The organism is Vibrio sp. 811, assembly GCF_033339195.1.
This window is the reverse complement of sequence record NZ_JAWOUB010000010.1, coordinates 1-115,343: the sequence shown is the minus strand read 5'-3', so window position 1 is coordinate 115,343 and position 115,343 is coordinate 1. Positions and strand designations below refer to the sequence as shown.

General features: G+C 45.8%; 99 protein-coding genes, 5 tRNA genes and 1 rRNA gene (1 of these 105 running past the window's edge). 39 read left to right on the top strand and 66 right to left on the bottom strand.

What is annotated here, in order from left to right; translation table 11 throughout:
* The 10 genes in view from gspL to gspC are tightly spaced (at most 59 nt apart) and all read right to left on the bottom strand, a layout consistent with a single transcriptional unit that may run on beyond the window.
* On the bottom strand, positions 1-1,034 hold the 5' portion of the coding sequence (gspL, locus tag R7Q46_RS15830) for a type II secretion system protein GspL (RefSeq protein ID WP_165401605.1). It extends 169 nt beyond the left edge of the window; only the first 1,034 of its 1,203 coding nucleotides appear in the window; its start codon is at positions 1,032-1,034; its stop codon lies beyond the left edge, outside the window.
* Entirely contained in the window at positions 1,003-2,013 is a 1,011-nt protein-coding gene (gene gspK, locus R7Q46_RS15825; RefSeq protein ID WP_005382999.1) for a type II secretion system minor pseudopilin GspK, read from the bottom strand. Before gspK ends, gspL begins: the two co-directional genes overlap by 32 nt.
* The gene (gspJ, locus tag R7Q46_RS15820; protein WP_047103742.1) at positions 2,006-2,683 is read right to left on the bottom strand and encodes a type II secretion system minor pseudopilin GspJ; all 678 of its coding nucleotides are present in this window, start codon (positions 2,681-2,683) and stop codon (positions 2,006-2,008) included. Before gspJ ends, gspK begins: the two co-directional genes overlap by 8 nt.
* On the bottom strand, positions 2,670-3,059 hold the full coding sequence (gene gspI, locus R7Q46_RS15815) for a type II secretion system minor pseudopilin GspI (RefSeq protein WP_170960382.1): 390 nt from the start codon (positions 3,057-3,059) through the stop codon (positions 2,670-2,672). Before gspI ends, gspJ begins: the two co-directional genes overlap by 14 nt.
* Positions 3,046-3,645, bottom strand: coding sequence for a prepilin-type N-terminal cleavage/methylation domain-containing protein (locus R7Q46_RS15810; RefSeq protein WP_017635010.1), 600 nt, complete (start codon positions 3,643-3,645; stop codon positions 3,046-3,048). The genes gspI and R7Q46_RS15810 overlap by 14 nt, the downstream gene beginning before the upstream one ends.
* A 29-nt stretch (positions 3,646-3,674) precedes the next feature.
* Positions 3,675-4,118 (bottom strand): type II secretion system major pseudopilin GspG, encoded by a 444-nt coding sequence (gspG, locus tag R7Q46_RS15805; protein WP_005379298.1) that lies wholly within the window; start codon positions 4,116-4,118, stop codon positions 3,675-3,677.
* Positions 4,119-4,177: 59 nt separating this feature from the next.
* On the bottom strand, positions 4,178-5,395 hold the full coding sequence (gene gspF, locus R7Q46_RS15800; RefSeq protein ID WP_033905910.1) for a type II secretion system inner membrane protein GspF: 1,218 nt from the start codon (positions 5,393-5,395) through the stop codon (positions 4,178-4,180).
* On the bottom strand, positions 5,395-6,897 hold the full coding sequence (gene gspE / locus R7Q46_RS15795) for a type II secretion system ATPase GspE (RefSeq protein WP_005379296.1): 1,503 nt from the start codon (positions 6,895-6,897) through the stop codon (positions 5,395-5,397). Before gspE ends, gspF begins: the two co-directional genes overlap by 1 nt.
* Positions 6,897-8,915 carry a type II secretion system secretin GspD gene (gene gspD, locus R7Q46_RS15790; RefSeq protein ID WP_005379295.1) on the bottom strand — a complete coding sequence of 673 codons (2,019 nt, stop codon included), beginning with the start codon at positions 8,913-8,915 and terminating at the stop codon, positions 6,897-6,899. The genes gspE and gspD overlap by 1 nt, the downstream gene beginning before the upstream one ends.
* A 36-nt stretch (positions 8,916-8,951) precedes the next feature.
* Positions 8,952-9,878: a type II secretion system protein GspC gene (gspC, locus tag R7Q46_RS15785; protein ID WP_005379294.1), complete on the bottom strand. Its 927-nt coding sequence runs from the start codon at positions 9,876-9,878 to the stop codon at positions 8,952-8,954.
* A gap of 253 nt (positions 9,879-10,131) precedes the next feature.
* On the opposite strand from gspC, the gene hslR reads away from it, so the two are divergent.
* From hslR to R7Q46_RS15765, 4 genes are all read left to right on the top strand, one after another.
* Positions 10,132-10,518, top strand: a complete 387-nt coding sequence (gene hslR / locus R7Q46_RS15780; protein ID WP_005379292.1) for a ribosome-associated heat shock protein Hsp15 — start codon at positions 10,132-10,134, stop codon at positions 10,516-10,518.
* Between the two features lie 31 nt (positions 10,519-10,549).
* Positions 10,550-11,425: an Hsp33 family molecular chaperone HslO gene (gene hslO / locus R7Q46_RS15775; RefSeq protein ID WP_005379290.1), complete on the top strand. Its 876-nt coding sequence runs from the start codon at positions 10,550-10,552 to the stop codon at positions 11,423-11,425.
* Positions 11,426-11,761: 336 nt separating this feature from the next.
* Positions 11,762-13,390: a phosphoenolpyruvate carboxykinase (ATP) gene (gene pckA, locus R7Q46_RS15770; RefSeq protein ID WP_005379288.1), complete on the top strand. Its 1,629-nt coding sequence runs from the start codon at positions 11,762-11,764 to the stop codon at positions 13,388-13,390.
* A 190-nt stretch (positions 13,391-13,580) separates the two neighbouring features.
* Positions 13,581-15,698 (top strand): AsmA family protein, encoded by a 2,118-nt coding sequence (locus R7Q46_RS15765; RefSeq protein ID WP_318077604.1) that lies wholly within the window; start codon positions 13,581-13,583, stop codon positions 15,696-15,698.
* Here the strand turns inward: R7Q46_RS15765 and R7Q46_RS15760 are convergent.
* The 3 genes from R7Q46_RS15760 to R7Q46_RS15750 form a co-directional block, all read right to left on the bottom strand.
* Positions 15,684-16,601: a bifunctional GNAT family N-acetyltransferase/hotdog fold thioesterase gene (locus R7Q46_RS15760; RefSeq protein ID WP_005379283.1), complete on the bottom strand. Its 918-nt coding sequence runs from the start codon at positions 16,599-16,601 to the stop codon at positions 15,684-15,686. The two genes, R7Q46_RS15765 and R7Q46_RS15760, sit on opposite strands and share 15 nt — an antisense overlap.
* Positions 16,602-16,707: 106 nt before the next feature.
* Positions 16,708-17,142: a D-aminoacyl-tRNA deacylase gene (gene dtd / locus R7Q46_RS15755; protein WP_005379282.1), complete on the bottom strand. Its 435-nt coding sequence runs from the start codon at positions 17,140-17,142 to the stop codon at positions 16,708-16,710.
* Positions 17,114-18,058, bottom strand: a complete 945-nt coding sequence (locus R7Q46_RS15750) for a virulence factor BrkB family protein (RefSeq protein WP_318077603.1) — start codon at positions 18,056-18,058, stop codon at positions 17,114-17,116. Before R7Q46_RS15750 ends, dtd begins: the two co-directional genes overlap by 29 nt.
* A 34-nt stretch (positions 18,059-18,092) precedes the next feature.
* Here R7Q46_RS15750 and R7Q46_RS15745 point away from each other — a divergent pair, with 34 nt between their 5' ends.
* Positions 18,093-18,734, top strand: coding sequence for a DUF2959 domain-containing protein (locus tag R7Q46_RS15745; protein WP_005382972.1), 642 nt, complete (start codon positions 18,093-18,095; stop codon positions 18,732-18,734).
* Between the two features lie 31 nt (positions 18,735-18,765).
* On the opposite strand, the gene R7Q46_RS15740 is transcribed toward R7Q46_RS15745, so the two are convergent.
* On the bottom strand, positions 18,766-19,308 hold the full coding sequence (locus R7Q46_RS15740; RefSeq protein WP_053349756.1) for an AAA family ATPase: 543 nt from the start codon (positions 19,306-19,308) through the stop codon (positions 18,766-18,768).
* A gap of 72 nt (positions 19,309-19,380) precedes the next feature.
* The gene (gene typA / locus R7Q46_RS15735; RefSeq protein ID WP_005379276.1) at positions 19,381-21,210 is read right to left on the bottom strand and encodes a translational GTPase TypA; all 1,830 of its coding nucleotides are present in this window, start codon (positions 21,208-21,210) and stop codon (positions 19,381-19,383) included.
* A 530-nt stretch (positions 21,211-21,740) separates the two neighbouring features.
* On the opposite strand from typA, the gene glnA reads away from it, so the two are divergent.
* From glnA to add, 6 genes are all read left to right on the top strand, one after another.
* The gene (glnA, locus tag R7Q46_RS15730; RefSeq protein WP_005379275.1) at positions 21,741-23,150 is read left to right on the top strand and encodes a glutamate--ammonia ligase; all 1,410 of its coding nucleotides are present in this window, start codon (positions 21,741-21,743) and stop codon (positions 23,148-23,150) included.
* A 195-nt stretch (positions 23,151-23,345) separates the two neighbouring features.
* Positions 23,346-23,927 carry a DUF4124 domain-containing protein gene (locus R7Q46_RS15725; RefSeq protein WP_053307274.1) on the top strand — a complete coding sequence of 194 codons (582 nt, stop codon included), beginning with the start codon at positions 23,346-23,348 and terminating at the stop codon, positions 23,925-23,927.
* Positions 23,928-24,059: 132 nt separating this feature from the next.
* On the top strand, positions 24,060-25,106 hold the full coding sequence (gene glnL, locus R7Q46_RS15720) for a nitrogen regulation protein NR(II) (protein WP_017821940.1): 1,047 nt from the start codon (positions 24,060-24,062) through the stop codon (positions 25,104-25,106).
* 57 nt (positions 25,107-25,163) lie between these two features.
* Positions 25,164-26,567, top strand: coding sequence for a nitrogen regulation protein NR(I) (gene glnG / locus R7Q46_RS15715; RefSeq protein WP_104979921.1), 1,404 nt, complete (start codon positions 25,164-25,166; stop codon positions 26,565-26,567).
* 102 nt (positions 26,568-26,669) lie between these two features.
* A complete protein-coding gene (locus R7Q46_RS15710) occupies positions 26,670-29,216 on the top strand; it encodes an EAL domain-containing protein (protein WP_213871815.1) in 2,547 nt (848 codons plus the stop codon).
* Between the two features lie 147 nt (positions 29,217-29,363).
* A complete protein-coding gene (gene add / locus R7Q46_RS15705; RefSeq protein WP_213871814.1) occupies positions 29,364-30,368 on the top strand; it encodes an adenosine deaminase in 1,005 nt (334 codons plus the stop codon).
* Positions 30,369-30,437: 69 nt separating this feature from the next.
* Here the strand turns inward: add and hemN are convergent, their stop codons facing one another.
* The 5 genes from hemN to R7Q46_RS15680 form a co-directional block, all read right to left on the bottom strand.
* A complete protein-coding gene (hemN, locus tag R7Q46_RS15700) occupies positions 30,438-31,829 on the bottom strand; it encodes an oxygen-independent coproporphyrinogen III oxidase (RefSeq protein WP_017635016.1) in 1,392 nt (463 codons plus the stop codon).
* 184 nt (positions 31,830-32,013) lie between these two features.
* Positions 32,014-32,502, bottom strand: coding sequence for a DUF2489 domain-containing protein (locus tag R7Q46_RS15695; protein ID WP_005379254.1), 489 nt, complete (start codon positions 32,500-32,502; stop codon positions 32,014-32,016).
* A gap of 7 nt (positions 32,503-32,509) precedes the next feature.
* On the bottom strand, positions 32,510-33,052 hold the full coding sequence (yihI, locus tag R7Q46_RS15690; RefSeq protein WP_005379252.1) for a Der GTPase-activating protein YihI: 543 nt from the start codon (positions 33,050-33,052) through the stop codon (positions 32,510-32,512).
* Positions 33,052-33,690 (bottom strand): class I SAM-dependent methyltransferase, encoded by a 639-nt coding sequence (locus tag R7Q46_RS15685; RefSeq protein ID WP_005379250.1) that lies wholly within the window; start codon positions 33,688-33,690, stop codon positions 33,052-33,054. The genes yihI and R7Q46_RS15685 overlap by 1 nt, the downstream gene beginning before the upstream one ends.
* Positions 33,691-34,528: 838 nt before the next feature.
* Positions 34,529-35,146 carry a c-type cytochrome gene (locus R7Q46_RS15680; protein WP_005379248.1) on the bottom strand — a complete coding sequence of 206 codons (618 nt, stop codon included), beginning with the start codon at positions 35,144-35,146 and terminating at the stop codon, positions 34,529-34,531.
* Between the two features lie 159 nt (positions 35,147-35,305).
* On the opposite strand from R7Q46_RS15680, the gene yihA reads away from it, so the two are divergent.
* Entirely contained in the window at positions 35,306-35,965 is a 660-nt protein-coding gene (yihA, locus tag R7Q46_RS15675; protein WP_017635019.1) for a ribosome biogenesis GTP-binding protein YihA/YsxC, read from the top strand.
* Positions 35,966-36,712: 747 nt separating this feature from the next.
* On the opposite strand, the gene polA is transcribed toward yihA, so the two are convergent.
* The 3 genes from polA to hemB form a co-directional block, all read right to left on the bottom strand.
* The gene (polA, locus tag R7Q46_RS15670; protein ID WP_213871813.1) at positions 36,713-39,499 is read right to left on the bottom strand and encodes a DNA polymerase I; all 2,787 of its coding nucleotides are present in this window, start codon (positions 39,497-39,499) and stop codon (positions 36,713-36,715) included.
* Positions 39,500-40,118: 619 nt separating this feature from the next.
* Positions 40,119-40,553, bottom strand: coding sequence for a GNAT family N-acetyltransferase (locus tag R7Q46_RS15665; protein WP_005379245.1), 435 nt, complete (start codon positions 40,551-40,553; stop codon positions 40,119-40,121).
* 127 nt (positions 40,554-40,680) lie between these two features.
* Positions 40,681-41,742 carry a porphobilinogen synthase gene (gene hemB / locus R7Q46_RS15660; protein ID WP_031777176.1) on the bottom strand — a complete coding sequence of 354 codons (1,062 nt, stop codon included), beginning with the start codon at positions 41,740-41,742 and terminating at the stop codon, positions 40,681-40,683.
* Positions 41,743-41,926: 184 nt separating this feature from the next.
* On the opposite strand from hemB, the gene R7Q46_RS15655 reads away from it, so the two are divergent.
* Positions 41,927-42,688 (top strand): TatD family hydrolase, encoded by a 762-nt coding sequence (locus R7Q46_RS15655; RefSeq protein ID WP_017821949.1) that lies wholly within the window; start codon positions 41,927-41,929, stop codon positions 42,686-42,688.
* A 459-nt stretch (positions 42,689-43,147) separates the two neighbouring features.
* Here R7Q46_RS15655 and tatC read toward each other — a convergent pair whose 3' ends face one another.
* The 7 genes from tatC to rmuC form a co-directional block, all read right to left on the bottom strand.
* Entirely contained in the window at positions 43,148-43,900 is a 753-nt protein-coding gene (gene tatC / locus R7Q46_RS15650; RefSeq protein WP_005379234.1) for a twin-arginine translocase subunit TatC, read from the bottom strand.
* Between the two features lie 68 nt (positions 43,901-43,968).
* Entirely contained in the window at positions 43,969-44,367 is a 399-nt protein-coding gene (tatB, locus tag R7Q46_RS15645) for a Sec-independent protein translocase protein TatB (protein ID WP_005382959.1), read from the bottom strand.
* Between the two features lie 3 nt (positions 44,368-44,370).
* Positions 44,371-44,616 (bottom strand): Sec-independent protein translocase subunit TatA, encoded by a 246-nt coding sequence (gene tatA / locus R7Q46_RS15640; RefSeq protein ID WP_005382958.1) that lies wholly within the window; start codon positions 44,614-44,616, stop codon positions 44,371-44,373.
* A 53-nt stretch (positions 44,617-44,669) separates the two neighbouring features.
* Complete coding sequence (gene ubiB / locus R7Q46_RS15635) at positions 44,670-46,304, bottom strand: ubiquinone biosynthesis regulatory protein kinase UbiB (protein ID WP_005379226.1); 1,635 nt, start codon at positions 46,302-46,304, stop codon at positions 44,670-44,672.
* Positions 46,301-46,936, bottom strand: coding sequence for an SCP2 domain-containing protein (locus R7Q46_RS15630; protein ID WP_005379213.1), 636 nt, complete (start codon positions 46,934-46,936; stop codon positions 46,301-46,303). Before R7Q46_RS15630 ends, ubiB begins: the two co-directional genes overlap by 4 nt.
* 11 nt (positions 46,937-46,947) lie before the next feature.
* Complete coding sequence (gene ubiE / locus R7Q46_RS15625) at positions 46,948-47,727, bottom strand: bifunctional demethylmenaquinone methyltransferase/2-methoxy-6-polyprenyl-1,4-benzoquinol methylase UbiE (protein WP_017635022.1); 780 nt, start codon at positions 47,725-47,727, stop codon at positions 46,948-46,950.
* Positions 47,728-47,804: 77 nt separating this feature from the next.
* Entirely contained in the window at positions 47,805-49,337 is a 1,533-nt protein-coding gene (gene rmuC, locus R7Q46_RS15620) for a DNA recombination protein RmuC (protein ID WP_213871811.1), read from the bottom strand.
* 168 nt (positions 49,338-49,505) lie between these two features.
* On the opposite strand from rmuC, the gene R7Q46_RS15615 reads away from it, so the two are divergent.
* Positions 49,506-50,411, top strand: a complete 906-nt coding sequence (locus R7Q46_RS15615) for a DMT family transporter (RefSeq protein WP_005379208.1) — start codon at positions 49,506-49,508, stop codon at positions 50,409-50,411.
* A gap of 194 nt (positions 50,412-50,605) precedes the next feature.
* Positions 50,606-53,053 (top strand): EAL domain-containing protein, encoded by a 2,448-nt coding sequence (locus tag R7Q46_RS15610; protein WP_318077602.1) that lies wholly within the window; start codon positions 50,606-50,608, stop codon positions 53,051-53,053.
* 18 nt (positions 53,054-53,071) lie between these two features.
* Here the strand turns inward: R7Q46_RS15610 and R7Q46_RS15605 are convergent, their stop codons facing one another.
* Genes R7Q46_RS15605 through R7Q46_RS15590 form a run of 4 tightly spaced genes read right to left on the bottom strand, consistent with a single transcriptional unit; the run spans position 53,072 to position 55,312 of the window.
* Positions 53,072-54,142 (bottom strand): AI-2E family transporter, encoded by a 1,071-nt coding sequence (locus R7Q46_RS15605; RefSeq protein ID WP_318077601.1) that lies wholly within the window; start codon positions 54,140-54,142, stop codon positions 53,072-53,074.
* Positions 54,143-54,186: 44 nt separating this feature from the next.
* Positions 54,187-54,513, bottom strand: a complete 327-nt coding sequence (locus R7Q46_RS15600) for a hypothetical protein (protein WP_086046426.1) — start codon at positions 54,511-54,513, stop codon at positions 54,187-54,189.
* A complete protein-coding gene (locus R7Q46_RS15595; RefSeq protein ID WP_033905884.1) occupies positions 54,503-55,015 on the bottom strand; it encodes a hypothetical protein in 513 nt (170 codons plus the stop codon). The genes R7Q46_RS15600 and R7Q46_RS15595 overlap by 11 nt, the downstream gene beginning before the upstream one ends.
* Positions 55,016-55,063: 48 nt before the next feature.
* Positions 55,064-55,312 carry a hypothetical protein gene (locus tag R7Q46_RS15590; protein ID WP_005379196.1) on the bottom strand — a complete coding sequence of 83 codons (249 nt, stop codon included), beginning with the start codon at positions 55,310-55,312 and terminating at the stop codon, positions 55,064-55,066.
* Positions 55,313-55,673: 361 nt separating this feature from the next.
* Here R7Q46_RS15590 and R7Q46_RS15585 point away from each other — a divergent pair, with 361 nt between their 5' ends.
* Complete coding sequence (locus R7Q46_RS15585) at positions 55,674-56,111, top strand: DUF2383 domain-containing protein (RefSeq protein ID WP_005379194.1); 438 nt, start codon at positions 55,674-55,676, stop codon at positions 56,109-56,111.
* A 148-nt stretch (positions 56,112-56,259) separates the two neighbouring features.
* The gene (locus R7Q46_RS15580; protein ID WP_005379193.1) at positions 56,260-56,658 is read left to right on the top strand and encodes a hypothetical protein; all 399 of its coding nucleotides are present in this window, start codon (positions 56,260-56,262) and stop codon (positions 56,656-56,658) included.
* Between the two features lie 202 nt (positions 56,659-56,860).
* Here R7Q46_RS15580 and R7Q46_RS15575 read toward each other — a convergent pair whose 3' ends face one another.
* The 5 genes from R7Q46_RS15575 to R7Q46_RS15555 all read right to left on the bottom strand — a co-directional run bounded on the left by R7Q46_RS15575 (position 56,861) and on the right by R7Q46_RS15555 (position 60,185).
* Positions 56,861-58,525, bottom strand: a complete 1,665-nt coding sequence (locus R7Q46_RS15575) for a diacylglycerol kinase family protein (RefSeq protein ID WP_062730778.1) — start codon at positions 58,523-58,525, stop codon at positions 56,861-56,863.
* Positions 58,526-58,669: 144 nt separating this feature from the next.
* A complete protein-coding gene (locus R7Q46_RS15570; protein WP_005379185.1) occupies positions 58,670-59,101 on the bottom strand; it encodes a hemerythrin domain-containing protein in 432 nt (143 codons plus the stop codon).
* A gap of 104 nt (positions 59,102-59,205) precedes the next feature.
* Complete coding sequence (locus R7Q46_RS15565) at positions 59,206-59,403, bottom strand: hypothetical protein (RefSeq protein WP_005394413.1); 198 nt, start codon at positions 59,401-59,403, stop codon at positions 59,206-59,208.
* Positions 59,404-59,411: 8 nt separating this feature from the next.
* A complete protein-coding gene (locus tag R7Q46_RS15560; RefSeq protein ID WP_258461190.1) occupies positions 59,412-59,588 on the bottom strand; it encodes a DUF1328 domain-containing protein in 177 nt (58 codons plus the stop codon).
* A gap of 45 nt (positions 59,589-59,633) precedes the next feature.
* Complete coding sequence (locus R7Q46_RS15555; RefSeq protein ID WP_005379174.1) at positions 59,634-60,185, bottom strand: BON domain-containing protein; 552 nt, start codon at positions 60,183-60,185, stop codon at positions 59,634-59,636.
* Positions 60,186-60,621: 436 nt separating this feature from the next.
* Here R7Q46_RS15555 and R7Q46_RS15550 point away from each other — a divergent pair, with 436 nt between their 5' ends.
* Positions 60,622-61,965: a sigma-54 interaction domain-containing protein gene (locus R7Q46_RS15550; protein WP_005382945.1), complete on the top strand. Its 1,344-nt coding sequence runs from the start codon at positions 60,622-60,624 to the stop codon at positions 61,963-61,965.
* A 93-nt stretch (positions 61,966-62,058) separates the two neighbouring features.
* Here R7Q46_RS15550 and R7Q46_RS15545 read toward each other — a convergent pair whose 3' ends face one another.
* From R7Q46_RS15545 to ftnA, 3 genes are all read right to left on the bottom strand, one after another.
* Entirely contained in the window at positions 62,059-63,252 is a 1,194-nt protein-coding gene (locus tag R7Q46_RS15545) for an NAD(P)/FAD-dependent oxidoreductase (RefSeq protein ID WP_005382944.1), read from the bottom strand.
* 180 nt (positions 63,253-63,432) lie between these two features.
* A complete protein-coding gene (uspB, locus tag R7Q46_RS15540; protein ID WP_005379169.1) occupies positions 63,433-63,756 on the bottom strand; it encodes a universal stress protein UspB in 324 nt (107 codons plus the stop codon).
* 91 nt (positions 63,757-63,847) lie between these two features.
* Positions 63,848-64,375 carry a non-heme ferritin gene (gene ftnA, locus R7Q46_RS15535; RefSeq protein ID WP_005379167.1) on the bottom strand — a complete coding sequence of 176 codons (528 nt, stop codon included), beginning with the start codon at positions 64,373-64,375 and terminating at the stop codon, positions 63,848-63,850.
* A gap of 282 nt (positions 64,376-64,657) precedes the next feature.
* On the opposite strand from ftnA, the gene uspA reads away from it, so the two are divergent.
* Complete coding sequence (gene uspA / locus R7Q46_RS15530) at positions 64,658-65,083, top strand: universal stress protein UspA (RefSeq protein ID WP_005379165.1); 426 nt, start codon at positions 64,658-64,660, stop codon at positions 65,081-65,083.
* 64 nt (positions 65,084-65,147) lie between these two features.
* Entirely contained in the window at positions 65,148-66,026 is an 879-nt protein-coding gene (locus tag R7Q46_RS15525) for a carboxylate/amino acid/amine transporter (RefSeq protein WP_238855441.1), read from the top strand.
* A 69-nt stretch (positions 66,027-66,095) separates the two neighbouring features.
* Here the strand turns inward: R7Q46_RS15525 and R7Q46_RS15520 are convergent, their stop codons facing one another.
* The 3 genes from R7Q46_RS15520 to R7Q46_RS15510 all read right to left on the bottom strand — a co-directional run bounded on the left by R7Q46_RS15520 (position 66,096) and on the right by R7Q46_RS15510 (position 70,849).
* Positions 66,096-66,668 (bottom strand): hypothetical protein, encoded by a 573-nt coding sequence (locus R7Q46_RS15520; RefSeq protein WP_017821113.1) that lies wholly within the window; start codon positions 66,666-66,668, stop codon positions 66,096-66,098.
* Between the two features lie 186 nt (positions 66,669-66,854).
* Complete coding sequence (locus R7Q46_RS15515) at positions 66,855-67,634, bottom strand: class I SAM-dependent methyltransferase (protein ID WP_005379162.1); 780 nt, start codon at positions 67,632-67,634, stop codon at positions 66,855-66,857.
* Between the two features lie 89 nt (positions 67,635-67,723).
* Complete coding sequence (locus R7Q46_RS15510; protein WP_053349766.1) at positions 67,724-70,849, bottom strand: EAL domain-containing protein; 3,126 nt, start codon at positions 70,847-70,849, stop codon at positions 67,724-67,726.
* A gap of 113 nt (positions 70,850-70,962) precedes the next feature.
* On the opposite strand from R7Q46_RS15510, the gene asnC reads away from it, so the two are divergent.
* Entirely contained in the window at positions 70,963-71,427 is a 465-nt protein-coding gene (asnC, locus tag R7Q46_RS15505; protein ID WP_005389595.1) for a transcriptional regulator AsnC, read from the top strand.
* A gap of 66 nt (positions 71,428-71,493) precedes the next feature.
* Here the strand turns inward: asnC and prlC are convergent, their stop codons facing one another.
* Positions 71,494-73,536, bottom strand: a complete 2,043-nt coding sequence (gene prlC, locus R7Q46_RS15500) for an oligopeptidase A (protein ID WP_238974891.1) — start codon at positions 73,534-73,536, stop codon at positions 71,494-71,496.
* A gap of 424 nt (positions 73,537-73,960) precedes the next feature.
* Between prlC and R7Q46_RS15495 the strand changes: the two genes are divergently transcribed.
* Together R7Q46_RS15495 and gorA are read left to right on the top strand one after the other, a co-directional pair.
* Positions 73,961-74,800, top strand: coding sequence for a 23S rRNA (adenine(2030)-N(6))-methyltransferase RlmJ (locus R7Q46_RS15495; protein ID WP_005379158.1), 840 nt, complete (start codon positions 73,961-73,963; stop codon positions 74,798-74,800).
* 259 nt (positions 74,801-75,059) lie between these two features.
* Entirely contained in the window at positions 75,060-76,415 is a 1,356-nt protein-coding gene (gene gorA, locus R7Q46_RS15490) for a glutathione-disulfide reductase (RefSeq protein ID WP_005379157.1), read from the top strand.
* Positions 76,416-76,496: 81 nt separating this feature from the next.
* Here the strand turns inward: gorA and R7Q46_RS15485 are convergent, their stop codons facing one another.
* Positions 76,497-77,402 (bottom strand): LysR family transcriptional regulator, encoded by a 906-nt coding sequence (locus tag R7Q46_RS15485; RefSeq protein ID WP_182039706.1) that lies wholly within the window; start codon positions 77,400-77,402, stop codon positions 76,497-76,499.
* A 121-nt stretch (positions 77,403-77,523) separates the two neighbouring features.
* Between R7Q46_RS15485 and xapA the strand changes: the two genes are divergently transcribed.
* Positions 77,524-78,348 (top strand): xanthosine phosphorylase, encoded by an 825-nt coding sequence (gene xapA, locus R7Q46_RS15480; protein ID WP_005379149.1) that lies wholly within the window; start codon positions 77,524-77,526, stop codon positions 78,346-78,348.
* 105 nt (positions 78,349-78,453) lie between these two features.
* Here the strand turns inward: xapA and R7Q46_RS15475 are convergent, their stop codons facing one another.
* Both R7Q46_RS15475 and R7Q46_RS15470 read right to left on the bottom strand, forming a co-directional pair.
* Positions 78,454-79,065, bottom strand: a complete 612-nt coding sequence (locus R7Q46_RS15475; protein ID WP_318077600.1) for a bifunctional 4-hydroxy-2-oxoglutarate aldolase/2-dehydro-3-deoxy-phosphogluconate aldolase — start codon at positions 79,063-79,065, stop codon at positions 78,454-78,456.
* Positions 79,066-79,074: 9 nt separating this feature from the next.
* Positions 79,075-80,451 (bottom strand): GntP family permease, encoded by a 1,377-nt coding sequence (locus R7Q46_RS15470; protein WP_170890705.1) that lies wholly within the window; start codon positions 80,449-80,451, stop codon positions 79,075-79,077.
* Between the two features lie 153 nt (positions 80,452-80,604).
* Between R7Q46_RS15470 and R7Q46_RS15465 the strand changes: the two genes are divergently transcribed.
* The gene (locus tag R7Q46_RS15465) at positions 80,605-81,129 is read left to right on the top strand and encodes a gluconokinase (protein ID WP_047103696.1); all 525 of its coding nucleotides are present in this window, start codon (positions 80,605-80,607) and stop codon (positions 81,127-81,129) included.
* Positions 81,129-82,925, top strand: a complete 1,797-nt coding sequence (gene edd, locus R7Q46_RS15460) for a phosphogluconate dehydratase (RefSeq protein ID WP_318077599.1) — start codon at positions 81,129-81,131, stop codon at positions 82,923-82,925. Before R7Q46_RS15465 ends, edd begins: the two co-directional genes overlap by 1 nt.
* A 1,249-nt stretch (positions 82,926-84,174) precedes the next feature.
* Here the strand turns inward: edd and R7Q46_RS15455 are convergent.
* The 4 genes from R7Q46_RS15455 to R7Q46_RS15440 form a co-directional block, all read right to left on the bottom strand.
* Positions 84,175-84,504, bottom strand: a complete 330-nt coding sequence (locus R7Q46_RS15455) for an SMR family transporter (RefSeq protein WP_005478614.1) — start codon at positions 84,502-84,504, stop codon at positions 84,175-84,177.
* Entirely contained in the window at positions 84,501-84,905 is a 405-nt protein-coding gene (locus R7Q46_RS15450) for an SMR family transporter (protein ID WP_005379135.1), read from the bottom strand. The genes R7Q46_RS15455 and R7Q46_RS15450 overlap by 4 nt, the downstream gene beginning before the upstream one ends.
* Before the next feature lie 269 nt (positions 84,906-85,174).
* The gene (locus R7Q46_RS15445) at positions 85,175-86,110 is read right to left on the bottom strand and encodes a LysR family transcriptional regulator (RefSeq protein WP_005379132.1); all 936 of its coding nucleotides are present in this window, start codon (positions 86,108-86,110) and stop codon (positions 85,175-85,177) included.
* Between the two features lie 55 nt (positions 86,111-86,165).
* The gene (locus R7Q46_RS15440; protein WP_017636149.1) at positions 86,166-87,173 is read right to left on the bottom strand and encodes a substrate-binding domain-containing protein; all 1,008 of its coding nucleotides are present in this window, start codon (positions 87,171-87,173) and stop codon (positions 86,166-86,168) included.
* Positions 87,174-87,392: 219 nt separating this feature from the next.
* Here R7Q46_RS15440 and R7Q46_RS15435 point away from each other — a divergent pair, with 219 nt between their 5' ends.
* The 6 genes from R7Q46_RS15435 to R7Q46_RS15410 all read left to right on the top strand — a co-directional run bounded on the left by R7Q46_RS15435 (position 87,393) and on the right by R7Q46_RS15410 (position 95,085).
* Positions 87,393-88,745, top strand: a complete 1,353-nt coding sequence (locus R7Q46_RS15435) for a serine/threonine-protein kinase (RefSeq protein ID WP_169628352.1) — start codon at positions 87,393-87,395, stop codon at positions 88,743-88,745.
* A 13-nt stretch (positions 88,746-88,758) separates the two neighbouring features.
* Positions 88,759-90,231, top strand: a complete 1,473-nt coding sequence (locus R7Q46_RS15430) for a chromosome partitioning protein ParA (protein ID WP_169628353.1) — start codon at positions 88,759-88,761, stop codon at positions 90,229-90,231.
* A gap of 2 nt (positions 90,232-90,233) precedes the next feature.
* The gene (locus tag R7Q46_RS15425; protein WP_005379118.1) at positions 90,234-90,806 is read left to right on the top strand and encodes a sigma-70 family RNA polymerase sigma factor; all 573 of its coding nucleotides are present in this window, start codon (positions 90,234-90,236) and stop codon (positions 90,804-90,806) included.
* Between the two features lie 2 nt (positions 90,807-90,808).
* Positions 90,809-92,368 carry a hypothetical protein gene (locus tag R7Q46_RS15420; protein ID WP_318077598.1) on the top strand — a complete coding sequence of 520 codons (1,560 nt, stop codon included), beginning with the start codon at positions 90,809-90,811 and terminating at the stop codon, positions 92,366-92,368.
* 262 nt (positions 92,369-92,630) lie between these two features.
* On the top strand, positions 92,631-94,952 hold the full coding sequence (locus R7Q46_RS15415) for an acid phosphatase (protein ID WP_318077597.1): 2,322 nt from the start codon (positions 92,631-92,633) through the stop codon (positions 94,950-94,952).
* Positions 94,942-95,085: a hypothetical protein gene (locus tag R7Q46_RS15410; RefSeq protein ID WP_012841245.1), complete on the top strand. Its 144-nt coding sequence runs from the start codon at positions 94,942-94,944 to the stop codon at positions 95,083-95,085. The genes R7Q46_RS15415 and R7Q46_RS15410 overlap by 11 nt, the downstream gene beginning before the upstream one ends.
* Before the next feature lie 75 nt (positions 95,086-95,160).
* Here the strand turns inward: R7Q46_RS15410 and R7Q46_RS15405 are convergent, their stop codons facing one another.
* The 5 genes from R7Q46_RS15405 to R7Q46_RS15385 form a co-directional block, all read right to left on the bottom strand.
* On the bottom strand, positions 95,161-96,180 hold the full coding sequence (locus R7Q46_RS15405) for an SPOR domain-containing protein (RefSeq protein ID WP_213908236.1): 1,020 nt from the start codon (positions 96,178-96,180) through the stop codon (positions 95,161-95,163).
* Positions 96,181-96,337: 157 nt separating this feature from the next.
* Positions 96,338-97,288 carry an ABC transporter permease gene (locus R7Q46_RS15400; RefSeq protein ID WP_171343022.1) on the bottom strand — a complete coding sequence of 317 codons (951 nt, stop codon included), beginning with the start codon at positions 97,286-97,288 and terminating at the stop codon, positions 96,338-96,340.
* Positions 97,289-97,290: 2 nt separating this feature from the next.
* Positions 97,291-98,268, bottom strand: coding sequence for an ABC transporter permease (locus tag R7Q46_RS15395; protein WP_005379110.1), 978 nt, complete (start codon positions 98,266-98,268; stop codon positions 97,291-97,293).
* A gap of 147 nt (positions 98,269-98,415) precedes the next feature.
* A complete protein-coding gene (locus R7Q46_RS15390) occupies positions 98,416-99,969 on the bottom strand; it encodes an ABC transporter substrate-binding protein (protein ID WP_005379109.1) in 1,554 nt (517 codons plus the stop codon).
* A gap of 92 nt (positions 99,970-100,061) precedes the next feature.
* A complete protein-coding gene (locus tag R7Q46_RS15385) occupies positions 100,062-101,777 on the bottom strand; it encodes a dipeptide ABC transporter ATP-binding protein (RefSeq protein ID WP_005379108.1) in 1,716 nt (571 codons plus the stop codon).
* A gap of 661 nt (positions 101,778-102,438) precedes the next feature.
* Between R7Q46_RS15385 and R7Q46_RS15380 the strand changes: the two genes are divergently transcribed.
* Positions 102,439-103,164: an HAD family hydrolase gene (locus R7Q46_RS15380; RefSeq protein WP_005379107.1), complete on the top strand. Its 726-nt coding sequence runs from the start codon at positions 102,439-102,441 to the stop codon at positions 103,162-103,164.
* Positions 103,165-103,502: 338 nt separating this feature from the next.
* Here the strand turns inward: R7Q46_RS15380 and R7Q46_RS15375 are convergent.
* The 5 genes from R7Q46_RS15375 to R7Q46_RS15355 form a co-directional block, all read right to left on the bottom strand.
* Positions 103,503-103,579: transfer RNA gene (locus R7Q46_RS15375), tRNA-Pro, on the bottom strand.
* 64 nt (positions 103,580-103,643) lie between these two features.
* Positions 103,644-103,719: transfer RNA gene (locus tag R7Q46_RS15370), tRNA-His, on the bottom strand.
* Positions 103,720-103,767: 48 nt separating this feature from the next.
* Positions 103,768-103,844 (bottom strand) — tRNA-Pro (locus R7Q46_RS15365).
* 69 nt (positions 103,845-103,913) lie between these two features.
* A tRNA-His gene (locus tag R7Q46_RS15360) sits at positions 103,914-103,989 on the bottom strand.
* Between the two features lie 33 nt (positions 103,990-104,022).
* Positions 104,023-104,099: transfer RNA gene (locus tag R7Q46_RS15355), tRNA-Arg, on the bottom strand.
* A 335-nt stretch (positions 104,100-104,434) separates the two neighbouring features.
* Here R7Q46_RS15355 and R7Q46_RS15350 point away from each other — a divergent pair.
* Complete coding sequence (locus R7Q46_RS15350; RefSeq protein WP_005384252.1) at positions 104,435-104,848, top strand: c-type cytochrome; 414 nt, start codon at positions 104,435-104,437, stop codon at positions 104,846-104,848.
* Between the two features lie 73 nt (positions 104,849-104,921).
* On the opposite strand, the gene rep is transcribed toward R7Q46_RS15350, so the two are convergent.
* Positions 104,922-106,937 (bottom strand): DNA helicase Rep, encoded by a 2,016-nt coding sequence (rep, locus tag R7Q46_RS15345; RefSeq protein ID WP_213871789.1) that lies wholly within the window; start codon positions 106,935-106,937, stop codon positions 104,922-104,924.
* Between the two features lie 170 nt (positions 106,938-107,107).
* Between rep and R7Q46_RS15340 the strand changes: the two genes are divergently transcribed.
* The 4 genes from R7Q46_RS15340 (at position 107,108) to ubiK (ending at position 112,329) form a co-directional block, all read left to right on the top strand.
* Positions 107,108-107,689, top strand: coding sequence for a TetR/AcrR family transcriptional regulator (locus tag R7Q46_RS15340; RefSeq protein ID WP_005384254.1), 582 nt, complete (start codon positions 107,108-107,110; stop codon positions 107,687-107,689).
* 18 nt (positions 107,690-107,707) lie between these two features.
* Positions 107,708-108,811, top strand: a complete 1,104-nt coding sequence (locus tag R7Q46_RS15335) for an efflux RND transporter periplasmic adaptor subunit (RefSeq protein ID WP_318077596.1) — start codon at positions 107,708-107,710, stop codon at positions 108,809-108,811.
* A 12-nt stretch (positions 108,812-108,823) separates the two neighbouring features.
* Positions 108,824-111,946, top strand: a complete 3,123-nt coding sequence (gene vmeD, locus R7Q46_RS15330; RefSeq protein WP_033907400.1) for a multidrug efflux RND transporter permease subunit VmeD — start codon at positions 108,824-108,826, stop codon at positions 111,944-111,946.
* Between the two features lie 131 nt (positions 111,947-112,077).
* A complete protein-coding gene (gene ubiK / locus R7Q46_RS15325; protein ID WP_005379099.1) occupies positions 112,078-112,329 on the top strand; it encodes a ubiquinone biosynthesis accessory factor UbiK in 252 nt (83 codons plus the stop codon).
* Between the two features lie 278 nt (positions 112,330-112,607).
* Here the strand turns inward: ubiK and ilvC are convergent, their stop codons facing one another.
* Positions 112,608-114,092, bottom strand: coding sequence for a ketol-acid reductoisomerase (gene ilvC, locus R7Q46_RS15320; protein WP_005379098.1), 1,485 nt, complete (start codon positions 114,090-114,092; stop codon positions 112,608-112,610).
* A gap of 143 nt (positions 114,093-114,235) precedes the next feature.
* Between ilvC and ilvY the strand changes: the two genes are divergently transcribed.
* Positions 114,236-115,126, top strand: a complete 891-nt coding sequence (gene ilvY, locus R7Q46_RS15315) for an HTH-type transcriptional activator IlvY (RefSeq protein WP_318077595.1) — start codon at positions 114,236-114,238, stop codon at positions 115,124-115,126.
* A 91-nt stretch (positions 115,127-115,217) separates the two neighbouring features.
* Here the strand turns inward: ilvY and rrf are convergent.
* Positions 115,218-115,334 (bottom strand): 5S ribosomal RNA (gene rrf / locus R7Q46_RS15310).
* Between the last annotated feature and the right edge of the window lie 9 nt (positions 115,335-115,343).

The following is a 115,343-nucleotide window of genomic DNA, read 5'->3' as shown; positions in this document are numbered from 1 at the left end:
AAGCTAGTGATCTCCAAGTCGCTGACCTGACCAAGCGTCGCGGGTAATGCCGCCAACCATGACAACATTGCCTGCTGACCACTTCCACCAGATAAGCGGCGCTCTTCATCATCCATTTGTCGTTTGAGGTAACTAACGGTAGGAATGCGTCGTTTATTTGGGAACACCTGGCGGAAAATACGCTCACTCTCCTCACGATACGCTTGAGCTTGTGCTTCGTACTTGTGGACCACGAGCAACTGCTGCGCAACCATGACGACGATAAGCACCCCCGCAGCAATGGTGGCTTTTTGCCAGAGCTTCCAGTATTTACCCCAAGAAGATTTCGGCTTGAAGATCCCAGTCAGCAAATTGACTTTGCTTTCTGTCACCCCCTTCGCCAGTAAAGCCATCGTCATTTCTTCTGGTTGCGGATCCCATATTTCAGGTAACGCAGATTCCGGGACCGAGCTAAAGCAATCGAGCTTCCAACCTTCATGATTTTGTAGATAAGAAGAGAGGTAAAGGTCTAACCAAGAAGCGTCGACAACCGCGCCCTCTGTCGCAGAGTGACGAATTAGCCATTGCTCGCCAATCATTGCAGCACTGCTGTGATCTCCACGAACCGGTAACGCAAGCACATCGGGTAAAATGCGTTTAATGGCGATACCTTGGCTTGAGAAACGTTGCAGTACAGTCTGAATCCAAGCACGTTCAACTGCGCAAATCTGCGCTTTATCCGCTTGTTTACCCAACACGCTAAAGTGCAGGCCATCAACGTCCTGAGCAACTTCGTCTTCCACTAAGTACGGTAACATAGCCTCGAATTGGCGTGTTGCACCAGGTGGTATATCCACTTGCGTCAGGACTACATCATTACTCGCCAACAGCGCCACAACTTGGCGCTGACCAGCATATGAGACCAATTCATCTAAGTGTTCCCACCCGGCGATTTCACCGCTAGCAATCACTTCCTGTTGATCTGTCGACCACACCACCCAAGGAATGGTACTTTGTTGTTCGCTACTCAGCCGAACGGTCAGAAACTCGCTCACTGATCCCTCCAAAACGACGGCGAACTACGGTCACCGTTTCTCTATTTGTACTTTGCAAAAGGCTTCGGATACGTACACGTGATTCATCCACCAACACTTGTGCATCCAATTCAAAAAAGGCGCTATCCACACCCAAATAGCCTTTGGCGTTTTTCTTTACATCTTCACTTAAGCCAGCCATTTCTGACTCTGCTAAAAATTCATCAATGCTATCCCACCCATCAAATGGGCGTTTTTCAATTAGCTGAATCGCATCACTACTGCTTAAGTTTGGTGAGAACATTGCCACCAAAATCGGAGTTTGCTCAACATCAATCGTATTCACGTTTAAACGCCAGTCATCACTTGGTAATGCACAGACCAGCGGCTCCAATTTTTGGAAAATTTCACCACTCACCTGATAGACAGCACGTAACTCGGAAGCATCTGCCATCCAACCATTTGATGCTAAATAGGAAGGCTTCATCGCTTCATATGTGCTGTCTTCAACCCCAGTAGTCGAACGGACAGAGTCGTCAGCATCAATGTATTCCCAAGTAGAGTCTGCAATGATTTCTGCTTGATATGGCTCGACATCCAACTCTTCTAATAGGCGCTGCAATACATTCACTAAATATGGTCTTGTAATTTGCTGACCCGTTGGTTGCACACGACTCAATACATTTAGATTAAAGCACGCTTGCTTGTCTCTAATTCGTCCCGCCGCTTGACCATAATCTAACGGATAGACTTGCTCTTTTATCGCCCACGGTTGACTCATATTAATCGTGTCGGTGTCTTTATAACTTTGCTCGATACCCACTTTTGCTAGCGCCTCGACGCCAAGGCTGTACCAATACGCTTGCTGGTAATTGATTTGATTAGCGCCTCGCTGAAACTGCAAGAACAAACGTTCCGACATACTGGCAGCAACCGTCGCCATAATCGCCAGCAACATCAACACTATAATCAAAGCAACACCGCGTTGACGGTTAACCATTATTGCTGTCTCCTGAACTTTCCTCTTTCTGACTCAATGTGCCATCAGGAGTGAGATAAGTGCGGGCAATTTCTCCATAGTCTTTGAGAGTGAGAACAACAGAAACCGCTTTCGGCAGCGCTTTTTCTTCAGCCCACTCTTTTTTCCATTGCTTACCATCATAGAAACGCATATCAAATGACTCGACCTGCGTTAGCAATGGAGTAACAGTACCTTGTTGCCCAACCGGCGTATCAGGATAGCGCCACCATACTCGCTGCAGTGTTTCTTCTTTTAAGCGATAGCCAACCTTGGTTACTTCTCCACGAGGGAACTGCTGCTGAGGGTTGTGCCAACCTAAACGGGCAAACATCAGTCCTTTGGTATCGGAGTCCAACAGGTAATCGGACCAAAAAATTAGCCGGCTAGCAGGCTCTTCACCATTAGTACGTGTTTGACGCATCGCCATTTGACGAAAATCGTTATCCATCATCACCATGGCACGCTGAATTTCGTTTAAGCGTTGGGTTCGTTCTTGTGATAGCGCATTGCTACGCTGTACTTGCGATACCACTTGGTACGCAGCGACACTTAAACTGGCAAAGATGGCAATCGATACCAACACTTCAATAAGTGTAAAACCTTTTACCCTTTGGCGCGTATTTGCGCGGGGATTATTATTGCGCCACATAGCTTCGTACCGTTACTATAGGGCTCGCGCTTTTCTCTACCGAGACGCTTACATCAAATGCTTTCAGCAATGGCTGCGTCGTGGCGACTGGCGTGACTTTCCAGAACCAAGTGCGTCCTGCCAGCTCTTCTGTGCCGTTTTTCGCTTTGAGTTCTCCGGTATTCAACATCACATTTGCCATCTGATTATCCACAACCATGGCTGCAAACATTTTTTCTTCTAAATAACTGATTGTATTAATATGCTGGCTCACGGAGCGAATGACACTGATGGCAGCGGTGGCGAAAATTGCCAGTGCGACCAATACTTCCAGTAAGGTCATGCCTCTCGTCCGGCGATGACTCAAATTTAGGCGAGCTTGCTTAAAATTGCGCATTCTCATCCTCTTTCACTTCTTCGCCCGGGGCTAATAACAAAATTTGTCCACTTTCTTTGCCAATGACTCGCCAACCGTCATTAAAGGCATCACCATTTTGCGGAAAAAAAGACAGGGTAAATGGCGTGACTTCGGCGCTGGAAAAGATAAACACTTGCGGTGGCTCAATTTTCTTTTCGTCCTCTTCTTCTGCGAACATGTCTTCATCAAAAAGAGAACCTGGTTTGAATAAGCGCTCATCATTATCCCAAGCACCACCGCCGAGTTCGAGTTGTAGCGTAATATCTTCTTCTAGCTTGGTTTTGCTCGGAATCTGCTTTAATTTCAGAGGCTGCCAACCTTCTGAGGTTAAACTCAGTAGAGCGTAGGTCGATTTGGCATCATCCACTCGAACGCCAAAATCTTTACCGCTCAGCACCGCTTCTTCATTGAGCAGCTGTAAACGCTGAAAAAAGCTTTGAGCATACTGTTTGGAAAGATCTTTTTGGCTAGTCGGTAACGTCGAGATCACGGCCACAGCCGTAAGAGATAGCAAAACCAGCACCAATAGAATTTCTATCAATGTAAAACCGTTATGTTTTCGCATTTGTTTCATTAGTGCTGGCTTAGGCTCAATTATTGGAAATCTTGCATGTTCCAGTTGCCAATATCTGCAGCTGGACCTTCTCCACCCTCTTGGCCATCTGCGCCTAGAGTGAAGATATCGATTGTACCGTTATCACCTGGGCTTAAGTATTGGTACTGGTTGCCCCAAGGGTCATTAGGAAGACGTTTGATGTAACCACCATCACGGTAGTTGCGTGGCTCTGGGTTAGATGGCTTACTAACCAATGCTTCTAGACCTTGGTCCGTTGTTGGGTAAACGCTGTTATCCAACTTGTACATATCTAAGGCATTTTCCAACGCGACAATGTCCGTAATCGCTTTTTGTTGGTCAGCCTTCTCTTTGTTACCCAATAGGTTTGGAACAACAAAACTTGCCAAAATACCTAGGATAACCACAACAACCATCACTTCTAAAAGTGTAAAACCCTGTTGTTTACTACGCTTAAACTTCATTTTTTTCTCCGAAAGTTAGATTAAAGCCATGCCGTTAGTAGACACGTCTTAATTCGAAATTATCCGCTCATCAAGTTATTCATTTCTAACATTGGCATCAAGGTCGCCATCACAATGAACAACACTAATCCAGCCATTAATGCAATCAGCGCAGGAGTAAACACACCCAGAGCAATATTGACTGTTGATTCAAAGTTTTGATCTTGGTTATCGGCTGCCCGCGTCAACATGCTCTCTAATTCACCACTTTGCTCACCACTGGCGATCATGTGTAGCATCATTGGTGGAAACAAGCGGGTTTGGTCCAACGCCTTACGCAGACTAGCGCCCTCTCGAACGTTATCCGCTGCAAGCAACACTTGCTGCTTCACATAACGGTTAGACATAACATCTACCGCAACGCGCATACCCTCTAGAATTGGAATCGCACTGGAAGTACAGATCGAAAGCGTTCGTGCGAATCGTGCGGTATTCAAACCTCGAGAGATCTTACCTATTAGCGGTAAGCTCAAGATTTTTCTGTCCCAAGCTAAGCGAAAGTCTGGCTTTTGCAACGCCAGTTTGAGGCCATAGAAAAGCACCACCAGCACAACGAAAATAATCAGCCCCCAATCTTGCACAAACTCACTGGCTGCCAGTAAAAATTGCGTCGATTGAGGTAACTCTTGGCCCATCTGAATGATGGGTTCAATGATTTTAGGAACCACTGTCGCCAATAAGAACGAAACGATGACAACCGCGAATACCACCAAAACTACAGGATAAATCATGGCTTGAAGCAATTTAGATCGCATCTTTTGGCGGTTTTCGACATAGTCTGCCAAACGCTCTAATACGGTATCGAGGTGACCTGATTTTTCACCCGCCGCAACCATGGAGCGGTACAGTTCATCAAACACGTGTGGGTAATCGGCAAAACTGTCGGCAAGCGGATAACCCTCTGTTACTTTCGAGCGAACCGCAGCCAACATAGAACGAATCCTCGGCTTTTCAGCCTGCTCAGAGACCGCACGCAAACACTCTTCCAAAGGCATTCCTGATTGGACTAGCGTAGACAATTGCCGTGTGATGAGTGCCAGCTCAGATGTTGAGATACCGCGCTTAAAGCTGACTGAACCTGAAGACTTAGCCGATTTAGCTTTCGTCTCGACCACTTCAATCGGGATCATCCCTTGCTCTTTGAGTCGCTGGCGCACTTGTCGGGCGTTGTCCCCTTCTATCGTGCCTTTTTTATGCTTGCCTTTTGCATCTAGCGCTTTGTACTCAAATGCCGCCATTAGGTTTCCTTCGTCACTCGCATCACTTCTTCAAGTGACGTAATACCACGACGTACTTTGCTTAAACCATCACTGCGAATACTTGGCGTATGGGCGCGAACGGCTCTCTCAATTTCTTGTTCACCAGACTCTCGATGAATCAACTCTTGCACTTGCTCATCAACCATAATGAGCTCGTGGATACCTGTTCGACCTCGGTAGCCTTTTTGGTTGCACGCTTCACAGCCTTTTGCTCGGTGCAGTTCTAACGGTTCATGCGCTTCCATACCAAACAGTTTTTTCTGTTCCGCATCGGCTTCATACGGCTCTTTACAGCTTGGACAAAGCGTTCGAACTAAGCGCTGCGCTAGCACCCCTAATAACGAAGAAGAAATAAGGAATGGCTCAATACCCATATCACGTAGACGCGTAATCGCACCCACTGCGGTGTTGGTGTGGAGAGTAGACATTACCAAGTGACCCGTTAAGGACGCTTGCACTGCAATTTGTGCGGTTTCTAAGTCACGGATCTCACCGACCATCACCACATCCGGGTCCTGACGCAGAATGGCACGCAAGCCGCGCGCAAACGTCATGTCGACCTTTGGGTTCACCTGAGTTTGACCGATGCCATCAATATCAAATTCGATCGGGTCTTCAACCGTTAGAATGTTGCGTTCGTTGCTATTGATCTCTTGCAAGCCAGCGTACAAGGTGGTGGATTTACCAGAACCTGTCGGGCCCGTCACCAAGATGATACCGTGAGGGCGGCCAATCAAGTGACGGAAGTTGTCATGCACTGAAGGTGTCATGCCCAAACTATGTAAATCAAGACGAGTCGCGTTTTTATCCAACAAACGCATTACCACGCGCTCACCATGTGAGGACGGCATCGTAGATACACGCACGTCCACCGCACGACCACCGATACGCAACGAAATACGGCCATCTTGAGGCACACGCTTTTCTGCGATATCTAGTTTAGCCATAACCTTCACACGAGAAACTAGCAAAGGCGCTAGCTTACGGCTTGGAGTCAGGACTTCACGCAATACGCCATCGACACGGAAACGAATCGAAAGGGTTTTCTCGAACGTCTCAATATGAATATCCGACGCACCTTCTTTGATCGCTTCGCCCAACATGGCGTTGATCAATTTGATGATTGGCGCATCGTCTTCCGATTCTAATAAGTCTTCATCATGCGGCAGTTCTTCAGCCAAAGAGAAGAAATCATCGCTATCAGCACCAATATCTTCCATCAACTGACGCGCTTCAGACGAGTCGCGTTGATATGCTTCGGTCAGCTTTTTATCAAAGGCTTCTTTATCGATAGGTTGCGGTACGAAGCTTTTCTTTAATACACGACGGACTTCAACCAGAGCCGCAGGGTTAAGCGGCTCGACATAGTAAAGAATAGGTGGACGCTCAGGATGCTCTGTCTCCAGCACCAGTTTAAAGCGGTTGGCAAAACTGAATGGCAGACGACGCATACTTGGCGCTGTGTCTAACATATCAACCATTAGTTGTTTTCCATTTGATCAATAAACGCTTGAATCTCTGTTGGGTGCTGACGCTCCTGGCCAAAGGCTGGCATAACCGGGATCTTCTCGTCTGCCATCAACTTCAACCCTTGATCCGCTTTATAAAGCTGTTCTGCGCGAATAAAGTTGTATTTACGCTGCGTAATACCGTCAGCCGTCACACCATCGCGAATAATCGTCGGCTTGATGAACACCATCAAGTTACGTTTTTCTGTTTGCGTGCTAGTTGACTTGAACAGGTGACCCAGTACCGGAATGTCACCCAATAGCGGCACTTTAGACTCACTTTCAAGTGCGCGTTCATCGACCAAGCCACCAAGAACCAACATCTGACCATCTTGGATCATGACAGAGGTGTTTAACTGTCGTTTAGCAAAGCGAACGTCAACCGCACCGTTCGCGCCTAATACGTTGGAAACTTCTTGTTCAATGTTTAACTGTACAGAGTCACCTTCGTTAATTTGTGGCACTACTTTGAGTTTGATACCGACTTCTTTACGGTCAACCGTTTGGAATGGGTTGTCGTTGTTTGAGCCAGCCGTAGAGCCCGTAATAACCGGAACCTCTTCACCCACAATAAATGATGCTTCGCCATTATCCATTACGGTAATACTCGGAGAAGATAGAATGTTTGAGTTGGAGTCAGAAGCAACAGCACTAATTAGCGCTGTCCAGTCACCCATGACAATACTCATTGCCGCACCATTTACTCCGCTAAGTGCTGACGCTAGCGTAGAGTAGTCACCTGATTCAGTAACATCATATGGCGTTCGTTCGCCATTAGAGTTGGTATAGTATTCAGTTCGGGTTTGATCTTTTGCTTCTTCTAGACCAACCATCACCTGACCAATCGGGGCTCCTGAGTTACCGTACTGAATTACAGCACCCGTTTCTAACGAACCCCACTGAACACCTAGGTTAATACCATCACCTTCAGACATTTCGACAATTAACGCTTCAATAAGAACCTGAGCACGACGAATATCGAGTTGAGAAATGACGTCTTGTAATGCCATCATAATATCTGGCGGCGCTGTTAAAACTAACGAGTTAGTTGCAGCGTGAGCAGCAATGACGACCTCACCACGCGATGCACCTGATGTTTTCTGACCGGCTTGCTTTTCAGCTTGCAGGTTATCGGAAACACCTTTCAATACATCCACCAAGTCTTCAGCTTTCGCATTTTTCAGGTACACAACTCGGTTGTTACCTTTTGTCGCCATTTCAACATCAAGTTGACGAATCAAACGTTTCAAGCGGGCTCTTACTTTTGGATCACCAGAAATTAAAATCGCGTTAGTACGTTCATCGGCCACAATTTTAGGTTCAAGGAACTCTGGCGTGCTTTTCTGATTCGCACTTTTATTCAGTGCTTCGACAATGCGTACCATTTCAGCAGCAGATGCATTACGCAGCTCCACCAATTCAATTTCTTTATCACCGGCTTGGTCAACACGCTTGATGATCTCTGCTAAGCGATTCACTACTGCCGCACGACCAGTAATCAAGATAATATTCGCTGGATCATAATGAACCACGTTACCGGCACCGGCATTATCAATCAGTTGACGAAGTAGAGGAGACAACTCTCGAACCGACACATTACGCACCGCGACAACTCGAGTGATAACACTATCGCCTTGCGCGCTGCCATCACCTAACACAGGGATTGCTGAGGTTTTTGAGTCTTTTGCTTTGATAACCTTAAGTACCCCATTGTCCATCTCTACGACTGCGTAACCGTATACTTCAAGGACATTAAGGAAAAAGCTGTAATATTGCTCTTCGTTAAGTACGTCATAGCTGCGGACATCGATCTTACCGCGTACTGAAGGATCAACAATGATGGTCTTTTCGAGGTTACGACCCACTATGTTGATGAATTCTTGAATATCAGTGCCTTTAAAGCTCGCACTAAATTCGTTTGCCATTGCACCTGGTACGCAGAGTAAACTTCCTGCTAGTAGCCAAGCACTTTTGCTGAACCAATGTTTCACGTATGTCTCCCTGAACTTACGCCGGTTGCCTAAGTCTTACAATTGGATATAGATATCGTACTGTTGGCCGTCTCGCTCAACAGTTAAATTTAATTCTTGCGGATCGCTCATCACTTGCATCAGTTGTACTGAAGAAGACGGATCACTTAAATCGATCCCGTTCAGTTGAACCGCAATATCACCAGGTTGTAGCCCTACATCATTAAATAATGCGGCATCACGACCAGGTGATACTCGATAACCAACAATGTCTCCGTCTTTTTTGACGGGTGAAATGGTGATGTATTTAAAAACGCTTTGTGGATCTTTCGCAATTTCTTCGCGGATTTGCTCTAATTTCTCTCCAACGTCAGACGTCGCTGCTTCTGCTCGCTGAGCTTGCGCCCTAGCTACCTGCGGCGATTCAGATAGCTTCTTATATTCTATACCTTCCATCATTAAGGTCTCGTCTCGACCTTGGTTATCAATGATGACGCGATCCACCAATACCGCTTTTAGTGTCGCACGTGTCCCTTCGATTTCTTCACCCAAACCGTACGTAGCTTGCTTACCTCGGTTAGCAATAACAGCAAGGCTGGTGTTGGCATCACTGCTGGCAACCGCACCGACCAGCGTAAGGTTAAGGCGCGTCTTAGGGGCGTCTTTAACAATAGGCTGTTCTACAACCGCCGCTTTTTGCTCAGTGTATTTACCGAATAGGTTGGCATTCTGAAGGGCATTAAAATCTATCGCGTCGCCTTTATTGCTCGCAGCAACGCTACTCGCCGATGGACGCCATTGCGGCACTTCCGACGATTGAGGTATGGCTAACCACACAATTTTGCCAAGTATCCATCCGGTTATCGCAATAAACAGACAGGTAAGCAACAAGCTAAGTTTGGCTTGAATGGTATAATGATTGGACTTGATCTGAGCCAGTAGCGGTCTGCTTGATAATCCTGCACTTAGCTCTAAACGTTTCACTGAATGGATTCCTTTATTCTAACGTCCGTCATTTAAGCTATAACGATAGCTATCGACTTTAAATTGCTAAATTTGCAATAAAATTATTACTCAACAAAGAGCAGTGAACTATATCACAAGTTGTCTTTCATACCTTTTTCTTATGCAGTTTTTGCCAACTCCCTTGAAAAAAATACGCCTTGACTCCATCTGTAGGTGAATAATCCATCACTCATTGCCGTATTCGGGCAGTGATTAGATAGCGTAGTGTTCTATGAGTTCCCTAAATGAAGCCGTTAGGCTAGATAAATGGCTATGGGCCGCAAGATTTTACAAAACCCGCTCCATCGCGCGTAACATGGTCGATGGCGGTAAAGTCCACTATAATGGCCAACGAAGCAAGCCGAGTAAAATCGTTGAAGTGGGCGCTGAAGTCAGACTTCGTCAAGGCAACGAAGAAAAAATCGTGATCATCGAACAAATCTCAGATCAACGCCGAGGCGCTCCCATCGCACAAACCTTATATCGCGAAACCAATGAGAGTATCGCGAAACGTGAGGAACACGCGACTCAACGTAAGCTTAATGCCCACAACCCAAGTCCGGAACGCCGCCCAGATAAAAAGCAGCGCCGAGACATCATTAAGTTCAAACACCAATAAAAGCCGGAATTACCAACGAGGAAAGCACTCCATGGCAAATAATGTTTTAAACCGCTACCTATTCGAAGATCTTTCAGTACGTGGCGAGTTGGTACAATTAGATGAAGCGTACCAACGTGTTATCTCCAGCAAGGAATATCCGGCAGCAATAGAGAAACTGCTGGGTGAGCTACTCGTTTCAACTACTCTTTTAACTGCCACTCTTAAGTTCGAAGGTTCGATCACCATCCAGCTACAAGGCGACGGTCCTGTGTCTCTTGCCGTTATCAACGGTGACCATAACCAACGTGTTCGTGGCGTAGCTCGCTGGGAAGGCGATGTTGCCGATGACGCAAATATTCACGATCTAATGGGTAAGGGCTACCTTGTGATCACCATCGAACCGAAAAACGGCGAGCGTTACCAAGGCGTCGTTGGACTAGAAGGTGACACTTTAGCAGAAGTGCTAGAAGGCTACTTTGCAAACTCAGAGCAGTTAAAAACGCGCCTATGGATCCGCACTGGTGAGCATGAAGGCAAAGCACACGCAGCAGGTATGTTGATTCAAGTGATCCCTGACGGCACTGGCTCTCCAGATGATTTCGAACATCTAGAGCAGCTCACTGACACAGTAAAAGATGAAGAATTGTTTGGTTTAGAAGCGAACGAGTTATTGTATCGACTATATAACCAAGACAAAGTACGTCTGTACGAGCCGCAACCTGTCGAGTTCCATTGTGGCTGTTCTCGTGAGCGTAGCGGTGCAGCAATCATCACCGTTGAGAAAGCTGAAATTTATGACATTTTGGCAGAAGTTGGATCAGTTTCTTTACATTGTGATTACTGTGGCACAACTTATACGTTCGACGAATCTGAAGTCACTGAACTGTATGCACAAGCTTCTACAGACAAGAAAACCCTGCATTAATTTACATAGCTTATCAAGCACGTAATTTACCCTACAAAAGGCCAGCTTAATGCTGGCCTTTTTGTGATCAACCCCTCGTAATAACTAGCCTCAAGCGTAATAAAACAACTGCTTAATTTTAAACAATTAATAATAATTTTGCCCTAGCGCAAAGGATTGCGTGCACGATAGACTATTCCCACCAATATGTGACGGGTTACCTAAAACCTTATTGAAATCATGGGTAAATTTTGAGCTATCTCCCTGTTTTCTCCCCGCCCCGTTGCTAGCATGGTGAGCAGATTAAAATTAAAACATTCTTACAAAATCCCTACAAAATCCTTATAAGGAGCACCTATGACCGTTATGGAACATACTAAGGCTGCAACACTTGATCTAACCAAGCACGGACTGCATAACGTAAAAGAGGTTATTCGCAACCCAAGCTACGAAATGTTGTTTGAGGAAGAAACGCGTGAAGACCTAACCGGTTATGAGCGCGGCGTGGTTACTGAACTAGGTGCGGTTGCCGTTGACACTGGCATCTTTACTGGTCGCTCACCAAAAGATAAATACATCGTCAAAGACGCTACGACAGAAGAACATATGTGGTGGACGTCTGATCAAGTGAAAAATGATAACAAGCCAATCACTCCTGAAGTGTGGGACGAGCTAAAAGAACTGGTCACAAACCAGCTTTCTAACAAACGCTTGTTTGTTGTTGACGGTTACTGTGGTGCAAACCCAGATACACGTTTGAGCATTCGTGTTATCACAGAAGTCGCATGGCAAGCGCACTTCGTTAAAAACATGTTTATTCGCCCGACGGAAGAAGAGTTAGCGACATTTGAACCAGACTTCGTAGTAATGAATGGCGCAAAATGCACTAATCCAAAATGGGAAGAGCAAGGCCTGAACTCAGAAAACTTCACCGTATTTAACCTAACTGAGCGCATGCAACTTATCGGTGGTACTTGGTACGGTGGTGAAATGAAGAAAGGTATGTTCGCGATGATGAACTACTTCCTTCCACTAAAAGACATCGCATCAATGCACTGTAGCGCTAACATGGGCAAAGATGGCGATGTAGCGGTATTCTTCGGTCTATCTGGTACGGGTAAAACGACCCTGTCGACTGATCCTAAACGTGCGCTAATTGGTGATGATGAGCACGGCTGGGATGATGACGGTGTCTTCAACTTCGAAGGTGGTTGTTACGCAAAAACCATCAAACTTTCGAAAGAAGCGGAGCCGGACATCTACAATGCAATTCGTCGTGATGCACTGCTAGAAAACGTAACAGTACGTGGCGATGGCTCTATCGACTTTGATGATGGTTCGAAAACAGAAAACACACGTGTTTCTTACCCTATCTACCATATCGATAATATCGTTAAGCCAGTATCAAAAGGCGGTCACGCGAATAAAGTGATCTTCCTATCAGCCGATGCATTTGGCGTACTGCCTCCAGTATCTAAATTGACACCTGAGCAAACTAAGTACCACTTCCTGTCTGGCTTTACCGCCAAACTAGCGGGAACAGAGCGCGGTATTACTGAGCCAACACCAACTTTCTCTGCTTGTTTCGGCGCGGCGTTCCTAACGCTCCACCCAACAAAATACGCGGAAGTACTGGTAAAACGCATGGAAGCAGCGGGCGCTGAGGCTTACCTAGTGAATACTGGTTGGAACGGCACTGGCAAACGTATCTCTATTCAAGATACACGCGGAATTATTGATGCCATTCTTGATGGTTCGATTGAAGAAGCACCAACTAAGCACATTCCAATCTTCAACCTTGAAGTACCAACGTCACTACCAGGTGTGGATCCTAGCATTCTAGACCCTCGCGACACGTACGTTGACCCACTTCAGTGGGAAAGCAAAGCGAAAGATTTAGCAGCGCGCTTTATCAATAACTTTGATAAGTACACAGACAACGCTGAAGGTAAATCTCTGGTTGCGGCTGGTCCTCAGATTGATTAAATCGAGTAACAGCGACGTCGCGTAAACGCAGTGAAAAGTTGGCATTAACTTATCACCTTTACGTAGGCCAAGTTACAAAAATTGCTTCAAGCCCCTCTTTTGAGGGGCTTTTTATTGAATACCACAGAATATTGATACAAGCTAAAGCCTATCTAGTTTTATTTCATAACACACGTAGGTTCTAGCAAAGATGAAAACAGCGCGTCGAGTTCTACTTCTGTTACTGGTTATCTTAGTTGCCATTCCAGCCGCTACGATTGCGCTGCTAACAACATCTTACGCGGACGCAACCTGGCGCTTGCTGTCAAACACCTTTTCTCTTCCCTTCCGGGCCGAAAGCGTGCGTTATGGCTTTCCCTATCACCTAACTTTACAACGCGTGAACACCAGCGGAGACGATGCGTCTTACATCGAGCAAGTCGATTTATGGATGAATCCCGATGTTTATCGCGATGGTAAATGGATCGTTGATAGTTTATTGATTGATGGTATGAGCTTGCAGTATGGCGCACCAAAGCTCCCACCTTTAGATAACGTTTTATTCCATCAAATCGCGCTCAAAAATATTGATTACGCCGACGAGCAGTTCTCTGCCAATGGCATTGACCTTCAAATTCAATCACCACAATGGAATGGTCAATTAATACCATATGGCGAAGTTCAACTTGCAGCTGACCAACTCTATTGGAATGGCGAAGCCTTTAATCAAGTCTTAGTCGATATAGACTACAAACCGCAAGACAGTACGCTTTATGGCACCTCTTTTAACTGGCGTAACAGTCAAATATCTGGGCAAGGGGAGCAGTATCCTCAAGGCTGGTCTTTAGTAAATGTGACCATCAACAAGCTGAAACTGAGTAATACGCAGCGCCAGTCACTGCTTGCAAAACCTTGGCACGATCTACCATTTAACATTAATCATATTAATAGCTTAGATTTGCTTAACGCCGATATTGAATGGGGCGACTGGCACTGGCAGAACTTGGATCTTTCTGTGGAAAACGCCACACTGCCACTGTCTCTCTGGAAGACAAAAGCTCAAGTGTCATTGCAGGCGGATAGCGTTCGATTCCAGCAGCAAACCGCAATAGAGCCACGTTTGAGTGCCGCTATCGAGCCAGGAGTAATCCAGCTCAACGAGCTCAGTTTAGATTGGCAGCAAGGTCGAGTGCAAGTTTCTGGATTGTTCACGCCAACACAATGGAAGCTCAAAGAAGCCTCTATTCAAGGCCTCAAGTGGGCAACACAGCCAGAAGACAACCTAAATTGGTGGCACGCCGCCACCAGCGAGTTAGAGCATGTTGCAATCGAACGACTCGACATTGAGCGCAGCCAAATTATCCAGCTATCTCACGAACCTTATTGGCAACTTTCCGGTTTAAATATCGAAGGGCAACAGCTTGATATTAAACAGTCGGCTCAACGTTGGGGCCTTTGGCAAGGCGAATTGGAAGTCAGCGTTGTCAACGCCAGCTATGACCAAATACTCACGTCTCACGCAGCACTTGCCATGCAAAGCAAAGATGGCTTTTGGCAATTGACTCGCCTTTTTGCGCCACTCGAGCAAGGCTACGTAGAAGGCATCGGACAAATAGATTTGAGTACCCCGAGCCAACCTTGGGCGCTCAACGTCAATGCTGATGGTATTCCCTTATCGCTCTTCCACGATTATTTTTTACCCGACACACTGGCTATTGATGGTTTTTCCGATCTTAGCCTCGATCTACAAGGGTTATCAGGTAATCGCAACATGCTGGCCTACAGCTTATCGGGTGAAGTGGAAGCCAATCTCCGAGATACCCGCTTGAATTCCCAAGCGGATCATTCGCTCAAAGCCATTACCTTAAGTCCACTGCGTTTAAGCGCGCAACGAGGGGAAGTTGCCATAAAGCCGGTCACAATTTCAGGAAAAGCCATAAGTGGTAAGGTTTGGGGAACATTTGATATGGCCAACAACCCGCTAAGTGGCATTACTTATCAATTGGAAGAGTCGTGCGGAAACATTGAAGGCGATCTACTAAGTGGTGAAACCCACCGTAATGAGTGCGTGAACGCATCAAAACTGGCCGAGCCTACTGATATTGAGACTCCACAGAAAAATGAACCTTCCATCGAGCAGCCAATCGTAATTGATAACATCAATTTGGAGACTCAAGAGGAAGAGCTTTACGAAGAAGTTATCGAAGAAGATGAAGTACCCGACACGAATTCCGCAGCAGAACAAACCCTCTTACCGACAGAGCAAGAAGGTGAAACAGATAAGCGCCCAGCAGATCAGTCGGCGCTTACCCCATCAGCAACTGAGTAACTGCGAGTAGTTCGGTATCAGCATATAGGTACCGACAAAATCAACAGCTGGCGTGTCACCACTATAAATCACTACGTGAATAACGATGCGTGCTTTGCGTCCCGACTCCAATCGGTCTAGGTCACCACTGATCCCATCCAACGAAGTACTCGCCACGGGGTTTTGTTCGACTGGTTGACGATAGCGAATAGAGCTGTCGGCCAACACAATATCACCGTGCAACCCACGCTCTTTAAGCAGCAGCCACGTCATCCCCCACCCTGTCAGGGTTGCTAAGGTAAAAGCTGACCCGGCGAACATGGTGTTATGCGGATTAAGGTTAGGATTAAGCTGCGCACAGCATTCAAACTGGTAACCCGTGTACTGGTTAATTTTGATCCCCATTTTGTCGCTAATTGGGATTTGTTGCTCCCAGCGCTGTTGAAGCTCAGTACACCATTCAGGGCGACGTAACACATTGGCCATCGGATCCAGTTGCTTCACCATTTGCTGATGGCGCACAGGGCCACGCTCATCGGTCAGCTCACCTCGACGCTCAAAGCCATTTTTTTCATAAAAGGCGATGGCATCTTCACGGGCATTACACACCAAGCGTTTCGCTCCTTCTTGGCGTGCTAACGACTCTAGTGCAACCAAAACCAGCGAACCCATCCCTTTGCTACGGCGATTATTTTTAACCGCCATATAGCGGATCTGGCCATCATTGTCCGGCGTAATGTATAAACGGCCAATCGCCATAGGACGACCTCGACCATCAACAATCATGCGGTGATGACTCATTTCGTCGTATTCATCGCGCTCTGAGCCGATCGGCATACGCCATGGCTCACGAAGCAGTTGCCAGCGAAACTGATAATACTTGTTTATCTGATTATCGGTTTTGGGAGTAATGAGTTTGAACATATCAATCCTTTGAAAGCACAACACTAATCAGTGTCGGAAAAATTACTCCAAGCCAATTCCATGAGCTTGGAGTTAAAGCTTAGACTATGGCGCCTGTGTTACCAGATTAGACCTGCAACCAAAACGTCACAGGACCGTCATTCACCAAGGACACTTTCATATCGGCAGCGAAGCGGCCACGCTGTGTGGGTAAGACTTCTTCACACAAGTCAGAAAAGTAATCATACAAGCGCTCTGCATCAACAGGATGCGCACCGCGAGAAAAGCCAGCTCGCGTGCCTTTTTTTGTATCCGCAGGCAGCGTAAATTGAGAAACCACCAGCACTTTACCTTCCACCTGTTTAACGTTCAGGTTCATCTTGCCTTCGTCATCTTCGAACACACGGTAGGTTGTAACACGCTCCATTAAACGCTTTGCTTTAGCTTCATCGTCGTCCTTCTCTACGCCCAATAAGACCAGCAGACCACGATCAATTTCTCCTACGACTTCACCATCCACGCGGACGGCTGCTTCACTGACTCGTTGAATTAGCGCTATCACTACTCTCGCTTCCTTCATCTGTTAACTGAGATTCAGCGGTCGAGTGTATCATGTCTAAATCTTCACTCCAGTGCTCTCGCTCACCAAGCGCAGCCGTAACTTCCGCCCCCAATAACACGATCATCCAGCATAAATACACCCAAACAAATAAGATAGGAATCGCCGCTAACGCGCCGTAGATGAGCTGATAAGACGGAAACTGAGTGATGTAAAGCGCAAAGCCTTTTTTACTCAACTCGAACAGTATCGCGGCGACTGCTGCCCCCATGGCACCATGAGCGAGGTGTACTTTTTTATTCGGCACTAGAATATACAAGCCAAGAAAAGCAAAAAAGGACAGCAACAACGGTAGCCAACGCAGAAATAAATTAAACGCACCAGATAATGTCTCGTTCTCTAAAATTTGCAGCGAAGTCACGTACGACGTCGCCGCAATACTCGCACCGACCATGATCGGCCCTAACGTGAGTACCATCCAATACATAGAGAATGAAAAGACTAAACGGCGCTTGTCTTTAACTCGCCAAATGTAGTTTAAGTTCTTATCAATGTTGGAAATCAGCATGACCGCTGCGATGAATAAAAACCCACCGCCAACCGCGCTCATTTTGCCCGTATTCGCCACAAATTCCTGTAATGCCGTATGTACAGCATCTCCAGAAGCTGGCACAAAATTCTCAATAATGTAGCCTTGCAGCACCTCACCAACGTTCGCAAAAACGGGAAATTTCGACAATATTGATAACAATACCGTCAGCATTGGCACGATGGATAACAAGGTAATGTAGGCAAGATAGCCCGCGTTCACATTCACACGGTCATGCGTTAATCGCTTAAGAAGATACTTAAAAAACGCGACGCAACTTGGCAGTAGATTGATTAATCTCGCCTTGTAACTCTCTGATAACTGGTTCATAGTTCATCCCATAATTAGCGCCGAGGACATAAGAATGCCTTATTTATTAGCAATTGTACTATCAATTTTCACTTTAACAGGGTGTCAATCTGCTTATTACTCAGCAATGGAGCAGGTTGGGTATCATAAACGAGATATTATGGTCGACCGCGTCGAAGATGCCAAAGAATCTCAACAAGATGCACAAGAAGAATTCACCAGTGCACTTGAAGCCTTGTCTGCGATCACCAACTTTGATGGTGGTGAGCTAGAAAATGTCTACAACAACATCAATGACAAATACGAAGATAGCGAAAAAGCGGCTCAAGACGTACGTGACCGTATTGCTGCGATTGAAGACGTATCCGGCGCACTGTTTGATGAGTGGCAAGATGAGCTAGAGCTGTACTCGAGTGCGAAACTGCGTCGTTCAAGCGAGCAAAAACTACGTGAAACCAAAGCCTCGTACAAAACCATGCTTAGCGCTATGAAGCGTGCAGAGAAAAAGATGACACCGGTACTGGATACGCTACGTGACAACACGTTGTACTTAAAACACAACCTTAACGCCAGTGCGATTGGTTCTTTGCAAGGTGAGTTCTCTAGCTTAGAGAAAGACATTCAGTTTGCGATCAAACAAATGAACGAAGCGATTGCAGAGTCCGATAAATTCCTACAAAAGCTCAATCAAAAGTAAATGATTTAGACCTCCTCCTAGTGAGGAGGTTTTAGTCGGCGACCTCACCGAGTAAACCGATGACTCTTCGAACAAAGCCTACCCTCTCTGGTACAGTTCCCCATGGCACTTCTACCACTTCATAACCCAACTCAGTATAGACACTCACTAACGACTGATGAATCTCCAATGCTTCTTCAAAGCTGTGCGGACGCACTTCATCTTGTACGTAAATGGATGCTTCAGGTCGACAAGTAAACACCTGACTATGGTACCCAGCGCTTTCGGTTAAGAAAGCTTGGTCAACCTTACAGCCGCCCACTTGTAGGTATGCAATGATGTCGGGGATGGCGCGATCAACAAACGCAACATCATGACAACGCGCATCACTCTTTTGTTTGTCCATCAACCCAAGGCATAACTTGGCAAACTCAGGTAAATTCGTCCACGGCAAAACACCATTTTCTAACTGGCTTTGCTGCTCAATCAAGTCGCGAGAACCTTCAGGAAACGTGGCGTAACCACACGCGTCTAGCGCATTCAGCAGTGTTGTTTTTCCCGCACCTGGCCCACCGGTGATAATAATCGGGTTCATATTCAACTCCAGAAAACAAAAAGCCCCGAGCATAACTCGAGGCTTCTTCTTAATTGAATCGCTTAACGAAAATTATTTCGCGCCACGAGAAGCACGCTTACGGTCGCTTTCCGTTAGGAACTTCTTACGGATACGGATGCTTTCAGGCGTTACTTCTACTAGCTCGTCGTCATCGATGAATTCTAGTGCTTGCTCAAGAGTCATCTTGATAGGCGGAGTAAGAACCTGTGCGTCATCGGTACCAGATGCACGAACGTTGGTTAGCTGCTTACCTTTCAGTGCGTTTACCGTTAGGTCGTTGTCACGGCTGTGAATACCGATAACCATACCTTCGTAAACTTCAACACCGTGACCGATAAATAGACGACCACGCTCTTGAAGGTTGAACAGTGCGTTAGTTAGCGCTTTACCCATCGCGTTCGCGATTAGTACACCGTTTACACGTTGACCGATGTTACCGCCTTTGTGAGGGCCGTAGTGATCAAACGTATGGTAAAGAAGACCTGAACCTGAAGTCAGTGTCATGAATTCCGTTTGGAAACCGATCAGACCACGTGATGGCATAACGAAGTCCATACGCACACGACCTTTACCGTCTGGAGACATGTCTTTCAGCTCACCTTTACGTAGGCCGATGTTCTCCATGATGCCGCCTTGGTGCTCTTCCATTACGTCGATCGTTACAGTCTCGAACGGTTCCATCAACTGACCATCTTCTTCTTTGATGATTACTTCTGGACGAGATACTGCTAGCTCAAAGCCTTCACGACGCATGTTTTCGATCAGGATAGAAAGGTGAAGTTCACCACGACCTGATACGCGGAATTTATCTGGATCGTCTGTTTGCTCAACGCGTAGCGCAACGTTGTGTACCAATTCCTTCTCAAGACGCTCAAGGATGTTACGTGACGTTACGAACTTACCTTCTTTACCCGCGAATGGAGACGTGTTTACTTGGAACGTCATTGTTACTGTTGGTTCATCAACAGACAATGGTGGTAATGCTTCTACTGCGTTTTGTGCACAGATAGTGTCAGAAATTTTCAGCTCGCCAAGACCAGTGATTGCGATGATATCACCCGCGTTAGCTTGTTCCACTTCGTGACGCTCTAGGCCAAGGTAGCCCATTACTGTACCCACTTTACCGTTGCGAGTTTTACCGTCAGCACCAATAATGGTTACCTGCTGGTTTGGTTTAACGCTACCACGAGTTACGCGAGCCACGCCGATAACACCAACGTAAGAGCTGTAGTCTAGCTGAGAAACTTGCATCTGTAGTGGACCATCAAGGTCAACATTTGGCGCGTCAACAACATCAACGATAGTTTGGAATAGTGGTTCCATGTTCTCGCCAGTTTCGCCTTCTTCTAGAGAAGCCCAGCCGTTAAGTGCTGATGCGTAAACTACTTTAAAGTCTAGCTGGTCATCAGTTGCACCTAGGTTGTCGAACAGGTCGAACACTTGGTCCATAACCCAATCAGGACGTGCACCAGGGCGGTCAATCTTGTTGATTACAACGATTGGTTTTAGACCGTGAGCAAACGCTTTTTGTGTTACGAAACGCGTTTGAGGCATTGGACCATCGACTGCGTCAACGATAAGTAGTACAGAGTCTACCATCGACATGATACGCTCAACTTCACCACCGAAGTCCGCGTGTCCCGGAGTATCTACGATGTTGATACGGTAATCGTTCCAGTCGATTGCTGTGTTTTTAGCAAGAATGGTAATACCGCGCTCTTTCTCGATGTCGTTCGAGTCCATGACTCGCTCTTCAGCTTCACCGCGAGACTCTAGCGTGCCTGATTGTTGTAGCAGCTTGTCAACCAACGTGGTTTTACCGTGGTCAACGTGCGCGATGATCGCGATATTTCTTAATTTATCAATCTGTGGAGTAGCCATGGATATTGATTCACTTAGATAGATGAAATGCCCCCACGCTGAGAACGGGTGCTCTCTGGCGACATTTGCTGATTAAAAAAACGGCCATAATGTACCAGATTTTAGCAAAAAGCCTAGAAATATGTGATCTACTCCCGAGCATTTCTGCAATTTTTACGCTTAATGCCCATTTTCTTCCTCAGAACGAATTGATTAAACGCAACTTTATTCTAATCGATGCATAATTCAAATTGACTCTTGCTCAAAAACTGGGCTGAATACGCAATGTACCTGTCACATTATGGTGCAACAATGATTTTTGGCACCATAATGGTGCAAGCAAAGATCATTTTGGTGCAAGCAAGTGCACCAAACTAGCATTCAAAAACACAATTGCTTGAAATTAATGGAATATTTTTTTTGGCACGGTTTTGGCTTTAGTTAAAACAGCATCGATTAATGAAAAGTCAAATTGATTAATCAATGCCAGGTTTCATGAATAATTCATAAATCGAGCTTTTACCGCTTATTAACACTGGAGGTTATCCAAGATGTCAGTAGAAAACGTTCTATCGCTGATCCAAGAAAACGAAGTTAAGTTTGTTGACCTACGCTTCACTGATACAAAAGGTAAAGAGCAGCACATTTCGATCCCTGCTCACCAAATCGACGCAGACTTCTTCGAAGAAGGTAAAATGTTCGATGGTTCATCAGTTGCTGGCTGGAAAGGTATCAACGAATCAGACATGGTAATGATGCCTGACGCATCTTCTGCTGTGCTTGACCCATTCACGGAAGACGCAACACTAAATATCCGTTGTGACATCTTAGAGCCTGCAACAATGCAAGGCTATGACCGTGACCCACGCTCTATCGCAAAACGCGCTGAAGACTTCATGCGTTCTACAGGTGTTGCAGATACTGTACTTATCGGTCCTGAGCCAGAATTCTTCCTATTTGATGACGTGAAGTTCTCGACGGACATGTCAGGCTCTTTCTTCAAGATCGACGACGTAGAAGCGGCATGGAACACAGGTTCTGACTACGAAGAAGGTAACAAAGGTCACCGTCCAGGCGTTAAAGGTGGTTACTTCCCAGTAGCTCCAGTAGATTCATCTCAAGACATCCGTTCTGCTATGTGTCTAGTAATGGAAGAAATGGGTCTTGTTGTTGAAGCGCACCACCACGAAGTGGCAACGGCGGGTCAAAACGAAATCGCAACTCGTTTCAACACGCTAACAACCAAAGCTGACGAAATCCAAATCTACAAGTACGTTGTACACAACGTTGCTCACGCGTTTGGTAAAACAGCGACGTTTATGCCTAAACCACTTGTTGGCGACAACGGCAGCGGTATGCACGTTCACCAGTCTCTAGCAAAAGATGGCGTAAACCTATTTGCTGGTGACAAGTACGGCGGTCTATCTGAAATGGCGCTTTACTACATTGGTGGTATCATCAAACACGCTCGTGCAATCAACGCATTCGCTAACCCATCAACAAACTCGTACAAACGTCTTGTACCAGGCTTCGAAGCACCAGTAATGCTAGCTTACTCAGCGCGTAACCGCTCTGCTTCAATCCGTATCCCAGTGGTACCAAGCCCGAAAGCACGTCGTATCGAAGTTCGTTTCGGTGACCCAGCGGCGAACCCATACCTATGTTTCGCAGCAATGCTTATGGCTGGTCTTGACGGTATCAAGAATAAGATCCACCCAGGCGAAGCGATGGATAAAGACCTTTACGATCTTCCAGCTGAAGAAGCAGCAGAAATCCCAACTGTTGCATACTCACTAAAAGACGCGCTAGCAGAGCTAGATGCTGATCGGGAGTTCTTAACAGCGGGCGGCGTATTCTCTGACGACTTCATCGATTCATACATCGACCTTAAGTCTCAGGACGTAGAGCGTGTGAACATGACAACTCACCCTGTTGAGTTCGAACTTTACTACTCTGTGTAAGGTCGACACTGTGTAAAATGTAAACACAGCAATAAAATATTAGGCTCGCCTCGCAGGCGGGCCTTTTTTGTATTCGCCACTCAAGCTTCGACGTTTAACATGAGGGGATAATAAAAATACGCTTAGAATTTTTCCTTACAGGTCAAAGAGCTAAGCCATTGAAACGTGAAATCATCGAACAAGAGAAGGTGAGCAATGAAAGTTCAGCTTATTCCATCACTGTGTGCACTCAGCGGATTGTTAATCGCCTCTATCGCCTTCGCGCAGGTCGCGTATACGTGGGTAGATGAAAATGGCGTGGTTCACTTTAGTGATACGCCAAACAAAGGAGCAAAAGCGATCGCACTGCCAAACCTTGAAGCCAGCGCACCAGCTCCTGAGGTAGAAAGTACTGAATCGCTCGCACCTCAGACTACGCCATCTACTGCATCACAAAACAAGCCAGAGAAAACAACCGAGAAGCCTCTTCCATTACAACTCTCGATGCTGACTCCCAAGCACAACGAGACCATCCGCAGCAATCGAGGCATCATCAATATTCAATTAGAAACCAATCGCAAGCTTGGTATAGGTGAGCAATTGCAATTGTTACTCGATGGAAAACCTTATGGTGCACCACAAAGCCATATAGTGTGGCAGTTAAACAATATTGACCGAGGCACTCACACACTTGCTGTGCACGCGAAAAGAAGCGGCAAGCTTATTGCATCTACTAGCCCTATAACGGTGCATTTACATAGAGCAAGTGTTAAGCCGACCGTAAAAGGGGCAAAATAGAATATCTGGTGAAAAAAATCACATCACAGCGGTGCTTTTCACTTTTTCTTCTAAGATTTATTCGCCATACTTAACGTTCAATTGCACCATTATTGTGCATCGCACAATCTTAAAGCAAAACAAGGACGTAATGTGGATACCAGTCTTCCTAGTGCCATTCTCAACAATATGGTGACAGCAACGCTGATTCTTGATGATGGATTGGCCATCCGTTATGCCAATCCGGCTGCCGAGTTGCTATTTTCTCAAAGCGCCAAACGAATTATTGAACAATCACTTTCTCAATTGATTCAGCATGCGTCGCTGGATCTCGCGCTGCTCACTCAACCGTTGCAAAGTGGCCAAAGCATCACCGACAGTGACGTCACTTTCGTTGTTGATGGCCGCCCTTTAATGCTAGAGGTGACGGTTAGCCCTATCACTTGGCAAAAGCAGTTGATGCTTCTGGTCGAGATGCGCAAAATTGATCAGCAGCGCCGACTCTCTCAAGAACTGAACCAACACGCCCAACAACAAGCGGCGAAGCTGTTAGTCCGAGGGCTTGCACATGAGATCAAAAATCCGCTTGGCGGCTTACGCGGTGCGGCGCAATTGTTAGAAAAAATGCTGCCAGAGCCCTCTCTCACCGAATATACACACATCATCATTGAGCAAGCAGACCGTTTAAGGGCGCTCGTGGATCGATTACTAGGACCGCAGAAGCCAGGTAAGAAGACACAAGAGAATCTGCACCAAATTCTTGAAAAGGTTCGCCAACTGGTTGAATTAGAGTCACAACGCTCAATCATCATTGAACGAGATTATGACCCAAGCTTGCCAGAGATTTTGATGGATACAGACCAAATCGAACAGGCAATGCTTAATATCGTCAGCAACGCCGCACAAATTCTTAGCCATCAAGAACACGGGAAAATAACCATTCGCACCAGAACGGTGCATCAAGCCAATATTCACGGCAAACGCTGTAAACTCGCTGCTCGTGTCGAAATCACAGACAACGGCCCAGGTATTCCACCGGAACTACAAGACACGCTGTTCTATCCCATGGTCAGTGGCCGCGAGGGAGGAACAGGATTAGGGCTATCTATTTCGCAAAATTTGATCGACCAGCACAATGGAAAAATAGACGTAGAAAGCTGGCCTGGTCACACAACATTTACTATTTATCTGCCGATCTGATTGCGCTAATGGACTTCAAGTCGCGTCAGTTTTTCGGTTTGCTGCAAGGATTACTACATGAGTAAAGGATATGTTTGGGTCGTTGATGACGACAGTTCAATTCGCTGGGTAATGGAGAAAACGCTCTCCTCTGCCAACATCAAATGTGAAACCTATGCCGATGGAGAAAGCGTGTTAATGGCGCTCGAACGCGAAGTGCCGGATGTTCTAGTATCAGACATTCGCATGCCAGGTATTGATGGGTTGGAGCTACTAAAACAAGTACAGCGCGATTACCCAGACCTTCCCGTGATTATCATGACCGCACACTCAGATTTAGATGCGGCAGTGAATGCGTACCAAAAAGGTGCTTTTGAATATTTACCAAAACCTTTTGATATTGATGAAACCTTAACTCTGGTTGAGCGAGCCATTGCACACAGCCACGAAAACAAACGCGAGCAGCTCTCTCCAGAAGACATTCCAGCAGAAACGCCTGAAATTATCGGTGAAGCACCAGCGATGCAAGAGGTGTTTCGCGCCATTGGTCGTCTTTCTCGCTCCTCTATTTCAGTCTTGATTAACGGTGAATCGGGCACGGGTAAAGAACTCGTTGCTCATGCACTGCACCGTCACAGTCCACGTGCTAACAAACCTTTCATTGCGCTCAATATGGCGGCGATTCCCAAAGACTTGATTGAATCAGAACTATTTGGCCACGAAAAAGGCGCGTTTACGGGGGCAAACAATGTTCGTCAAGGACGATTCGAACAAGCCAATGGCGGCACTCTATTTTTAGACGAAATCGGCGACATGCCATTGGACATTCAAACTCGTTTACTACGCGTTCTAGCTGACGGGCAGTTTTATCGAGTGGGCGGTCACTCTCCGATCAGTGTCGATGTACGAATTGTCGCGGCAACACACCAGAACTTAGAAAAGCTGGTGCACGAAGGTGACTTCCGTGAGGACCTCTTTCATCGCTTAAACGTGATTCGCGTGCAGATCCCGGCACTGCGTGAGCGTAAGCAAGACATTGAAAAGCTTACACAGCATTTTCTTATCCGTGCGGCTGATGAGCTTGGTGTGGAAACAAAAACTCTCCACCCGTCGACCGTGGAGATTCTTAACCGCCTTGATTGGCCTGGCAACGTTCGTCAATTAGAGAATATTTGCCGTTGGTTAACCGTTATGGCCAGTGGTAGCGAAGTGTTACCAAATGACTTGCCAAGCGAACTACTCGAAGAGAAAAAATCCATTTCAGACTCTTCACATGGTAGTTGGCAAGAACAATTGGCGGATTGGGCACGGCATTCACTCGCAGCAGGAGATAAAGAACTACTTTCTTACGCTTTACCAGAATTTGAACGCATTTTATTAGAAGCAGCCTTAGAGCACACTAAAGGTCATAAGCAAGATGCCGCTAAAGTATTAGGCTGGGGGCGAAATACACTCACCAGAAAATTAAAAGAATTGTACTGACAATCACTTACGTGGTGCGTTAACAACGAGCGTCGTTTGTCACTCGATATTAATAAAAACATCAGTACAATTGTGGCGCACCACCATCTATGTGATTAGGCGATGTCTACTGCTACGACTCAAATTACACTGCGTACTGCTGTTCTGATTCCATTTGTCATGATCTTCTTACTGGCGATCGGTGTCATTGTCTACGTCCAAAAACAAAGTTACGAAGAAGTGGTCACGGATATCAGTGACAAGCAACTTTCCGTGTTAACCGAAAGTGTCCACGACCACCTCAATAGCTATCTACGTAAGCCTTTTACTGCGGTTATGGCTCTCGCGCACAACGTCAGCTATCACAATCTTTATCGCCCTCACGATACCTCAGACATTCAAAACTACCTGCTAAGTGCATTCAAAAATCTTTACCAATCGATACCGCAGTTGGATGTAATCGCATTTGGTTCAGAAAACGGCGACTTTGCAGGCTTTCGCCGCGAACTTTCCGACGATTACACCTTAATGGTGCAAGATCGCTACACCGATGGTGATCTGGTTATTTATGGAACCAACCATGTGAGTAACAACATTCGAACGGTTATCTCCCAATACGATCCTCGCACTCGCCCATGGTATAAGCCCGTTGCAGAGAGCCAAAACGCCACTTGGTCTGAAATTTATACCAATGCTGATGAACGCCAGGATATTACGCTATCAGCCATGACGCCGGTGTACAAACACGACCAATTTGCTGGTGTTTTGGTGACAGACATTCGTATCAATACATTCAACGAATTCCTGCGCGAGTTAAAATACAACACTAAAGCGTCGGTCTACATCATGGACCCAGATCATCGTTTAATCGCTCACTCAGGCCCGGGAAGCGTCATCTCATGGGGCACAAAATTTTCGGATAAAGGGCAGCGTTTGCTTGCCGCTGAAAACGCAGACCCGATCATCAAAATCAGTGCGAGCCGCGTCCGGTCTTTCGATCTCAACAACACCAAGCAACCTTATACTTTTTCATTTGAACATGATGGCCAACGTATTTTCAGTCGGCTAACCCCGTATCGAGACCAAGACGGCTTAACATGGTTTATCGGCACCTCCATTTCGGAGTCTGAGCTTCTCGGCCTGTTACCGAAAAGCCAGCAAGAGAGTTGGCTCGTTGGCATTATTGTAAGCCTATTTGGGATCGCCATCAGTTGGATCATTTTCAACCGAGTTACCAGACCAATTAACGCGACGGCCGCCGCCGCTCAGCACCTGGCAAATGGGGATTGGGATAGCGGCATGCCAAAGCCTGGTTATGTGTATGAGACAACCGTACTGGTTCATGCTTTTAATGAAATGGCGAACAATCTAAGAGCTTCATTCAAAGCATTGCGTGAACAGTTAGTTTATGACTCTCTAACACGCTTATATAGCCGTCAGGGTTTGGTCGAAATCTGTGAAAATCAGTCTCATCTTTGTCACGGCAGTTTATTTTTACTTGGTATCAACAAATTTAGAGATATCAACGATAGTGTGGGTCATCACAACGGCGACCAGTTGTTGGTCAGCATCGCTGAAAGGCTAAAACAGCAGTTTCGTGACAACGCATTATTGGCTCGGATTGGTGGTGATGAGTTCGCGGTGTTTCTCTCAAAGGTCGACACTGAAACCAAAATTAAACAAACCGAGCGTCGATTACAGCAACTCTTTTCCACCCCATTTATGGTGGAAGGCGAGAATGTAGTGATGAAGATTTCACTTGGTATTGTACAAACCCAGCCAAACGAAACCATGCCTTTATGGTTACGCAACGCCAGCATCGCATTAAGTTACGCTAAACAAGACTCACTGACTGGTGTTTGTCACTACAGCCCAGAACTAGCGAGCGCTTCAAAGTTTCGTACGCAAATGCTGACCAAGATCCAAACTGGCATTGAAAACCGAGAGTTTATTCCTCATTACCAACCGATTGTGGATCTCGTCAGTGGCACAGTGTGTGGCGCCGAAGCACTTGCGCGCTGGCATAGCGACTCAGGTATGGTGTCACCATTAGATTTTATCCCAATCGCGGAAGAAAGCGGCATGATCAAAGCCATCGGCCAACAGATTCTGTTACAAGCTTGTCGCGACACTTACCAAGCGATCGAAAGCAAACAGTGGCCGTCGGACTTCCAACTGCATGTGAATATCTCCGTTAATCAACTATCCTGCCCAAGTTTTGTTGATACGGTGACAAGCGTATTGGATATCACGAAATTACCAGCAAGTAACCTCACACTAGAGATCACAGAATCACGTATCATTGATAGCGCACCGACCACACTAGAAAATATGACTAAACTGCGTGAAATGGGTATTGGTATCGCGATAGATGACTTTGGCACCGGCTACTCATCACTGGGTTACCTCCACTCTCTGCCGTTTACCTGCTTGAAGATTGATCGCACCTTCATCAATCAACTCACACAAGAAAACTTAAACAGTTCAGTCGTCGCTGCCGTCATCAATATCACAGCAGGTCTCAAAACTAATGTCGTCGCGGAAGGTGTCGAGGATAGCAATCAAGCACAATTACTGCGCTCTTTAGGCTGTAATCAGGTGCAAGGCTTCTACTACAGCCGCCCTATGCCACTAGAAGAATGGCCAACACATTTGGTGAACATGAAGTAGAAAAGAGCGAGAATCGTTGATTTCCTAGTCATCCTCTACTGACAATCTACCCAACTGTTATTTATACTTAACTGCAAATCTTACCCATGTATTGTCACAGATGATGTTTGGGCCCTGTTCCAGTTCATAACTATCCGGATCGACAAAATGATAACGAAGAACCTTCCTCTTACTGATTTGCACCGTCACCTCGACGGTAACATTCGTACTAAAACGATTCTTGAGCTAGGCCAAAAGTTTGGCATTGCCCTACCAGCGTACGATATTGAGTCTCTCACTCCTCACGTTCAAATTGTCGAAGCGGAACCCTCTCTTGTTGCTTTCCTTTCTAAGCTCGACTGGGGTGTTGCTGTACTGGGCGATCTAGATGCGTGTCGTCGTGTCGCGTACGAAAACGTAGAAGACGCGCTAAACGCACAAATCGATTACGCTGAGCTGCGTTTCTCTCCTTACTACATGGCGATGAAACACAAGCTACCAGTAGCGGGGGTTGTTGAAGCCGTCGTGGACGGTGTGCAAGCAGGTATGCGCGATTTTGGCGTGAAAGCCAACCTGATCGGTATCATGAGTCGCACATTTGGCACTGACGCATGTCAACAAGAACTGGACGGCATTCTGAGCCAGAAAGATCACATCGTTGCCGTCGACCTTGCGGGTGACGAGCTAGGCCAACCGGGTGATCGCTTTGTGTCTCACTTCAAGCAAGTACGCGATGCTGGCCTTGGGGTAACGGTCCATGCTGGTGAAGCAGCAGGTGCAGAGAGCATGTGGCAAGCAATCAATGAGCTGGGCGCAACTCGTATCGGTCACGGCGTAAAAGCGATTCACGATCCAAAACTGATGGATTACCTAGCAGAAAACCGCATTGGTATTGAATCTTGCCTGACGTCAAACTACCAAACAAGTACGGTAGAAACGCTAGAAAACCACCCTCTCAAGCAGTTCCTAGAGCATGGCGTTCTTGCGTGTCTTAACACTGACGATCCAGCGGTTGAAGGTATCGAACTGCCATACGAATACGAAGTAGCGGCACCAGCCGCTGGTATGAGCCAAGACCAGATTCGCCAAGCGCAAATCAATGGCCTTGAGATTGCGTTCCTTTCAGAAGCAGAAAAAGCGGAACTGAAAGAAAAAGTAAAAGATCGCACTTAAATCCAGCGAAAACATAAAAAAATGCCAGCATCTGCTGGCATTTTTTATATCTTGAATCTGTATCTCGGATTAAATAACACGAGAGAATTGTTGCTGACGCGCCTTCGCTCGCAGGTACTTATCGAAGCTCATACAAATATTACGGATCAGCAAACGACCTCGCAGCGTCACACGAATTTCATTGTCATCCACTTCCACCAGCTCATCGTTGATGAAGGTCTGAAGTAGCTGTAAGTCTTCTTTAAAGTACTGATCAAACTTTACTTTAAACTCAGACTCAATGGCTTTCTTGTCTAACTTGAAGTTACAAATCAGCTGCTTAATCACTTCACGACGGAGCAAATCATCAGAGTCCAGCGAGACCCCTTTCCATAGAGCGTGACGAAGTTCGTTGACTTGAGCGTAGTATTTCTTGAGCTCTTTCTGGTTTTGCGCGTACGCATCGCCGATCATCGAGATTGCAGAAACACCAAAGCCAACCAAGTCACATTCACCTTGTGTGGTGTAGCCTTGGAAATTGCGATGCAAAATACCTTCGCGCTGGGCAACAGCAAGTTCATCGTCCGGCAAAGCAAAGTGGTCCATACCGATAAATTGGTAGCCAGCACCAGTCAGTGTCGCGATGGTGTCTTGCAGAATCGCCATCTTCTCCTCTGCTTTTGGCAGATCTTCGTCTTTAATCTTACGCTGCGCTGCAAATAGCTGTGGCATGTGCGCGTAGTTAAACACGGATAGACGGCCCGGCTGCATCTCTAGCACTTGTTCTAGAGTCTTGGCAAAAGATTCTTTGGTCTGCTTCGGTAAACCGTAAATTAAATCTAGGTTCGTCGAACGGAAACCCAACTCTTTTGCGCGCGCAACCATCGCAACGATGAACTCTTCATCTTGCTCACGATTCACCAGCTTTTGCACTTCTTTGTTGAAGTCCTGCACACCGATGCTCAAGCGATTGAAGCCTTCACTACGCAGATGATCCAGCATGGTCAGCTCGATTTCACGCGGGTCAACCTCGATACTGATTTCAGCATCGCTACTAAAAGTAAACTCTTGGCGTAGCAGGCTCATTACACGCGTGATTTGCTTTTCAGAGAGAAACGTCGGTGTACCACCACCAAAATGCAATTGCGTCACGGTGCGACCAACAAGTAATGCAGCACGTTGACGAATTTCGTGTTCAAGCACGTCGAGGTATTCATCCGCTTTGTGCGAATGGCGTGTAATGACTTTATTACATCCACAGTAGTAACAAAGCTTGTGACAGAACGGAATGTGTACGTACAGCGATAATGGGCGTTCTGGGTATTGAGTGCATGCCATATCATAATCAGAAATGGTGAACGCTTCATGAAACTCCAGCGCCGTTGGGTACGACGTATAACGAGGCCCGGAATAGTTGTACTTATCCAATACCGCTTGATCCCAGACGATTTGCTGTTTCGATTCAGTGTGTTGATTCGACATGGTGGTACTTTCCGTTAAATGCTAGGGCAACGAAAGCCGTCACCCGATATTCAGAGCCGCTATTTTGCCATACGACGATGACAAGCGTGGCAACGCCGACTGGCTTTTTAAGTATAAAACTAAAGAAGTGCTAGCGTGATCACGATACCCCCATTAGCCATAAGGAGACTATTGGGGGTCGCGCTTAAATCATCTGAATATTGATTTGATTATTCAGTGGCTGGACGTTTTTCTGCAACACTTTGAGCTCCTCAATAATCGCATCAGTGAGGCGGCTTTCCGCTTTATGACGCGTCAAGTTCTGTTGCATACGCTCTTTCTTGGCAAGTTGTTGGCGTTCTTCGCCACGCGCCATATCTTTCACTATGTGGTAAAGCTCAGAAATCGCAGGGTACGTTTTATCGAAATCAACGCGGTCTTCACCTTGTACATAATCCATGATGTTATACACACGGATACTGATTTCAGATAAATCGCACTGCCCTTGAATGCCCGCCTGACACAAGGTATGCACATTCTCAAAAATGTTGGCGTTACGTTTGTCTATCGCCAATTTTTGATGCTTCAGCTGCAATTCCTTTTGCTTTTTCAATTGAAGCAGAAGGTAACCTGCATAAGAAGCGAGTGCGATGATAATCACAACACCAGCAATAGCTAATAAGGTTACATTCATAGCTTAATTATCCTTTATAGTCGTCGAAATTAATGTCGTCGAAATCTGCCAGCAAGTCATCATCGTTGCGCGTGCTTTTCTCAGCAGGTGCAGTGAAGTCTTCCTCTTCTTCAGGTTCCAACAAACCTAGTTGGTCCATTAGCTTCTCAATGCGATCGAGTTTCTCATCGACGAATTTCTGTAGACCTGTGCCCAGGTTTTCACCCGCTTCAATACGGTCTAGCAACACGTTCAATTGCGCGTCATTTTCTAGCATCTCTAGTTCTTGCTCTGCCGACAAACGACGCTCTTGCTTCGTCATTTTCTTCGCAGGTTCAACAATCAGAGGTATTTTCTTTTTGCTGCCTAAGCGCGGGTCGCGATTTTGTGCAGCAGCTTGCTTTTTCTGCTCGTTAACTTCTGAGTTACGGTTACCCGTTTTCAGACCCTTACGCTTTTTAGCACGCTTGCGTAAGCGGCCTTCCACATCAGATTCTGTACGGTTACGAGTTACAACAAACTCAGGTGCACCAGCGGCACCCGGTTTTCTAGATTTTTTACTACGGCTCATTACTGGGGTTTCCTCAGTAAAATTACATCATTACCAATAAATTCGAGTTCGAGCTTATCCCGCTCTGCTAGGAACTGGAACGTGTCACGACTAAAGAACACTACGTGAGTGAGATCGTTCTTATAATGCCATGATTTGAAAGCCTCCACGTCGATGACCATTTTCGTCATCAGGCCTATCCAGCCCCCTGGCTTAACTAAATTCAACCATTGCTTCCACACCAAATCTGGGTGGTAGAGGTGCTCTATCACCTCTGTTGCTGTCATGAAGTCGTACGTTTTTTCTAAAACCGACGTATCAGGGTGGTAGTAGAGATCGTACAACGCCATGTTGTGCCCCGCCTCTTCCAGCATCAAGGAGAGCGTTGGGCCAGGACCACAACCAAAGTCGATACCGTTCGATTGTGGTGAAATTCGCTCTGTGATCGGGTCAGCAATACGCGACAAAAAGCGTCGGTAACCCAAATCATCGGGGTTGTTCTCATGCAAATCATAGTGAGCTTTTTCGCTTTCCGCATCCAAACGTTGGTCTGGATTTACGAATACCAAGCTGCACTGCTCACATTGAAGATATTCACGACGCTTATCTTCAAAATAATGGTGAGTGCGCTGATTTTGGCATAAAGGACAGGTATGCATGCTGACTTCCTCAAACAGGGATGCGAAACATACCAGAAAGTGAACTCGGATTGGAGTGTTGTTGAGTATTTTTTCAGCAATTTTTGTTAAAAAACTTTGTTTACAACCTATAAAGCTAAATAAGTGCAGTAATCTCAATTCAAGTTACGACTGAGCAAGTCAACGGATATAAAAAAAGCGACAGTCAGACTGTCGCTTTCTAAGTGCCATCAATTGGCGAAACTGTGTTGCACACATTTGGTGCACCAATGATCCCTTTGTTTTTAGAGCTTTCCCTGCCAAAAAGAGTTGTTTTTCATCTTCCTGATGAGTTTTGGCTATCCGTTTACTTCCTGTCTACTGAGCAACTTCCTGTGCCTGATCCGTTTCACTGTCTTAACCGTCAGACGAGATGACCATCCTTATCTGATAGGCTCCCTACCTATCTAAATCCCTTTCTAAATCACCAAGCATCCGAGCTACATCCTTGGAGACCTAAACCGTGGTCTTAAATCCTTACATTCACTCCCTGTGAACGACTTCTACTTTACGCCATCCCGTTATGCTCACAAGTAATGGGTTGAAAAAATAATCCGCCTATTTTTCTAAAAAATCAAAATTATCATTTAATCAAAAACTTAAAAACACGAACAAGAAAAAGCCAACATCAAGTATGGCAAATGTCTCACAAACTGCCGAGCCAACTATCGCTTTCGTATCCAAACTCGACTGTGATATCTGTCACGAACAAAAATGCCCTAGTGGATTCACTAGGGCATTTTTGTACAAGTTGCTCGAACGATGTAGGGACATCTACCCAACCAGCTCAAGATGCAGGTTCTTGAGCGATTTAGGTATATTAGTGCAGACCGCCAACGTATTTAGACAGCACTTCGATATCTTCGTCTGTCATTTTCTTCGCGATGTCGCGCATCATGGCATTCATATCATTACCACGGTCGCCATCACGGAATTTTTCTAGCTGAGCTTTGATGTAGTCAGCATGCTGACCAGAAATTTTCGGGAAACCTGAAAGCTCAGTACCATTGCCACGAGGACCATGACATGCAATACATGCGGTTAGGCCACGCTCGGCATCACCAGCGGTATAAAGCGTTTTGCCTTTTGCTACTACATCTTCAGGTGTTGAGTTTTCTGAAACTGGTAGCGAAGCGTAGTAAGCAGATAGGTCTGCGATATCTTCATCGCTCAGTGGCATTGCCATACCACTCATTACAGGATCGTAACGACCTTGTTTACCACCACTTGTCATGCCTAGCTTAAGTTCTTTTAACTGCTTCTCAAGATACTTAGCGTGTTGGCCTGCGAGTTTCGGGTACGTTGTTATTGCACTGTTGCCATCTGCTCCGTGACAGGCGACACAGGTTTGTGATTTTGCTTTACCAGCCTCAATATTACCTTGGGCCCATACTGAGCAACTGGCTAAAAGACTCAAAATTAGCGCTAATTTCTTCATGACATTCCATTATAATTATCAAGCTTCCAGTACCACGGAATGTGAACATACCGCGTACACTCATGGTACAATAGGCGACCTTATGCCGAGCACGGTTATTTTACACATTTTCACAAAAAAGTAATCAATCGACTACACAAAGTCGAGATGGAGTTAACAGTGAGCGTAAAAATTCATTACCAAAATACGCATTTCATCACCAGCGCACCCGATATTCGTCACCTGCCGGAAGACGAAGGTGTCGAAATTGCGTTTGCAGGACGCTCAAACGCTGGTAAATCGAGTGCACTTAACCGTCTAACTAATCAAAAAAGCTTAGCCAAGACATCAAAGACACCTGGTCGTACGCAATTAATCAACCTTTTCAAAGTAGAAGAAGGTTGTCACATTGTCGATCTACCTGGATACGGTTTTGCTCAAGTACCGGTAGAAATGAAAAACAAATGGCAGAAATCTTTGGGTGAATACCTACAGAAACGCGAGTGCCTAAAAGGCTTAGTGGTTCTAATGGACATTCGTCATCCAATGAAAGATCTCGACCAACAAATGATTTTCTGGGCCATCGATAGCCACATTCCTGTGCAGGTTTTGCTAACCAAAGCAGATAAACTAAAAAGTGGTGCACGCAAACAAACTCTACTGAAAGTTCGTAAGCAAGTAGAAACTTTCGGTGGTGACGTTTCTGTTGATGTGTTCTCCTCACTTAAAGGATTAGGTGTCGATCAGCTACGTGCAAAACTGGATACCTGGTTTGCACCAGCACTAGCACACCTGATAGAAGAAGACGAACAAGAGATACCAGCGAGCGATGAAGAATAATTAACAATATTTGTTAAATTTCTTCGACACGGCCCTGCCATTTGGTGGGGCTTTTGTTTATCTGAACTAAATAACAGGCAATAAAAATCCCCGCCTTCCTGGCAGGGATAACGGGAGAGAAAAATTGGTAATTATTGTTATGTGACGAAGCATTGCTGAACTGAGATTCGATTTCAATAGGTTAAAAAGCGCTCTTGTTTCCTGTGTATCACCAAACATTCACTCCAAAAACACCCAATAGCGTTACAATTCAGACAGTTAAGCCAAGCAAATCTTCAAAAAGATGTAACTTAGTTTCTTTCAAGAAAAAATAATAGTGTGACTGGCGTAAATTTACAGGATGAATAACGCAATAAATTTGAAGGAAAAATCGAGATTTTGCAGTAACTTAGAAAGGTCAAAAAAGAAGGTTTTTGAAGGCTAACTTTAAGCTGCTGATCCAAAAGAATAATTTTCTTTCGTCCAATAAAAAACGCCCCAGTCAAAAACTGACTGGGGCGGCTGAATCAGCCTAATCCAATAACGTGAAACAAAAGGTCTGAAAGATAGAACATCTTACCTCTGTACCCTACGAGTATTAATGTACAACAATTGGTCAGAATTGCAAAGAATTTTTGTAGTTTTTTTTCATGAAACTTTTATTAAGCAACATCAAAGTTAACTTTGCGCTAGCTTTTTTAATCTCAAAAAAAAGCCAGCGTTTGTGCGCTGGCTCATAATTAATTGGTTATTTTGGTCTAAAAGTGACTAATGAGCTTGATCCCAGTTATCACCGTGACCTGCTTCTGCAACCAACGGTACTTTTAGCTCTGCTGCAGATTCCATCAATTTCTGTACTTTACTTTCAATTTCGGACAATGATGACTCTTCAACTTCAAAGACCAATTCATCGTGTACTTGCATTAATAACTTCACACGACCATTGCCTTCTTCCTGAATCCACTGATCAACCAACAGCATCGCTTTCTTAATGATGTCCGCAGCCGTACCTTGCATTGGTGCGTTGATTGCCGCACGTTCAGCAGCTTTACGACGCATCCCGTTGCGTGATTTGATTTCTGGTAAATGCAAACGTCGACCAAAAATAGTTTCAACATACCCTTTATCTGCTGCCGTGCTGCGTGTGTCTTCCATGTACTGCATCACGCCTGGGTAACGTTCAAAGTATGTATCCATATACGCTTGAGCCTCACCACGAGGAATGCCTAATTGCTTCGCCAAACCAAACGCACTCATGCCGTAAATAAGACCGAAATTAACCGCTTTCGCACGACGACGTTGCTCACTTGAAACGTCTTCAATAGAAACACCCATGATTTCTGCTGCGGTTGCCGCGTGGATATCTTTGCCATCGCGGAATGCATCCAATAACGCTTGGTCACCAGAAAGGTGCGCCATGATGCGAAGTTCGATTTGCGAGTAGTCGACCGCTAAGATTTTATGCCCTGATGGCGCGACAAACGCTTGACGAATACGACGGCCAGCTTCGTTACGAATTGGAATGTTCTGTAAGTTCGGATCAGTAGAAGATAGACGACCCGTTGCAGTCACTGCTTGGTGGTAAGAAGTATGCACACGTCCCGTCGATGGGTTGATCATCTTCGGCAGTTTGTCGGTGTAAGTTGATTTTAGCTTCGCCAAACCACGGTATTCCAAAATCAGTTTTGGTAGCGGGTAGTCTAGCGCGAGTTCTTGCAGAACTTCTTCATTCGTCGATGGTGTGCCTGATGGCGTTTTCTTCACAACCGGTAAACCCATTTTTTCAAATAGGATGGCTTGTAATTGCTTTGGCGAGTTCATATTAAACTCTTGCTCAGCAATTTCGTACGCTTTCTTTTCAAGCTCATCAAGGCGAGCGGTAATCTCGACCGACTGCGCACTCAGCTTCATTTCATCAATAAAGACCCCAGTGCGTTCAATGCGCGAAAGAACTGGCACCAACGGCATTTCAATCTCTTCGTAAACTGTCTTCAGGCTTTCATCCTGCTCGATATTAGTAAACAAGCGATTGTGCAGACGAAGGGTCACATCCGCATCTTCTGCCGCGTATGGCGATGCTTGTTCCAGTTCGATTTGGTTAAACGTAAGCTGATTTTTGCCTTTACCTGCAATTTGCTCAAAAGAAATGCAGCTGTGCTGTAGGAAGCGAAGCGCCAAGCTGTCCATATCGTGTTTACCGCCGACACTGTTGTAGATATACGATTCCAACATCGTGTCGTGCTTGATACCTTTTAGCTCAATGTCGTAACGAGCGAGTACAGACGCATCATACTTTAAGTTTTGACCGACTTTTGCTTTCGCTGCATCTTCAAGAATTGGCTTCAGCTGTTCTAGTACCCAATCACGATCAAGCTGTTCAGGCGCATCTAAATAGTCATGTGCAACTGGCACATAAGCCGCAATACCTTCATCGACAGCGAATGACAAACCAACTAGATTCGCTAGCATGTAATCTAGGTTATCGGTCTCCGTATCAAATGCAAACAGCTCAGCCGTTTGAAGTTTATCTAGCCAAGCATTGAAGGTTTCTTTATCCAGAATTGTTTCATATTGGCTGCGATCGATTGTTACCGCAGAAGTTTCCATCTCGGCTTGAGAAGAAGAAGCTTGTGAAGATCCTGCAAGCTCTACAGCCTCCACAGATCCAGAACCGCCTTCAAGTAGTTCATTCAACCAAGATTTAAACGTCAGTTGGCCATACAGCTTCACTAATTCGTCTTTATTTGGTTCCGCTTTCAGCAATGATTCTGGCGTTTCCTCAAGCTCAACATCCAATTTGATGGTCGCGAGCTCATACGAAAGCATGGCATTTTCTTTGTTGTCGATGAGCTTTTTCGCCATGGTTTTAGAACCACGGAAACCAAGCCCTGCAATATCATCGAGGTTTTCATACAACTTCGTCAGACCACCAATACCTTGCAGTAGTGCGGTCGCGGTTTTATCACCGACACCCGGTACACCAGGAATGTTATCTACTTTATCGCCCATCAGTGCTAAGTAGTCGATGATCAACTCAGGTGGAATGCCAAACTTTTCAACCACACCTTCACGATCCATTACGACGTTCGTCATGGTGTTGATCAAGGTAATGTTATCATCCACTAGCTGCGCCATGTCTTTATCACCAGTACTGATCAATACAGGCATGCCCTTTTGTGATGCTTGGTATGCTAACGTACCGATGACGTCATCCGCCTCGACGCCAGGAACACAGATCAGCGGCAAACCCATTGCACGAATAACATTGTGTAATGGTTCAATTTGACAACGCAGGTCATCCGGCATTGGCGGACGATTCGCTTTGTATTCTGCATACATATCATCACGAAAGGTTTTTCCCTTTGCATCGAAAACCACCGCGATGCGCTCAGACGCAAACTGACGCATCATGCTGCGTAACATGTTCACGACGCCGTAAACGGCATTAGTTGGAATTTCACCATTGCTCATGGTGCCCGGGTAGGCGTGAAAAGCGCGATATAGGTAAGAAGAGCCGTCGATAAGGATCAACGGATTTTCAGGAATACTTGCCATAATTGTCTGTATCCAATTCAGTACTTGAGAGATCTGCCTAGGATGCCATGACTGCTGATCCGAATCTATCTTGTTCGCTCGATCTAGGTCGCGTAAATTTTTCCGACTTTATTCACGAAAACACCACCTCCTGTGGATAACTCTGTTTATAGAAATTATCCACTGGTTATCCAATAACAAAAAACACAAGAAAACACCAACTCAAATCATTGATTTATAATAATAAATTCGCATAACGGCGAGAAGATCAACGATCCTAAAATGATCATCGCATGTGGAAAAGATATTAATAGTGACGTCAAATAGAAATCGTAGAAAAGAAAAAAGCGACCCGAATGGGGTCGCCTAGCAGAAGTGGTAAAGCAAATTCTGTAAATAGAGCAGCTTAACCAAGAAGCTATAAATTACACTGGAAGCAATGTGAGCAATGTCGTGTCAAAAAGAATTCGTGCAAGTTCTCGGAAAAATGTTTCATCACTTCTCAACTTTCAGTTAATTAACTTCTGTTAATAAGTCACTCAACGTCCTTGTGAACTTTCCTCATTCCCTAAGACAGGTTTAATAATAATGATTCTCATTTCGTAGTCAACAGTTAAATGAGAAAAAATCTCATTTATTTTCACATTGCTTTAATGAAATGCACTCTAGATTCTCGAAGATTTACTTTTTCTTCAAACTTTTCAATGATATAGCCATTTCTCAATAACAAGCGAAGCATAGCCGGAAACTGGTTTCGAGATTTCACTTTTAATGTGTTGTAGCCTTGTTCTGCCACCCAATCCTCTTGAGCTTCCAAAAGCAGTTGTGCCACGCCTTCATTTCGAGCTTCAGGGACAACACCACCTAACCAGCTATAGAAAACACCATCCTCTAATTCGTAACCTATTTTGAAGCCGACAATCGTGCCATTTTTTTCTGCAACGAGGATTAAACTGTTTTTCTCTTCTAAACGTTGAGTCATGGAGTCTACCGTTTCTCCTTTCGAAAACTCGGTAACACGCGCCACAACTTGAAGTGCTTCTTCCAATGTGCCTTCACGAATCAGCATTGTCATTGTTCTCTTCTCCAAAATAAAAATACCCAAGCACCTTGGATTGTTACTGTTGTAATCCGCCTGAGGTTACTTGGGTATATACAGACGAACAACTCTTGTTGGTCTGGTATTTCTCACTGAGCGATAATTACTCTTCTGTCGCTTCCGGAGTACGATTTAGGTGTTGAGCAGTTTGTGCATTCTCTTCTGCCAACCACTCAGCAACGTCTTTCGCAAAGTACGTTAAGATGCCATCTGCACCTGCACGTTTGAAGCACAATAGTGATTCCATCACAATTTCACGCTCTTTGAGCCAGCCATTCATGATCGCCGCTTTATGCATCGCGTACTCGCCAGAGACTTGATAAGCAAATGTCGGTACTTGAAGTTCAGTTTTTACTCGGCGAACTACATCTAAGTATGGCATACCAGGTTTAACCATCACCATGTCCGCACCTTCGTTGATGTCTAGCGCCACTTCGTGAATCGCTTCATCAATGTTTGCTGGGTCCATTTGGTAGTTTTTCTTGTTGCCGCCTTTTAGATTTGAAGAAGAGCCAACCGCATCACGGAATGGTCCGTAGTAGTTCGATGCGTACTTAGCCGAGTAAGCCATGATTTGAGTATGAATGTAGCCCGCGTTTTCTAATGCTTCGCGGATCTTACCAATTCGGCCATCCATCATGTCTGAAGGCGCGACTACGTCAGCACCCGCTTCTGCATGAGACAAAGCCTGCTTAACCAATACTTCTGTGGTTTCATCATTCATTACGTAGCCATCTTCATCGATGATGCCGTCTTGGCCATGTGTCGTGAATGGGTCGAGTGCCACGTCTGTGATTACACCAATTTGAGGAATGTGTTCTTTAAGCGCTCGTACTGCTCGCTGAACCAAACCTTCTGGGTTGTAGGCTTCAGTAGCACATAAGCTTTTAGCGTCTTGGTTTACGACAGGGAAAAGCGCGATTGCTGGAACGCCTAGATTTGCAAGGTATTGTGCTTCTTCTAGCATTAAATCAATCGACAAACGCTCTACACCCGGCATGGACTCCACGCTCTCACGACGATCTTTACCCATAAGAATGAACATTGGGTAAATCAGATCATTAACAGAAAGTTGGTTCTCAGCCATCAAACGACGACTAAAATCGTGCTTACGTAAACGACGCATACGGCGTGCAGGGAATGGACCTTGAATTGATACAGACACCATTTTCTCCTTGTCTGGACGGTTATGATGATCAAATCATCTGGTGAACAAAATCATATCACTCTTGATGCATGTTGCGAGTGACAATCTGGAAAAAGGTAATGAAAAAAACTGAAAATGACCCAGCACTCACACTCAAGTATACTTCGAATACGAAACCAACTATGAAGCACAGAGAGTAACGATGATCGATACCCACGCGCACATCTATGCCAGCGAATTTGATAACGACCGCGATGAAGTAGTACAACGCGCCTTAACGCAAGGCATTAATAAAATCCTGTTGCCAAACATCGATCTGGACTCTATTGAGCCCATGCTACAAACCGAAGCGGCATATCCTGACGTGTGCCACTCAATGATGGGACTCCACCCTTGTTATGTGGACAGCAATGTTGAACAAACGTTGGAGATCATCCGCGGTTGGTTTGAGAAACACAAGTTTATTGCGGTGGGCGAAATCGGTATCGACCTGTATTGGGATAAAACCTATCGTGCTGAGCAAGAAATGGCGTTCGTAGCTCAACTTAACTGGGCAAAAGAGATGGACTTACCAGTCGTTATCCACACTCGTGATTCGATTGAAGAAACACTCACTTTGCTAAGACAAGAGCAAGATGGTCGTCTGCGTGGTGTATTCCACTGTTTTGGAGGCAGCTTAGAAGAAGCGCAAGCAATCAATGAGCTAGGCTTCCACTTAGGCTTGGGTGGCGTATCGACCTTTAAGAATGGCGGGATGGATAAAGTCATTCCACATTTGGATATGCAGTGGGTCATTTTAGAAACCGACTGTCCATATTTAGCGCCTGTGCCACACCGTGGTAAACGTAATGAACCAGCCTACACTTCTCTCGTTGCACAACGTGTTGCCGACTTGCGTGATGTCGACATCGCAACCATCGATGCCATAACGACTGAGAATGCCAAAAAGCTGTTTAATATTTAATTCACGAGAATTGAAAAAAGCGACGAAATCAACGTCGCTTTTTTATCACCTAAACTATTGAATGAACGATTCAACCCGTTGAAATAGTAGAACAATCCATACAAAATTATTGATAAACATAATAATTAACTAGCAACTCTACTTACTTCTCATATCGTCACTTTACTTCGTCCGCTTTGCAAAACTGTCGACAACTCGACACATTATTTTTCTATACTGATTTACGCCCATTAATTAGCACAAATGTAAAACAGCATGAATATGGAAGTTGAAGTGTGTACACATGGTGCTTACTTACAACGCGTACCGCGCAGTTTTTTTCAAAAGCTGCTGGGCATCAAGGAAGTATACGTATGCACAAAATGTGGTTACGTCATGAAAGTTAAGTAATTAGCCCAAGAAAAAACCAACCGCAAAAAAAGCGGCTCAATTGAGCCGCTTTTCACATCTAGATTAGCCTTATTCTTCGGTTTCCGCTTCTACTTCTTCGCTTCGACGAGTATAAAAACGCGCGAAGAACAAACCGACTTCAAACAGTAAACACATCGGAATAGCGAGTAAGGTTTGCGAGATCATGTCTGGTGGCGTTAACACCATACCTACGACAAACGCAGCCACTATAATATAAGGACGTTTCTGTCTTAAATCTTCTGGTGTAGTGGCCCCAGTCCAACACAACAAAATAATCGCAACAGGCACCTCAAATGCGATACCAAACGCCATAAATAGCGCCAGCACAAAGTCGAGATAACTCGAGATATCAGTTGCAAACTCTACTCCACCAAGAGAGATGGCGGTAAAGAAGCCAAACACCAATGGAAATACCACGAAGTAGGCAAATGCCACTCCACAGTAGAACAATAGCGAACTAGAGAACAGCAGTGGCATGATCAATCGACGTTCATGCTTGTACAAACCTGGCGCTACAAAGGCCCAAACTTGATACAAAATAAACGGCACCGCAATAAATACCGAAGCAATTAACGTCAGCTTAAGTGGCGTAAAAAAAGGTGACGCTACATCCGTAGCAATCATGGTCGCGCCTTCAGGTAGACGTTCTACTAAAGGTGCGGAAACAAACTCGTAAATGTGGTTAGAGAAATAAATTAGTCCGACAAACACGACCAACACTGCGAGGATTGAGCGCAGTAGTCGGTTGCGAAGCTCCAACAAATGACTAATTAAAGGTTGTGTCTGCTCGACGGTAGACATGGCAAACCTCTTATTAAAAACCAGATCAAAAAGGAGCTACCAATCACTAGTAGCTCCTCCTAATGAGACTATTCGGCTTTCTTATCTGCCGCTGTAACCTTGCTCTCTTCCGCTTTCTCTACCTTTTCTGCTGCTGGCTCTGTTTTTACAGGCTCAGCCTCTGAATCGGTGTTCTTTGCGTAAGGACGATTTACAGATTGCGCTGCCTTCTTCAACTCTTCAACTGAAGATTTCAACTCAGGGGATAAATCATCCATCCCCATTTGTTCTGCTTTGCGCAAGTTTTCTTGCAGCTCTTGGACTTTCAGCTCGTGTGACAATTCGTCTTTGACGCTATTTGCCATACTCTTAGCGGCACCGATAAAGCGAGACACGCTGCGAATAGCATGAGGCAAACGCTCCGGCCCAAGAACGACCAGACCAACAACAGATATTAATACCAGTTCCCAAAAACCGATATCAAACACGTTTTACGCCTGCTCTTTGTCTTTTTTCGTTTCAGGAGCAGCTTCTTTTTTCTGCTGCTCTTCTAGACTTTTTGGTTCGAAGTCTGCGTCTTTGTCATTTTTCGCAGGTTCATCTTCGCTCATCGCTTTTTTGAAGCCCTTAACGGCACCACCCAGATCGCCACCGATACCACGTAGTTTCTTTGTTCCGAATAGCAATACAACAATTACAGCAATGATTAGAAGTTGCCAAACACTGATACCACCCATTCTCTTTACCTCGGGGTCTTTAAACAAACAAAAATATTTCAAGAGTTTAACGTCTATTGACGATAAGCTCGCCAACTAAGCAGCCAAAATGTGACACCTGCGATACCGCAGGCCAACGAAAGCTGCTCAAAAGCATCGTTCACCAATATTGCCGAGCATACGACTAAAGTCGCGCCAACGCCAAACAAAAACTTTCCTGTCGCCTGCTGGCGCTTGCTCTGGCGATACCCTTGATAAAGCTGATCCATACGTTGATTCATCGCTTTACCTTGTTTCAGGCTATCGTAAAGTAGCTCTGGCAGTTCAGGTAATTTCTCTGCCCAAAATGGTGCGCGGTCTTTAATCGCATTCACTAGAGCTTGCGGCCCAACTTGATTCATCATCCATTCCTCCAGGAATGGTTTTGCGGTCTCCCACAAATCGAGTTGAGGATATAGCTGCCTACCAAGCCCCTCCACGTACAACAGCGTTTTTTGCAACAGTACAAGCTGTGGCTGAACCTCCATATTGAATCGACGTGCCGTGTTGAACAAATTCAACAACACATGACCAAAGGAGATTTCGCACAATGGCTTAGCAAAAATAGGCTCACACACAATGCGAATCGCGAACTCAAACTCATCGACATTGGTATCCGCAGGCACCCACCCTGAATCCACATGTAACTCCGCCACTCGGCGGTAGTCACGATTGAAAAACGCCAGGAAGTTTTCCGCCAGATAACGCTTGTCTTCGCTATTAAGTGTACCAACGATTCCGCAATCTAGCCCTATCCACATTGGGTTCTCTGGATGTTCGGGTTTGACGAACACATTACCCGGATGCATATCGGCATGGAAAAAGCTGTCTCGGAACACCTGAGTGAAGAACACACTCACACCGCGTTCCGCGAGCAATTTCATATTGGTGCCATTTGCTTTCAAGCCTTCAATATCAGAGACTTGAATGCCATATATTCGCTCAGAAACCATGACAGTTTCATTACTGAAGTCGGGAAAAACTTCAGGAACATACAATTCTTCGCTGCCCTCAAAGTTGCGGCGCAACTGAATGGCATTCGCCGCCTCACGTCGCAAGTCGAGTTCATCAAGCAGGGTTTTCTCGTACTCACGCACGACTTCAACTGGTTTTAAACGACGTGCTTCAGGCATCGCTCCGGCGACTATACGCGCCATTCGGTGCATCAGTTTTAGATCTGAATCAATGACTGGGCGAATATCTGGGCGGATAACCTTTAATACCACTTCTTGGTTAGTGTCTTTTATGCGCGCAGTATGTACCTGAGCAATCGACGCAGACGCCAGTGGTTTGATATCAAACTCGGTAAACCATTTTTCTAACGGACCACCTAATGCTTGCTCCATCTGCTTTTTTGCCAACTCGCCATCAAAAGGAGCGACTTGGTCTTGAAGTAAAGCTAGGGGATCAGCGATATGCGGAGGAAATAAGTCACGGCGCGTCGACATCATCTGACCGAACTTAATCCAAACCGGCCCCAGCTCTTGCAGTGCTAAACGCAGACGTTCACCGAGTGGTTTTTCTGGGTGCTTGTTCTTAATCCAAAACAAGCTTTTGCGCAGTAAAAGCGGAGCTTTGGTCAGTTGGTGATCGGGAAGCAGCTCATCTAAGCCGTATTCCAGTTGTACTTTGGCGATGTGGTATAAGCGCTTTAGTTCTGCTGGCGTCATGGTTTCTCCAATGCAGGCTTATCTGCATCCAGCTTATTCAGCAAAGCCGTTAAACGAGCTTCAATGCGAGAAGCCTGGCTGCGAACCTCATCAACTTGGTCGCAGAAATAGGCCACTTCTAACGGAGCGGGAGCCAGTTTCCATTCTTCAGTCACTACTTGCGCAAGATGACGCTGGTGTTTTTCTGCTTGAGACGCAAGAAAGTTGCCGATGTTTTTTGAACCTTGCACAAAGGTATGTGCGGCGACATCGCCAGTCACGCGAGACAACCACTCTTCAACATCTGGTTTGCAATCCACCATCAACTGAGAGAATTTCTGCGCCAATTGAATATCGCCTTCGAGTTCAAGTTTATCTTGTTTAATAAGACGAGTGATGTTGGCCTGATCGCGCAGCTCTGGTAACACACTCAAGTTGAGCGATAGATAGCAGTTAGGCTGCCCTTCGTAATGACCGAGCACATCAATTTGCTGACTAAAAACGAATGTCAGTGTTTTATTGATCTCTTTCAGGTGAACTTGAATAACTTGACCTTTTAGACGCGCTAAACGACGGCCCAATGCAGGGTCGTCTTTGATCAGTGTATTCAGTGACGTTTCAATCACAGCGGTGATAAGTGGTTCAAATGGCATGCCGTTAACCCTTAGAATTTATAACCGCGATGCAAAGCCACAATACCACCAGTTAAGTTGTAGTATTTGGTGTTTTCAAAACCTGCTTCTTGCATCATGCCTTCCAGCGTTTCTTGGTCTGGATGCATACGGATTGACTCCGCTAGGTAGCGGTAACTCTCTGAGTCATTCGCAACTAGCTCACCGATTCTCGGCAACAAGTGGAATGAATATGCGTCGTATACTTTCGATAACGGCTCTAGCACTGGTTTTGAAAATTCCAACACCAATAGACGGCCGCCTGGCTTCAGTACGCGGAACATTGAACGAAGCGCTTTGTCTTTGTCAGTCACATTACGCAAACAAAAACTGATGGTGATGACATCAAAATAATCATCTGGGAACGGCAGTTCTTCTGCGTTGGCTTGAACGTAATGCACGTTACCCACAATACCGTTATCACGCAGTTTATCGCGACCAACGTTAAGCATTGAGTTATTGATATCGGCAAGGATGACATGGCCTTCATCGCCAACAATGCGCGAGAATTTCGCCGTCAAATCCCCCGTACCACCACCTAGGTCAAGAATACGTTGGCCAGGGCGAGCGCCACTACAATCGATAGTGAAGCGCTTCCAAAGGCGGTGAATACCACCTGACATCAGGTCATTCATGATGTCGTATTTTGTTGCCACGGAGTGGAATACTTCGGCAACCTTAGTCACTTTTTCGTCTTTTGCCACTGTAGAGAAACCAAAGTGAGTGGTTTCATTCTCTAACGCTGTATTGGATTGCAAACTTGTGTCCGTCATTCTAATTCCTCTTAGGCAGCGCTTTCCTCTACGGGGCGTTTGTTGACAAATAAAATCGCCCACTGCACTGCGGGCGATTAGTTTACTTTATCCTCAGCCGGATGTCTTTCTACTAACGGGTCATTTTCTGAAAATGCATCACTCTGCGCTAACTGCGCGAGGTCGGAAGAAATCGGTCGTTTAATTTCAACTCCCAAGTGTTTAAAGCTTTCGGCTTGGCGAATCACATTTCCGCGCCCTGTGGCAAGCTTATTCATCGCACCTTGATAGCTTTGATTCGCCTTATCCAGCGCACCGCCGAGCCCCTCCATGTCGTCTACAAACAATCGTAATTTGTCGTAGAGTTTTGTCGCACGCTGCGCAATCATTTTGGCGTTTTCATTTTGGCGTTCATTGCGCCATAGATTATCAATGGTGCGCAATGCCACCAGCAACGTTGTTGGGCTCACCAAAATGATGTTTTGCTCCATCGCGTCTTTAATCAAACTCGGATCGGCTTGAATCGCGACTTGGAACGCCGGCTCAACCGGAATAAACATAAGTACATAGTCCAAACTCTGAATACCTTTGAGTTTGTGGTAGTCCTTCGTGCTTAACCCTTTGATATGTGCACGTAGAGCAGCTAAGTGCGCATTCAAAGCCTGATCGCGCTCAGCATCAGTTTCGGCGTTGAAGTAGCGCTCATAGGCAACCAGCGCCATTTTAGAATCCACAACCACTTGTTTGTTTTGTGGGAGATGAACAATGACATCAGGTTGGTAACGCTTGCCTGCTTCATTTTGTAAGTTCACCTGAGTCTGATATTCGTGCCCTTCACGCAAGCCAGATTCGGCAAGTACCCTAGCGAGCACCACTTCGCCCCAGTTACCTTGTTGTTTGTTGTCCCCTTTCAACGCTTGGGTCAAATTAACCGCTTCGCGCGTCATTTGCTCGTTCAAACGTTGCAGGTTTTTCAGCTCATGCACTAGGGTATGGCGTTCTTTAGCTTCTTGGCTAAAGCTGTCATTAACGTGCTTTTTGAACCCTTCTAACTGTTCTCTAAGCGGTGACAACAAGCCTTCTAAACTCTGACGGTTTTGCAAATCGACCTTCGCGGTTTTTTCTTCAAACAGTTGATTTGCCAAGTGCTCAAATTGTTGTTTCAAGCGTGCTTCTGCTTGTTCTAAAATTTGCAGTTTTTCGGCATTAGCTTGGTTAATTTGCTCATGGCGAGCTTGCTGTTCACGCAGCTGCGTTTCTAGACGTGATTTGTGTTCACGCATTTGACCAAGCTCATCAAAGTATTGCTGGCGCTCTTGCTTTACAGCCTCGAAGTAACGCAGCTTTTCCATAGCTGCCATCAGCTTTCCGTGCGTTTGACGCACTTCAAATGCGGCTTTATCGCGCTCATCATCTAACTCATCCAACTCTTGCTGAGCATCGGCAAGGCTTTGCTTGACCTGTTCAAGTTGCTGTTGATGAAGCTGTTTTTCTGAAACAAGTTGTTGCTCGAGAAGCTGAGTTTGGGTGATAAAACGCTGTTTCACCCACCAACCGGCAGCGACACCACTAAGCGTGGCAGCACAAAGAGAAGAGAGAATGAGAGATTGGTACTCAAGAATCCATTGCATAATAGCGAGTTAGCCTGTGTTTTGTATCTATAACAATGGTATTTAGACACTGGATAAATGTCCAGTTTGTTGAATGAAAAATCCTCGCATACACTAGGCCTTCCTATAATATTCTTTCTTCCGCTAAAATTATCCAAACCGAGCGGCACATCATCACGCAGAGGCATCATGAACGAGCGTCGCGCCCTAGGATTTGGGCTCTCAGCAGTATTACTTTGGTCTACCGTTGCAACCGCATTTAAACTCACGTTGGCAGAATTTACGCCGATTCAAATGCTATGCATTGCCAGCATCGTCTCTGCGATTGCGCTAACAGTAATCTGTGGTGTGCAAGGTAAACTGGGCCAGTTAAGCGCTACATTTTTCTCAAACCCTTGGTATTACCTACTGCTTGGGTTGATTAACCCTTTGGCGTATTACGTTATTCTGTTCAAAGCATATGACTTGCTGCCCGCATCTCAGGCTCAAGCGATCAACTACAGCTGGGCCATCACCTTAACGCTAATGGCCGCTGTTTTCTTAGGACAAAAGATCCGTGGTAAGGACTGGCTGGCTTGCGGTTTTAGTTATGTCGGCGTGATAGTGATTGCTACACAAGGCAATCTTTTAGGCATGGAATTTGAGAGCCCGTTGGGTGTTGGTCTTGCGCTGCTATCAACGCTGCTGTGGGCCGGTTACTGGATTTTAAATACCAAAAATAAGGCCGACCCTGTGGTTGGCGTTCTGCTCGGCTTTTTGGTCGCTATTCCATTCGCCATTGGTTTAAGTCTTTATGAAGGTGCTGACTGGCAGATGATCTCAGCTAAAGGCTGGGCAGCGGTGACGTATGTCGGACTGTTTGAAATGGGGATCACTTTCGTTTTGTGGCTGAGCGCACTCAAATCAACGCAAAACACCGCGCGTATCAGTAATCTGATCTTTGCTTCTCCATTTATCTCACTCATGTTGTTAGCTACCATCATCGGCGAAGAAATTCATCCTTCAACCTTGATTGGCCTGGTATTGATCATCAGTGGCTTAGTCATTCAGCAAGTCTCATGGGGCAAGAAAACCAAAGCGGTAAACGCTTCTTAATCACCTATCCAAAGCCCTAAAAAACGATGCAATAAGTTGGATAAAAAAGAGATATAGATAACATTTTAATGATAGAAAGCACTTTACGCTGCTAGGATTTAGCTACGCGTTGGATACGATACTCACAAAGCCCAATAGCTTACGCTAGATTCTAATATAATTACCTTTGGGCGATTTAGGACTCGTTATTAATTATGTTTCGCTTCGCTATTCCTTCGCCTTTGATGGCAGACTGGCAACACGTTCTGCGACAATGCTGTAATGTAACTCAAGCTCAGGGACAGCTTTATACTCTGAGCGATACTCAGCAGTGGCTATCGACTGAGGTGTCCACCTCAAACCAAAATCATCGTGCTATCGTCGATGTGATAACGCAAGTTGTCGATCACTTTACGCCGACAGATTTTACAGTTAGCCATACCCCCTTTGAAGAGCAAACCTTGAGCATTGGACCGATTTGGCTACCTAATGGCGAATTGATTGCCGTACTGACACTGACTCACCCTAATGATCAATCAACGGTTGTTTCGGCATGGCTAAGCGCAATCGCGGGGCGGATCAGCTTTGATATCAACTTGCACTGTCAGCAAGAACAAACGCGACATCAAAGCGCGGAAATAAAGCCAACACCAACACTACAAGAGTTTATCGACTGCCTTGAAGACCACGTATGGATAAAAGGCATGGATGGCCTTTATTCGATGACCAACCGAAGCGTAGAAAACGCGTGGCAAAAAACCAACAGTGAAATCATTGGAAAAGACGATTTTGCCCTGTTTAGCCATGAACGTGCGGAAAAATTCATTGATGCCGATAAATTGGTGGTAGCCACAGGCACGCAAAATATTGTTGAAGAATGCCGTCAAATTGATGAAAACAATAACCCCACTTGGCTAGAAACCATTAAGTCTCCTGTCCGTGATCATGCGGGAAACTTAATCGGCATTCTGGGGATGACACGTAACATCACCCGCCGAAAAATGGTAGAAACGCAGCTCTCCTTAGCGTCCCAAATTTTCAACAATTCGCAAGAAGGCATGGTCATTACAGACCGCAATGCCAACATCATTGATGTAAACACGGCTTTTACCCAAATTACAGGTTACCGCTCTGAAGAGGTGATAGGAAAAAACCCACGAATTCTGCGCTCAGGCCATCATGATCAAGGTTTCTATCAACAGTTGTGGCATCAACTCGAAAACAAAGGCCAATGGAAAGGCGAATTCATCAACAGAAAGAAAGATGGCAGCATTTATCCGCAATTAGCGACCATTAGCGCCGTAATGGACGATAAAAACCACCTTATTAACTACATTTGTGTGTTTGAAGATATCTCTGTGCGTAAGGCACACGAAGAAAAGCTGCAGCGCATGGCTTTTTACGATCCATTAACCAATCTACCTAATCGCACCCATTTACTCAGCTTACTCGAACAACACATCGAAACCGGACACAAAAACCAGCAGACGTTTGCCACCCTATTCTTAGATATCGACCATTTCAAACACATCAACGATAGCATGGGCCATTTCTGTGGTGACCAATTGCTGTCTAAGTTAGCGATTCGTCTGCAAGATGTCCTTCACCTCAATGCACATGTGGCTCGTATTGGCGGCGATGAATTTGTGATTATTTTGCCAGATATCCATAGTGATGTTGCCTTATTGGAAACCGTCGGCGATATTCTAAGCGTATTCCAGCAACCATTCGACTTGGTAAATCACGACTCACTTCGTGTCTCGACCAGTATTGGTATTGCCTTGTACCCAAGAGACGGTCAAGACAGTGAAACCTTACTGAAAAACGCAGACACCGCGATGTACTTAGCGAAGAAAAATGGACGCAACGGCTACGCGTTTTACTCACCGGATTTGACCGATAAATCCGTATCCCATGTACGCATTCAATCCGCTTTGCATCAAGCAATAGAAAAACAACAACTCCGGTTAGAATTCCAACCGCAATACAATTTGGAACAAAATACGATTGTCGGCGTGGAAGCTTTATTACGCTGGCAGCATCCAGAGTTTGGCCTTGTACCACCAGCAGACTTTATTCCAATTGCAGAAAAAACAGGGCTGATTCAAAGCATTGGTGAGTGGGTGTTACAACAAGCTTGTTTGCAAGGTAATGCTTGGCTGGACCAAGGCATCGAGTTTGGCAAAATCGCCGTCAATGTTTCTGCGTTGCAGCTTCAGCAGTCAAATTTCATTCAGCGATTAAGTACTATCCTCGATAACACCGGATACCCTGCCCAACGGTTAGATTTGGAGATCACAGAGAGCTTTTTACTGATCGACCCTCAACAAGCCATTGCATCGTTAAATCAATTACGAGAGCTGGGTATTGAGATTTCTCTGGATGACTTTGGAACTGGCTATTCGTCTTTGTCTTACTTGAAAGGTTTGCCAATCAACAAACTGAAAATTGACCGCTCATTTGTCAGTGATGTCCCAAGTAATAGCGACAGCAACGCGATTGTGAATGCCATTATTGCCATGGGAAAAACGCTGTCGTTGAAAGTCGTCGCGGAAGGGATAGAAACTCGGGAACAAGCCGATTATTTATTCGAAAAAGGCTGTATTTATGGTCAGGGATATTTATTTAGTCAGCCAGTGAGCGCTGAAAAACTGTTTCGTTGAACCAGCTTGCTCCTCAAGTCACTCTCGCGGTGCCACGTCCGCGGAGGTGATTTTTTTTGCTTGATTTTGGGTTGATTGGCATAGCTCTAGACGATCAACCAAAATATTGATACAAACCAGCAACGGCACACCGATCAATAGTCCCATTCCGCCCCAAAGCCAGCCCCAAAAAACAAGCCAAACAAAAATCACTAACGGGTTTAAGTTAAACCTTTTCCCCAATAGTGTTGGTGTAACAAACTGACTTTCAATCAAATTGAGCAGTAAATAGATAGACACCACCGTCAGCATAAAACTGACCGACTCCAACTGAAGATAAGCAACAAAGCCAAAGCTCACCATGGATATGACAGGGCCGAGGTACGGCGCAAAATTCATCACGCCTGCAAATGCGCCCCATAGAAATGGATCTTCAAGGCCTAGAACAAAAAATACGGCCCCAACACTCAACCCCAGCCCCGCATTCACTAAAGTGATGGTGCCAATGTATCGTGATAGGTCTTTCTGTAGCGCTTTGACCAATTCAATCGCTTGGCGCTGTTTGGCGAACCCATGTAAGTAAGACACTGACTTTCGAAATAAGCTTCGTCCATGATTGAGCATAAAGTAAACCATAAACAGCACGATCATCGCTTGTGTCAAAATCGTCGGCGTCGTGGTCGCGAGTGTTTTTACCAAAGAAAATACGGTGTTGTTCCCGACCTCATCCATACTCATATCGTTGGCGATATTCAATGGAGTATTAAGGTGATCAGCCGAAGCTTTAGTAACTTCGCTTACTTCTTGCGACACATTTTTCACGATACTGGGCAGCTCAGACCACCATTGCTTGGCGGGCTCCGACATGGCGGCAAGACCAATAATTGAAGCGCCAACGAGGAATGACAGCGCCAACACGACGGTAATAGCACGTGGTAAGCCTTTGTCTTCAAGATAATTAATGAAAGGGCTGCACAGCAGAGAAATAAAGGTGCTAAGCACAATAGGTAACAATATTGGCTTGGCAAAATACAGCCCTGGGACGAGTAACAGGACGAGAAGCGTTGCACTAATCGCAGTGTTGGCAGGAATGTTCAATTTCGCTGTCATAATAAGCTCAGAATCGGTAAGAAAATTTGCGGTGAAATCCGCTATTAGAGTGGTTCGCCCTCTGTCGTCGCAGCGTTGCTTACTTGTGTTGCTGCATTTCCATTTTGCTCCGCACCTGACTCATCCAGAGAAGCTGCCGCGACCGGCTTTGTGAGCGAATCGGTAATATCAGACACGCTGCTAACCAATAGCCCCATTGACGAAATAGAAGAAGTCAGTCGAGACAATCGACCTGCTTTTGCTGCGGTAACGGCAACGACAGCACTAATGCCTAATGTCGTCCAAGGGTTTTCTCTCACAAACTTCTTGGTGGTAAACGTGAACATTTCCATCGACAAACAGCATTGCTCTAGAGACGCTTTACCTTCCATCCGCTTGATCCGCATGGCTCGATTGAGCTTTTGTAGCGAGCGCATCCCACCCCTCCTGTAATTGTTCTGTCGTATTTTTGAATCCAAGAAATCCAACTAAACGCTTCTGCCACCAGGCTAAAGCAAATAATGCCAAGCCTAATGATGTGATAAATACACCCACGGCAACATACACGTTGGCAGTTAACTGATAAGCCACCACCCCAGAGGCAAGGCACAAACTGAATACGAACAATACCGACAATAGAGTAAAAACAACGGTACACAGCAAAATCTGACGCACTGCGGACACGTTAACTTTCATCTCCAAGAGGAACAAATCCAACGTTGAACCTGACCATACTTTTAGCGATTTCGTCAGTTGGTCCAATTGCGCAAGAATGCTGCTCAAACCATTAATGGTTTGTTGGATATCCTGTTCTTCTGCCCCATCAGGGGCTCGGCCGCTGTCTGAAGCCGCCGAGCCTGATTGCTGATTGGTAACTTGCCCTGAGTTATTCATGTGAAGCCTCGCCTTTCTGTTGTGTGGCTTAATCCTTGGTGACCACTATTATTTGATCAGCTTCGAAACCGCCCAACCAGCAAGGAAGGCGCAGCCTATGCTCAGCAATGGGCGCTCCTTGATTACATTTTCTGCCGACTTAGTCGCCTGCTGAACTTGCTGCGCACCGACATCCAGCTTCTCTTTGGCTTGGTCTTTCATCGCGCCAACGGCTTCCGTCGTGGCTTGTTCCGCTAAGTGATATGCTTCTTCTAACTGCTCTTGAGGTTTTACTGTGCTTTCTTTTGTAGTAGCCATAACTAGCCTCCATTAATGAGTTGAATAGTGAATCAAGTGAAACAATGTTTGACCTCACTTACTCCCTACAAAGCCACATCCATGCCAGAATTGTAAGTCATTGTTTTTTATCGATTTTATTTTTATTTCGATAAAAAGCCGTATCTGTACGTGTAATTCTTTCCAGGCTTTCCCCGCCATTCTTGTAATTTTTTCTTAGCGCCTTACCGACTGTTAGCAAGTTATTGCAAAACAAGATATTAAGTCACTGATTAATAAGACTTAAAGTTCATTGGCATACAACCTGCAACTCAAGACGAAACATCGTGTTTGTATTCCATACGCTCAAACACCCCTATCACCAGTAAATAAGGAGTGGCATATGAAAAATGAAAACATCGCCTCAATCATTGAGCTTATCGAAAGCGGAAATGAAATTTACAACAAGGCCATCGAGAACATCGACAACACTTCTTTGAATAATGTGTTGGTAGAACTGCTCAGAGTACGTGAGCGTGCAGTCATTGAGCTCACTCCCTACTCTCTAGCAAGTAACAATGAAGAATCTGCCGACGACACTCCGGTTTCCTACACCATCAAGGCGCGTGAGGTCTACAGCGACGTGATGAAGGAAGTGTCCTCTGACAAAGAGTCTATGTATTTAGAACAGCTTGAAGGTGTCGAAAGCAAGGTACTCAAAGAGATTGAGAATTTGATTACTTCCCACCCAGAGCAGGCGGATAACTCGGTTCTGCTGAAAGTTCGTAGCGATATAAAAAGCTGCAAAGAAAAACTCAGCAGCATCAGCCTTATTAGCTAAAACTTGGTGGTCGCCTTTGCAATAAAGCTCGGTATTGATCAAAGAAATGGCCAACTTGCTTTGGCCATTTCTGACAAGCCCACAGGCGCATTAACATAACCATCACGAGAAATGTCCCACGACAATAGTCATAAATAAAGAGGTCACTATGACATTGGATAACAATCGAGTAAGGGAGCTACTCGTAAAAATGACACACCATCGCCAAACGTGTTTGCCTCTCGTTAACCCGCAATCACATATGACACTCGCAAGAGCGGCATATCGATTCGTGAAAATAGAAAAAGTGATGATCAAAAAGATGGCGAAGCTGTTCTTCGATCAAGACGGTGAACAATTCATTGCAGAAAATGCCACCGAATACGGCGTTGCCGAGCTAGGTAATTACAAAGAAATGCATTTTATGAATAAATTACTGTTAGATGATTTAAAAGCCCTGCTTAGAGCCATTGACGACACCAACTTAACCGCACTTGTTTCTTATTGGTTAGCTGCTTTACAAGTTGAAAACGATGAAATTGAAAAGCACTTACCTCAGGGTGAGTAATTATACTCGCCCCTCTTTCTTCACTTTGTTTAACCCTCATCCCCAATCAACCTAATAAAAAGGTGTAGATAGACAAAAGCCGCTGCATCTACGCAGCGACCTTAATAGCCTTTTTACGACGCGCACCAAATCATCAAACAACACAGAAAAAGCGCCATGTAGAATACGAAGAAAATGGCGCGTTATCCGCGGATTATCTGTGTTAAAGCGAAGCTGATTTACGTCTCTGGCTTGGAACAAATACGTTCAATGACTTTGGACGCAGCTTGATTGCCAGTTGCTCATCAGAATACAGTTCACCATCAATCACATACTCAATCGGCTTATTCGCAGAAATAGTGACGCTCTGAGCCGTCGCGTATTGAAAATGTGTCGATTCTTCCTGTGCGCCTACGCTCGTTAATGTCAGATCCGACAATGCGATAAGACGTCCGCCTAAAGACTCGGTGTTATCTAAATATGTGATATGCAGCTTGCCATCATCAGGCTGCGGCGCATCACCACCTTGGGCAAGCAACGTACTAAATGGAGCGATATTCGCAACGACAAAACTATGGACTTCAAGCGTTTGTGTATTATTGTCGTGGTTTCCATCTTCAGTTGGAGCGTCTAACGAAACGGTTAAAGCTTGCGTTTCTTCCGCCACTACAGCATTAAAAAAGCCGGTGAGGTAAGCGAGTTGTCCAAAAACATTTTTCTCTTCTCGCTGAGCGTGCTCGATCATTTTCTGTTCTAGCCCAATGCCTAAGACCAATAAAATAAGCCGCTGATTACATTCCGCAGTATCAATACGTTGGCAGTGTCCGCCAAGCAACGCTTCACACGCTTTTTCGACCGGTGAGAATTTTGCGCCAACGCCATAGAGCACATGACATAACGCATTGGCAGTTCCGAGCGGAACAATACCGAGTTTGAGGTCGGTATCCACCAATTGGCTCGCCACCTCTGTTACTGTGCCATCGCCACCAGCTACGATGATTTGCTTAGCTCCACTTTCTTTTGCCTGTTGTGTTAGCTGCTCGGCGCTGAGGTTTGTGGTGGTTTGATGAATACTCAAGCGATATTTTTTGGTTAGCTCACGAATCAAGTGCTGTTCGTTTTCCTCCCATTTGCCGCCACCTGCAACAGGGTTAACCACCATCCAAGTGGATTGATCCAGCCCCAGTACGCCTTTTTCACTGATCGCTCGTAACGTCCTAATCTGTAATTTATTCAATCTCGCGGTACTGCGTACGTCATTGATTTTTTTCATCACGGATTCAACCGTCAGTGACGGGTCTTTGCTCAGTAAATACGCCGCCACAACAAACACTGAACGACCACGCCCTAACGCACAATGCACAACCACGGCCCGCGAGCACGAGATTTGAGTATCAATCCAGTTAATCGCATGGCGAAGACGCTCTAGCGTTGGGGCTTTGTGGTCGAGTACCGGAATCGAAAGGTAATGAAACTGCTTGTCGGTCATCGCGCTTTCAAGGCCTGCAAATTCTGCGGTGACATCGACAATACAAGAGATCTCATTGGATTCGAGAAAATCTAAGTCACTCTGAAACAAACGGCGAGATAGGTATAAATTGTCGCTGACTTTTTGGATTGGAGGTACTGTATCACGCCGTCTTTCCCAGGCGTTATACGCTCTAGCCCCCAATAAAAATGGGATGAATGCCCAGCGAATCCATCTGACAATCTTGCCATCTTGGTTTTTTCTAAAAATAGAGGGAATGTCGAATACGTAGGCTACGCTGACCAACGCTAAAGAAAGAGATATCCACAAGAACAGCAGACTAACGATAATTTGAGGCGTATAGATAGCGGCCAATAAACTGATCAGAGCGCCAAGAATATAATATTTGATGATAAACATTCGCTCTCCTTGCCTTCAGCGAGTGCACTTTTTAGTGGAAGTTAGAATACGCGGGGGATTGAGCTTGGATACATGAACTTGAGTAAACGCCTTGATTGAGTGCCTTCCCGTGCCGAAATGGCACGAAAAGGTCCAACACTCTACCTAGCTTGCCATCTCTTCAACATAACCATCCGCTAGTTTCATTTTCTGCTTATCGGTCATTACCTTGCCGGCTAACTGGAAGAAACGCTGCTCTTCTTCCTCAAGATGGTGCAACACTTTGTGACGCAAGGTTTTCATTAGGTTGAGCCACGCTGGCGAGCTCATATCGGTTGCATCAAGCTGTGCAATCACTTTATCAATTTCATGATGCTCTGCGATGCCATGGCGAGTGAGATCAATGGTCTTATCGCTATCTATTAAAGGCGCGTAGAAAAATCGCTCTTCTGCCGCTGCGTGCTGTTCGAGTTCCTCTTTAAGGTTGTGGTAAAACTCTTCACGAGCGGGGGAATCTCCAGACGTTTCCATCAGAGCATCGAGTAAAAGGCGCTGCTTTTCATGACTCTCTTTCAGTACATCAAATATGTTTTTCATCTTTGACTCCTTATCTGATTGTAAACAATTGGGACAAAAGGAAGGGCGGTGATTGACCGCCCCTCTCTTACATAGCTATGCGTAAAAAACCTAACCTGATTCGGCTAACAGTCTTGGTCTTCAGCGTTTAGATTTTCTTTAATGTTTTCACATTCATCTTCAATCGCATTTTGGGTTTCTTCGGCGGCTTCATCTATCTTTTTGCCGGCCTGTTCCATTGGCCCTTCTTCACTACAAGCTGCCAACGCAAACACCAAACCGAATACTGCGGCGATACGGTAAATAAATGACGTAAGTTGCATGGAATCTCCTATCTATTTACGTTTTTTCTTCCTAGCAGAACAATCACTATTGATACAATTAATGACAATAGGAATAGGTAAAATATCACTTGCGCGATAGAGGCAGAAGCTCCTGCAATACCGGTAAAGCCTAATAGAGCAGAAATTAGTGCCAGTGCCAGAAAAATAAACATCCAACGAACCATAGTGTTACCTCCTAATAAAAGTGGGTTAAATCACTCGGCTCGCTATTATTGAACCACTTCTAGCTTATCAATCACCTTATTTACGTCATTGGTGTTATTTGCAATTGAAATTGCAAGATCATGCTCCGCATCTGAATTAACTTTACCTGCCAACGTTACCGTTTTACGTTCTGTCGTTACATCAATATCCGTACCACTCACATTGGTATCCATTAGTAGGCGCGTTTTAACTATAGTCGTGATTTTAGAATCGGTCAGTGTAGCTAAAGCTTCTGAATCAGTTTCTTTCTTGCCTTCATTCACTACTGACAATTCGTTGTTTACTTTTTTCACACCATCAAGACCAGTAACAAGCTCTTCGGCAAGTGATTTTTCAAGATCATTGTTTACCGAACCAGAAAGGGTAACGACCTGATTCTCAACATCGGTATTGATATCAAAAGAGTTGAGATTGCTGTTTAGCAGTAGTGTGGTTTCAGCTTTACCATCTAGCCAAGCGTCCATGGATTCTTTTTCCCATTTATCACTCGCTAAGACTGCTGTAGATGAAGTAGCAAGAACTGACGTAAGTACAATTTTAGCTGCGATGTTATTCATGGTAATTCTCCTTTATTGACGTTGCACTTCCCTAGGAGCAAACCATGTGCCAACTTTATAACTCATTGTTTTTAAGTGACTAATAAAGGAAAGAAGTAAAAAAGAGATGAGCAATAAAGTATAAGCATGAATTATTTACACGTAAAAAATGTAATTTTTAATCGGTGATAAAGCCTCCGTCACTTGTGCCGAAATAACCTGATAAAACAGAAAGGCTATTTCTCCAGAATCAATTAATAGCAAAATTATTATTTTAAAAATAAAAATCTGAACAAAAGGAAATATCTACTGATGGCTCTCACCGATATATATCAAAAAGGGGCTAACAACATAAAAATACCGAACAAATCCTTAAATCTATGCTGACAATATTTTGTCTTGTGAAGTGAGAATAATCCACGTACATTGTTTCTGTCATAGTAAAGAGGACATTTCTATGTCGATGCCAAGCCTGTTTCTAAGAATACAAGATCCATCACTTAAAAATGCCATCGCTTCTTGCCAGGAACTGAACAAATTTCGTCTGCATGACATCGATGCCGCAGACCAATGGATTGAAGATTTCCTACAACTCAAACCGGAAGTTGCGATTGTTGAAGTCGCCCACTTTACTAGTGCAGATTATCAACGTCTTTCTAATATCGAAGACATCTACGATATGGACTTGATCATCATTAGCTCAGGCGCTCCAAACGAGAACTTGGATAAGCTGATGAACTTGGGTGCTATTTTTCACTACAGAAAGCCCGTTGATATTGCCATTCTGACGGACACCCTGAGCGAAGTCAGCCAGTACTATCAACACAAACAAGATCAAGGGCGTAAAGTGTCCACCAGCGATCTTGACCAATTTGGTCTTTTGGTCGGCTCTTCCTCTCCGATGCATCAGCTCTATCGTATGATCAGGCGCGTTGCTAAAACAGAAGCCAACGTCCTTATTGTCGGTGAAAGTGGATCAGGCAAAGAACTGGTGGCGCAGACCATCCACTTAGCGAGTGAGCGTAAACAACAGCCCTTTATAGCGATTAACTGTGGTGCCATTAGCCCTGAATTGGTTGATAGTGAACTGTTTGGCCATGAGAAAGGCGCTTTTACCGGAGCAAATAAAACTCACCAAGGTGTATTTAAGCAGGCAGAGGGCGGCACCCTATTTTTAGATGAAATCACCGAGATGCCTATCGAGCATCAAGTGAAGCTATTACGGGTGCTAGAAACCGGAGAGTATCGCCCAGTTGGCAGTAATACGGTTCATATCGCTAATACTCGCATCATTGCTGCTACAAACCGTGATCCTAAAATCGCCATTGAGGAGCAGTTCCTGCGTGAAGATCTGTTTTTCCGCTTATCGCATTTCCCATTAACGATACCGCCACTGCGAGAACGAGGCGGTGATATCGTCGGTCTGGCCAAGCACTTTATCGCGCACCGCAACGCCAATGAGGCAAAAACCAAAACGATTCTTGACTCTGCGATCCAAAAAATCGCTGCACACGACTGGCCAGGTAATGTCCGTGAGCTCAAACACACGATCGAGCGTGCATTTATTTTGGCTGATGACACTATCCGAGATGAACACCTTATCTTCGACACACCACCATTGGAAACAGGCACCAGCATCGAAGACCTTGTTCCGGCGGGCGTTTCGCTAGAAGAGCTAGAAAAAGCCGCCATTCTCAATACCCTTGAAGAGAATCAAGGCAATAAAACGGAATCAGCGCAGGAGTTAGGCATTAGCGTGAAAACGCTCTATAACAAACTCGAAAAGTATCAAGACGAGTAACTCGCTATGGGAATACAAAAAGAGCACTGACTTTTATTCAGTGCTCTTTTTGTATCTTATCTTTTATGCAGTTAGGCTGCGTTTGGTGTTTGATTAAACCCACTGCCCCGCAACAAAGCCGCTCGACCAGCACCACTGAAAATTGTAGCCCCCTAGCCAACCAGTCACATCCATCACCTCACCAATAAAATAAAGCCCTTTAATGTCTTTGCATTCCATGGTTTTCGAGGATAAGTGATCAGTATCGACACCGCCGAGTGTCACTTCCGCAGTTCGGTAGCCTTCAGTGCCATTCGGGGCGATATCCCAATGCTCTAGGCGCTCCACAATCGCCGCAAGCTCCTTTTGATTGAACTGTTTTAGCGGTTTATCGACTAGCTCTTTACGTTCAATTAAGACTTCAACCAGACGCTTAGGCAGCACTTTGGCAAGCGTATTCTTGAGTGACTGATTTGGATGCTTCTCACGACTGCGTTCTAATAACTCAGCAACATCATCGTTTGGCACAAGATTGATCAACACCTTTTGTCCGGCCCGCCAGAATGAAGAAATCTGTAACACTGCTGGACCAGATAACCCACGATGTGTGAACAACAGGGCTTCTTTGAACATGGTGCCATCTTCAGCCGTAATTTCCGCAGGTACCGCGATACCGGATAACTCAGCAAAGTCTTCTTTGTCTTCTTTATGCAGAGTAAATGGTACAAGACCTGCCGTGGTTGGGATAACTCGAAGACCAAATTGTTCCGCGACTTTATAACCAAATGGTGTCGCTCCCAGTTTTGGCATCGACAAGCCACCTGTTGCGATAACTAAAGACTCACATTCGACAATCTCAGTACCAGCATGCAAACGAAAGCCTTCATCAATTTTTTCAATCGAATGAACATCGCATTGGTAACGCTGCTCGATGTTCGGCATGTCACACTCAGCTAACAACATCTTCACGATATCTTTGGCCGTAAATGCATCGACACAAAACAACTGGCCGTGATCACGCTCTTCGAACTCAATGCCATGTTTACACACCATCGAGATGAAATCCCAGTTAGTGTATTGGGAGAGCGCCGACTTAACAAAGTGCGGGTTTTGACACAAATAGTGATTAGCTGAAACGTCGTAGTTAGTGAAGTTACAACGACCACCGCCCGAGATAAGGATTTTACGTCCTGGCTTTTTAGCATGATCGAGCACCAAAACACGGCGGCCTCGCTTGCCTGCTTCTGCAGCACACATTAAACCTGCTGCGCCTGCGCCAATTACAACAACATCAAATTTCTTACTCATCGGTAGCTCTTAGACTGATTGGTATCGAATCAAAATAAAAAAGGATGTGCACATTGCACATCCTTGCTTTCTAGGCGCGACATTCTACCGACAAATACCGAAAGGGAAAAGCGCTTAAACTCTAAGCGCTCTGTATGTCCGCAAAATCTCAGACAGAACAACTATCTAGATTATTGACTCTTAGAGAATGAAGGCTGCAAGTAGCGTCACGCCGAGCAACGCGGTCGATAGAACAAACAATTCACGCACTCTTTCACACTTACCAGTAAAAATTTCATCGTGGTGATGATGATATTCTTTACTTTTAATGTAGTGATACAACCTCACCTGCTTGGTGACATTTCCATGAGTGGTAAAAAAACCATTACCATCAACTTGCTGATATAACAGCGGATGCGCTTCACGCATGATATAAATTAGAGAACGAAGAGCGGTGAGATACCGGACCATATTAACTCCAGTTACCACCATTAGCGCAAATAAGATTGTGTCTCCACTGATCATCTTTTCCTCCCTACATCTTCAACAATGCTCAAGAGAAAAAGACGATCAACACTTCGTCTTTACCCGCTACTTACAACGTCCCAAAACGCGTTTACGCAGCTGGAGCATCCATGATTGAAGATGAACCTTCTTTCGCCATTTGTGCTAGATCTTTGTCAATGAAGAACAACGCTTTACCGTCTTCACCTACCAGTTCGATCTTATCTAAAATCCCTTTAAACAACTTCTCTTCTTCGTGCTGTTCTGACACGTACCACTGTAGGAAGTTAAACGTTGAGTAGTCTTGGCTAGTAAATGCAACGTGCGCCAGTTTGTTGATTTTTTCCGTGATCATTTGCTCATGTTCAAATGTCTCGCGGAAAACGTCACCTAGGCTCGCAAAGTCATGCTTTGGCGCATCAATAGCGCCTAAGATTGGCATTGAGCCAGTTTCACTCACGTAAGTGAATAGGCGTTGCATGTGCTCCATTTCTTCTACGGCGTGAGCGCGTAAAAATTCAGCCGCACCTTCAAAACCTTTGTCTTCACACCAAGCACTCATTTGTAAGTATAGATTGGATGAGAAAAATTCTAGGTTAATTTGCTCATTCAATTGTTCGACCATAGTTTGAGACAGCATGTTAACTCCTATTATTGTGCATGCAATATACCCAAGTAACCTCGAAATAAATGACGCTGCGAGAATAGCTTGGTCTGGCAGACACGGCGAAGTTTCACTTCAACTCTAGTCAGTAACACTACGCTTATTTCAGCATATCAAAGTCACTTGGGTATAACGCCACTATAACATGATTACTGAGACAAGACTTTGTACCTACGGCACCGATATGAGATCACTTCAGCAAATTTTTTTTGGGGTTGGTGCTAATCTAAAACTATGACCTTACAAGGAGATAGCAATATGAGTTACAAACACATACTTGTGGCAGTCGACCTTTCAGACGACAGTAAAGTGTTGATTAAGAAAGCCGTATCACTGGCTAAACCTCTGGATGCGAAAGTCTCTTTTATTCACATCGACGTGAACTACGCAGAACTCTACACCGGGCTTATCGATATCAATATGGCAGAAGCGCAACATCAAGCAATGGAAGCATCGCGCACACAATTGGCAAACTTCGCTGAATATGCGCAATACCCAATTGCCCATACTTTAGTCGGTAGTGGCGATTTGAGTAATGAGCTGTGCGATACCATTCAAGATTACAGTATTGATTTGGTGGTTTGTGGTCATCACCAAGATTTCTGGAGCAAGATTCTATCTTCGACTCGACAGCTGATTAACTGCTCACCAGTCGATATGCTGGTCGTACCGCTAAAAGACTGATTGGCGCAGCGATAAAACTTGGTTAGACTGCGGGCACATTTGTTGTTGATAAAGATTCTCATCCATGGCTTATCTATCCGCAGTTACCCTACTTTGGGCATTCTCATTTAGCCTGATCGGCGTTTACCTCGCCGGTCAGGTTGATTCTTGGTTCTCGGTGTTCATGCGCGTGGCACTGGCGAGCCTGGTTTTCATTCCCTTTTTGAAATTCCGTGGCGTTAGCAAACCCCTGATCGCGAAACTGATGACCGTCGGTGGCTTCCAGCTCGGCTTGATGTATTGCTTCTACTACCAATCTTTTTTGCTCCTTTCCGTGCCAGAAGTATTGCTGTTCACCGTATTCACACCCATTTACGTCACGCTAATCTATGACTTCTTGAAAGGTCGCTTTTCACCTTGGTACTTAGTTACCGCTGCAATAGCCGTATTTGGTGCCGCCTGGATTAAATTTGCAGGCATTAATGAAGATTTCCTACTGGGCTTTTTGGTCGTACAAGGAGCAAACCTCTGCTTTGCCATCGGTCAGGTGGGCTACAAATATATCATGGAGAGTGAACCCGTCGATTTGCCACAACACACCGTGTTTGGCTACTTCTACTTAGGTGCACTTTGTGTAGCAACCGTGGCTTTCGCGCTCATGGGTAACCTCGAAAAACTACCAACCACTACAACGCAATGGGGCATTCTGACATACCTTGGGTTGATTGCTTCTGGTTTTGGTTACTTTGCTTGGAACAAAGGCGCGACTATGGTGAACGCAGGTGCACTGGCAGTAATGAACAATGCATTGGTTCCGGCGGGCTTGATTGTAAACATTGTGATTTGGAACCGCGATGTTGATGTCATGCGACTCGCCATTGGCGGTGCGATCATCATGCTATCCCTATGGATTAACGAAACCTGGGTGAAAAAGCGCGTAGAGATGAGCTACGCCAATAAGTAACGCAGCTAATCCTATAAACATTTCGACAATAAAAAACGCTCTCCGACTGGAGAGCGTTTTTTTATTTGATTAATGCACTTTGGCTTGTGAGATTGCGTTCATCAAAGCATTAGGTGGCGTTGGCAGCAACACTTCTAGTTTCGCATTACGCGCTTCCAGTTTACGCTGACGCTTAAGTAACTTTTGTTGTTTTTTCGCCACTTTTAGCAACTTCTTTTGCTGCTTATAGTGCTTTTTCAGTGCTTTTTTCGCTTTCTTGAGCGATTTTTTATCCGCTAAATCAAACCATACTGATGCGTCGGCTCTTACTGGCTCCGGAGATTTTTCGGCTTGTTTTTTCTCTTTCACGCGCTCAACAACACGCTTCACAATCGCGGCTTTTTCGTTGCTTTGTTTCGTGGTCACTGGAATCGCTTGTGATGGCAGAGCTTCAACCAATAAGCCACATGCTTGTTGCTCACTCAATGGCTTGTCTTGGCATTTTTGTGGAGGAATTGCGGCTGGCTTACAAAGGGTATCTTTGGCCGATGAAGATCGTGCGCAAGAACGACAAACGAATTTTGGTGCGACAACTAAACGATGGATATCACCCAGTTCTGCCGCGATCTGTTTGCGACTCATTTTACATAAACGTTTAGCCATTCTACTACTCCAGCTTCCCAGTTATCGACCGCATCACAACAAGTGAAATAATAATAATTCTTAGTTAGATATACAGTCAGGGAAGGGAATTAGCAAGAGAAAACTATCAATAGAGACGAGGAAAGAGAGGCTGAGTCACAGCACGACACACCGTACTATGACAAGAAAAGTTGAGCCGTCAGGAAGTTATGCCATCGATGCTTTAACGTAGACATCGAAGCGATTTTTTTTCGTTTCAATCGCCATGGTCGGTTTTTTCTCGTTCAGCCAGTTAGCATAGTCTGGGCGTTTAACTACTACACGCTTTGTGGCTAACGCCATGGCTGGTTCTAGCAGACCATCGGCGTCCAAATCGGCGCCAACCAACGATTGGAAAACGCGCATTTCTTTTTTCACGAGCGCCGACTTCTTTTTATTTTCTGGGTGCGGATACATCGGGTCAAGATACACCACATCTGGCTGGACAAAGTCTTTATCTTGCGCCAATTGTTCCAGCGCATCATGGCTAGAGGCATGGATTAGCGACATGCGCTCAGATACCCAGGTGCCGATTTCTGGGTCTTGTTTCGCTCGATCCAAGCCATCATCTAACAAAGCCGCTACGACTGGATGACGCTCGACCATCTGCACTTTACAACCTAGCGAGGCGAGCACAAACGCATCACGACCAAGACCTGCCGTGCCGTCTAACACGGTTGGCGTTGCCCCTTTGTTCAACCCCGCAGCTTTCGCAATTGCCTGGCCTTTACCACCACCGAACTTGCGACGATGACCGACCGCACCACCAATCAAATCCACAAAGATTGCACCCAGCTTTGGCTCATCCACTTTACGTAGCTCCAAACGCTCGGTGGTTAGCACCAAAGCAAAATCGCTATCGTCAGTGTGTGAAAGCTGCCAACGCGCAGCGAGTTCATCAAGATGAGATTGTTGAGACGGGTTTTCACAGATCAATTGCAGTTGCAAAAGGAGGCTCCAATAAAAATCGAGGTAACTGGCGCTGAGTGTATACCTAAGTTACCTATTAATGCTAGGTTGAGCTTGCTACGCAGAGGTTATACAGCCGTCAGTTGCTCCACTAGCTCAGAAAGCGGCTTAGGATGGCCAATACCGTAGCCTTGGCCGTAGTCCACACCGAGGTCTATCAAATGCTGCATGACCTGGTCATTTTCGACAAACTCCGCCACCGTCACTTTGCCTAGTTGCTTCGCCAAGTCATTGATTGAACGAACCATCACGCGGTCCATTTCATTTACGTTGATATCTTGCACGAAAAGACCATCAATTTTCACGATATCGACAGGAAGTTTCTTTAAGTAACCAAATGAAGACAATCCAGATCCGAAATCATCCAATGCAATCATGCAACCCAAAGCCTTTAGCTTGGTAAACAACTCAATGGCTTGATCCAGATTGCTCATCGCCGCTGTCTCGGTGATTTCTAAGCAGATTTTTTCACACGGCAGAGTCGAACTTTCCAATCGCTCCAATAAGAAGTCAATAAACTCTTGATTCCCCATAGATTGACCTGAAAGGTTTATCGAACAGCGACCAAGCTGTTCAACCACCTCAGGACGCTGTTCAAACCACTCTAGTGTTTGAGTAATAACCTGCTTATCAATCCAATGGGCAATGTTGTAGCGCTCGGAAGCAGGGATAAACAGCGCAGGAGAAACATAATCACCGTACCCATTGCGAATACGCACCAAAATCTCAAAATACATTTGAGTCTCGTGCTTTTGTAAGCTTTTTATCGGTTGAGCAAACAGTTCTAAACGTTGATTCGACAATGCCTCATGCACCAAATTGACGCTCTGCATTTCCATCTGACGACGCTGCAACTCTTCGTTATCTAAGCTGAATAGATTATAGCGGTTACGGCCTTGCTCTTTAGCGGCGTGACAAGCAGAGTCTGCTTGAGCGTGCACCATTTGTGGCGTATCAGCGGTATGATCGATGATACGGATACCAATTGAGCAACTGATGAACAGGCGTGTGTCTTCCCAAATAAAGAGGTGCTCGCTTAGTGTCGAGATGATCAGTTTGGCAATATTGATGGCGCCATATTCGTCACAATCTTTGAGTAAAACCGCAAACTCATCGCCTCCCATTCGAGCCAAGATGGAATTGTACGGCAGAACGCCTTCCAGCATACTGGCGCAGAATTGAATCGCCGCATCACCTGCATCATGCCCAACCGTATCATTGAGGACTTTTAGTTGATCTAAGTCGAGGTACAACATGGCGTGGACTCGACGATGGCTGTCCACTTCGCACAGTGCGGTCTTAAGCTCTAGTTCAAAATGGTTTCTGTTGTAAGTCCCCGTCAGTAAGTCATAGCGAGCTTGGTATTCCAATTTCTCGGAGAGCAGTTTGGTTTCGGTAATATCTTCGCCCACAATCAGCAGTTGCTCAGATTCACTCAGCGGACGAATATTCTCGCGCACCCAAACACGATGACCATTTGCATGACGATACTCGACTTCACGTCGCCAAACACCATGCACTTGCTGGTTGGGTTGCAATAACACTTGGCGAGGGAACAGCACTTTGTCATCAAAATAGAACTCCCTCAGGCGATGTCCGAGCATGTCCATCGGTTTGTAGCCAAGAAGTAGTTGAGCAAATCGATTCACTTCTTGAATTCGGTTATTACTATCAAGCGTCACCATCATCACGGGCTGCTGCTCGTAATAGTTGCGTAGGGTTGACTCACGTTGGTAGAGCTTGTCCTCCATCAATTTACGACTGGTAATATCGCGCGCTTCAAACAAGTATTGCTTATGATTCCCTACTTGCTGAGAAAAAGGCTTGAGCGAAACTTCTAACACCAATGCGCCGTGTTCTTTACTCCAAATTTCAGCTTCAAACGTCGACACTTGATGGTGAGGCGCGTGGAAATACTCCTCAAGCAACGCTTGTGCTTTTTCACTCCAGTTGGGGTGAAACCAAAGTGGTCGGTCTAAGCGCAGTCCTTGGTGATAAAGTAAGGATTGAAGGTGATCGTTGCCCGATTTAAGCACACCGTTGGCATCCAAAATGCCCATATACTGCATGCTCTGATCGAAAATCGATTCTAGAATAGCCTGGCTTTCTCGCGCAGCGCTCTCACTGCGACGCATCCGCTGTAAATAATAACCCATCAGCAAAATGACCACCGACATCACCACAAACAGACTACCAAACAGGCGAATTTCCTTGGCAAAACGTTCAGAAAGCTTCATTGGCTTATTAAAAAATACCGCAGAAACCTCTTGTTCAGCCCCCAATCCCCAACGCGCTACCGCTTGGTAATCGAGCTTTATTTCAGAATCACTTTTTTTCACGGCAGGCAGAGGCTGATCAGGGTTATCCAAAACGAATTCAAGCATCTCTGCACTCTCAATACCATGCCGATAACCACTTTGAATAACCCCTCCAACTGCGCCATGACCCAAACCAATGTCATGCACCATAAACAGCGGCGCGTTTGAGACTTTGTTGACACCAACCCAGTCACGCTCGCTGCCAACCATACCTTGTTTATCTCGGTAATAGGTCCAGAACAAGACGACTTTATCGGAACTCAGTTTTGCGACTTGTTGTTTTAGATCGATGATACTGTCTGGGACAACTTGTACGATTTTGTCTCGATATTGCGGGAACTTGAGGACAAAATTGTCGATTTGATAACGCAACACCTCACCGGTCACCGAGTGGTCACTGACGATGAGAACTTGTGTGTAGTTCGGATGTAAGCGCTCAATAAGAGCGAGATTCGCTTCCAAATCGACATCTTCCATGACTCCGGTTGCATTCAGAGAACGATGTAAAGAAGGATGGTAGTTATTAATGCCGTTAAATATAACTGGGGTGTCTTTGATGATTGGGGCTAAACGCTGCATGAGTTCAAGCGCATTGTTATCGCTCACTAAAATGGCATCGAATCGCTCTTTGCGTAATTTCGTAAGATATAAGGATTTTAGTTGTGCAAAAAACTGCTCACTCTGGTTACGTTTCGAGTCTAGATAAAGCACACGCATGTCCAACGCTCGATCGCCCAGCTGTTGCTCGATGCCTCGCTGTATGGAGTCCGTCCAGAAAAAACCCTGATGATAGGAGTGCACGACCAACACCTTCGGATCTGAGGCCGTAGCAAACGCGCTCCAACATAGCGCGGCAATAACCAGAAAACGCTGCACATTATCTCCATAGCTCGGAGTTAACCCGCAGTTACTCCTGCCAAACCTTGTGAATCCTATCCGCTATGAGTATAAAAGGGAGGTAAAACTCTATCCCTAACGGAAATCATAGTATGAATGCGAGCCTGCCGAAACTCGACGACCTTGACCGCGCAATATTAAAAACACTGATGGCTGACGCCAGAACGCCCTACGCAGAAATGGCAAAGCAGTTCGATGTCAGCCCTGCCACTATCCATGTGCGTATCGAGAAGATGAAGTCGGCTGACATCATCGAAGGAACGGAGGTGATCATCAATACCAAAAAGCTTGGCTACGATGTGTGCTGCTTTATTGGTATTAACCTCAATGCAGCTCGTGATTACCACTCCGCGTTAGAAAAACTCAACGCGCTCGACGAAGTCGTTGAAGCTTACTACACCACGGGCGCGTATAACATATTCGTCAAATTGATGTGCAAATCGATTGAAGAGCTGCAATTTGTACTGATCGACAAGCTGCAAGCCATTGATGAGGTTCAGTCCACAGAGACATTGATATCGTTGCAGAACCCGATCAACCGCAACGTAAATCCGTAAAATTTTTTATAAAAAATGTACAAAAAAGGCCAACTGAACGGTTGGCCTTGATGTTTTTTGCTCAATTTACGCCGCAATACCCGAATGGCGCAACAGTGCATCGATTTGTGGCTCGCGGCCACGGAAGCGCTTGAACAGCTCCATTGGCTCTTCACTGCCCCCCATTTCTAGAATGTTGTTCAGGAAGCTTAGGCCCGTCTCTTTGTTGAAGATGCCTTCTTCTTCAAAGCGAGAATACGCGTCTGACGACAGCACTTCAGCCCATAGGTAGCTGTAGTAACCCGCACTGTAGCCACCAGCAAAAATATGGCCGAAGCTGTGTGAGAAACGCGCCCACTCAACCGCAGGAACTACCGCGACTTTCTCTTTCACTTTCGCCAGAGTTTCCAGTACACGCGCACCCACTTCAGGGTCATATTCAGTGTGAAGCGTGAAATCGAACAAGCCGAATTCTAGCTGACGCAAAATACCCATCGCAGATTGGAAGTTTTTCGCTGCGAGCATTTTGTCTAGCATCGCTTTAGGTAGCGGCTCATCTGTCTCATAGTGACCAGAAATGAACGCCAGCGCATCCTCTTCCCAACACCAGTTTTCTAGGAACTGACTTGGTAGCTCAACCGCATCCCAAGGCACGCCATTAATACCTGAAACAGCACCTGTATCAACTTGCGTCAACATGTGGTGGATTCCATGACCAAACTCATGGAATAGCGTCACGACTTCATCGTGCGTGAACAGTGCTGGTTTGTCGCCCACTGGACGGTTGAAGTTACACGTTAGATACGCAACCGGCGTTTGCAGCTCGCCAGATAGCGTAACGCGACGACCACGACAATCATCCATCCACGCGCCGCCACGTTTGTGTTCACGAGCGTAGAGATCTAGGTAGAAGCTGCCACGGAGTGTGCCTTCAGCATCAAAGATATCGAAAAAGCGCACGGACTCATGCCAAGTGTCTACGCCTTCGCGCTCAGTAACGGTCATGCCAAACACGCGGTTTAGCACTTCAAACAGACCGCTCACGACTTTTGACTCTGGGAAGTATGGGCGCAGTTCTTCATCCGAAATTTGGAACAGGTGCTGCTTTTGTTTCTCGCTGTAGTAAGCGATATCCCAAACGTTCAGCTCTTCAACACCAAACTCACTTTTCGCAAACTGACGTAACTCTTCGACTTCACGTTCACCTTGCGGTTTCGCACGTGTCGCTAGGTCATTCAGGAAGCCCAGCACTTGATCCGGCGTTTCAGCCATCTTTGTTGCTAACGACTTTTCACTGTAAGTATTGAAACCTAGCATACGTGAAATTTCATGGCGCAGTTTTAGCTGCTCAGTAATGATTTCTGAATTATCCCATTTGCCTGCGTTTGGACCTCGATCAGAAGCGCGCGTCACGTACGCTTCGTACACTTCTTTACGCAACTCTTGGTTATCGCAGTACGTCATGACAGGTAGGTAAGATGGGATATCTAGCGTAATGAGGTAACCATCTAACTCTTTTGCTTCTGCGGCAGCTTTCGCTGCTGCCAGCGCCGATTCTGGCATACCTGCTAGGTCTTTCTCGTCTGTGATGTGCTTGGTCCAACCCATGGTGGCATCCAGCACATTGTTAGAGAATTTAGAGCTCAGCTCAGACATACGTTTGCTGATCTCGCCGTAACGGTGCTGCTCATCGGATGGCAAACCAATGCCTGATAACTCGAAATCACGCAGTGCATCAGTGATGGTTTTCTGCTGGGCACGAGTTAACGTTGCAAATTCTTCGCTCGCTTTGATGGTTTTGTACGCTTCGTACAACCCTTTGTGCTGACCAACCCAAGTGCCGTACTCTGACAAAATTGGTAGGCAACTTTCGTAAGCCTCGCGTAGCGCTTCGCTGTTCACTACTGAGTTCATGTGACCCACTGGTGACCAAATGCGGCTCAAGCGGTCATCCGCTTCTTCAATTGGCGCGATCACACTGGTCCAGCTTGGGTTTGCGTTGTCTTTTAGTACCTCGTCAATCTTGGCACGACAATCCGCAATCGCCTGCTCCACTGCAGGTTTAATGTGTTCTGGTTTGATTTGCGAAAACGGAGGAAGATCCGTAAACGTAAGAAGTGGATTAGACATGAATAATTCCTTTTGTGTTTTGGCTCTGTATTTGCCTATTCGCATTTGCAAAGCACCTATTGGTGTTTGCAAAACAGTAGGCGAACTCAATGCACAGGCAAGCCGACAACATGGATGGGGGGATTTCCGTTCCCTTTCTCGATGCAGCAATGACCGAATGGGTCAAAGAGCGCTTACTCTGTCCTTGAGTCTTGTTATGCCTAAGTTCGGTTTGGCACTCTATTGGAGCGGCACAATCCCACTTAGGTTCAATTTGTTTACTCATACTAAGTATGGGTGACTTAAAGAAATTTCAATAGCGAATCCCTATCAGTGATACTGATTTGAATCGAAGTTCTACTTCTTTAAGTTACTTGAGTATAATACCGCCATATCGCGAAAATCACAGACCACACTCAGCCAAAGAGTGTTTCGAGAGTTTAATTTGTTAAGTTACCGCCACAGCTTCCACGCTGGCAACCATGCCGACGTGGTCAAACACATCGTTCAAAGCCTCATTCTTGATGCGCTGAAACAAAAAGATAAACCATTCGTTTATCACGATACCCACTCGGGTGTGGGCCGTTACGATCTGACTCACGAATGGTCTGAAAAAACGGGCGAATACAAACAAGGCATCGCACGTATTTGGGATAACCCAAGCATTCCTGAAGACATCAAAAGCTACATCGATGCCATTAAAGTGCTCAACAATGGCGAGAAGCTGCGTTACTACCCAGGCTCACCACGTGTGGCGCGCGCGCAAATCCGCCCACAAGATCGCATGGTGCTGACCGAGTTGCACCCGGCCGATCACCCATTGTTAGAGCAAGAATTCCATCGTGATCGCCAAGTGAGCATCTTCAAAGAAGACGGATTCCAACGCCTCAAAGCAAGCTTACCGCCACAAGAGCGTCGTGGCTTGGTGCTGATTGACCCACCATACGAACTCGCGAAAGAGTACCGCGATGTGGTGCGAGCGATTCATCAGAGCCATAAACGTTGGGCAACCGGTATCTACGCGATTTGGTACCCAGTGGTAAACCGCCACGACATCGAAGATATGATCGAAGGCTTGGAAGCACTGGGCATTCGTAAAATTCTGCAAATCGAGTTAGGTGTTGCACCAGATACCAACGAGCGCGGCATGACGGCATCCGGCATGATTGTGATTAACCCACCGTGGAAACTGGAAAGCCAGATGAAAGAGATTCTGCCATTCCTGCAAGACGCGATCGCACCAGCAACTGGCCACTGGAAAGTGGACTGGATTGTGCCAGAGTAAGCACTTCAGTACCGATATCTTCAAGCGCAACGATATTCTCGTTGCGCTTTTTTATGCTCTCACCTTCTCCCTCCAGTCGTGCTTATTCTTCTTTTTGTGCCTCTCATCGCTATTTGTCATAAGTATTGTCGCTTTTTCCCATTTAGGAATTAGTCGAATTCGATTTATGATAGTGGGATAACGGTGGCATTGAGTTCGGACAAGGTCATCCCAATCTATCTATGTACCAGATAAAATTTATAAGCTCTTGGAGAAAGTAATGGCGACTCATTTTGACTATATCTGTATCGGTGGCGGCAGTGGCGGCATCGCATCTGCAAACCGTGCGGCGATGTACGGCGCGAAAGTTGCGCTAATCGAAGCTCAAGACCTTGGCGGTACCTGTGTCAACGTAGGTTGTGTACCGAAAAAAGTAATGTGGCATGGCGCGCAAATCGCAGAAGCAATGAACCTGTACGCAGAAGATTACGGTTTTGATGTCGACGTGAAAGGTTTCGACTGGAGCAAACTGGTTGAGAGCCGTCAGGCGTACATTGGTCGTATTCACCAATCTTACGATCGCGTTCTTGGCAACAATAAAGTAAACGTGATTAAAGGCTTTGCTAAGTTTGTTGACGAAAAAACTGTCGAAGTAAACGGTGAACACTACACAGCAGATCACATCCTGATCGCGGTTGGTGGTCGTCCTACTATTCCAAACATTCCAGGCGCTGAATACGGCATCGATTCAAACGGCTTCTTCGACCTAGCAGAGCAACCAAAACGCGTTGCGGTTGTTGGCGCAGGCTACATCGCAGTTGAAATTGCTGGCGTACTGCACGCGCTAGGTACAGAAACGCACCTGTTCGTACGTAAAGAGTCACCACTACGTAGCTTCGATCCAATGATCATCGATACGTTGGTTGAAGTAATGGACGCAGAAGGTCCAAAACTGCACACCCACTCTGTACCAAAAGAAGTAGTAAAAGAAGCCGATGGCAGCCTAACTCTGCACCTAGAAAACGGTGAAAGCCAAAACGTTGACCAACTGATTTGGGCAATCGGTCGTCACCCAGCGACAGACGCAATCAACCTAGCGTCAACCGGTGTGGCAACGAACGAAAAAGGCTACATCAAGGTAGACGAATACCAAGAAACTAACGTGAAAGGCATCTACTGTGTGGGTGACATCATGGAAGGCGGTATCGAACTAACACCAGTAGCAGTGAAAGCGGGTCGTCAACTTTCTGAGCGTTTGTTCAACAACAAACCAAACGCGAAGATGGACTACGATTTGGTACCAACTGTGGTATTTAGCCACCCACCAATCGGCACTATCGGTCTTACAACGCAAGAAGCGGAAGAGAAGTACGGCAAAGACAACATCAAAGTCTACACATCTGGCTTTACGGCGATGTACACCGCCGTTACTAAGCACCGTCAACCATGTAAGATGAAGCTTGTATGTGCGGGCGAAGAAGAAACGGTTGTTGGTCTGCACGGCATCGGTTTCACGGTAGATGAAATGATCCAAGGCTTCGGCGTAGCAATGAAGATGGGCGCAACCAAAGCAGACTTCGACTCTGTTGTGGCTATCCACCCAACGGGCTCAGAGGAGTTCGTAACGATGCGTTAATTACGCGCTAATCGCATTGCTGATTTCAGCGAATCATTTGAAAAGGTCATCTTAGGATGACCTTTTTTTGTTATCCCATGCTTAACTCGCATTCTCCAATAACGTGCGAATAAACTCGGCTTTGATAGCACTCTCCTGCTTACCGTCATGAATCAGACACAAGTCTGCACGCAGTGATTCTTTCAGATTGATAAAACGAATTCCATGCCAATGATGCTGAGAAAACGTCGACGGCACCAACGTCACGGTATTGCTGTTTGCCACATACGCCATCAAGGTGCTTGGCTCCACCACTTGTTTGCCAATATGGGGTGAAAAGCCTTCTTGCAGACAGGCATTGATGATGAAGTTTGCCGAGGCAGAATTCGCCAGACTCATAAACGCAAACTCACACGTCTTTAAATCTTGGAGCCGCAGCAAAGATTTGCTGGCTAACTCATGTTGCTCCGACACCGCCACCACAAACACATCTTTGCCCAAAGATACCGACTGATACGGATAAATGTTGAGTGCATCAGCAAAACGCACAATGCCCACATCGATTTTCTTCTCGCTCAGATGCTTCTTTTGCGTCTCTGGGTTAAGGTCAAAAATGTCGGCGTGATAAGTGTCATGCTCAGCATGGAAGCGCTGTAACAGACGATCAAATCCGCCCCAAAATGCGCTACTTACCATACCAACTCGCAAGATGTTTCTCTGGTTCAACCCCACTTGCTGAACTTGATTGAGCGAGACATCTAAGGTCTGAAAAATCAGTTGGCATTTGGACTCCAACAATCGTCCGGCCTCCGTCAGCATGACGTTTCTTGAATCACGCTCAAACAGTTTGACGTTAAGCACCTCTTCCAACTCTTTGATGCGATTGCTCAACGGCGAATTGGTGATATTGAGGTTCTCGGCCGCCTTAGTGAAATGCTTGGTTTGTGCGACCTCGTAAAAGTAACGCAGCATCTTCAGCGTCACGCGCTCAAATGGTTCTGACTTCATGCATTGAGTCCTAGCGAATTTCATCATCCTCTTTTTAAGGATGATAGTAGCGAATAAAGCAAAGATAACCAGCGCAGAAAGTCACACAATGGAATCAACACACAACCAGAAGGTGACTAACATGAATCACGATCCAGTAATCGGCGCGCTACAAACCATTCGCGAACGCAAACCAAACTTCCAACCTAAAGCGGCGTTTATTTTAGGCTCTGGCTTAGGCGTATTGGCAGACGAACTACAAGACAAAGTGGTCATTCCATACGAAGAGCTCGAAGGGTTTCCGGTTAGCACCGTGCAAGGCCACTCTGGTGAGTTGGTGCTTGGTACCATGGGCGGCGTAGACGTAGTGTGCATGAAAGGTCGCGGTCACTACTACGAACACGGCTCAATGAAGGTCATGACCACGCCCGTGCGCACCTTTAAAAAGCTGGGCTGTGAGTTTTTGCTCGTCACCAACGCAGCAGGCTCACTTCGCCCTGAACGCATTGATGTCGGTTCTCTGGTGGTATTTCATGATCACATTAATACCATGCCTGAATCGCCAATGATCGGTCCGAATGATGAAGAGTACGGCCCGAGGTTCTTCAGCCTCGCCAATGCGTACGACAAAGACCTACGTGCAGAAGCGTTTGAAGTCGGCAAAGCCAATGGTATTCACCTGAATGAAGGTGTGTTTGTCTCTTACACAGGCCCCAACTTTGAGACCGCAGCCGAAATCCGCATGATGCAAATCATCGGTGGTGATGTCGTGGGCATGTCGGTCGTGCCAGAAGTGATTTCTGCGGCGCATTGCGGCTTACCCGTATTGGCAGTATGTGCGATCACCAACATGGCAGAAGGCTTGGGAGATGTAGAATTGTCTCACGCCCAAACATTGAAGTGCGCGAAGCTAGCCGAAGCCGATTTCATTCGCTTTATTAAGCGCTTTATGAAGCATCACTTCTAAAGCCGTTTCATCCCAAAAAGCAAAAGGGTCATCAAGTAACTTGATGACCCTTTTTCGTATCACTTTTTCTAACGTTCGGGGGTATTTCGGAGCCGTTTGTGCGTTTTACTTAACTGCGCGAACCAATTCAGCAATGCCTTCCCAATCGCCGTTGTCCATCATTGCGGTTGGCACCATCCAAGTACCGCCACAAGCTACAACCGATTTCAGCGCTAGGTAATCTTCCACGTTGGATGGGCTCACGCCACCTGTTGGCATGAATTCCACTGGGTAAACCGCCGTGAGTGCTTTCAGCATGTTTACGCCGCCTGATGGCTCAGCAGGGAAGAACTTCAACGTACGCAGACCCATTTCCATCGCTTGCTCAACCAAGCTTGGGTTGTTTACACCCGGTACGATAGTCACACCACGTTGCTGACAGTATATCACTGTGGTTGGGTTGAAGCCTGGGCTAACGATAAAGTCCACGCCCGCTTCGATCGCGATATCCACTTGTTCTGTGGTCAGAACGGTGCCCGCGCCAATCAACAGTTCTGGGTACGCTTCACGCATGATGCGAATCGATTCCGCCGCCGCTTCGGTGCGGAATGTCACTTCCGCACATGGTAAACCGTTTTCTACCAACACTTTTGCCAGTGGCAGAGCGTGTGCTACGTCGTTGATTGCGATAACTGGGACGATTTTGATATCTCTTAATCGTTGTTCAAGTGTTGTCATGGGGAACCTCTAAAGAATAAAGCTTAATGTTGCGACGATAATAAACGCGATACCGCCAAGTAACGTTTCCATTACCGTCCAAGTTTTTAATGTGGTTTTCTCATCCATCTCAAGCAGACGAGATACCAACCAGAAACCAGAGTCATTGAAGTGAGACAGTACCGTTGCACCACCCGCAATCGCGATTACGATAAAGCAAAGGTCTAGTTCACTCAAACCTGTTGATGCAGCCACAACTGGCGCGATAAGAGCTGCCGTAGTGGTTAGCGCTACGGTTGCCGAGCCTTGAGCAACACGCAGACAAGTTGAAATCACAAACGCCGCCACAATCACAGGCATACCTGTGTCTGTAAGAACGTCAGCCAGTGCATCACCAATACCGCTTGAGCGCAGTACGCCGCCAAACATGCCACCTGCACCCGTTACTAGGATAACACCACAGATAGGAGCCAATGACTCACCACATAATTTTTCTAGTTTTGCCATGCCGTAGTCTTTGGCAAACACAGCCAGACAGACAATCAAAGTGATCAGCAACGCAACTGGGGTTTTACCTAGCATGCGTAGGAACTCAACCAGTGCCGTTTTGCCATCAATCACACCCGCAACCGCCAGTGTGTTCAATACCGTATCCAAACAGATTAGCAGGACTGGCAGCACAAGGATGGTCATAACCGTGCCAAATTTTGGTGCGTTGCGCTCATCCACCATCGCTTCGCCATTAAAGAAGGCTTTAGATAGTGGGATATCGAATTTTTTGCCCGCGTACAAACCAAATAGGTAAGCGCCAAGGTACCAAGTTGGAATAGCAACCAGAATACCCACCACCAATAGCAGACCGATGTTTGCGCCAAGGAATTCTGCCGCTGCAACCGGACCTGGGTGTGGTGGAACAAACGCGTGCATAACCGCAAAAGCACCGGCTGCTGGCAACGCGTATTTAATTGGTGAGCCACCAAAACGAGCCGCCACACTTAGGATGATTGGCATCATCACTACAAGGCCTGCATCGAAGAAGATTGGGAAGCCAAACAGTAATGAAGCGACGCCCAAAGCAAATGGTGCGCGCTCTTTACCAAAGCGACCAATCAAAGTGTCTGCCAGCACTTTCGCACCGCCAGTCACTTCCAGAATTTTACCGATCATCGCACCAAGACCAACCAGCAATGCCACGGAAGCCAGAGTACCGCCGAACCCACCCATCATGGTCGATACGACTTTCTCTGAAGGAACGCCAGTGGCGATTGCCGTACCTAAACTCACCATAGTAAGGGAAGCAAAAGCATGGACTTTCAGTTTAATGATCAGAACGAGTAACGCTGCAATGGCAAGGCCTGCAATCGTCAGTAGGAACGTAGGATCTGGGGCTAGGGTTAATTGCTCCATAGGTTCACCTTTAATAATTATTGTTTGTGTTATGGTTCACATTTATTTCAGTTACCGGTAACATGTTACCGATAACATGAATAAGATAAACCCATATTTTAAAGTGAATTCAAAAATTGAGATCACGCGCAAATTTGGTTATGAGGATAAGTTATGGCTGGTAGTAGTGTCATCGTTATGGGCGTTTGTGCTAGTGGTAAAAGCACAATTGGTGAGCATCTAGCGAAAAAGCTAGGGCGTAAATTCATTGATGGTGATGATCTTCATCCACGAGCGAACATTCAGAAAATGGCATCGGGCCAGCCTCTGAACGATGATGATCGCAAGCCATGGCTAGAACGCATTCGTGATGCGGCGTACAGCCTAGAAAGCAAAAACGAACACGGCATTATTGTCTGTTCAGCACTGAAAAAGATTTACCGCGATCAGATCCGCGAAGGTAACAACAACGTGACCTTCTTGTTCCTTGATGGCGATATGGAGTTGATCCTTAATCGCATGCGTATGCGCAAAGGCCACTTCATGAAAGAAAACATGGTGAAGAGCCAATTCGAGACACTAGAGCGCCCAGACAACGAGCCTCAAACTCTGATCGTCAGTATCGACGGAGACATCAGCGACGTGGTGGAACGCTCTGCTACTGAGCTAATCAAAATGCAAGCGATCGAGGTGGCGTAATGACTCACTCTGTTGTTCTTGAGGTCACACAACGCTTGACCGAGCGCAGCCGCGAAGCGCGCGCTGCCTTTCTTGCTCGCACCGAAGTGCAAGCCGAAGCGGGCAAAGGCCGCGTTGGTTTATCTTGTGGTAACTTAGCCCATGCAGTCGCCGCTTCTTGCTCTTCTGAAAAGAAAAATATTCTCGATTTTACTCATGCCAATGTCGCGCTGATCAGCGCCTACAACGACATGTTGAGCGCCCACCAGCCGTACCAAGATTACCCAGTGCAAATCAAACAAGTGCTGGCGGACTACGGACATACGGCGCAAGTCGCAGGTTGTGTGCCAGCGATGTGCGATGGGGTGACTCAAGGTCAAGCAGGCATGGATATGTCACTGTTTTCGCGTGACTTAATTGCGCAATCAACGGCGTTGTCTTTGAGTCACAATGTCTTTGATGCCACATTACTGCTTGGCATCTGTGACAAAATCGCACCGGGGCAACTGATGGGCGCGCTGTCTTACGCACACCTACCAACGGCGTTTGTGCCAGCGGGTCTGATGGCAACAGGCATCAGCAACGAAGAGAAAGTCGACGTGCGCCAAAAATACGCAGCGGGAGAAGTCGGCAAAGACGCTCTGCTGGATATGGAGTGTCGCGCTTACCACTCTGCGGGTACGTGTACATTTTACGGCACCGCCAATACCAACCAGTTGGTGTTCGAAGCCATGGGCTTGATGCTGCCAGGTTCAGCATTCATTCATCCCCATACCCAACTGCGTAAAGCGTTAACCAATCACGCGGCTCTGAAAATCGCCTCAATGACGGCGGGTTCTGCACACTTCCGTCCGCTGGCCGAGGTGGTCACAGAAAAGAGCTTGGTCAACGGCATCATCGCTCTACTTGCATCTGGCGGCAGCACCAATCACACCATTCATATGATCGCCGTGGCGCGTGCTGCTGGCATCTTGCTCACCTGGCAAGACATCAGCGATCTGTCGGATGTGGTTCCTTTATTAGCGCGCGTTTACCCGAACGGCCCAGCCGATATGAACGCGTTCCAAGACGCGGGGGGCGTGCCAGCGTTATTGCACCGCTTGAACCAATCCGAGCTTTTGCATCGCGATGTGAAACCCGTGTTTGGTGAATTTGAAGACCAAATGACGCTACCGAGCCTTGTCGATGGCCAACTGACCTGGACATCGTGCCAAGGCAGCCAAGACGGTGACGTGATCGCCAAACCAGACGCCACATTCCAAAATACTGGCGGCACTCGCGTATTGACTGGCAACTTAGGCAAAGCCGTGGTGAAAGTGTCTGCGGTGAAAGAAGAGCAACGCGTGATTGTGGCACCAGCGATCGTATTCCAATGCCAACACGAAGTGGAAGCCGCATACAAACGTGGCGAGCTGAACAAAGACTGCATCGTTGTGGTCACACACAACGGCCCAGCGGCAAACGGCATGCCTGAACTGCATAAACTGATGCCAATCCTCGGCAACGTGCAGAAAGCGGGCTTTCAAGTCGCGCTAGTGACGGACGGTCGTTTATCTGGTGCATCCGGTAAAATTCCGTCTGCGATTCACGTTTCTCCAGAAGCCATTCGTGGTGGCGCGATTGGTTTGGTGCGCAACGGTGATTTGATTCATCTGGATTGCCAAACGGGCGAACTGAACAACTTAAGCGATACCACTGGTCGCGAGTTGATTCATTTCGATACCGAATCGACCCAACAAACTTGGGGACGAGGCTTGTTTAGCGTGATCCGCCAAAACGTATCGAGTGCAGAAGAAGGCGCAAGCTTTATTGTTTAAGGCGAGAAGAAAGACCTCGTCATTCCGACGAGCCTAGGCGAGATCAGGAATCTAATATCAACGTGCTGTGAAGCCAGAGAAAACCCCTCTGCTACAGCACTTTTTGTTGGTAGATTCTGAATCACGACCGTCCCTCGCAGTTCAGAATGACGAGCGTTGGGATTGGCCTCGGTTCTTTCTAAAAAACGAATGAATCCGTCGCTCCGACGAGCCCAAGCAAGATCAGGAATTTAATATCAACGTGCTGTGAAGCCAGAGAAAACTCCTCTGCCACAGCACTTTTTGTTGGTAGATTCTGACTCTTGCTCGTCCTTCGCTGTTCAGAATGACGAGCTTTGGGATTGGCCACCGCTCTTTCTAAAAACGAATGAATCCGTCATTCCGACGAGCCTAAGCGAGATCGGGAATCTAATATCAACGAGCTGTGAAGCCAGAGAAAACACCTCTGCCACAGCACTTTTTGTTGGTAGATTCTAAATCACGCCCGTCCCTCGCTGTTCAGAATGACGAGCGTTGGAATTGGCCTCAGTTCTTTCTAAAAACGAATGAATCCGTCGCTCCGAAGAGCCCAAGCAAGATCAGGAATTTAATATCAACGTGCTGTGAAGCCAGAGAAAACTCCTCTGCCACAGCACTTTTTGTTGGTAGATTCTGAATCACACTCGTCCCTCGCTGTTCAGAATGACGAGCTTTGAGATTGGCCTCGGTTCTTTTTAAAAACGAATGAATCCGTCATTCCGACGAGCCTCAGCAGGATCAGGAATTTAATATCAACGTGCTGTGAAGCCAGAGAAAACTCCTCTGCCACTGTACTTTTTTGTTAGTAGATTCTGAATCACGCTCGTCCCTCGCTGTTCTAAATGACGAACTTTAGGATTGGTCACTGCTCTTTCTAAAAAACGAATGAATCCGTCATTCCGACGAGCCTAGGCGAGATCAGGAATCCACTATCAACGTGCTGTGAAGCCAGAAAAAACACTTCTGCCACAGCACTTTTTGTTGGTAGATTCTGAATCACGCTCATCCCTCGCTTTTCAAAATGGCAAGCTTTGGGATTGGCCTCAGTTCTTTCTAAAAAACGAATGAATCCGTCATTCCGACGAGCCTAGGCGAGATCAGGAATCTAATATCAAGGTGCTGTGAATCCAGAGAAAACACCTCTGCCGAAACACTTTTGTGTTGGTAGATTCTGAATCACACTCGTCTCTTGCTGCTCAGAATGACGATATCTAGCATTCAGTAAATTACATCAAGCGGTCTTCATCACCACGACCGCAGCAATCACCACAAAGATACCAAACCAGCCGATTGGCTTGAGTTTCTGCTTAAACAGCAAGGCTCCACCCACTGCGGTACCCAAGATACCGATCGCGCCCCAAGAGGCGTAAGCAATGGCTAAGTCGATCTCTTTAACCGCTTGTGCCAACAGCGTGAATGCTGTCAGTACCAACACAATCGCCGCAATGCCCCAGCCTTTGTATTTAAAACCTTTTGAGCGTGTCAGCGCCATATTGGCCATGATATCGACCAAGGCAGCCATCACGACAAATCCAAATGACATCGTAAAAAATTGACTCATGATTCGCACCTTGTACTAGTAGAAAATGAACGTTCTTTTGCCGGTTTATCGGCATTTTTCTTGGCGTTAGGCTGACCATGTGATTCCCCTAAGGTCACACACACAATGCCAACAACGGCTAACATCAAACCAAACAACTCTTGATGGTTTAAGTTGGCATCAAAGGCGATGATCGACACCACGGTGATCAACGAGATACCTAACCCTTCCCAGACAGCGTATGCCACACCGATCGATATTTTCTTCGCGGCAAATGCGAGGAAGTAGTAAGAGATTGCGATCAGCACATACATTACGATGTAGCCCCACCACCCGTGCCCTTGTCCGATAAGAGACATAGTGCTGGTGCCAGCCACTTCGGCAACGATGGCGAGCAATAAAAATAGACGTGCAACTAGCATGATTAATCCTCCATCAGAAATTAAAAAAATGCATAACGGAGAATGGTGAATGCCGCGTACCTATATCGACATTCAAAAAGTTAAAAAGATAAAAATGAGCCACTTCTCCTGACTATTTGAGATAAGGTTAGCGCTGGGTAGGAAAAAGAGACAGGTAATTGAGATATTCATTTTTGAATATCTTAAGAAATAAGTTGTCTATGTAATCACACAACATTGATAAGGTTAAAGCATCTGCTCTCTCATTCAGCTGATGCCATCAGGTGACGTCACTGCGTAAAAATCAGCGGCGTATTGAGGGTTTGTCGCACCACTTTATGTAGGTGTCTGTGCAAAGGATGGTTGCGGTTGGTTTGAAGGAAACCGCCAGAGACCACAAACTGACTGAACTCACGATTAACGGGTGGCATTGCGTAAGAGGCGAGTTCTGGCATCAACAATGCCGAGCTTTGACTGGCATACATAATCGCGTCGGTTTCTTGCAACATTTGGCAAGCCAAACGCAAATTATAGGACTTCAGTAACACTACTGGCTCATAACCCATGCGTCGATACTCGGACTCCACGGTACAAAGCGGTTTATATGACGCGGGCGCAGGCAAAGAGACAAGTGGTAGTTTGGACACCGTGTCCCAATCATTGCTGACTTTCGACAACGTTGGGTGATTTTTGCGCGCCAAAATCACCCGTTTTTCAACGAATAACGGGCGCATGTAAATGTCTTTCGACAGCTCGGTCTCTTGGTCAAGAATGCAGTAATCGTGCTCGCCTTCTAACATTTCATCGTGCGAGTAAGTATTCCAGCTGGAAAAAGCAAAGTGCGCTTTGGGAAAGGCTCGATGACAACCAGTGAGCAGTCGCTGCCCTTGTTCATCCATCAAATAAGGGTCAGTTACAATCGCAATCTGCCCTTGGTATTGCAGCGGGTCGAACACTTCAAATTCTTGCACCACTTTTTCCAGTGGTGCAACCATATTGTCGAACTCGGCGGCGAGACGAATCGCCATGGGTGATGGCTCTACCCCATGTGCTTTACGCACAAAAAGCGGGTCATCAAACACTTGTTTCAACTTCATCACGCCGCGGCTGGCGCTCGGTTGAGAAATGCCAAGCTGCATTGCGGCCAGCTTGATGCTGCGGTTTTCCACCACGGCTTTTAATAAACGCATTAAGTTGAGATCCAATGCATCCAGCTGATGTGCCATACCCTAACCTGCCAATACCATTAATGAGCGAATACGAAGAGCGGTTAACTGCGAGTTAAACACTCTCTCCCGACGTAATCTGATACCCCATATCGAAGACTTTTTCTTCTTGCGTTTCGCCTTTCAGGCGCGCAATTAATAGTTCTGCGCTCTTTACACCAATTTGGAAACGCGGCGTATCAACGCTGGTCAGTTTCGGGCTGATGGTTTGACCGATATCCAGCGCGTTATAGCCCGCCACTGCCAATTGCTGTGGAACTTGAATGCCACGTTGCTGCGCACTCAACATGGTGCCAATTGCGATGTCATCGTTGGTACAGAACACCCCATCGAGCGTTGGGTGCGTTTCCAGTGCGCGTTCGAGCAAATCATGTGCTAAAGAAAAACTAGAATGATCACCAGTTAATACATGTTTGGGTTCTAGCCCTGCTTCTGTCATCGCGCGATCGTAACCTTGCATCCGCAATTTGGTTCGCGTATCCAGACGCGCGCCAAAATAGACGATTGTACGCTTCCCCGTATCTAGCATCTGCTTAACCACGGTGTACGACGCATCCTCATGATCGAGTCCAACCGCCATATCAATCGGCTCCGATGGCAGTTCCATGGTTTCGACCACCGGAATGCCCGCATTTTTGATCATCTGTAATGTACGCGGCGTGTGATGGCTTTCAGTTAGAATAAGCCCATCGACTTGATAAGAGAGTAATGACGCGATCTTGCGCTCTTCTTCAAGCTCATCGTAGCTAAAATGCGCTAAAAGCGTCTCATAGCCATTGGCTTTGGTCACCATCTCTATGCCCTGAACAAAGGAAGCAAAAATTTGGTTGGACAAAGACGGCAGTAAAATACCAATGGCTTTACTGGAGGACTTTGACAACATCGCCGGTGCACGGTTTTCGATGTAACCCATCTCTTCAATCGCAGTCGCAATCTTGGCCCGAGTCTTTTCTGCCACCGATTCGGGGTTACGCATATAGCGTGAAACGGTCATTTTCGTGACGCCAACCTGGTCTGCGACATCCTGCAATGTCGTACGAGTTTTCTTATTCTGTTGAGCCATAAATATGTGATTTATCAGTAATGTTACAAGTAACATTATGACGAATAGACTCTCTGCCGACAAGCTCAGTGAAAATAATTCGCAAAATCATGACGTTATTACTCCACTAGCCATCAAATTGCGTTTCATGGATTGTGAATCAAAACCGAATAAATAAATGACATTTATATCAAAGTTCTTATAAAATGCCGTACCTAAAAGAATAAGACATTAGTCACAGTGCAGTTAGGCTCTAGCGAAACCCAGATTTACTACCACCTGCTTGATCTGGACGACTCCCAAAAGCAGCAATACCTCCAAGCATTGCAACGAAGTCAACCTGAGCTGTATCGACAACTCGTTCCTCTTTTAGCCAACGAGACACCGGAAGAACAACTAACGCAGTTACTTTATTTTGGTGCTCATCAGGCTACGAACCAAGACGTCGATCTAAGCGGAGAAATCATCAGTAAGTACCGCCTAACTCATGAGTTGGGGCGTGGTGGCATGGGTGTCGTATACGCCGCTCTACGTGCAGATGAAACGTTCGAGCAAGATCTGGCTATCAAGTTTATTCAAAGCAATTTGAGCAATGTGTTAGGGCAACGTGCACTCTTCGATGAAGCTCAACTTCTCGCGCGTCTAAACCATCCTTACATCGCGAAAGTGTTTGACGGCGGTCTCCATCAAGATTCGGTTTACATCGTGATGGAGCGGGTGTTTGGTCAAACTTTGGATGAGTATCTATCTGAAAATAAGCTAGAAAAAACGGAGAAGCTGCTGTTGTTTAAGCAGATCTGCCAGGCGATGGAGCACGCCCACCAGCACCAGGTTTTGCATGCCGATCTAAAACCAGAAAATATACTGATTGATCGTAGCAAGCGTCCCAAGCTGCTTGACTTCAACTTGACTCAAAAAGCGCACTCCAACCGAGAAGATTCACCCTCAGCGCTGATTGCGTTTAGCCAAAATTTTGCCAGCCCAGAGCAGCAAGCAGGACAGGTTCTAACAGAGCAAAGCGACGTGTACTCCTTAGGCAAAATTCTCGCTTTGATGTTTCCATCACCAACAATTTGGTCTGATGTTTACTGGGTGATAAGACGCGCAACGCGTCCTGCCACTCAAATGCGATATATCAATGTTCGAGCATTGGGCATTGATATCGAACGAATTATCGAACGCCGTCCAATCGAGCAGAAAAAAAACTGGCCATTGTATAGCGCCTTTCGCTTGGTACAACGACGTCCCCTTGCTTCGGTATTGTCAGGCATCATTGTGCTCTCTGGTGTGTTATTTGGCAGCGCCATGATGCAAAAGAATATCCAGCTGCAACAAGAGAAGAAGATTGCAGAAGATATGATGTACGAAATGACTCGCCTCATCTTCCACGCGAAGGGGCAAAATGTCGAACATCTCTCAGTGAACTCCATGATGGAGTTAACACGAAGGCGGATACTCTCTAACCCAGATATCCCCAAACATATAAAACAAAAAATGTTGTTGGCGATGATGACACCGGTGCCAGAGAAGCACCTAACTACACCAATGAGTTGTCAGCCAAATTGTGCGTCTAAGGACAGCACCAACCAATAAGGCTTAAAACAAGATGTATACACGTTCAGTGGTATTTTGGCTGTCTGCATTGACGGCTACGTCCACGTTGGCAGCAGACGTTTCAGCTGCCACTTCACAACCACCAGCTTCAACCTTGAAGCAAGGCTACTTTATCGACGCCCCAGTGACTGGCCTGTATTACAAAACCAGTTCCAATATCACTGGCGTCACTCAGCAAGGAGCATTTCATTACCAACCCGGTGATGTAATTAGCTTCTTCCTTGGTAACGATGATAAAGGTTATCTGCTGACGACCTTATCAAGCCAAGAAGTGCTGACGCCGACGATGGCGACAACCAAACCTAGCCGCAGCATCAATATGACGCGTCTGCTGCTTTCTCTCGACAGCACGCCTGAGAATCGTGAGGAAATTGTCCTAGCAAACCGTGTGCTTTCTGATCCTCACTTTCAAAGCCAGCTCAAAGGCCTTGATCTCAATTACCTGGATGACGCTAAACGCTACCTCAATCTCGATTGGGTATCTGTCAATGAGGCGATTGAGCACCTAAACGAAAGCCAGCAGTACATTGAAAAAAACTTTTCCTCTGATGAGATCATTTTTGAACCTCGCGACATGACGTTCAAAAACATCGTCATCAAAAAGAAGGATTGGCAAGGCCGCGCTTGTGCTTACGATCTACGCTATCAGCATCATCCCAAATATCGTCCTCCTATTGGTGAAACTCGATTCACTATCACCAAAGACTCATTGATTGAACACCCAAGCATTGGCGACCATTTTCAAGGCTGCTTCCTCTCGATGAAGCGCCCTATCACGGAAGATGTCGTCGAACCGATAAGCAAGTTTGCGGATTGGTTTAATATCGTTGGTTGTTCAATCACAGGGTGCACCCGCAACGACTTGAATGGCTTCTCTCTCGAAGACTTCGATGATGAAGGTGACTGGAAGTACCGCTCCGTTGCCCTCAATTTTGATCCGAGCACCGAGTTATTGATGGAAAAAGTACAAGGTCTCGGGCGTAAAAAAAACATCCAACACAATAACCGCACAGAAATGCTCTGGTTTACGTATCCCAATACTAGCGAACACGATATTGACTACCTCGGCGTGTGGCAGCAAACCGAATACCACCAACAGTCCATGACACAATCGTGCCTATTGATGCGCCATCAACAAGTCATGCGACTGCCGCAAAATACGGACACCTGCCCAACCGATACAAGCCTGTACACCCAAGATGTTACCCGCGAATTTGCCGACATGTGGTGGGTCAACAATAGCGCCCCCAAAGCCGAACTCGCGCAAATGAACGTCATGGTACGTTGGTCAACAACCCCATCCGAAATCAATTACACCACCTGGGAATACTTGCCAGCTGGTGCAACTTGGGAGCAAGGCATTTTATATCGCTATCAACAAAATGTTCTGCGCAACCAAGACGGTTCCGATCGCATTGAAACCCACACCATTTCTGAATTTGTCAAAGTGAGCGAGGATGTATAACCATGGCAACAGCAGTAGCACTGACACAAATCATTCAACAATGGCAATCTGGTGATAAACGAGCTGAGAGCGAGCTCTATCAGTTTGCTTATTTACAGTTGCGTAAGATCGCCCAACACGAGCGTGAACGAAATGCAGAAAAGTACGGCACCGACAACAAAGTACTGGCAGACAGCGTCAACAGCACCACGGCATTAATTCATGATGCTTACCTGAAAATGTCCAACTGCGACATGAGTGAAATTGAAACAAAGCGCGATTTCTTTTTGATGGCCGCCAAAGTGATGCGTCAAATCTTGATCGACAACGCACGCTCGCACCAAGCACAAAAGCGTCAACACATTACATTGATGAGAGATGAAGAAGATCGTTTCGAGCAATTGATTATCATGGATAAAGCTCTGGATAGTTTCAGTAGCCGCTATCCACGCCAATCGAGCGCACTCAAACTCAAGTATTTAATGGGCATGAAAAACCAAGAAATCAGTGAGCTACTCGAGTGCAGCGCAAGCCTGATAGAGAAAGACCTCAAATTCTCTCGCAGTTGGCTACAATCACGAATGGCGCACACGTAATCATGAACAAAAAGCTTTGGATAATCGGCGCAGTATGCGTCGGTTTGTTCGGTATTTACTTCATTTCAAACAAACACAATTTGGCATCTGTGAAAGACTCGTCAGACAACGCCGACAAGTCAACCCAGCAAGCACATCGTCAATATGAGCGCACATCTTTAGTTGAAGTAAAGCAAGCGTTGACAGGTTCTGCGTTGGATCGCACTCCTAAAAAGACGGGAGATGACGCATTTAACTCCGCCCTTTTAGGACAACCTGGCCCTGTTACGAATCCATTTCATACCACAGAAGACAACACGTTTTACGAGTCAGCATTGGGTGATAAGAACAGCCGACCACAAGAGGACCCATCAGAGAATAATAAACCCATCATCAACCTCACTGTGGAACAGCAGCTACAAACCATTATTTATGCTTGGGAGCTGAAACAAAACTCTCCGGTGAGTTATTCGCTCAACCTTAACCAGCTTTTTGAAGACCCAGATGGCGATCTCCTCACCACTCAGATTTGGCTTGAAAACGCCAATGGGTTAAGAGTCCTCAACCAAGGACAAATGATGGTGCAAGGAGCGCCTGAGGAAATAAAAACCACCACATATTTGGCGGTAGCAGCGCGCGATGATTATCACGGTAATAGCGATCATGCATGGGTCACAACGCGCTTTGAGTTACCCGTTATCACACCCGATCAAAATGACACAGAACACTCGTTAGTTGGCGATGTAGTTTATCGCCTAGAGACGACACAAAATCTTGCAGGTATCGCGTACGCGTATGAAGTGGTGTATTGCGAGGCCTTTCAGTTTGAGGGGGGCGAAGTAAGTTATGCCGCCTCACACAACAAACGCCAGTGTCCTGAAAAGGGAGACTTGAAAAAAGTGGGCAAGTACAAAATCAGTGATGACTCGTTGATCGTTTATGTCCAAGGTGTACGCCAAATTTGGACCATCAAAAAAGAATACCCATCTCAGGTTCATGAAGATACTCGGAACTACTTCACCACCGTGTTTGATGGTAAACAATTCGAAAGCTATACCATGCAAAAGAACAAGCAGTCCATGGAAAAGCGCATCAATGTCCACACTGGCGAGTACGAATATCAAGGAACGTCGTTTGACTACCTCTTCCCAATTTCAGGAGGAGGTTACATAAACGGGACTGCTAGCAACTACATATTTGATAAAAGTGTTCAGGGTAACGAACCAGTGCACAAACTGGACTCTGATCTCAATATGAAATCAAATCAACATGACCTATTTTGTCATGATTATTTATTTTACTGGTACAGCTCTATCGTAGCGGGGCGAGGCGAGTTTGCCGATATTATCTCTAGCTCAATGGATTTTGACGGCGTAAATCCAATACATTGTGCTGAATGGCCAGATAATTACTGGCAACGAACATTTATGTTTTACAACCTTGAATACACAGATTACGACATATTCATTCCAGGCGAAGTCTACAGTTATGTGCTTAAACCTCACCCTCAATTTGCTGATCGCGTTGAGGAATTTAAGATCAACATGATTTATCACGCCCCTGTCCTTAGCGACACCCAATAAACCTTTTTTACCGGTGGTTATATTAACAAAACAATCATTCCCAAAATAAAACTGGAACCGTGATCAAATTATAAATTTTCCATCATAGACAAAAAATAGAAATAAATTTTACGGGTTTTGTGCGGATTTTCGTGTCTTGAACCTAAGCTCAATAGTCATTAAAAAGACACCACTCTCTTATATCTCACTAGTGAGATATAAAGAAAAAAATAATAAAAAAAGCGACTTTCTCATTCGGAAACGAAACAAGGACAAATAAATAATGAATAAGGTGAGTTTACTAGCAGCGTCAGTGGCTATCGCTCTTACAGGCTGTGGCGGTTCAGATGGTGGTTCAAACAGTGCTAACGACGGCGTTGTGATCACAGGTTTTGACGGCTACTTCAAGCATGCCGTTGTTTTTGAAGATACGAACAACAACGGCCAATGGGACACTCAAGAAACATTCCTTGGTCTGACCGATGAGAAAGGTCAACTGAAATTGGATGCAAAACCAGAAAGCACTCTAGCGCTACAGACCATCACACCAAACGGTTCAAAGCAGAAACAGCTCATCGCCTTGGATGCGAAAGAGTACGCTGGCAAATACACGGTTGATATGGATCATCCAGGCCAAGCTATGGCGCACGAAATCGTATTCCGTGCACCAACATCGTCAAACGTGATTTCACCTATCACGGATCTTGTGGCGATTGAAATGGCAAAAGATCCAGCCATTAGTGAAGAAGATGCGAAAGCGAAAGTAAACCAAGCGCTAGGAGGCTCAGAAGAAGCACCAATTGATCTGTACAGTGATTTTGTTGAAGGTGCGACAAAAAACGCCGAACTACATAAAACCGCTCAGATTCTGACCGACTCGAAAGCACAAAACCCAACGAACTACGAGAAAAAAGCCACGGAGTTTGCTCAAGCGGCAAACCAAGAAGTGGAACGTCTTGTTGCATCTGGCGAAAACATCAATGACCCAAATCTACGTCCAATCATCACTGACGCGACCCCAGACAGCGACACCTTAGCACCTGAAACGGCAGTTAATAACAAGCTAACCATAAACAAAATCGTCGAAAAGGCAGCTAAAGATAAGCTAGAAAAACTACCAAAAATCGTACAAGGCGTGGACTTTGATGGCTTAGAGCTAGACATTGAAGGTCTATTTGCAGACAAAGACCAAAACCTTGTGACAACCAAACTGACGCACAGCTTTGCAGGCACAGGCATTGAAGTTGTGCAAACTGGCAACCTGATTGTTCTACATCCAACTGCAATCGTAGAGAAAGCTGGTGATTTTGAGATTGTTCTAACGGCGCAAGACATTGATTCGTCAGGTAAGGTTTTGGGTACGGTAAGCACCGTATTTCAGTTCGAAATCGAATCGGCAAACTTACCACCAATGGTTGTAGAAACAGAACAAGCGCGTCTGCAGTCCATCGTTGATGGTTGGTACCTACAACAAGGTGAAGTGTTTGAACAAACACTCGATATTTCTGGTTTGTTCCAAGATAAAGACGGTCAAATTACCGACTACTCAGCGGACTATGTAGACATTGAAGGTCTAACAGTATCTGAGGATGGTAATGCAATTATCACCATTAAAGGCACACCAACAAAAGCAGGTGAAGCTGGAGCAGTACTTGCGATTAGCGCAACAGATGGCCATACCGCGGTACAAATTGCGCTCAGCATGCCAACGGTTATCGAAGGCGTCACGCCACCACCAGTAGTACCGACTTTGGGCTTCACTCACGAGCACTTCAACGGTCAAGAATGGAAAATGGGTAGCTTTGCACAGAAAGATGGTGAAATTGGCTACGCCATATTGATGCAAGATTCTGAAGGCCTACTATTCTGCTGGGGTTCAAACCACGATGAGATGAATCAAGAGTACAAAGCGAACATCAGTGACTTCCTAAAAGACACATGGGAACACGATGCTTACGCCATTCTTGCCGATCTGGACCAACAAACTGGTTACACGGAATACAACAATAAAGACTGTAACGACGTTGAGCTGAAAGACGGTAAGCTATACAACAGCTACGGCGACGAGTATGAAATGTTGTACCAGCACAAAACCGAGCATAACGGCACTCAAATGATCGTTAAAATATCAGATGATGAGCTGTTCTGGATGGACTCAAGCAATACCCCATTTGCAGAATCACTTTCGGTTGCAGAACACATCAAACACGGCACGGTAGAGCATGACTTGATGGTAGAAAGTAATGGCACAGGCGACGACACAGTCCTGAAATACTCGTCAGGTGCGTACGAATACGACACTGATACTTACAACTACACTTCGTTCATGCCAACAGGATTCCAAACTCCAGGTAATTGGGAAATCCAGAATGATGAAGACCGTGAACTGCTGATTCTAGAAGAAACAGGCTCAGAGTCAGATTACAAAACTCGTCATCGTTACATCAACCGCGATTTTGGTGACTTTTATATTGGTATTCGTTGGAGTAAAGAACAAAACGGTCATGAATCCGCACCGGAATATGGTCTGTACTCTAACAGCAAAGAAGCCATGACAAGCATCGCGAGTTCACTACCGATTTTGGAGCCTGGTGATGATGACTAAAGCAACCATCGTTAACCCTTGCTGTGATAGCGTGCATTTGCGTAGAAGACGCAGAACACTTTGGGAACGATTGGTCGGCATCAAAGAAGTGTATATCTGCTCTAACTGTCACAAAGAAACGCCACTCAAATAGCGATTATATTTGAGACCGCAAAAAAGCCCCGAACTCGGGGCTTTCTTCTATATTTTGACCACAATATCTGAGTCGTTATTTCACGCACACCACGTTCAATAATGAGGTCCCGGTGAGCTGATTGGGCTCACGATCGGCGAACAAACCTTTCTTATCTTTGCCCCAATACGGCAGTTGCAGTGGCCATTGATTTTTTTCCATCACCCCAGACGCCCTCAGCGCTTTAAACTCTGCAGGGTTAGCTAAGTTCATACCCAGTTGCTGACATACTTTGTGCGAGTTTTCGTAGTTGAGGCGGTTCCACGGCTTACCATGTTCCATGTAAAACTGATTATGGTGATCGAGTAAATATGGGACCACGTACGTTTTGCCCTGCACTGAAGTTCTCAACCGAACTTCAATGTCATCATTTCCAGTGACAATTGGCTTCGCTTTGGTCTTAGCAACAGGCGTAGACGAAGAGCTATCACGTGAACTTTTTGCCTTGGTATCTGGCTTCTCTGCCCGCGCTTTAAAGGCGTCGGTATCAGCTCGCACAGCAGGAACTGGCGCGGGTTTCGGGGTCACCGTCGGTGTTGGCTTAACCGAAGATGCGGCTGATTTCGACGATACAGTAGATTTAGGTGTAGGTGGTGTTACTGGTTGTTTCGTCCCTTTCCCAACCACTCGGATGAACGCCTCTTTGTAATTCGACAAGGTTTTGACTCCTCGTAAGTCATCCCTCGCATCAGACAATGCCTTGTAAGGTCCAATCAAACAGCGATAGCCTTTGGATTCAGGCTTCATCCATACGTCAGTCGTGATTTTACTATAGAGAGGCTTAGCTTTCGCGAGAGACATAGGCTTGGGTAGCAATCCGCATTGAATCCAGTAAAGGTAGTTGCCCCCCTGCGGCACTTTCTTTCCCCATACTCCGTTACCAATTGGGCACGTTTTCTCAAGCATCGGTAATTCTTTCTCGCTGGCTTGAGTGGCTTGGCAAAGGAACTCCTCCGCCGATACTGGGCTAGAAAACTGGGCGCATACCAGCAACAAGCCGAAAGCTAGGCTTGCTTGGAAGATACGAGATGGGTGTTGTGCCTTCTTCATTTCCATACACTTCACTCTAAATTAGTGGGTAAGGTCATTATGGCGGCAAAGCGCCAAAAAAATGTGAACAAAGAATAACTAGCAAAAAAAGAGCCGGAATTTGCATCCGGCTCTCAGTTTAGGAAGGAATTAAGCGAATTTACAACGCTTGGCGGGAAAATTCTTAACCTTTGTACAGTTTCGGGTTGAATACATCTCGTAACCAGTCACCCAATAAGTTGATAACCAGAACCAGTGTAACCAACACGATGCCTGGGAAGGCAGTAATCCACCACGCACCTGAGAAGATGTAGTTAAAGCCGATGCTGATCAGCGCACCTAGTGACGGCTGATCAACAGGAAGACCCAAACCTAGGAATGACAGTGCCGCTTCCGACATGATCGCGTTCGCTACCTGTACCGTCGAGATAACCAAGATTGGCGATAGACAGTTTGGCAGAATGTGACGGAACATGATTCGCGGAGCTTTAAAGCCCATCACACGCGCCGCTTCGACGTATTCTTTCTTCTTCTCTGCCAATACCGAGGCACGAATAGTCCGTGCGTATTGCGGCCATTCTGCCACACCGATGATCACCACCAGCATGACCACCGCATATTGGCTGTAAAAATCACTGCCAAAGCTGGCTTTGAAGATAGCTGACACGATGATCGCGACCATCATGGTCGAGAACGACAACTGTACGTCTGCAAAACGCATCAAGAAGCTATCGATACGGCCGCCGAAATAACCCGCCGACAAACCAATGATGATACCCAGTACCAACTGAAGGCCAACCGCCAGGAAGCCGATGGTTAGAGACAGACGAGAGCCGTAAAGAATGGTCGATAAAATATCGCGACCTTGCTCGTCAGTACCCAACACAAAGCGCTCATCGCCATCTTCCATCCACGAAGGTGGCAACTCAGAATCCATGATGTCGATAGACGTCAGATCGTACGGGTCTGTTGGCGCAAGAATCGGTGCAGCCAATGCCAATACTAAGAACATCATAAAGACGGTAAAACTCGCCATCGCCACTTTGTCGCGTTTGAAGTAATACAGAAAATCTGACTCTTTGAAGCGCTGCCACGTTGATGGAGCAGGAGCTGGTGTTAAATTTGATTGGCTCATGATTAAGCTCCTTTTCCAGTTAGGTTCACAGTTGGGTTGATGATGCCATACAGCAAGTCAACGATGGTATTGGTTACCACGAAGATCAGACCAACAAAGATAACGTAGGCAGTGATCAGCGGTGTATCTACACGGTTGATTGCCTCTAGGAAAAGGAAGCCAGTGCCCGGCCATTGGAACACGGTTTCAGTAAGAATGGTGTAGGCCACCATGGTACCAATCTGCACGCCACCTACCGTCAATACTGGTAGCATGGTGTTCTTAAGTGCATGTTGGTAATAAATCTTTTGTAAGTTCAAACCTTTTGCTTTGGCGAACTTAATGTATTCCGAACTCAGTACTTCCAGCATTTCTGAACGTACCAAACGGATGAACAACGGCAGCATGATAGACGCTAGCGCAATACAAGGTAGGATGAGGTGCTTGATACCATCAATGGTAAAGAAGCCAGATTCCCAACCGAGTACGTTAGCGGTTTCACCTCGCCCATAGGAAGGCAACCAACCGAGTTCTATTGAAAAGACATACATCAGCATGATTGCGGTTAAGAACACCGGAATCGAGATACCGACACTGCTCATCGCCATCACAAATTTGGTAAAAACACTCTTAGGATGAATCGCAGAGTACACCCCAAGCGGAATAGAGAAAACAATGATGATAAGCGTCGCGCCAAACACGAGCTCTAATGTTGCCACCAGCTTATCGAGGATCACCTCAACCGCAGGTCGCTTGAAAAAGTATGATGTACCCAAATCACCTTGTAGTGCATTACCCACAAAGCGCGTGTACTTTGTGATAAAGGGATCGTTCAGGCCCAAGTCGTCGCGTAGCGCTTGACGCTCCGATTCCGAAACCGACTGACCTACAAGCTCACGCAGCGGATCACCCAGGTTGTCCTGAATGGCAAACGCCACCAAACTGATCACAAACATCACTATCAGTGCCTGAAACAGGCGCTTGACCAGAAACGAAAACATTCCTTGCCCCTTAACTATCCATAGATCTCTAAATTAGAGAGAAAATTCAGTCTAAATAACCAACTCAATCCGACTGAAACAAAACTGAGTCGAGTGCTTTAAGTTGAGGAGGGAAAACCATCCCTCCTCAAAGTCGACTAACCGTGATTATTCAACCACTAGGTCACCGAAGTAAGGCATTACCATTGGGTTAACGATATCTGCCGCTTTCACGTTAGACTTCGCGCCCCATGCTTCACTTTGCCAGTGTAGCGGTACGAATGCTGCGTCGTTGTATAGTGTCGCTTCTACGCCCTTCAGCATTTCTGCACGTTTCGCAGGATCCGTCTCTACGTTCGCAGCTTCAACCACTTTGTCCATTTCTGGGTTTGAGTAGTAACCACAGTTGTACTGACCACGACCGGTTTCTTCGTTACGAGTCATCGTTAGGAACTCGTTGAAGTTCGCTGAGTCTTCTGTATCTGAGTGCCAACCGATCATTAGCATGTCTGCCGCACACTTGTCGAACTCAGGCCAGTACTGCGCTTTTGGCATGGTCTTCAGATCAACCTTGATACCGATCTTAGACAACATTGCCGCCGCCGCTTGTGCTACTTTCGCATCGTTCACGTAACGGTTGTTTGGTGCGATCATCGTTAGCGTCAGGCCATTTTCGTAACCCGCTTCTTTCATCAGCTCTTTCGCTTTCTTCAGATCGTAGCGAGGAACCAGTTTGTCATCGTGACCCACGTAACCTGCCGGGCTTTGCTGACCAGCGGCCGTTGCGAAACCTTTCATGATTTTCTTCACGATACCTTCGTTATTGATTGCGTGAACAATCGCTTGGCGAACGCGAACGTCTTTCAATGCTTCGTTGCTGTTTTGGTTTAGTTGGAACGTGATGATACGAGTACCAGGTAGCGTAACTAGGTCGATGCCATCAGCATCTTCAACGCGTTTGTGGTCGTTTGGCGCTACAGGGTGAATCATGTCAACACCGCCAGAAAGCAGCGCTGCTACACGAGTTGCGTCTTCTTTAATTGGCACAAGCGTTAGCTTATCAACGTTACCTTTCGACTCTTTGTCCCAGTAATCTTTAAAGCGTTCAAATTCCACTTTTACGCCCTGTTCACGTGAAGTCACAATGAATGGGCCCGTGCCAGATACGTTAGTCGATGCAAATGAGTTACCGTGCTTCACTAACTCAGACTTGTCTTTGCCGTCCGCAGTTTTGCCAGTGTAGAACTTGCTGTCCATTGGGAAAATGTACGTTGCGGTTTGCAGCACTAGTGGGTAAGGACCTTTAGTTACAAGATCGAACGTGTTGTCGTCAACTTTGACGATTTTTTCGTACGGGTCGAAGATGTTTTTAAAGTCAGGAGAGCTTTGTAAACGCTGGAACGTCCACACGACGTCGTCAGCCGTTAGAGTATTGCCAGAATGGAATTTCACACCTTCACGCAGTTTGAAACGAACAGTCGTATCGTTAATACGTTCCCAGCTTTCTGCTAGGCGAGGCTCGAAATCCATTTTTTGAGTAAAGCGAACCAACGGATCAAATACCATGTGTGACATTTGCAGTGTGCCACCTGATAGCTGCTCATGTGGGTCAAGCGATACTGGGTCAGCTGCATAGCCAACTTTGATATCTGCTGCCATTGCGTTAAAGCTTAGGCCCGCAGCCATTAGCGCCACTGCTAATTTGCTTTTCATGGTTTTCATTTGCATAACTCCTTCATGCGGGGATACGGATCCCTTGTTGTTGTGTTTGCGTCTTTGTTATGACTAAAGGTTAGCCAAGCGAATTGCTTGGTTTATGCCGTTTCGATCTCTTCTCGCAAGCCAGTAAACTCCGGCATCAGAGAAATCAATTTTTTGCTGTATTCGTGTTGAGGTGCCGTGAATAACTGTTCTGTTGGTGCCACTTCTAAAAGTGTACCCATTTGCATCACACCTACTCGGTCACACATCTGACGAATAACAGGTAAATCGTGGCTGATAAACAACATAGTCAAGTTCAGCTCACTTTGCAGATCTTTCAGCAAGTTTAGAATTTGTGCCTGTACCGATACGTCCAGTGCTGAGGTCGGTTCATCACAAATCAAAAGTCGAGGACGAGTCGCCAACGCACGCGCAATAGAAATACGCTGACGCTGACCACCGGAGAATTCATGAGGATACTTTAGCCCAGCCATTCGACCCAAACCAACATGATCCAATAGGTCATTCACGATTTGGCGAGTTTCCGACTCGTTTTTCGTCAATTTATGAAAACGGATTGGCTCAGCAATAATATCAAATACCTTCATACGAGGGTTCATTGAAGTATACGGGTTTTGGAACACCATCTGCATTTGACGACGCATCGGGCGGCGCTCTTTCTCAGAGGTTAAAGCGGTCAGGTCAATGCCCTCGAATTTCACCTGACCAGAGTTAGGTTGGTATAAACCAGCAATCACACGTGCAATGGTCGATTTACCTGAACCAGACTCGCCCACCAAACCAAAGGTTTCGCCTTCGTGCACTTCAAAGCTCACATTATTAGATGCTTGCACGTATTCTCGGCGGCTCTCGAACAAAGAGTCTTTGGTCACAAAGCGAAGATTGACGTTCTTCACGTCCAAAAGCGGGCCAGTGTACTCACGTTCATCTTGGCTTTGTCCTAACCAGTGGTTCTTGATATCGAGTGGCTCCATTTCCGCCGCTTCTTCGATATAGCTTACTAACGGGAAACGATCTAGCTTTCTGTCTGAACGTGGTACCGCTGAAATTAGACTGCGAGTATAAGAATGATCAGGATCGCCCAATACTTTGGCTGTTGGTCCAAACTCCACCAAGTCACCACGATACATTACCGCCACGCGATCGGTGACGTTGGAGACGACACCCATATCGTGAGTAACCAACATACAGCCGACATTGTTCTTGATACACAACTCGCGGATCAAGTTGAGGATTTGGTCTTGGATAGAAACGTCTAACGCCGTAGTTGGTTCGTCCGCAATGATGAGATCAGGCTCACCAGCCAAAGCAATAGCAATGACAACACGCTGACGCATACCACCAGAGAATTGGTGCGGGTACTGTTTTAAGCGGTTTTCTGGTTGCGGAATACCAACCTGCTGCATAAGAGAAAGCGCGCGCTGATACGCCTCTTCATCAGAGACTTTCATGTTGGCGTGGATCGTCTCTTTCAGCTGTTGCTCAACAGTAAAAAGTGGATTGAGCGAGGTCATCGGATCTTGGAAAATAAAACCTATTTTCGAGCCGCGAACCTTACGCATCGCTTCTGGTGATAGGCCAGAAATTTTTTCTCCATCCAAGAATACATCACCGCTAGCAACGCGACCTGGGGGACTAAGCAAATCGATAACAGCGTTACCAACGGTGGATTTACCCGCACCTGATTCGCCAACAACACCCACGATTTCACCACGTTCAATATGAAAAGAAAGTGACTTCACGGCAGCGTGAACGCCGTGTCGGGATGGGTATTCAATACGAAGGTTTTTCACTTCTAATAGTGACATTTCAGACCTCTACTGCCTTGTCTGTGGTATCGAATCATGCCAAAGGCACCATTCATCACCTGAATGAATCCGTTCAAATTCAGAATAATACTCTGAAATCTTAATGCGGAAATAATTTGGCAAAAATCACACAAAAAAGCAACAATTAAAGTATATTCCGCCGAAAAAACATTAAATAAACGCACAATTAGCGAATAAAAATGCATTAACAAGTATTTAACCATTTTCATATCACACTATTTTTGTGCGTCATGCACCAATAAAACTAGAAAAATGCTCTAAAAGTAAACATGAGCTAAACAAAATCATTAACCGCATTATTCATGTGCATTTATTAACATTTAACAAACAATATCATATGCAAAAAGTGTTTTTTCAACATAAAAAACTATTAATAAAATAGTCGGCAAATACAAAAAGCCAAACTTAGGAAGAGAAAGGATAGGTCAAAACGTGAACAAAACAGCAAAACCACACAAATCCTGCTCCAACGCAGAATATGCGCCACTTAAGCGGTTTATTGACTAAGCAAAGGAAAGTACCGCTATCCTCATTCGTACGTCATAAGAAAACTCGCCGGTTTTAACCCTTTACGACACAATTGAGAGTGGGATAATAGATGAACAGTGTCAAAGCCAAGCCGTAAATAAAAGGAGCCCCTGTGCTTAAAGCGATTTTTTTTGATATGGACGAGACTTTATGTGCAACGTCACAAGCCGATAAAGTTGCAGGACAAGCGTTTACAACTTGGATTCATAAGACCTACCCACAAGTTACCGAGCCAAAAGCGTTTTTGCAGCGCTACTTACAGGGTGTATACAAAAAGCTGAATGCTGAGTTCCCTCACCTTGTGGCTCTGCTACCCGATGAAAATGCCTTCCGTTGTGGCCTGATCCAAAACATCTTGGCGGAGCAAGGCGTCAGCATCACTGCAAAAGAGGCTCAACAAGCTCAAGACTACTTTGACTCTGCACGTATGGGCGCGTTCACTTTCTTCCCTGGTGTAAAAGAAATGCTCAGCGACCTTCGTCAACATTACAAACTCGTCGTGATCACTAACGGCCCGATTTTTTCTCAACACCCTAAATTAAACGCGACACAAATGAGCAACTGGGTGGACCATATTATTGTGGGAGGAGAAGAGCCAGAAGAGAAACCTGCTACAAGTATTTTCCAAAAAGCGCTCGACTTGGTCGAAGTAAAACCAGAAGAGGCTCTACACGTGGGCGACTCTTTACCTGCTGACATTGCTGGCGCTAACAATATGGGCATTTTGAGTGTATGGGTGAATGCGACAGGCGCAAGCAACTCAACGGATATAACGCCAAGTTTTGAAATCCAAGAAACGGTAGAACTGAAAGAAATCCTTAAAACACTCGCCCAATAAAAGCAGCGGATTAGAAAACTACAAAACCCCAGACACTGCTCTGGGGTTTATTTTGTCAGCTCGAAAAGCATTTGGATCATAGGTGGTCAAAAGCCCCTAGAGCTGTACACTTTTGGGAAAAATTGAAATGGAATGCCGATTCTTTTCAGGAGAGATGCAAAAAAGCCCCAGTCTTTCGACTGAGGCTCTAAATAGCGGTCGGTGAAGAGCCGAATTCTAACTTCAGGCGAACCCCACTTGGGTTCAAATCCATTGATACATTACCGACTAATACAGTCCAAGCGAGATCATAAACTCTAAAACGACGAAAGCCTGCTAAAAAGCAGGCTTTCTAATAGTGGTCGGTGAAGAGGGATTCGAACCCCCGACCCTCTGGTCCCAAACCAGATGCGCTACCAAGCTGCGCTATTCACCGAACTGTATTTGCTGATTTTCTCAAATCATACAGGACACTTCAACTAAGAAGTCACCTTAATTAATGGGGTGGCTAACGAGATTCGAACTCGCGACCACCGGAATCACAATCCAGGGCTCTACCAACTGAGCTATAGCCACCATCAATTTTTGCTGTTTACCGCTCTATTAGAGCCATAAACTAAATAGTGGTCGGTGAAGAGGGATTCGAACCCCCGACCCTCTGGTCCCAAACCAGATGCGCTACCAAGCTGCGCTATTCACCGACGATGTTTTATCTTGATTGAATCAAGATTGGGAGCAATGCTACCGTATTCAATCTAAAAAAGAAAGAATGGGGTGGCTAACGAGACTTGAACTCGCGACAACCGGAATCACAATCCGGGGCTCTACCAACTGAGCTATAGCCACCACTGATTTTTACCGATGTATCCTCCGAGGCAATGGTACGCCCGAAAGGATTCGAACCTTCGACCTTTGGCTCCGGAGGCCAACGCTCTATCCAACTGAGCTACGGGCGCATGCCCTATCGGCGGAGTGGAATAATACGGATATCACACTATGCCGTCTAGTACTTTTTTTACTTTTTTTATCGTTTGGTCTCTTTTTCGACAGTTATCTTCCGTTAAAGTGGATTTTTGATGTGATTCACGCCCTGTCATGGATAACTTGTTGTTTATTGCAACAAGTTATCGGGATATAATCACCCATTATTTACATTGATTTAACAGCTGCAACCAAGTTGTCTAATCATTCTATGCCATTCAGTGGAATTTAATGATTTCTCTGCTCGGCATTAATACTCTAACTATATAAATAGGTAAGTCACTTACCTCGGGAATGTGAAGTGGGTTTAATGGATATGTCTCGACAAATGATTAGCGTTTTGTTCGCTGCCTTAACGTTTTCTACGGCAGCTTTAGCTTCTGACATCAGCCAAACTGAATACGATGCGATCGCAGAACGCATCCAACCTGTCGGTGATGTTTATCTAGCAGGTTCTGAGCCAGTGAAAGAAGAACCAACCGGTCCACGTGATGGCGCCACAGTTTATGGTACTTTTTGTATTGCTTGTCACGCATCTGGTGTAAACGGCGCACCTAAAACAGGTAATGCCGATGATTGGGCACCACGTATTGCACAAGGCAAAGATACGTTAGTGAAGCACGCATTAGAAGGCTTCAATGCGATGCCAGCCAAAGGGACCTGTATGGACTGTTCTGACGATGAAATCATCGCAGCAATTGACCACATGATTGAAGGTCTATAAGTAAAGACATCAACGAAAAAGGCTTGCCAGTTGGCAAGCCTTTTTGTTTTTAGTCAGTGAGAACAAGGTTACTTTACTTCTTAAACATTGCTCGAATATTGGCAATGTGTGCTTGACCTTTCGCCATACGCTCTTCTGCTGATACTGGCTTTTTGTTTACTTCCCATTCAACGTCATCAAATGGCAACTCATCCAAAAAGCGGCTTTGAGTCGGTTTGATCAACTCGCCGAACTGCCGACGCTCTTTGCACATAGTGAAAGTCAGTTCACGTTGCGCTCGAGTAATACCAACGTACATCAGGCGACGCTCTTCTTCCACGTTATCTTCATCAATACTGGTTTGGTGCGGTAAAATACCTTCTTCGGACCCAATTAAGTATACATATGGGAACTCAAGGCCTTTTGATGCGTGCAAGGTCATCAGTTGTACTGCATCACTGTCTTCATCTTCTTCACCGCGCTCCATCATGTCACGCAAGGTCAAACGTTGAACGACTTCTTTTAACGTTTTCTCTTCTTGATCGTAGTTGTCACCCTCTAGGTCCGCCACTATCCAGGAATAAAGGTCAGAAACGTTCTTCATTCTCATTTCAGCGGCTTTCGGACTTGCTGAAGTTTCGTATAGCCAATCTTCATAATGGATATCACGAACTAGCGAACGAACCGCTTTGACGGTATCACCACGCTCAGCTTGATCAGCAATCGCCACTAGCCATTGGGTGAAACGACGCAGGTTTTCTAGGCCACGTCCCGTTAGGTGCTGTTCGAGCCCAATTTCAAAGCTCGACTCAAACAGGCTCTTCCCTCGCATATTGGCATAACTGCCTAACTTCTCTAACGTTACTGGGCCAATTTCACGTCGTGGAGTATTCACAATGCGCAAAAATGCATTGTCGTCATCCGGATTAACCAAAACGCGCAAATACGCCATGATGTCTTTAATCTCTGCGCGCGCAAAAAACGAGGTGCCGCCAGAAATTTTATACGGTACACGGTTTTGCATCAGAGACTTTTCAATCAAACGTGATTGGTGGTTACCACGATATAGAATCGCATAATCTTTATATTCGGTACGGTTTAGGAACTTATGCGCTATTAGTTCACCCGTCACGCGCTCTGCTTCGTGCTCTTCATTTTTAGCCAACAACACTTTGAGTTTTTCACCGTCAGGAATTTCAGAGAACAAGGACTTCTCATAGACGTGAGGGTTGTTAGCTATCAAAATGTTGGCCGCACGCAGGATTCGACTCGTTGAACGGTAGTTTTGCTCTAGCTTAATCAAACGCAAATTCGGATAATCTTCACCTAGCAACACGAGGTTCTGAGGTTTCGCACCACGCCATGAATAAATAGACTGATCGTCATCCCCTACGACCGTCAATCGCCCACGTTCACCGACAATTAATTTGACCAGCTCATACTGACTCGTGTTGGTATCTTGATACTCGTCAACCAGTAGGTAACGGATACGATTCTGCCAACGCTGACGAACGTCTTCATGATTACGTAAGAGTAAAACGGGCATCAAAATTAGGTCATCAAAATCAAGCGCGTTATAGGCTTTCATTTGCTTTTGGTACATATCAAAACAGAACGCAAACAATTGTTGCTGTTCACCTTGCGCACGCGCTTTGGCTTGCTCTGGCGTCAACATGTCGTTTTTCCAGTTGGAAATACAACTCAGAAGCTGACGTAGCAGATCTTTATCACCATCAAGCTGCTTTTCGGTAAGTTCTTTGAGCAGCGCTAGCTGGTCTTGGTCATCAAACAGTGAGAAGCCCGCTTTCAACCCTAAATGCTTGTACTCACGCTTGATGATGTTCAATCCTAAAGTGTGGAATGTTGATACCATCAAACCTTTAGACTCACCTTTCCCTAACGTTTGACCTACACGCTCCTTCATTTCACGTGCTGCTTTGTTGGTAAACGTCACCGCCGCAATGTTACGCGCTTTGTAACCACATTGCTGAACCAGATAAGCGATTTTATTGGTAATAACACGAGTTTTGCCCGAGCCAGCACCAGCTAGCACTAGGCATGGACCAGACACGTATTTCACGGCTTCATCTTGACTAGGGTTCAGCTTCATAGAAATTCTCTGCGGGTGATGAATGTGGCGCCTATGATAAAGGGGTGGCCTCGTGAAAGCTATGCTGATTTCTTGTAATTTTCACACCAATTAAGTGCAATATTCTGTTGCATAAATGGCGGGTATTTAAGCTATAATGAATGAACGTTCATTCACTAAAGGGTGACATTATGAAGGATAACCCTGCTGTAGATAAACGAGAACAAATCTTAGTCGCTGCTGAACAACTCATTGCTGAATCTGGTTTTCAAGGGCTTTCCATGCAAAAGCTCGCCAATGAGGCAGGTGTCGCAGCAGGGACGATTTACCGTTATTTCTCAGATAAAGAACATCTTTTAGAGGAACTACGCCTTAACGTTGCTAAGCGTGTTGCTACTGCGGTGCAACTAGGTGTTAGTGAAGAGATGCCTTTAAAACAGCGTTATCGAACCATGTGGCTCAATATTTGGAATTTAGCGAGCTCGAACTTAAGTGCGATCAGCAACCGAGTCCAATATGAATCTTTACCCTGTTCAAATAGTAGCAAAGCTCGGGAACTTGAGAGACAAATGTTTGCCCAAGTAGATCTTCTTTTTAATCAGGGTAAAGACGAGGGAGTATTCAAGCTTCTCGATAACGAAGTACTTTCTGGATTAAGTTTTGAGGCAAGTGTTGCACTTGCTCGGAAACACGCTTTGGGATTTTATCAACTGGATAAGACGGCATTAGAGGCCGCTATTGAAGCCAGTTGGGATGCAATTATTAAACACTAACTTGGAGTTCTTAATAGAATGAAAAAGTGGATTTTGATGCTATCAATTGTTTTATTACTTTTTGGTAGCGTTGTTACATACAGACTAATTGATATCAAAGACAAAATGGAGCAGTTTGCCAATCGCCCTGAACCAGCATTCCCAGTAACCGTAACTGAAGTGCAAGCGGTGGATTGGGTACCAGTCATCGAGGCAATTGGTTTTATCGAGCCAAATCAAGGCGTGACGGTAGCGAACGAAACGAGCGGTGTTATCGATAAAATCGCATTTGATTCCGGTACTCAAGTCAAAGCAGGTCAGCCACTAGTACTGCTTGACTCTGACGTTGAGAAAGCCAATTTAAAGAGCTCGCAAGCCAAGTTGCCAGCAGCAGAAGCGAAATACAAACGCTACCAAGGGCTATTTAAAAAAGGCTCTATTTCTAAAGAAGCGTATGACGAAGCAGAAGCGAACTACTTCTCCTTAAAAGCGGACATTGAAAGCTTGAAAGCGACCATCGACCGACGCGAAATCAAAGCGCCATTTGATGGTGTAGTAGGTATTCGTAACGTGTACCTAGGTCAGTACCTACAAGCGGGTACCGATATTGTTCGCCTGGAAGACACCAGCGTGATGCGTTTACGCTTTACCGTGCCGCAAACCGATATTTCACGTATCAATATCGACCAAGAAGTGGATATCTTCGTGGATGCCTACCCAGAACAGCCTTTCAAAGGTTCAATTTCTGCGATTGAGCCTGCGGTTAACGTACAAAGTGGTTTGATTCAAGTTCAAGCGGATATCCCTAACAGTGACAGCAAACTGCGTAGTGGTATGTTCGCGCGTGCAAACATCATTCTGCCTAAGTTAGAAAATCAGGTCACTCTACCTCAAACCGCGATCACATTTACGCTATATGGCGACAATGTTTACATCGTAACAGAAGAAGATGGCGAAAAACGCGTTAAGCAGCATGTGGTAAAAGTTGGCGAACGCTCTAAAGATATCGCACACATTCTAGAAGGCGTAAAGCCAGGTGATGTAGTGGTGACATCGGGTCAAGTCCGTTTGAGTAACCATGCGAAAGTAAGCATTGTCGAAAGCGATGCAACTACCCCACCTGCTGAAACACCAATGCTTTAAGTTGGAGGCATTATGCGCTTTACAGATGTTTTTATAAAACGTCCAGTTTTAGCGGTATCGATCAGCTTTTTGATTGCATTGCTTGGTTTGCAAGCGGTGTTCAAAATGCAAGTTCGTGAGTACCCTGAAATGACGAATACGGTGGTCACCGTGACCACCAGTTACTACGGTGCAAGTGCCAACTTGATCCAAGGCTTTATTACTCAGCCATTGGAGCAAGCGGTGGCGCAAGCCGATAATATTGATTACATGACTTCGCAATCGGTACTAGGTAAATCAACCATTACTGTCAACATGAAGTTGAATACTGACCCGAATGCAGCATTGGCTGATATCTTAGCGAAAACGAACTCGGTACGTTCTCAGCTTCCAAAAGAAGCCGAAGATCCAACCGTAACCATGTCGACAGGTTCGACTACCGCAGTGCTTTACATCGGCTTTACGAGTGACGAGTTATCTTCAAGCCAGATCACAGACTACCTCGAGCGTGTAATCAACCCGCAGTTGTTCACTGTAAACGGTGTATCCAAAGTTGACCTGTATGGTGGTATGAAGTACGCACTGCGCGTATGGCTAGATCCTGCCAAAATGGGCGCTTTGAAGTTGACCGCTACGGATGTGATGAGCGTTCTTAACGCCAACAACTACCAATCTGCAACCGGTCAAGCGACGGGTGAGTTCGTGCTTTATAACGGTAGCGCAGATACTCAGGTATCAAACGTTGCTGAACTTGAAGCATTGGTCGTGAAAACTGGTGAAGGGGATGTCATCCGCCTAGGTGATATCGCTAAAGTAACGCTGGAGAAGAGTCACGACGTTTATCGCGCAAGTGCAAACGGTCAAGAAGCCGTGGTTGCGGCGATCAACGCAGCACCAAGCGCTAACCCAATCAACATTGCAGCAGACGTACTTGAACTGTTGCCTCAGCTTGAGCGCAACCTACCAAGTAACATCAAAATGAACGTTATGTACGACTCTACGATTGCGATCAACGAGTCAATTCACGAAGTAGTCAAAACGATTCTTGAAGCAGCAGTAATCGTACTTGTGGTTATCACACTGTTCCTAGGTTCATTCCGTGCGGTAATCATTCCTATCGTAACTATTCCACTTTCATTGATTGGTGTGGCAATGGTGATGCAGGCAATGGGTTTCTCTTGGAACTTGATGACGCTACTGGCGATGGTGCTTGCCATCGGTCTGGTGGTGGATGACGCGATCGTTGTACTAGAAAACGTTGACCGTCACATCAAAGAAGGGGAGTCACCATTCCGAGCTGCAATCATTGGTACACGTGAAATTGCGGTTCCAGTTATCGCGATGACATTGACGCTAGGTGCAGTGTACGCACCGATCGCATTGATGGGTGGTATCACCGGTTCATTGTTCAAAGAGTTCGCTTTGACACTGGCAGGTTCAGTATTCGTATCCGGCATCATCGCTTTAACACTCTCACCGATGATGTGTTCAAAGATGCTTAAGGCAAACGAGAAGCCGAGCAAGTTTGAGCAAAAAGTTCACCATGTACTTGATGGCATGACTAATCGCTACGCGAGCATGTTAAAAGCAATAATGGCTAGCCGACCAGTGGTGATCGTGTTTGCGATAATTGTATTCGCAAGTTTACCAGTCCTATTCAAGTTTATTCCTAGCGAGCTAGCTCCATCTGAAGATAAAGGTGTTGTAGTACTCATAGGGACCGCACCATCAAATTCGAATTTGGACTACATCCAAAACACCATGGATGATGTGAATAAGATTCTCTCTGATCAACCAGAAGTGGAATACGCTCAGGTATTTAACGGTGTGCCGGATTCTAATCAAGCGTTTGGTTTAGCTACACTCAAACCATGGGGCGAACGAGAAGCGAGCCAAGCAGAAATCAAACAGCGTGTTGGTGGGCTTGTTTCGAGCATTCCGGGAATGTCTATTGCTGCCTACGAAATGCCGGAGCTACCAGGTGCTGGTTCAGGCCTTCCTGTACAGTTCGTAATTACAACGCCAAACAACTTTGAAAGTTTGTTTACCGTTGCAAATGACATTCTGTCGGAAGTAGCAAGCAGTCCAATGTTTGTCTATTCCGATCTGGATCTGAAATATGATTCTGCAACGATGAAGATCAAGATCGATAAAGACAAAGCAGGTGCCTACGGTGTGACTATGCAAGACATTGGTATCACCCTCAGCACCATGATGGCAGATGGTTATGTAAACCGTATCGACCTAAATGGCCGCTCTTATGAGGTAATTCCTCAGGTTGAGCGTAAATGGCGTCTAAACCCAGAATCGATGAAGAACTACTATGTACGCTCTGTGGACGGTAAAGCGGTTCCATTAGGTAGTCTGATTACCATTGATGTGGTGGCTGAGCCTCGCTCTTTGCCACACTTCAACCAGCTAAACTCAGCAACTGTGGGTGCTGTTACAGGCCCTGGTGTTTCGATGGGGGATGCAGTTAATTGGTTTGAAAATATTGCACAAACCAAACTGCCTGCAGGGTATAACCATGATTACATGGGCGAATCTCGTCAGTTTGTAACGGAAGGTAGTGCCTTGTATGCAACCTTCGGTCTTGCACTTGCGATCATCTTCCTCGTTCTGGCGATTCAATTTGAATCACTCCGCGATCCTATTGTCATCATGGTATCTGTACCTCTGGCAATCTGTGGTGCCTTGATCGCATTGGCCTGGGGTACAGCCTCGATGAACATCTACTCGCAGGTTGGTTTGATCACGCTGGTCGGCCTAATAACCAAGCACGGTATCTTAATCTGTGAAGTCGCCAAAGAAGAGCAGTTACATAATAAACTGTCTCGTATTGATGCGGTGATGGAAGCTGCGAAAGTGCGTCTTCGCCCTATCCTAATGACCACTGCAGCGATGATCGCAGGTTTGATCCCGCTGATGTACGCAACAGGTGCAGGTGCCGCGCAACGTTTCAGTATCGGTATCGTCATCGTTGCTGGCCTTGCAATCGGTACACTGTTCACACTATTCGTACTACCTGTGATTTACAGCTACCTAGCTGAAAAACACAAACCTCTGCCAGTATTTGTTGAAGACAAAGACTTGGAGAAGTTAGCGCGAGTTGACGAAGCGAAAGCAGCTCATCGTGAATTAGCGGATAACAGATAAGCTATTAAGGCATTCAAAAAGGTCACTTCGGTGGCCTTTTTTATTGCCGCTCTCTTTTTTACCATCTAAATGGCGACTTTCACGTATCATTTACTTAAAATGAGGACAAATCAAAAGGAGTTTTAGCCACTATGTTTGACCCAAAGAAATTAGAGCAAATTGCTAAACAGATTCACGACTCAATGCCTCAACCTGTAAAAGAGTTGGGCTCTGATGTCGATCAGAAAGTTCGTCAAGTAATCCAAGGCCAACTAAACAAGCTAGATGTTGTAAGTCGCGAAGAGTTTGATGTTCAAACTCAAGTTTTACTACGTACACGTCAAAAGCTAACAGAAATGGAACAGAAGTTGGCGCAACTTGAAGAAAAGCTTGCTGAAAAATAAGTATCAAAGCGCTCCTCACAAAGGAGCGTTTTTCTTATCTGCGCGCAGATAAATCGGCTAAAAACAAAAAAGCTTGGCCAACGGCGACCAAGCCTTTTGATTAGATGTTGTGTTTTATTTTGTATTTATCACTCCGGTCTGCCTGGAGTTTATCTACTGCGTTACTTGAGACTAAGTAAATTACGCTGTATTAAGGTTTCATTTCTAGGAGAAGGCGCGGACTTTACGATAGTAAACGAGCACCTTCGACACCGAAATGGAGCCTTAAGGCCAGTCATTTAGCCGCCCACCGCAATACGCTTCATATCAGTCATGTAACCACGTAGCTCTTCACCGATGTACTCTACAGGGTGGTTACGGATTGTTTCATTCACAGCGATAAGAGTCGCGTTATCCACTTGGTTAGACGTTTCACCTAAACCTTTACCAATTACGTCAGTATTTACGGCTGGCATAAACTTCTCACGTAGAAGCGGCGTTGCTACGTTAGCGAACAGGTAGTTACCGTATTCCGCAGTGTCTGAGATAACCACGTTCATCTCGTATAAACGCTTACGTGCGATAGTGTTTGCGATAAGTGGCAGCTCGTGTAGAGACTCGTAGTAAGCAGACTCATCGATGATGCCAGATGCCGTCATCGCTTCGAATGCTAGCTCAACACCCGCACGAACCATAGCAACCATCAAGATACCGTTATCGAAGTACTCTTGCTCAGAGATTTCTACGTCAGTTTCTGGGTAGTTTTCGAAAGCAGTTTCACCTGTTTCTGCACGCCAGCCTAGTAGATTTGCATCGTCGTTTGCCCAGTCAGCCATCATAGTGCTAGAGAAGTGACCGGTGATGATGTCATCCATGTGCTTGTTGTATAGCGGACGCATCAGTTCTTTTAGCTCTTCAGAAAGCTCAAATGCTTTCACTTTTGCAGGGTTAGTTAGGCGATCCATCATGTGAGTGATACCACCAAACTTCAGTGCTTCAGTGATGGTTTCCCAACCGTATTGAAGAAGCTTACCAGCGTAGCCAGGATCGATACCATCAGCAATCATCTTTTCGTAACATACGATAGAGCCAGCCTGTAGCATGCCACAAAGGATAGTTTGCTCACCCATTAGGTCAGATTTCACCTCAGCAACAAAAGAAGACTCTAGACAGCCTGCACGGTGACCACCGGTTGCTGCAGCCCAAGCTTTCGCGATATCCCAACCTTCACCTTTTGGGTCGTTCTCTGGGTGAACAGCGATAAGAGTCGGTACACCGAAACCACGCTTGTATTCTTCACGAACTTCCGTACCTGGACATTTAGGTGCAACCATTACTACCGTTAGGTCTTTACGGATTTGCATGCCTTCTTCAACAACGTTGAAACCATGAGAGTAACCCAGTGCTGCGCCTTCTTTCATTAACGGCATTACCGTCTCAACAACGTTTGTGTGCTGCTTATCTGGAGTAAGGTTTACTACTAGATCAGCTTGTGGAATTAGCGTTTCGTAGCTACCTACCTCAAAACCGTTGTCTTTTGCGTTTTTGAATGACTGGCGTTGCTCATCAATCGCGGCTTGGCGAAGCGCATAAGCAACGTCTAGACCAGAGTCGCGCATGTTCAGACCTTGGTTAAGACCTTGAGCACCACAACCTACAATGACTACTTTCTTACCTTTCAGATAATCCGCTTCTGAAGCGAACTCACTGCGGTCCATAAAACGACAACGACCTAATTGGTCCAACTGCTCGCGCAAGTTTAGGGTATTGAAATAATTAGCCATCTGGGTGCTCCTTTGAGATTCTTCCATTGAGGTCAGTAATTGCCTTACCGAATAACTTCATACTAAAACAGACATGAGATTGCTTAAAGTGATATATTCACAATTAGTTATTGCAATTTATGCAACATGGAAATGAAAATTTAATGAATATCAAAAGCCTGCAACTCTTCATTCATCTCTGTGAGAGTAAAAGTTTCGCCAAGACCGCAGCGGCAATGCATATTAGCCCTTCAGCCTTAAGCCGACAGATACAAAAATTAGAGGAGGAAACCAGCCAACAATTGTTTTTACGCGACAACCGTAGCGTTGATTTAACTATCCAAGGTAAAAAGCTAGTCCCAGTTGCCTTAAAGATTCTTGGCGAATGGCAGCAGTATCAGAGTCACCTGAAGGGAACCGAGGATGAATTGAAAGGAGAAATCCGTCTCTTTTGTTCTGTTACTGCAAGCTACAGCCACCTTCCGGAGCTAATCTCTGACTTTCGTATTCAGAACCCTTTCATTGAGTTCAAACTATCAACCGGCGATCCAGCTCAAGCGATCGACAAAATACTAGCAAATGAAGCCGATATTGCCATATCAGCCAAGTCAGAACAGATGCCAAATAAAATCGCATTTGAAACGATCAGTGAAATCCCACTTTCTGTCATCGTACCTGTTGGGGTTAGTGCGTTTGCTGAAGAGCTACAAAAAGAAAAACCAGACTGGTCGGTCATTCCATTCATACTCCCAGAAGCAGGAACGGCAAGAGACAGGGCCAATACTTGGCTCAAACAAATGAAAATAAAGCCAAAGATCTACGCACAAACCTCCGGACATGAAGCCATCGTAAGTATGGTTGCATTGGGGTGTGGAGTAGGTATCGCACCTGATGTTGTAATCAACAACAGTCCGGTAAGAGAAAAGATAAATCGTTTAAAAGTCTTACCAATTAAACCTTTTAAACTTGGTGTTTGCTGCAACAAAACTCAGTTGGAAAATCCGCTTGTTAAAGCCTTTTGGAAGGTTGCAGAGAGCAAGTATATCGCACCTTAGATGAACACTTTTTAGGTATAAAGTGAGCTAATTTTAAAACTCTATAGATGCAAAAAAGCCCGCTCTTTCGAGCGGGCTTCTTAAATTTAAAGCCTGGCGATGTCCTACTCTCACATGGGGAAGCCCCACACTACCATCGGCGCTATTTCGTTTCACTTCTGAGTTCGGCATGGAAATCAGGTGGGTCCAAAACGCTATGGTCGCCAAGCAAATTCTT

Bases quoted from the DNA above. Each gene is read 5' to 3' on its own strand.
- R7Q46_RS15555 (WP_005379174.1), bottom strand. From the start codon at position 60,185: ATGAATAACATCGCAGCTAAAATTGTACTTACGTCAGTTCTTGCTACT.
- R7Q46_RS15725 (WP_053307274.1), top strand. From the start codon at position 23,346: ATGAAAGTTCAGCTTATTCCATCACTGTGTGCACTCAGCGGATTGTTA.
- ubiK (WP_005379099.1), top strand. From the start codon at position 112,078: ATGTTTGACCCAAAGAAATTAGAGCAAATTGCTAAACAGATTCACGAC.
- R7Q46_RS15410 (WP_012841245.1), top strand. From the start codon at position 94,942: ATGATGACTAAAGCAACCATCGTTAACCCTTGCTGTGATAGCGTGCAT.
- R7Q46_RS15575 (WP_062730778.1), bottom strand. From the start codon at position 58,525: ATGTTTATCATCAAATATTATATTCTTGGCGCTCTGATCAGTTTATTG.
- R7Q46_RS15600 (WP_086046426.1), bottom strand. From the start codon at position 54,513: ATGGAAGGTAAAGCGTCTCTAGAGCAATGCTGTTTGTCGATGGAAATG.
- gspF (WP_033905910.1), bottom strand. From the start codon at position 5,395: ATGGCGGCATTTGAGTACAAAGCGCTAGATGCAAAAGGCAAGCATAAA.
- R7Q46_RS15810 (WP_017635010.1), bottom strand. From the start codon at position 3,645: ATGCGAAAACATAACGGTTTTACATTGATAGAAATTCTATTGGTGCTG.
- ftnA (WP_005379167.1), bottom strand. From the start codon at position 64,375: ATGCTGTCTCAAACTATGGTCGAACAATTGAATGAGCAAATTAACCTA.
- R7Q46_RS15525 (WP_238855441.1), top strand. From the start codon at position 65,148: ATGGCTTATCTATCCGCAGTTACCCTACTTTGGGCATTCTCATTTAGC.
- ilvC (WP_005379098.1), bottom strand. From the start codon at position 114,092: ATGGCTAATTATTTCAATACCCTAAACTTGCGCGAGCAGTTGGACCAA.
- R7Q46_RS15520 (WP_017821113.1), bottom strand. From the start codon at position 66,668: ATGGCTAAACGTTTATGTAAAATGAGTCGCAAACAGATCGCGGCAGAA.
- edd (WP_318077599.1), top strand. From the start codon at position 81,129: ATGACTCACTCTGTTGTTCTTGAGGTCACACAACGCTTGACCGAGCGC.
- xapA (WP_005379149.1), top strand. From the start codon at position 77,524: ATGAATCACGATCCAGTAATCGGCGCGCTACAAACCATTCGCGAACGC.
- gspI (WP_170960382.1), bottom strand. From the start codon at position 3,059: ATGCGCAATTTTAAGCAAGCTCGCCTAAATTTGAGTCATCGCCGGACG.
- rmuC (WP_213871811.1), bottom strand. From the start codon at position 49,337: ATGCAATGGATTCTTGAGTACCAATCTCTCATTCTCTCTTCTCTTTGT.
- yihI (WP_005379252.1), bottom strand. From the start codon at position 33,052: ATGAGCCGTAGTAAAAAATCTAGAAAACCGGGTGCCGCTGGTGCACCT.
- R7Q46_RS15765 (WP_318077604.1), top strand. From the start codon at position 13,581: ATGAAAACAGCGCGTCGAGTTCTACTTCTGTTACTGGTTATCTTAGTT.
- hslO (WP_005379290.1), top strand. From the start codon at position 10,550: ATGGCAAATAATGTTTTAAACCGCTACCTATTCGAAGATCTTTCAGTA.
- R7Q46_RS15450 (WP_005379135.1), bottom strand. From the start codon at position 84,905: ATGCTAGTTGCACGTCTATTTTTATTGCTCGCCATCGTTGCCGAAGTG.
- gspJ (WP_047103742.1), bottom strand. From the start codon at position 2,683: ATGTGGCGCAATAATAATCCCCGCGCAAATACGCGCCAAAGGGTAAAA.
- R7Q46_RS15445 (WP_005379132.1), bottom strand. From the start codon at position 86,110: ATGGCACATCAGCTGGATGCATTGGATCTCAACTTAATGCGTTTATTA.
- R7Q46_RS15465 (WP_047103696.1), top strand. From the start codon at position 80,605: ATGGCTGGTAGTAGTGTCATCGTTATGGGCGTTTGTGCTAGTGGTAAA.
- R7Q46_RS15630 (WP_005379213.1), bottom strand. From the start codon at position 46,936: ATGCCATTTGAACCACTTATCACCGCTGTGATTGAAACGTCACTGAAT.
- polA (WP_213871813.1), bottom strand. From the start codon at position 39,499: ATGGCAAGTATTCCTGAAAATCCGTTGATCCTTATCGACGGCTCTTCT.
- gorA (WP_005379157.1), top strand. From the start codon at position 75,060: ATGGCGACTCATTTTGACTATATCTGTATCGGTGGCGGCAGTGGCGGC.
- R7Q46_RS15655 (WP_017821949.1), top strand. From the start codon at position 41,927: ATGATCGATACCCACGCGCACATCTATGCCAGCGAATTTGATAACGAC.
- prlC (WP_238974891.1), bottom strand. From the start codon at position 73,536: ATGTCTAATCCACTTCTTACGTTTACGGATCTTCCTCCGTTTTCGCAA.
- pckA (WP_005379288.1), top strand. From the start codon at position 11,762: ATGACCGTTATGGAACATACTAAGGCTGCAACACTTGATCTAACCAAG.
- R7Q46_RS15350 (WP_005384252.1), top strand. From the start codon at position 104,435: ATGGATATGTCTCGACAAATGATTAGCGTTTTGTTCGCTGCCTTAACG.
- R7Q46_RS15340 (WP_005384254.1), top strand. From the start codon at position 107,108: ATGAAGGATAACCCTGCTGTAGATAAACGAGAACAAATCTTAGTCGCT.
- rep (WP_213871789.1), bottom strand. From the start codon at position 106,937: ATGAAGCTGAACCCTAGTCAAGATGAAGCCGTGAAATACGTGTCTGGT.
- R7Q46_RS15405 (WP_213908236.1), bottom strand. From the start codon at position 96,180: ATGGAAATGAAGAAGGCACAACACCCATCTCGTATCTTCCAAGCAAGC.
- gspG (WP_005379298.1), bottom strand. From the start codon at position 4,118: ATGAAGTTTAAGCGTAGTAAACAACAGGGTTTTACACTTTTAGAAGTG.
- R7Q46_RS15585 (WP_005379194.1), top strand. From the start codon at position 55,674: ATGAAAAATGAAAACATCGCCTCAATCATTGAGCTTATCGAAAGCGGA.
- hslR (WP_005379292.1), top strand. From the start codon at position 10,132: ATGAGTTCCCTAAATGAAGCCGTTAGGCTAGATAAATGGCTATGGGCC.
- R7Q46_RS15740 (WP_053349756.1), bottom strand. From the start codon at position 19,308: ATGAACCCGATTATTATCACCGGTGGGCCAGGTGCGGGAAAAACAACA.
- R7Q46_RS15415 (WP_318077597.1), top strand. From the start codon at position 92,631: ATGAATAAGGTGAGTTTACTAGCAGCGTCAGTGGCTATCGCTCTTACA.
- R7Q46_RS15595 (WP_033905884.1), bottom strand. From the start codon at position 55,015: ATGAATAACTCAGGGCAAGTTACCAATCAGCAATCAGGCTCGGCGGCT.
- ubiE (WP_017635022.1), bottom strand. From the start codon at position 47,727: ATGACGGACACAAGTTTGCAATCCAATACAGCGTTAGAGAATGAAACC.
- uspB (WP_005379169.1), bottom strand. From the start codon at position 63,756: ATGATCAGTGGAGACACAATCTTATTTGCGCTAATGGTGGTAACTGGA.
- tatC (WP_005379234.1), bottom strand. From the start codon at position 43,900: ATGTCTACCGTCGAGCAGACACAACCTTTAATTAGTCATTTGTTGGAG.
- ubiB (WP_005379226.1), bottom strand. From the start codon at position 46,304: ATGACGCCAGCAGAACTAAAGCGCTTATACCACATCGCCAAAGTACAA.
- R7Q46_RS15385 (WP_005379108.1), bottom strand. From the start codon at position 101,777: ATGTCACTATTAGAAGTGAAAAACCTTCGTATTGAATACCCATCCCGA.
- R7Q46_RS15485 (WP_182039706.1), bottom strand. From the start codon at position 77,402: ATGAAGTCAGAACCATTTGAGCGCGTGACGCTGAAGATGCTGCGTTAC.
- hemN (WP_017635016.1), bottom strand. From the start codon at position 31,829: ATGTCGAATCAACACACTGAATCGAAACAGCAAATCGTCTGGGATCAA.
- R7Q46_RS15710 (WP_213871815.1), top strand. From the start codon at position 26,670: ATGTCTACTGCTACGACTCAAATTACACTGCGTACTGCTGTTCTGATT.
- R7Q46_RS15390 (WP_005379109.1), bottom strand. From the start codon at position 99,969: ATGAAAACCATGAAAAGCAAATTAGCAGTGGCGCTAATGGCTGCGGGC.
- R7Q46_RS15665 (WP_005379245.1), bottom strand. From the start codon at position 40,553: ATGACAATGCTGATTCGTGAAGGCACATTGGAAGAAGCACTTCAAGTT.
- asnC (WP_005389595.1), top strand. From the start codon at position 70,963: ATGAATGCGAGCCTGCCGAAACTCGACGACCTTGACCGCGCAATATTA.
- R7Q46_RS15420 (WP_318077598.1), top strand. From the start codon at position 90,809: ATGAACAAAAAGCTTTGGATAATCGGCGCAGTATGCGTCGGTTTGTTC.
- gspE (WP_005379296.1), bottom strand. From the start codon at position 6,897: ATGGTTGATATGTTAGACACAGCGCCAAGTATGCGTCGTCTGCCATTC.
- R7Q46_RS15590 (WP_005379196.1), bottom strand. From the start codon at position 55,312: ATGGCTACTACAAAAGAAAGCACAGTAAAACCTCAAGAGCAGTTAGAA.
- R7Q46_RS15685 (WP_005379250.1), bottom strand. From the start codon at position 33,690: ATGCATACCTGTCCTTTATGCCAAAATCAGCGCACTCACCATTATTTT.
- tatA (WP_005382958.1), bottom strand. From the start codon at position 44,616: ATGGGTGGTATCAGTGTTTGGCAACTTCTAATCATTGCTGTAATTGTT.
- vmeD (WP_033907400.1), top strand. From the start codon at position 108,824: ATGCGCTTTACAGATGTTTTTATAAAACGTCCAGTTTTAGCGGTATCG.
- R7Q46_RS15550 (WP_005382945.1), top strand. From the start codon at position 60,622: ATGTCGATGCCAAGCCTGTTTCTAAGAATACAAGATCCATCACTTAAA.
- R7Q46_RS15565 (WP_005394413.1), bottom strand. From the start codon at position 59,403: ATGCAACTTACGTCATTTATTTACCGTATCGCCGCAGTATTCGGTTTG.
- R7Q46_RS15580 (WP_005379193.1), top strand. From the start codon at position 56,260: ATGACATTGGATAACAATCGAGTAAGGGAGCTACTCGTAAAAATGACA.
- R7Q46_RS15440 (WP_017636149.1), bottom strand. From the start codon at position 87,173: ATGGCTCAACAGAATAAGAAAACTCGTACGACATTGCAGGATGTCGCA.
- add (WP_213871814.1), top strand. From the start codon at position 29,364: ATGATAACGAAGAACCTTCCTCTTACTGATTTGCACCGTCACCTCGAC.
- uspA (WP_005379165.1), top strand. From the start codon at position 64,658: ATGAGTTACAAACACATACTTGTGGCAGTCGACCTTTCAGACGACAGT.
- R7Q46_RS15455 (WP_005478614.1), bottom strand. From the start codon at position 84,504: ATGAGTCAATTTTTTACGATGTCATTTGGATTTGTCGTGATGGCTGCC.
- ilvY (WP_318077595.1), top strand. From the start codon at position 114,236: ATGAATATCAAAAGCCTGCAACTCTTCATTCATCTCTGTGAGAGTAAA.
- R7Q46_RS15430 (WP_169628353.1), top strand. From the start codon at position 88,759: ATGTATACACGTTCAGTGGTATTTTGGCTGTCTGCATTGACGGCTACG.
- R7Q46_RS15610 (WP_318077602.1), top strand. From the start codon at position 50,606: ATGTTTCGCTTCGCTATTCCTTCGCCTTTGATGGCAGACTGGCAACAC.
- typA (WP_005379276.1), bottom strand. From the start codon at position 21,210: ATGGCTACTCCACAGATTGATAAATTAAGAAATATCGCGATCATCGCG.
- glnG (WP_104979921.1), top strand. From the start codon at position 25,164: ATGAGTAAAGGATATGTTTGGGTCGTTGATGACGACAGTTCAATTCGC.
- R7Q46_RS15425 (WP_005379118.1), top strand. From the start codon at position 90,234: ATGGCAACAGCAGTAGCACTGACACAAATCATTCAACAATGGCAATCT.
- R7Q46_RS15395 (WP_005379110.1), bottom strand. From the start codon at position 98,268: ATGTTTTCGTTTCTGGTCAAGCGCCTGTTTCAGGCACTGATAGTGATG.
- R7Q46_RS15760 (WP_005379283.1), bottom strand. From the start codon at position 16,601: ATGTTCAAACTCATTACTCCCAAAACCGATAATCAGATAAACAAGTAT.
- R7Q46_RS15615 (WP_005379208.1), top strand. From the start codon at position 49,506: ATGAACGAGCGTCGCGCCCTAGGATTTGGGCTCTCAGCAGTATTACTT.
- R7Q46_RS15680 (WP_005379248.1), bottom strand. From the start codon at position 35,146: ATGAAGAAATTAGCGCTAATTTTGAGTCTTTTAGCCAGTTGCTCAGTA.
- R7Q46_RS15570 (WP_005379185.1), bottom strand. From the start codon at position 59,101: ATGAAAAACATATTTGATGTACTGAAAGAGAGTCATGAAAAGCAGCGC.
- gspK (WP_005382999.1), bottom strand. From the start codon at position 2,013: ATGGTTAACCGTCAACGCGGTGTTGCTTTGATTATAGTGTTGATGTTG.
- R7Q46_RS15470 (WP_170890705.1), bottom strand. From the start codon at position 80,451: ATGGAGCAATTAACCCTAGCCCCAGATCCTACGTTCCTACTGACGATT.
- R7Q46_RS15745 (WP_005382972.1), top strand. From the start codon at position 18,093: ATGCCTTATTTATTAGCAATTGTACTATCAATTTTCACTTTAACAGGG.
- R7Q46_RS15560 (WP_258461190.1), bottom strand. From the start codon at position 59,588: ATGGTTCGTTGGATGTTTATTTTTCTGGCACTGGCACTAATTTCTGCT.
- glnA (WP_005379275.1), top strand. From the start codon at position 21,741: ATGTCAGTAGAAAACGTTCTATCGCTGATCCAAGAAAACGAAGTTAAG.
- R7Q46_RS15545 (WP_005382944.1), bottom strand. From the start codon at position 63,252: ATGAGTAAGAAATTTGATGTTGTTGTAATTGGCGCAGGCGCAGCAGGT.
- R7Q46_RS15335 (WP_318077596.1), top strand. From the start codon at position 107,708: ATGAAAAAGTGGATTTTGATGCTATCAATTGTTTTATTACTTTTTGGT.
- R7Q46_RS15695 (WP_005379254.1), bottom strand. From the start codon at position 32,502: ATGAATGTAACCTTATTAGCTATTGCTGGTGTTGTGATTATCATCGCA.
- R7Q46_RS15475 (WP_318077600.1), bottom strand. From the start codon at position 79,065: ATGACAACACTTGAACAACGATTAAGAGATATCAAAATCGTCCCAGTT.
- R7Q46_RS15750 (WP_318077603.1), bottom strand. From the start codon at position 18,058: ATGAACCAGTTATCAGAGAGTTACAAGGCGAGATTAATCAATCTACTG.
- R7Q46_RS15400 (WP_171343022.1), bottom strand. From the start codon at position 97,288: ATGAGCCAATCAAATTTAACACCAGCTCCTGCTCCATCAACGTGGCAG.
- R7Q46_RS15605 (WP_318077601.1), bottom strand. From the start codon at position 54,142: ATGACAGCGAAATTGAACATTCCTGCCAACACTGCGATTAGTGCAACG.